This is a genomic window from Providencia sp. PROV255 (genome assembly GCF_028478065.1).
Taxonomy (GTDB): Bacteria; Pseudomonadota; Gammaproteobacteria; order Enterobacterales; family Enterobacteriaceae; genus Providencia; species Providencia rettgeri.
The window spans coordinates 54637-137012 of the sequence record NZ_JAMPMI010000024.1 but is presented as its reverse complement, the minus strand read 5'-3'; the positions used below and the strand labels follow the sequence as shown (position 1 = coordinate 137012).

Genomic DNA, 82376 nt, shown 5'->3' with positions numbered 1-82376 from the left:
GGTTAAACGCCTTGTCCCCCTTCGGAGACATAATGATGGGCACTTTACCTTTGACGATTTTGTTCGCCTGGTTAATGGCCATGAATTCCAAGTTCGGTAGCCAGCCGAGTAACGGAGAAGGGAACAGCTCACCTTCCTCTTCCATGATGCGCTCACTGACCGAGCCAGTGATCATCTCAGGGTCAGCGCCTGCGCTGGAGCCATGACCGCGCATGACGTACTTGAACTTGGTCATCGGCACGCGTTTCATGACCGCCTCTTGCGCATCAGGGTCGGGGGTGCGTAACGCAGTAAAGTGGTTGGTGTTGGTGACGATTTGTTTCATCTTGGCCTCAGAGCCCAGGCGCGCTTCAAAGTCGCTGGTGGACTGAGATGAGATGAAAAGGCGGAAGCCTGCCCCACGGGTTTTGTTCAGCATCTTAATGACCTGATCGTTAATGACTTCAGCGGCTTCGTCGATAAGCACCATCACCGGAGCCAGGTCATCCCCGCGTGGTTTCATGAAGTTGTACACGTCCGCCGACACACTGGTGATGTCAGACAGGAAGATAGAGCCCACTGCCGAACCGGTTTCCGCATCCGCCAATGAGTCCAGCCCCATGTACAGCATGCCACCGGTCGTGATGATGTCGCGCACGTTGGAGATAGGGCGGAAGTCGTTCAGCTGGGATTCATCGTCACTGTCCGGGGACAGCAATTCTGCCATGAAACCCTGCGTCAGCTGGCTGAGGATAGGCATCACGTTCAGTATCATCTTTTGGAAGTGCTCACGCTGGTGGCCGAGCATATCCAGACCGGCTTCAATGCTTGGGAAGCTGCGGTTTGCCTTGATATCGTTGCGGTAAATTTCGGCGCAGATATCGGCGATTTCCTTTGGCCCCTTCGCTTTGTTGGCATAACGATCCATGCGCATGGCGAAGATACGGTCAAAATCATCCTCACCCAGCACTTGACGGCCAATTTTTGTAACCGACTTAATGATGAGTTCAGCCAGAGCAGACACATCCGAGCCCAGCTGGGTTTTCACGTTCTTGAGGGTTGGTTTCAACTCGCAGATCTTCATCAGCTCTACGACCGTGGTCAAGGACATGATACCGAACGACACAAACGGGTCACTCGTGCCATCGGCACGCTGAATGACGGAAGTGATGCGGTTAGCGACTTCACCCGCACGCGTGTAGTTGGTGATAGGAGAAATACGCGCGGATTTCTCTGGGTGCGCCAGCGACATGTAGTTGAACTTATCTTCACGGTTCACCAGTCGCAGGCACATGTTCATCCAGTCCGCCAGTTCTTCATCGTTTTTCGGGTCGATGAGGATCAGCGGCTGTTTCTTCAGTGCGGCCTGAAGGATGAGTAGCTTATAGTAGGTTGTTTTACCCGAACCGGTTGTGCCGGTCACCAGGGTATGCAATGACAGCAGATCTTCAGCGACGCGTATCCATTGTTGTTTTTCACCCAGGGCGTGGATCCAACCCAAGCCCATGAAGTTTTCCGGCACTTTGCTGACGAACTTCTTGATGTCTCGTTTGATGAGCTCGGATGCCAGCTGGCCTTCCGGTTGGCCCCACTCAAAACCATACCCCAGCAGGTAGCTGTCAGGGAATTTCATCATGACGTCGATAACGGATTCCAACTCCATTTTCAGGACGTTTGGCTTGCGCTTTAATCGGCTCTTGTGCTTGTAAATGTCCCACGCGGAAGGCACGGAACGAGCCGCATAGGCCGCTTGTACCGCAACGGCCAAGTAGCAAGGTACCGCAGGCATATTGAATGCAGCGTTGACAGCCAGTGAGGCAGCAATCCCCACACCCCAACCGGCGATTTCCAGCGCCTCAAAGTTGGGACGCCAGCGCATGTTATAACTCCATTCACTCATTATCGTTCACCATGAAATTTTGAATATTGCTGTTAACGAGGATGTAATCGACACCAGTACGGGTCACATAGTCGAAATTATCAATCAGTACCTGTTGGAACTGATTGGCGTTGATGTTCAGCTCTTGTGCAATACGACGCTTTTGCAATGAGGACAAGGCGATCACCGGGTCGCCATTGAAGGCGGTTTTAGTTGCCCCTTTGGTCGCAATAGCGCGATAGACTTCGGTCATATCCACACTGACGTCAGTCAGGTCAAACGGGCTCAGGCTGGCACGATAACGTTGACCGGAAAGCTGGTCGATATCGGCGTTGAGCTCTTTGCGCAGGTAAAAACACATTTGAGAACGATGGGTGTAATACTCGCAGGGGGCTTCCATAAACGGATACCAGATCCAATCTGCGTCCCGCATCGGTTCAAAGAGCGAGTCCTCAACCCCGTTTTCTAAAATAATGCAGCAGTGACCGCTTTCATGGAAAAGACCGGACTGATTCGCAGCAACGTAAGACGCCAGCTTTTCCTTCGCAAGGTCTGAAGCGTTGCGGAATAGAGGGGTCTGATCTTGATGTAGCGGGGTCAGTTGTTCGCCATCCAAAGCGGCCATGTGGTTTTTGTCATAACCAAAATCGTTCTCCTGTGTGGGCGGTTCAAAATTCCCGTTATCCACTTCATCCTGCACTCGTTGGATCTGTGCTCGCGCTTTTGTCATCGGGTCGCTGGTCGGTTTGGCGTCCACCAGATGACGCTCGTCATTCTGATAGCCTTCGGTAACCGCGTGGTACTTTAACGTATCCCACAAAGACAGCGTTTCACGGTCATACTCTGGCTCTTGATAATGGTCTGCCTCCGACATGATGGGTGGGGGCATTTCGTCAGAGGTACTTTGTTTGCTCAATACGTCTTTTAGGCTCAGCTGCTGCGACTCAACCTTGGCTTTTTTCGGTTCGCTCGCAGGTGTTTTAACGGGCTGGTTCTGTTCAACCGATGCAGGTGATCCCTGGAAGGCTTCACCCGGCTTTTGATTAGCCAACTCGGCCTGGGCTTTGGCTTTTGCATCCTGACGGGCATTCACCTTTTCGTAGTCGGCATCAGAGAGCAGATTAAGGTGATGTAGCAGTTGGTGGGCGTTATCTGGGGTCACCGGATTCGAGGCCCCAAACATATTGTCCAGCGGGTTGTCATTCTCATCCGGCAGCAGTGTGCCACCTTTCAGGATTTCAGGATCGACGTCAGCCGGAATACTGTTTTCACGCGGCTCTTTATTCCCCACGTAAGGGCGGCTTTCTTTCAGTACAGGGATGTTTTTCCCTTTGCTGGTTTGGAATTCACGCCACTCGCTTTCAATGCGGATGCGGGAGGAAATAGGGAGCGGCTCCATCGTGTCCACAAACAGCACGTCCGGAGAGATAAGCCGCAGACAACTCAGCGCCACTTTGGGCTCTTTGCTATTACGGGAATCCCGGTCATTCATGATGTGCGGGGCAATACGCCAATACGCAGTATCTTCGTTTTTGTTTATGTTCGGAATGCACAATTTATAGCTCATCATCAAATCAGCCAGGCTGTTGGCCGACTGAGGGATCACCGCACCGGATTTCTTCACGGTATTGGTGATGTCTTTGACTGCCGTGCCCCAAACGATGAACACGCCATAGGTGGTAACCCAAATCGGATTGCCGGGTTTGTTGGGTTGCCACACCCCTTTCTTTAACAGGTGGCGCATGGCATCCACGATACGCTGGACCGCAGGGACTCCCGATTGCGTTGCACGAACCGCATCACCGCCATAGCGTTGCAGGTCATGGCGGACAGAAATAACGTCGGATTCCTTTACAATCTTCAGGATCTTGTTTTTCATTTCCGGTGCGTTTTCTTCGGTGGCATCCAGGCGAACCGTACTCACGGCCATTGCCCGAGTCAGCTCGTTATAGATGTCGTTACCCTCGCTCAGCAGGAACTCATGCAGAATTTGCGGCATGATCATCATCATCATGGCGGTGGTGCTGGAGTGGTGCTGTTGGTGGCGCGAGCTCTTCCAGACCAGAAAATAACGTTCAATTTTATTGGCTTTCGCCCACTCATGAATTGGAGTGCGGCCCGGAGGCCAGTGATAGGTACCGGACTTATCCCAGACTTCGTAATCCGTAAACGGCTTGCCAATGTCATGCAGCAGGCCAGCGGTCGCAATCGCAAGACGCCAGGCCAGCATACGGCTGGATTTCACCACGGGCATTTCCATCGAATCGAATTCAATGTTTTTGGCCTTACGGATGGACTGGAAACACACCTCAAGCGAATGGCGCATCAGACCACTCTGTGCTCGGTGGTGGTGATGTTCGGAAGCGGGAAACAGCTGCACGAAGTTCGCAAAGCTATCAAGCATCGGCATCATCAGCTGCTCAAATTCGCTATCCCGAATATTGAGCTCGCGTTTAATAGCCTGGATCATGTCGGTTTGTTTTTCACGCAGAATGTAGTTACCAGGGATCAGTGCAGGGAAACCAATTTCAGCGGGCGGGTAACGCAAAATATCACCACGTACAACCAATGAATCTACACCGTCGCGCATAGAGTCGATTTCTTCGAGGGTCTCCAGAGGGATGTTAATCTCGTCCTGTTCCTCAATTTTTTTGCCAAACAGCGTTTTGATGATCTTCAGCATTTAAAGCTCTCCGTTGTAGTGCAAGTACGATAACCCATGAGCGGGTGCGGGCAGGAACGAAAAGGCCCTCGTTTTGTCGGCTAAAACGGTAACTGGCAATTTTAAAAAAAAGGATAATGACTGTGCTTTCTAACCGGAGAAGAAGTGATGAAAACCCGTAAACGTTTCGCATTGCCCTTGTTGGCAACCTTAGTCATTGCCACCTTGACCGGGTGTGCAGCGGACAAATCGAAGGCCCCAGAGCGTACCTATGTTGATGAAACGCAGGTGACGGTGGTCAAGGCGACTTACCCTGAAGGCTATGAGTTTTCAGAGTCCTACTACAGCACTGAGCGTGGCGGTGCCGCACTACGCCACCCAGGCTATGAGCACACGCTTGTGAGCCCGTATGCCGTTCATGACCAAACGGGCAAGCGTTACGTTGCTCGCGATCTGGATACCCAGATCTTGCTGACCAGTGTATCCAGCACAGCCTATGCCAACGGCCCGCGCGGGACGTTTACTCAGTCACCCAGGTTCTGCGATGAAAATTCGTTCATGCTGCCGAACAGTAAGCAAACCGCTAAACGTGGTGAGTACCTGCAAATTAAAGAGCGTTACTGTTCAACGCCAGGTTACCGCCTGAGCCAGCACGAAATTGACGTGCTGACCCGTGGCGAGCCGGAAGATCTGCGCAAATATCGGCTGAAGATGTATGTCGATAACCAATTCACCAAATTTTAAGTGACTAACCAATTCTTAAGTGGGGTAAGAAAACGATGTCCAAGCAAGTCAATAAAATTCAAGTCATCGGTCCAATCGCCATTGGTGTGATGATTGCCGTTTCAATGGGCGCAAGCCTTTACACCGCTGTGCAAACGAGCGGTATCAAGACCAAACTTAATGCGCTTCAAGCGCAGGTGGTTCAGGTCGAAAACAACGGTAAAAGCCTGTACGCAAGTGTTGAGGGGCAATTTGCGCAGTTGGCTAAATCCGGCGGTGGCGTTGCGGGTTCTAACGGTGATGTGAAGTCAGCGGTGCAAGCCGCACTGGCTGGTTTGGAAGAGGACAAGCTCGCTGAGAAGCGCGCTGAGTTGTACAAAGGCTGGGAGCAGGTTAGCGTCAACAAAGATGGACGCTACATCTACGGCAATCCGGACGCGCGATTTACGCTGGTGAACTATGAAGATCTGGAATGTCCATTCTGCAAGCAGTTCCATAAGACGCCGAAATATTTGGTTGATACGGCCAACAACGGCGCGGTGAACTGGGAGTGGCGTCATTTCAACCTGGCTTTTCATGAGCCAATGGCAACCAAAGCGGCAATGACAGCGGAATGTGTGGCCGAGCAAAAAGGTCCGAAGGGCTTCTGGGGTGCAACCAACTACTGGTTCGAGCACACGCAGGGCAATGGCAAAGGGTTCGAAGACAGCGCAGGCATCCCGACACTGTTCGAACTGGACAAAGCGGCGTTTGATACCTGCATGCAGGATCCGAACATCATCCAGCGTATCAAGCGCGATATGGATGCTGGGACAAAAGACGGCGTAAACGGGACACCGACGACTATCGTGATCGATAACAAAACCGGTGAGCGTGAAAGCATTGTCGGCGCGCGTCCGTTCGCTGGCTTCGTTGAAGTCATTGAGCGCATGGTGAAAGGCGAGGCTGAAAAAGCCCCCGCTGCGGCACCGACTAAAAAATAAATTCGGATGCCCGGTTCGTCCGGGCAATCCTCTATTCTGCAAAGAGAAAATGATGAATAAAAATGTTTTTTTAATTCCAGCATTGCTGATGGCGTTCAGCCTCTCGTCGCTGGCGAGAGTCTGGATATGGAAATAACGGCACATGAACAGGCTAAGAATGATAGTTCTGACGAAGAGAGCTACGCCTGCCAGTGATTGCTGATTACGGCATTAAAGTCAGCCTAGCGCTGGCTTTTAAGATAATATCCCATGCCTTAGAATTTCTGTACTAAGGGTAGGGTGGTTAGAGAACCTCAAATAAAGCAGATCCATTAGCGGGTCGTTATTAATGCTTATTATGTGTAGATATGCAGGTGCTCCTTTATGGTAAGCGATAATTCCACTAATGTGACTTGATATAACACCACTTAACAAGTCATCATGTTTTATAGTCACTAACTTTTCACCTTCATCGGTTGTTTTCTTTTTCTTCATTTCGTGTCGAGCTATAGGAATACCTGCTCCCATTTGCTTCCCCGTTCTTTTATCAAATACCAATTCTAATTCATCCTTGAAGAATGAATAGGCAGAGAATAGCAATGGACCAGATACTGTTCCCGGAAATAAATTCCCCATATCTATCGCGATAATTTTTGAATCGTTAGGGCTTACAATTTTTTTGCCTAACCATTTCTTATATTGCTCTGATTTATCGGAGATCTTTGAAGTTACAAATAGCTTTGTTTCATCTTGCTTGAGTACGTCATCGGGAACAAATGAGCGATAAGGCTCATCTCTGAACCTATTTTCTGGTTTGGTTATTTTTGTGACCTCTATGTGTGCTATTACCCCATCAATGTTTAATTTTAAGTCAGGATGGTTTTCACCCGTCTGGCATATCATTTTTATTCTAGAAGGCTCTTCTGCTTGTAGGCAGTGAAATAAATATGCAAAAAGCAATTCGGATTTAAAGCTATCTAGTTTGTTTTTATCTCGTGAGTTGGATGAATACTCTGAGAGGGTGTCCTCTTTTATTCCAAAAAGAGATTTTGTTGAATAGAACATTTCATCCCAGTTAGGCATACACAGCATCCCTTCAAAATTTGTTTCGGCAATAATATCATTTAATCCAAGATATAAATTTAGTCTTGGCATAATTCACAAAATATCAATAGAATCTCGTCATTCTCGGTGGTGATCGTATTAGAACCGTTGATGTTGATGAGGCTCTGTGTGCTTATATTTACCATATAAATAAAGCAAATTTACTCGATGATGCAAAAATATGAATAAAAAGCCTTCATTTAACACTTTTATGATGGCTAACCTAGTGAATTCGTTGTTATGTTTACCAAACAGTATAGATTATTTTCTATAGGATCTACATACTAGAATTCAATGTAATCTAGCAGATACAGATCGAGCTTGGCGATAAAAATCGAAGAAAGGTAAGAGTGTAGATATGAATAGACCATTACTAGTAAATAATAAATATATCAATAATTATTTAAATTATGTATGGGGTGAATTAAAAGAGAAATATGGTTCATTCGGCACTCAGCAATACACCTATAATGATAATTCTAATCCAGATATTTATTACTATTCTTTAAGTTGTTCATTTGTTCAAAATGGAAAAGTAGCTTCATTGTTATTGCATGTATCTAAAGATAGAGGAATTTATCAAATATCTCAAGATCTCGATGGCAGCCAAGAAACTACGTTGACAAATGAAATAATAAATATTTTTATCAGATCTCCTAAGGGGGATGATTTAAATAAGCACATAAAGTCAACTGGAGTCAAACTGAAGGTAAATACAAACGTTAAGCTTAGCGGTGATTACTACTTCGACAAGTGTTGCATTAAAATTGAAGACCATTCTCATAGTGGTTATTTTTATTTGATATTTAATATTGATTACATTCACAAGGACGAGATAACAAAAAAATCAATTAAAAAAGCTGATGAAATTCTATCGGCGTTATCGATTTTAATATATGACTATTTTTCATTAAGTTATAATGATGATTTATCTGAAGATACTGAAGAAGCACTTGGTATTAATGGTTTGTATATAGAAAATGAAAACTACATGGACTTGGATGAAGTGATTGAGACTAGAGGGTATTGCTTACCTCCTGATTCAGACAAAATTATTTTCGAAGTCTTGAGTTCTCCTACTAGATTAAATTCTGCTAGATTATTTAGAGAGGCTCTGTGCTTCAGAAGGGAATTTATTAAATCAACACTAAATCCATCTTTTTTATGTGTTGATTCATTTGAGGGCGTGATTGCAAGGCCGCCAAACCACTCTCAACCAAGAGCATGTCACAATGATTTAAATGATATAGTCAAAAAATATGAAATAATTGCTTATGTGAGCGCCATTGAATCCATCCTACCCACCAAGAGTATCAAGAAAGAGACAGAATGTCCGGAATGCAAGACTAAAATCATAGAAAGTGTTAGTGGTATAAGTAGGAAGTTTAACGAATTTATAGACAGAAATGCTAACGAATATATATTATTAAAAACTATTTATAAAAATATATATAAGCATCGCAGTCGATTCCTTCACGCAGGATTTAATTTGACTCCACCGCCAAGCTATATCCCTGGACTTCCTCTGAATATACTTCAGCCGGAACTTGAATTAGGGATGCCTGAATATTATCATAATATAACGGATTGGACCGGATACTTATTAAGAAACGATGTTTTAAAAGAAATAAAAAACAGATAGATACATACGTTGTATTAGGCCTAATGCTTTTAGATATGGAATTCAGTGTGATCGCTTATTTGGTGCTTCATGTAAGGGATTAAAGGCCCACAAAGGGCCTTCTTTACACAATGACAATCGACTCGTTTCGCTCACGCCGATGATTATACTGCTCCAGCAATTCCATCATTGAGCTGTTGATGTTGATGCGACTTTGTGTCCGCGTGATCGCAACGTACAGCAAGTTCATCTCATCAATAATACTCTGCTTCGATTTTTTCATCATCATTGCTTCAATAATACTGGGAAAATCATCGTTTAAAATAACGTTATCCCACTCCATGCCTTTGGATGTATGAGCGGTAGTGATGATGAGATCTGCATCTTTGTGGGTGCGAGCCTCATTCAGACGCATCGTATCGACCATGCCAGGGATATCAACATAGTTATCCATCAACCTGATGGCTCGGGTCATGTTCGTGTCTTTGGTCGTTTCCGCGATCTCTTGGAAGTTGGCCCAGTTGCCATAGTCTGTCAGTATTCGTGGATTTTTAATGGCCTCGTAATTGCTGGTTTTCATGGCATGTAAGTCAAGTAACTCCCCCAGATTGTACTTACCAATGCCACCATTCCACATGACGCGCTTACCCATCAGGATAGCCTCATAGGCGGAAGAAATGACCCCCATATATGTTCGTGAGATAACAGCATGAAAACCCTGCTGGGCTATCTCATGAGGCTGACAAACCTCATCCAATTTCCCCAGCCCTACAAGTGGGTGGGTTTCACCAATCATGGACAGCACCACATTGGCAAGTGCCGCAACCATCGGACCAAAGCGAAATGATTTTGTCAGTCTGAGAACGGCCGCGCCTTTCTCTTCCACAACGCCCAGGGCATTCTCGGCACCACGCCAACGGTTAATCATTTGGTGCTTATCGCCGACAAACAACTTCGCGCACTTGTTATTAAGCACAATATCAAGCGTCACGGGGTTGGCATCCTGCGCTTCATCGAACAAAATAATGTCATAGACTACATCCAGCGCCGGGTTAGACATCTGATAAAGCTTCAGCAACGTGTTGTTCGTGCAGGGTACGTCAGATTCCTGGTCGATTTGTTGCTTCCAGATCCGACGTGCAGCACGCAATGCTGAGTCCACGCGGGAGGGTGGAATTTTGTCAATGTTACCGATGTCTTTTAAAACGTGGGTCGTGTTAATTTCATAGTCAGCCGAGTTCATGAAGTGAGAAAGGCCATTGATAGCCAGTTTGACTACGCGCCAATCCTCTTCGCCCATCAGGTCGCGGTACTCTTTCACCTGAATGTTCAGTTTTGTCTTGTGCCGATAATGCTTAAAGCGGGCAGCGGCCAGCGCATGTGAGGTTTTGCACTCCACGTTTTTTGGGAATTTTTTCTCAGCCTCTTCGCGTATCGACTTATTAAAGACCAGATAAAGCATCTTTTTATCTTTGTGGGTGTCTGCATAAACTTTCAGTGTGAACGTCTTGCCCGACCCCGCATAGGCTTGCACGCAAACCATCGACCCAGGCTCTGCTTTGTAGTCGATGATCTTCTGTTGCTCATCAGTTGCTGCCATGAGGCTTCCTATCGGTTGAAATAGGCGTAAATGATACGATTTTATCAACTCAGAAGGCACTGAAAAGGAGGGCGGAACGGGGACAAAAAAGGCTGACTAATACGGCTGTTCGGTGTTTCATAGAGAGGATAAATTCGGGGAGTGTTTTCACGTAAAACACGGTAGCGGTTACCGGTTTAGAAATTCCCACAACAACAGGCCTAATATTCATGAATAATCCCGACGAAGAACCCTTAAATGCTGTTCCCATTAGCCCTGACAGCCTCGTTAAAACGTTACGCACGCTGTATATGAAGAGCACGCGCGCCCTTCGTGAGTCCGATAGACAGGCACAAAAGAAAAAGCAACTGCAAAAGGCCGTGCAAGATGCCACAATGCAGGTAAACGAACTGACCACTCAAAGCCTTAACGGCCAGCGTAGCGAGACTTTCCAGGCACAGCAGGAAATGGCAGCGAAAGCGCTCAGAAAGGCCAATCGCAAACTGGCGAAATTCTTTGATACAGCGGAAGAAGTGGAAGATCGTACAACACTGGCTATGACAAACCTCCGGGATTATCTCACCACCAATATTGATGAGAGGAACAAATAATGTTTTACGCATACACGGCGCTGTGGATGATTGCCTGGAGCCTGATTTCGATTTACGTGTATCGTAAGGACAAGCAACAGGCGATAGAAAGAGGTCCGCGAGTAGAAGAGTTGACGCTTGATGCGCTGGCCTTTCTGGGGGGCTGGCCGGGTTGCATCATCGCTCAACAGATGTTCAAGCATAAAACACGTAGTGCATACCAGCGCCGGTTTCGCGCTTTAGTTGGGGCTTGGGTGCTTGGCTATGCCTCTTTGTGGTATTTTTTGTGGGTTGGTCAAATCATCTAATACTCACCGCTTCAAACCAAAAAGGGAGGCCGCATTTTTAATGCACCTCCCTTTTTGTTTACATCAAAAAAGGAAATTGCAAAAATACAACCTTAGACTGCAATTTTGCAGGGGGAGGATGTATGTATTTATCGGGATGGGATGACGTTAAAGTTTTCCTTGCTGCTTATCGAACCAATTCCTTGCGTGGTGCTTCTATTCGACTATCGATGGATCAGACAACGGTCAGCCGAAGACTGACAAATTTAGAAAAACAACTCAACGCCAAACTGTTTTATCGCACCCCTGATGGACTGGTACCCACTGAAATAGCAGAAATGGTGTTGGATAGCGCCCAGGAAATGGAGCGAAACTCGGTTTCTTTTCTGCGCTTGAGCGAAGGAATGAATGGCGCGCTCTCCGGTGATGTTTCAATCGCCACCACTGACAGGCTTGCTGTCGAATTCCTAATGTCAGCGATGAAGATATTGAGAGAACGGTACCCCAATATCAATGTCACCATGAAACTTAGTGCGCAGATGGCGGACATGTCGCGTGGTGAAGCTGAAATTGCGGTGAGAACCAAAAGGCCTGAGGCTCCAGATCTCATTGCTAAAAGGCTTGGGCGCTGGGATGTCGGCTTATATGCAACCCAGACATATCTTGATAAGTTTGGTTTCCCTGAGCCCGGCCAGCACTTTGCTAACCATGACATTGCCTTGTACGACAATAAATTCAGCAGCCCTGTACCAGAGACTTTAGTTGGTGAGTCGCGGCGAAATGCGCGGATCGTTGCCAGGCTGACATCCAGTTTTCTACTTACCACGTTTGTACGTTCGGGCATGGCTCTTGGAGAGTTGCCAAGCTACCAAGAGCTACGGTATCCAGAGTTAATTCGAATATGGCCGGATAAGGCCAGAAAGAAAAAATACGAGGTGTGGAAGGTTATTCACAAAGATGCAGCTGAACTTGCCAGAGTAAAGGCGGTTTCTGAGGTCATCTCAGAAGTGTTTGACGGGGACATTAAACCATTTATCGCAGATCTACAAAGTTCGCTTTAACTTTTAGTTCATGAAATGCAAAAAACCCGACCGAAGTCGGGTTTTCTTGATTCAGGCCGAAGCCGCCGGATTAGATACCAACTGGCAGGGCGGTAGCTACTGCGCTGGTGGAGGTCATCATACCGTCGATGATGTCCGGCGCGTAGTACAGGCCGATAGCGGCACCAACTGCAACAGCGAAGGTCATCAGAGACTGGCGGACAACCGCAGCAGCAACACCGACGATGACGATCAGACCTACCAGTACGCGGCCCAGGGAACCCTGCATGTATTCAGTGATGGTTTTCCACACATCGCTGAAACCAGTTTGCTCGGTGCCTTTTGCGTAAATGGCGGTCACGCCCAGAGCCAGAACAGCGGAAGCGGCCAGAACAGATTTCAGGTTACGGGCGGAGATGGTTTTCATCGTTAACATCCTTTCTTGAGTTAAAGTTCAGTTTTTGGATGTTCACCTGACTATTTAACGGGTTTCAGCAGGGAACGCAGATAAATATACAGATACTGAATGCTTGATTCACTAAAAAAGCCGGACGAAAACACCCAGAAACATACAAAATAAGGTGACATTTTAATGCAAAATGGAAAATAGTTGGATGTAATGGATAAAAGTCGCATTTATTGAGTTTTTATCACGTAAAGAAAAGGTGAACAAATCGCATGGCTTAACGTTTTGTCGCCCATTTATCATGTGTTGTAATAGCTCGTGCGATTACAAACTTCTAAAATGGTGACTTAATGGATCTCAAGAAAAAGCTTTTGGTCAGTTCCTTGGCTTTCACTCTCTCGTTATCAGCCCAAAATGCATTCGCGTTTAAGTTTGATGACCTGCTTAACGGTCTGGGAAGTAGCCAAGAACAAAGCCAGCAAACTCCTTCGCGAGCAGAGAAGGGCTCGCAGATTAACAACCAGACGCAAATCGTTATCGGTTTTTCGCCAGAAGGCTCAGCCCAGAAGGCGATCATCAATGCTATCCGCTCGGCAAAGTCAGAGATTCGCCTGGCTGCATACTCCTTTACATCGCGAGATATCGTGAAAGAGTTGGTGGCAGCAAAGAAGCGTGGCATTGATGTCAAGATCGTGGTGGATGAGAAAGGCAATAAGAGCAAGCACTCGATATCAGCGATGAACACGGTGCGACTGGCGAAGATCCCAATCAGAACCAACGGGCGATACGCCATTATGCATGACAAATTCATCGTGGTAGACCGCAAAACGGTAGAAACAGGGTCTTTCAACTACAGCGATAGCGCGAACAAGCGAAACAGTGAAAACGCGATCGTGTTATACAACCTGCCGGAAGTAGCTGAAGTTTACCTGGAACACTGGGAGCGCCGCTGGGCTGGTGGAACCGAGCCGGAGATGAGCTATTAAGTTTGAAGTGTTAAATTAGCGAGCTGGAAACCACTCAATATTTCGAGTGGTTTTTTCTAGCGCAATATAGCGTGGAGCTCGTTCTCGTCTGTGTCAACAAAGAACATCTCCCAGAGCTTTCTTGCCAGAGTAGGGTTGATGACATTGACCTTTGAGATAGGCATTACACGGCTCAGCCCCAACCCCATAAAGTGCTCGTAGAGCATGCGGGAATGCCCACCAAAGACACTCAACGGCTGATTCAGAAGATACACCGCCTCTGCCATCGTCAAGCCTTCAACCTGCAACGTATAACCCAGTGCGCGGGAACAGATCTCACGCATCACGCCGCGTTTCACACGATAGATTTCATCTTCAGTGAAGTGGTGTGGCAATTCACTGCGATCACAGTTCATAGGGTCGATACCGTCGATATAGCAGGCTGTATCGTACTCAATACGGTATTGCGGCTCACTTCTTTCATCGGTGTTTTGCAGGCAACCGACCGGGTCAAGAATAGTGCCATCCTCCAGGACTAACCATCCATATTGCGTATGAGATACTGAGAAAACGCCGTGGTCACCTTCGTTAACGGCGTCTTTATGCCGCGTTAGCCGAGTACCCAACATTGCCTTACCACCGAAAATCCCTCGCTGAAGAAGCGCACGGCAGACAAGGTATGAATGTTGAGGCGTCCATTCAGCGTGAGGAATGCTGATGCAGTAGCTCGTCGCGATTAGACGGATCCCGTCTATAAGAGGGCTTATCATATGTACTCCGATAAAAAAAGGCGCATCAAGGATACGCCTGTCCCATCAATCTTATTTTTTCGACTTTGGCTTTTGTTCAGGTTCTGCCGAGGTGTACCGAAGGGAGTCGGTACGCTGCCCTGGTTCACCAACACCCTGGAGAATAAGCGAATAGGTACGCTTGCCTGCAACGATAAACAGGTCAGTTGCTTGCGACCAGGATGCTTTGTTATCACTGCGCTGAACGCGGAGGATACCGCCCGGAAGCAGCTTCAATTGCCAACCCTTCTCATCAGAAAGGTAAGCGTTAATATTTTCGCCTTTATCCGTTGGCAGCAGGAAAATTTTCGCCGCAAAGGTACTGTAAAGATAAACGGTATCTTGTTGCTGAGCTTTGTACTCAACTTTCAGCGCTGAACCCGTGTAGTTCAGATCAGAGCCCGTCATCGTCAAAGGCTGAGCGAACTGATTGGTCGCAGGGAGCTCAACGCGCTCCAACCGGATAGGTTCAGGCGCAGGTGTAGACACAGGATTAGCCTCTGGTAGGGACTCTGGTCTGTCAGTCTGAGCAGGGGCTACAGAAGCCGGATCTGCTACAGAAGCCGTTTTAACGTCACTACCCTGTGAAGTTGCGAAGTCGGCATCCGGTGATTTATCCTCGGTGATCCCAAACTTGGCCGGGTCGTACTCACGTTCGTTGTTAGTCGCTTCCGGTGCAGATTGTGCCCCTTTAACGATATCTTCAGCGGGAAGGACCTCTGCCGTAGGCTTAACTGGCTCAACCGCTTCGACTTCAACCGGCGTTTCAGTTTCAGGCAAACTGTTTTTCTTCAGCTGGGCAATTTCCAGTGCGGGAGTTTCCGGCGCGTTTTCGCTATCAGTTTTCACCGCCTCAGCATTGGTCAGTGCGGGCTCACTGGTTTGAGTGCCGCTGTTTTCAATGTCCGCTTTGACGTTTTCGGTCAGCGCAATACCGTCATTACTGATGTCAACTGACAGCGCTTCGACTTTCTCAGCCGGAGTTTTATCGCTCGTTAAAATAACAGCCGTCATCGCACCCCCTGCGATAATGGCCGCGACGATCACGGAAAGCACCGTTTTCTTTGATACTTTCTTAGTTGGTTCAGGCGTATCCGCTTCCGCAGAGCGTTCACGCAAAATTTCCTGACCGTAATCTGCGCCAGTGCCGCGTTTCTCAGTCATCTGTTTCCCCTCAAATTCATTCATACACATTACCGATAACCGCAACGTTCGTTATGTTTACCCGTCGCAGTTCAGCCTCTTTAACAAACTCCGCATAACGGAGCCCACAATCAACAGTGTTACCCTCACTGCCGGTTTGGATTGCCTGGTGATTATAGCGGCATTGCTTCCGCTGCCGAAATTCAGAAGGGCGAAAAGGTCTGCGTTTTGCTCTCCTTTTTGGATGGGGTTATCAATAAAAAAGAACGCCGATTAACGGCGCTCTATAAAAAGGAAGGAGGTTGAACGACTACAGTTCGCGAGTACCGCGACAGTCGGGGAATAGGGAGCAACCAAAGAACGCTGACTTATTTGATTTTCGAAGAACCATCTTTCCGCCACACACCGGACATAACGGCTCTTTCGCATCAATGGATTGAGTGATTGTAGGCGGCTTTGGAGCCTCCTGATCCAACTCGCCATTCCCTTTAATCATCTCAATCAGCTGCGTACCGTCGAGTAAAACAACTTTGCCTTTCACGTTTTCGCGTTGAACGAACTTCCATGCTTCATCGGTGAATAAACCCGACGTGATAATGAACCCACGGTGAAAGTCGTCAGCGAGCACAACGCCGTATATTTCACGGACAATTGATACACCGACACGATTGGTTTTCCAATGTTTGCATTGCACCATTTCCCGGTGGCCGAAGCCCAGGAGCTCAACATCCACACCACCGTCAGCACCAGCCTGTGTAACGCGAGCGCGATACCCTTTTGTTTCGAAGAACTTGCAAACCACTTTTTCGAACTGGTCCCACGTCATTTGTTCCAAAACCTGGCGCGCGTTGACGACCCCTTTAAGTCTCCCCAGCGCCCGGCCTGAAGCGGACAGCTGAAGGTATTTAACAGCCGTTCCAACTATGAAGCACAAGCCGATATAGAACAGGAAAGCGCCCACCAGCAAAGGGAGTTTGGCATTGAGCAGGTTCATGACAGAGACCATTTTGTCTTCAACCTTTTCGCCTGGCGGGAACAATACATCGACCATCGCCTGACTGATTGCACCTTGATACCCATAGGCATAGAGCAGCATAGCGACAGCCGCGACAGGGAGACCAACATAGACACGAAATAACAATGTGGTCTGAGGGGCATTTAACGTGCGCCAGTTTTCTTTTCTGAACCACGTTCCGACAACAACCCGGCCAGAAAGTGTAAATAACAGAAAAATGGACAACGTCAGCAACAAGGAAATCAGCTGAATTTTTGCACTCCCCACAAACACCGTATTGAGCACAATAATTAGGCCCGACACGCCATAGAAGCGGATCCGCATTGCTTTTTCGGGTGTGACCTGACGTTTCTTTCCTTTCGACATTTACTGCACCTATTTTCGTTTTTTAGGCCAAGCTCGGCGAGCCTTCGCTCTCACCGACAGCTCATTGGAGTTTAGAACCACGATGTCGTAGACGGCAATCAGCCCTACAATGGACGGCGTACCGTAAACGATAAGTTCCGGGATGAGAGGCAGGTATGGCGAAATCACTGCATAGTAAACCACCAGCGATAAGGCATACGCTGCCCAGATGTAGTAAATCTCTTTGCGAGCCAGCAAAAATACAGCGGCGCAGAATAGGGCCATGTTCCCAACACCAATGATGCGGAATAGCTCGATCTCATTCTTACTGGCGTAGACTGCCACGGCATAAATACCGGCTATCATTAACATCAAAACGTAGTTCACGACGCGCAAAACCATAAAAACCTCAACAAAGTGGATCAGTCATTTGAATATGCCGAGTTTATCATCGGGATATCCGCTGACGAAATCACCCCAGAGTCGGCCTCAGGCACATACCCGGCCATTGCATCCTGGTTATCGCATGCGATTTGATTGGGTATCCAGAAATCCCCATTCGTTGCTTCGACAAACCGAAAAACCATTTGACAGGGGACATTTAGCACAGACGCGATGATCATGGTTTCATTGCTCCCTTCTATAAAACGGGCACTTTCATACTGAGCATCTTCTGCGAGCCCTTCGTTAAATAAGACTTGTAGCGCATCCGGCTCCGCCATCAGATCCGGCATCAACTCCCTGTCCTGCACTCGTTGTTGCATTGGTGCTGACTGGAGTGTCACAGGCATCGGCTTTCCCGGCCCGACGTTAGCGCACCCCCCAAGGATTAGAACCATCAAAAGTGACAGGTATTTCATTGCATTACTCCTTTATGACGATGGAATTGTGGTAGTTGAAAAGGTGGATCACCTGTTGAGCCGAAATATCCGCCCAGCCTTCAGGCATACAAGGCAGTTCATAGGTCATGGTATCCTCGCGGACATTCACGGGAATGGAGCAAATAAGAGAAAAATCGCCTTTCTCGTCGGATATTGCCCATATTTGAGAGAAGCCCACAACGGCCTCAGCTGTAACGCGTCGATTGATACCCAGCATCATGCATATAGCGCGCTGATACCCCATTGCGCCAGGCTCACCGTAGAGCGCGGAATCAACACCTAATGCCGTCAGCGCATTCTCGGCCAATTGCATAAGCTCACGAGAGACAGCCTCTCCCGTAGGGTTGTCATGGCGCAGCGCATAGGGAATGTGGTCTGGTTCCGCCAAAAGGGAATCATCCCCGGCCAACTTAAAGCCGGTCACTTTCTGGATATGCTCATAGCGGGAGCGGAAGAAATAATCCGGCACACAAAAGTCCGGCCCCGAAAAATTGACAAACCCAAGCCGCTCACAGACAGCCTGAGTCTGAGCTCGCCACGCGTTATAGGCTTCCACGCAACGCGCGAATTCAGCCACCATCTCAGGTGACTTTGTCTGATAGAAGGCTTCGATCATCATTGTCGCGCACCATCCATGCCTTGGCGGATCACTGCCATCTGCACATCAAGCGCATCGTAGTTGTTGAACGGATTAAAGTTGAACAGCGTGCGAGTCACACGGGCATCAATACGGTCCAGCGAGACTAACCCTCGTAACGGCTTTGGTGTGCCTGGCGGGTTTTCCCAGTAACGGCTATCCCACGAGTGATCACGGTTGTCCCCGGCCATAAAGTAATAGCCTTCAGGAATAACCCAGCGACCTTTTGTCGGTACGTAAGCTGCATGCGTGTCGATCACAAACCTGTAGGGCTTACCGAAGCGTTCATCGTTGGCGGTGAACACTTGGAAACCGTCTTTTTCTGCGGTTTTATTACCCAGCACCTTGCCATTGACCCGATACGTTTTGTCTGTGTCAAACTCAATCACATCACCAGGGATACCGATAACGCGTTTGGTATAAAGTGTGCGAGGAACTGAAGGGGCCTTAAACACAGCCACATCGCCGCGCCTTAATCGACCATCGTCCAGCAACCCACCTAACCTGACCGCTGTGACATAGTCGCCGACCTTATAAGTCGGTTGCATTGAGCTGGTAGGCACACTGTAGACTGCGCCTACCCACTTCTCACTGACAAACAATGTCATCGACAAGGCAAGGGCGATCACAAGCCAAGGCTGAGGTTTTCGGCGTTTGATGACATCTCGCACCAAGACACCCACCAGCACGACAAATAACACACCAAGTCCATTCATGAACGCGCCTCCTTCAGCGACCGTGCGTAACAGGTTAATGAATCAGCCAGGCGCATGTAGATGGACAACAGATAGAAGTGATACGCAACACCGCGCGCCACCTTCACAGGAAGCGGGTGCTCAATTTCTTCGCCTGCGTGCATGATCATCAAGGACAAATTCACGAAAGGGTCATCTCGACCAACGCGAACGCGGGTGACTTGATAGGTCTTCACGGGAAGGTAATAGCTGCGATACCCGATCACCGCAAACACCAACAAGAAAAGTACCAGTAAACCCGCTGGGGCAAGCCAAGTTAAATTCCCCGACAGACTGAACCAGAAGGCCACAGAAACAGCACCATCAGTCAGTAACGTGAATACGCGGTTGAGCCTTAGACGGCCAGTCAAAATCATCATTGGTACGAATCGGAGCATTGCATCCTCCTGTTTATGGATGCAGACAGGATACCGAACACCTAACCGGTGACTGAGTTTTTTCATCGACAAAACGAAGACGAAAAAAGGGCTTTTTTTTCTGGTAAAAATCGGCCTCATTTTCTTTGTCAGCGAAATTGTCGTGATAGCGTGGAGGTAGATTCTATTGTTTCGTAGGAGTACGTATGCCCACCAGCCTGATCACCCGGCAATTACCGGCGTTCATCAATGACGCGATAGGCGTTGTCAGCTTTGGTCCAAAATTACTGTCCCATACCGATGACATCCTTGATTTCAACGGTAATAAAATGACGTTGGAAGAAGCCATGAAAGTAGGTGCTGAGGATACGAAAATCAGCGCAACAAGCGCACGCTTGGTAAAGCACCTTGAAGCTTGTGACCCTGCCGTGTACTTCAAACGCAAGACAGGATTCCTGTCCAGCATCTGGGATGCTCTGACGGGGGCAAAGGAAACTCGCATGATTGAGTTCACCATGAATTGCCGTCGTGTCGATCGGCTGGTGGCACAAGCTCCTCTGGTACTGGAGCAGGCGCAAAAGGGCGTGCATATCTTGCTGGCACTTGAGCAAATTTATACGCGTGACATTGAAGCGCTGGATGCTTATATCCAAGAAGGTCGGGCGTTCGTGGCCGAATGTCGAGAAAGTGGAGAAGCGCTATCAGACCAGCAAGAATACGGGCTAACTCGTTTAGCTCAACGCATCCTTAACCTGGAGGTCACCAAAGCCTCGTCAGAAATGAATAAGGTGCAGGTGGGGTTGTTGCTGCAATCAGCAGCAGCTGAGGTAGACCTCCTGGACGCAGTTGTGAAAAGCGCAATCCCAATCTGGCATCACCAAATAAAACAGCTGCGAAGTGGCGCGGCCAACATTGAAATGGATCCGGAAGTCGAACAGCGTTTTAGAACGCTGGTAAACAAACTCAACGACAACGTTAAAAAGGGTAACTGATATGACCAATACAATCATTGTCACCGCAGATCAGATTATTTTGAACAAAGAATCTGAGAAGTTTGCTGTCACTCCTGACCAACGCGATCAGGTCGTTGCCGTTGCAAACTCCCTCGTGCTGGGCGACCCCAAAAGCGCGCATAACTTTGGTCGCAGCAAATCGCCCGATGGTGCCTATCTGGACAAGCTGTTGGAAAACGTTCATGTCTATAACCAAGGCAAGGACGGCAAGCGTCTGAATGAAATCGTTGAGCTTGCTCGCGACATCAGCACGTCTGTGCAGCCTGGCAAGGTACAGCAGTTGTTACTTAAAATCCCTGTAGTTGGTTACTACGCGACGCGGGCACTTCGACTGGCTCATCGGGCGAATGACCGTTTTGACAACGTGAAGAATCAAGTCGGCTTACTGACGGAAGACATCACCAGCATCTCGGCTGATCTTATTGGTCACAACAATAACCTCGACATTTTGTATGAGGAAGTGCTGGCCGAAGTGCATGAGTCGGGCATTAACATCGTGGCCGCTGGGTTCGCAGCTGAGCATATTGAAACCGTGCTGAAACAGCGCCGCAAGGCACTGAAGAGTGATCCTGAAAATAATTTGCTTGCACTGGAAGTCAGCAATATTGACCACCAGCTGGCCGTACTGAAAAAACGCAAAGTGGACATCATCATGACACAGCAGAAATGCTTTGAGGATTTGACGATGATCCGAATGATGCAGCGAAACAACCTCAACATGCTTGACCAGTTTGAAACTATCAAGCGCGTAACGCTCCCATCAGCAAAGCGTGCTCATTTGCTTGTGGATCAGGCCACGCAAAGCAACAACCGTTCAAAGCTGGTCCAGGCGGTGGGCGACGTCGTAAATGCGCAGGCGAGACACCAGGCGGACTTGGTCAGTGAGAGCTCTATCCGTATTGCGCGTGAAGGTCATCGTCCAGTGTATGACGAGTCAACGCTGGAACACATTTCGAACACCATCGGCGGTGCGGCGCGCGAGATTAAACGGATCCAACGTGAAAGCGAAGGTCACTACGCTCGCCTATCTGAACGTACAGACGCCTGGCAGAAGCATCGCCGCGAACTGCTTTTGGAACTGGCGGAATAATGATTCAGTTGCATAGGCCGGGTTATCTGGCCTTCTCATTTAACATTTGATGCCGGAGGGTTCATGGTTAAGACGGAGCCAGATATTGTCACGACTGAAAAGCGCATTCAACTTAAGCGCAATCGGTTATTTTTGACTGGCTGCATTCTGTTGCTGATTGCAGGATTGGTTTGGGTATTCAGTTGGATGCAACACTTTGAACTGGATACGCTATACGCTATGGCGATCAACCATCCTGTTAATTTATCGTTCGGAACAGGGGGCGCGATAGAGGGGCAATTTGTCACGATGGGCGAGGTTATTACAGGTTTCCTTTCGTATACTATTCCGTTTTTAATGGTACTGGCCGCCATCGTGGTAGCGATATCGTTCATGCGGTCTGAAGCATCGTACCTTATCATCATCGCGCCTATCGCAGGCGTCATTTTATCAACAACAGTTATGATAGATGATAAACCCCAAAGGCTCCCTGAAGCTGCTAACGTTCAGGCATCAGCATTCATTGCTATAGGGGAAGTGGATGAATTGCTGAGCACGATTACCACCGAACACCCTGGCGCTGGTCTGATCTTGAAAGACGTGATGGAAAAGGGGGATAACGGAACCAATGCGGCTACCGCTTTGGAAGGGGAAATGCGACAAGGCTATGTTGTGGGTGACACTTATCGCGCGATGAACATCAGTGTGGCATTAGTTCAGGCGCTGACAGTAGCCGCACATGACGCTTCAGACGAGAAGGAAGCCAGCAAGCTTCAGGATCAAGCGAGCCGCGTAGCGGCTCTCAGCGTCCGCATTATGAAGGATTATAATTTGGTGAATAACGAGCTGGCATATCGTTTGTATGAACTGGCCCAGCGACTTGAGCCAAGCATTGTGAATAATGCCAAGCCTGCTATTGATGTGAAATATCAGGCATCGGCCGAAATTGCTGCCATATCACGAACACTGAAAGGTGTTTTCCTCATGATGGCAACGATACTCATCACGCTGTCTGGATTCGCGAATAGAAACCTGCGAGTGCTGAAGCAGCTACGAACGCAACCGTGAACCGTCACCCATAGAAATGAAAAGCCCCGGTTTATATGCCGGGGTTTTTGATTAATGGTAGTGCTTGCTTGGATCGCTTTCTTCTTCTGCTTGCGAGGTAACCGACATGATGGCTGGAGGTTCGGCATAATCCTTTCCATCATCATCGGGCTTTTTAAAGAATTTTGACCAAATGTAGTGACCGGCCAGCAAGGCCACTCCACCACCAATCATTATCACATCAAACAAGTCGAGCTTGGGCATCTATCTTCTCCAGTCAAAAGGGGGCACACACCCAGCTGGCATTTAACGGTTTCAGGCAGCGTAGGCAGTCCCCAATTTAACCACGGGCACACAGACAAAAACACGGAAAAGGGGGGCGAAACGAGGGGGAAAAACACCAGGCACCACAAAAGGCCATGAGATAATTGAGGCTCTCACCAACGAAGAGGTTTTTATGGCATTGATTATCCGAGCTGGAACCGGCGAAAGCGACGTCGTAGTTACTGAGGGCAATGAGCAAGGGCTTCTTGACCCCGAATTCGTTCAAGGCGTACTGAAGGGGTACCCTGAGTTTTCTCAGCTGAGCAAGGGGATTACGTTGAATGGCGTGGTTTTCGATCGCGTCCTCATGAATGAAGACGCCAAACACAGCGGTCTGGAATTGAATGAACGAGCCACAACCTTGCTGGAAGAACTGGTTTGCCTGGAAGGGCCGATCGTCGGTGATGTATTATTGTTAACGTCAGGGGAGCACTACTGACGGGGCATTAACAGTCGTCAATAAAAAGGCAACCACACGGTTGCCTTTTCTTTGTGTATTACCCCAGCGGGTGGGGATATTTAAGCCACCAGTCAGGCGAGATTAAAAAGTTTCCTTTTTCTGTCCAGCCAGCCCCAACCAGGTGATCTTTAACAAAGTCAGGCTGTTTCCGCAGAGTATCAATGGATACCTCATGAGTAATACAGACTTTGCCTTTCTCACCTTCAACATCACTCTTTATGTAACGCGTTAGGCCGATAAGCTGAATGCGTGAGCAGATAGCACCTGCCGTCCGATCCATTTTTTTCGCTATTACGTCTGGAGAGTGATGCTCCCCCAATAAAGTGAACAGGAATTTGTAGTTGCCAGAGAACCATAACTTACCGTTACGGCCTTTTTCACGCGCCGATGTTGGCTGGCGTTTTTTACCGGAGGCGGTTGGTGTTGAGGCTGCGGGCTCGGCAGGTTTTTCAGCCAGCGGTGCCGGTTGTGGTGCAGCGGTATCAATAGCCTGGCGCTTTGCATTCACAGCCTTCAACAAGCTGGCAGCGGCCAGCATATGCTCATTACTGCGAACTGGCGTGTTGGTCTCCGTGGATGAAACCTTCAGCGGCCATGAACCCGGTACCAGATCAGTGATCTGGGTTGCTTCAGACCACCACGTTGGCGCTATTAATTGCAGGCCATCAATGAGCCAGCCATTGTGCAGCATAGGCAGCACGTCGAAGTAACGTACTTTAGACAGCACGCGTGGCTGAATAGTCGCGCACATCCAGACTTTGGCTTCACCGGAATCTTCAGCGGTCCCGATGCGAACCAATCCCATGATAGAGAGCTGCTGAATAATATTGGACATGCTTCGCATCAATACCTGCGTCAATGCATCCTTACTGGGGCGCTGTGACAGCGCGGCTAGCATCATGCCAACATCTTCCGGCGTCCAAGGCTTACCATTATTAAGCAAGTGAACTGTGCGGCGGGCGGGCGCGTCAGCATCGTCGTTATACCGAAACGCAAGAGAAGGGCGTGACGTCCACCATTCAGGCGATCGCAGTGATTTCTCTCCACGCCATACCTGTGGAGCCCATCCCATTTCGGTCAGGTTGCGATAAATGCCGGTCATGGTTTTACCCAGGCAAGCAATCCCAACCTGGTGATTCGGTACCAGTGTTATCTGGCTGAGGTCATCAATGTTTTCGCAAACGGCAATGTATAAATCCATCGCAATACACTTGCGTTGAATTTCTTCCACGTCCTTACCGATGACTGACGATAAGGCTGTAAAAGAGTAGTTATCCTTCAGCCCCTTCACAAGCTTGAGTTCGTCAGTAATCGACCACGCGATGTTCTCTTGGGTCATGTTGAGGTCCTATTTGATTACTACAGTGCTGACATTTTAACCGAGGGCAAGCCATTATCGAAACTTTGCAACCTATTTTGCACAGGGTTATGTACAGAATTTGTGGATAAAATGACGACCAAAAAACTTGTTATAATTTTAACGCGCATCATTAGCCTTCCAGATTTAAGCTGATGTGCAGGTCAACGGTATCTTGGCAACCAGGAACGTACCTCGGCCAATCAGCCGCATTCGCTCGTTTTATAATCACCGATTCAAATCCAAACTGATCCGCAGTCAGGTCAACAACAAAGTCAGCATTATCCGCCGTGGCTTCGCACCAATAATGTCCGTGCCGGGATGAGGCTGTATATAACCCTCCGTCAGTGTGGCCATCCCCCCCACGGATCCGTGTTGGATAACCGCCTCGGGTTAACATTGCGGCCAGCATCAAACTGGCATAGAGACACTTTCCTTTGGTAGAAGCAACATCGCAGTGGGCCAGCAACCCGTCGAGAATGAGTCGCGCTTTCTGGGCAATCTCGGTTAATGAAGGTGATGAAGATGGAATGGCTAGGTGATGAGGACTCACGGATTATCCCTCACTCAACAGACGTTGAATGGCCGCTCTAACACGCAGGATTGCCGCGCGCTCAGAGATCGTACTGAATCCCTTGGTGTTGTGCTTACGCTCAAAAATGTCTTTTTCCCTGGCGGAGATATATCTCTTTTCCTGAGCTTCAGCCAATTTGACTGCCAGTTGCTCAGGGTCGGAAATGACTGAGAAGGGGGTGGCGCAAGCCTGACCCAAAGCCTTAGCTTCTGCGGAGACTTCCGGTAGCGCTTTAGAAATCCCGGCATTCATCATTTTGGTTTGGATATTGGCGCGTATAGCATGCTGTTTGACCGTCAGTTTTTTCATGGGAAAGGTCCGCAATGCGAAGTCCTTTTCCCACTGATTGATGACATTCTGCTCGAAGGCGATTTGGATATGACTTGCCCCGTAATCCAGTGCGCGATTTTCTTCGCCCATTTCGGCTAATTTGGCGTTGATGGCTTCACGAGTTTGCCGTTGTTTCTGGGTTAATTTGCGCTTGTCGATGTTGCTCAGGTAAAACTCAAATTCCCAAGGGGTGATCACGGATTGAGCCAACGCCATTTCAAGCAGTTTTCGACTGGCCGCTTTCGTACTGTCTTTGGATATCCGGTCTATGGCATTGAAGATGCCATCCGAACCCAGCGACATGAATTTATTGACGCAGCAATTCCCGACTCGGGCGGTCTTATTGTTCGTTTGATTTTTGATAACGCAGATCTTGATGATTGGCTGGTGGCCGCACAAGCACTGATCCGCTACCTGCGCCCGAAAAACTTGCTGCAATGACCACTCGGCACGGGCATTTTCCCATTCTTCAGCCGTGGACATTTCCGTAACGCGCTGCATTAACTGGATGTGCTTGTAACCTTTTGCTTCGTAGTTCTCGCTCATTATTTTTTCCGGTCAATCAAATCCTTATCTTTCCCAGTAGGGTATAGATTTTGGCAAATAAGGGTCAACGGAAAAGCACCCTGTTTTGTTGTCCTTTTCGGCGTAACTAACAGCAAGTTAATGATTGCATATTTATTCATTAAAACTGATAGGGTTGGAGTGAGTTTTAAGCAATAAAATAGGGGTGACTCATTAAAAGTCACCCCTCACACTGGATCCCCACCCAGACGTACAATGCATTACATTCGTTTGCATTGATATAAATCATACATTCTTCAGAATTAGATGAAAGTCTTTTTTTAGTCAAAAAGTGCATAATTCACGAATGATAATTTGATCGTAAAAAGCAGAATAAAATTGTCATGATTTTTCCATTGCTTATCGCAAGTATATATTTGCTCGGGATAATTTGCATTTTTTCGACCTTGGGTCGCATTTATGCATAGCGCATAACCTATGTGCAATACGGTCACAAACTGACCATCTTTAAACAATTCACCTGATGGGGGTCGTGAATGAAAAACGCCAATCAAGGTTGCTGTTTCATCTCATTTCGGCGGAGTAAATGGACTTTTTGTATTGGAAAGGTGCCTCTTTGGCGAATTGAACATTTCAAAACCCAGACATTGTTTTTTGAATTCTTACGCATGATTTAGGTTAAGCGATTTCGTTAGCGGTCTGGACTGACTTACCATTTCTGCATTAACGAACAGAAGGAATTCACAATGAGTAAAGTGATTGATAAACAGATTTCCGCCGCGAACTTAAACGCATTCGGCTGGCAGTTGGGCGACCACATTCACTCCACACCTTTCACCTCCCACGTTTTTTATCTGCGGGATCACCGCGACAACAAAATGCATTTGGTGACCATCGGGCAGCAAGATTTTGATTCGGCACGCACAAACCTTGATATGCCGATTGGCGCGCATGTGGAAGCAATTGCACAGCTTATTAAGAAAAGCAGTAAAAAGGCATTATCAGAAAAGCATGCCAGTGCGCTCAGCTTTGCATTAGTGAATTACATCAAAAACACGGGCGCTTATCGACAATGGCTCACATTGATTTCACCTGGTGAGCGCATGCATGCTGTCATGAATATCTATAGCCAGAAAAACGGCGTCGTGAGATTGCGCCCATTTATCGTGCGGCATGATGAGTTGATGCTCACACCGAACTGTGTTATGCAGAGCACGGAACAAATTTTCATATTGGATAAAGCCAGGAATCCAGAATGATTTAATTAACCAAATAGCCACCTGATAATAAAAAAAGAGAGCGTACTTGCTCTCTTTTTTTTGGGTGATGCCCACTGAGAGCAAGCGATAGAAAAGGGTGCGCGAAACCCCTGTAAAAGTGTGAATATTCCTAAAAATCAACAACCTATTTAACATAAATGGTATTATGCGAACTAAAGTTGTAGAGGCTCAATGCTAATGTCTAATCCTGGCTCAATCTAAATGTCTGCACTATATTTATCTATGGGGTTAACCTTTCTTTTTTCGACGTGGGGAAAGAAAAAGGATATTTCCTGGAGAAATGGTCATGAGTGCAGAAAGCTCAGGACGATTCACGTTGAAAGAATTAAATCGCATTAAGGTTCTACAAGATGTCATTGATCGTAAAATGACTCCAGGTCGTGCGGCCGTGGTACTCGGCATTACACCACGCCATTGTAGCCGACTGATAAAACGCTACCGTGAGCATGGCCCTTTAGGTATGAATAACATTGCTCGAGGTAATCCGAGTAACCGTTTATTGCCAAAATCATTCACTGACCAAATTGTGGATATCGTGAAGAAAAATTACCCTGATTTTGGCCCTACATTAGCGCGTGAAAAACTAGAAGAAATACATGGGCTGACTATTGGTAAAGAAACACTTCGTAGGTTGATGATCCGTGCAGGTTTATGGATCCCGAGAAAAATGCGAGCCCCAAAAATTCACCAACCACGGTATCGACGCCCTTGTACAGGTGAATTGATCCAAATTGATGGCTGTGACCATGATTGGTTCGAAGGACGTGGTCCAAAATGCACAGCATTAGTCTATGTTGATGATGCGACGAGTAAAATCATGGAACTCCTTTTTGTCCAGGCTGAATCCACATTTACATACTTTAATGCCACTCGGCGTTATATTGAAAGACATGGAAAACCATTGGCATTTTACAGCGATAAAGCTGGCATATTTAGAATTAATAACAAAAATGCTATAGGTGGCGATGGTCATACTCAGTTTGGCCGAGCAATGAATGAGTTAAATATTCAGACCATTTGTGCAGAAACCAGTCAAGCAAAAGGCCGAGTTGAACGTGCGCATAGTACACTTCAAGATCGCTTGGTTAAAGAGTTTCGCCTTAAGCATATCAGCTCAATCGAGGCTGCAAATGCATTCACTGACGAGTTTATGGATGATTATAATCATCGCTTTGGTAAGCTTCCGCGCCATGAATATGATGTCCATAGACTTCTAGAACAAGATGAGAATTTGGATACCATTCTTACAATCAGAGAGTATAGGAAAGTTTCTAAAAACCTTACTGTTCAATATGATAAGATTGTTTATCTAATTGAAGATACTGAATATAGTCGGCGAGCTATTGGTAAATACATCGATGTTTATCACTATCCAGACGAACGTAAAGAACTACGGTTGAATGGCATCCCCCTTCCCTTTATCACATATGACCGGCTGTCTGATGTTGACCAAGGTGCTATTGTGGACAACAAACGGCTTGGCCGAACACTCGAACTTATAAAAACAGTTGTTGATGATAAGAGAGATAACCGGCGCTCACAATCTGTACCTGCTGGTAATGGTCCGTCACGACGCAAAGAAAAAGCTCTAGGCAAAAAATCCCAGCGCTCTATCGATCAAAATGACATGTTAGAAGCCCTCGTTAAACTTCAAGGGCGTTCAAAGGAGATTTTTGGTAAGAAGTAATTAAGCAGTATAAGTGTATGGATATTTAAAACTTAGCGCCCTTAATTTATAGAAAATAAATCATCTACAGCATCAAACCCATCGTCTTGATTAATGTAGTGGCGATCATATTCATCTCTTTCCCAATCAGGAGCTTCATTTTCAATATTACGTTCGATTATATTATTTGCATCTAAATTTGTGATAATATCATCAACCTCACTAGCGGTGAAGGATAATGTACTTTCAGCAAGTAATTCGGAAATGCAATCTTTAGCTCTAGATTTTAAACTATCTTCATCACTGAGGCTGTAATATTCAGTAAAATCATTACTTTCAGAGATGAACTCTTGCACATAATTTTGCCAGTAGTCTAATAGCAAATCATGAATATTATTGGATAATGCTGTCTCACCTAGGGTATTGGATATTTGAGCCAAAATGTTTAGCTCCTCATAGATTAAATCTGTTCCGTTTTCCAATAAAGAAACTGTAATATAATCTTTAATATTATCATAACCAAAATAATCTTGAGCATTTAACGAACCCCAGTTAACAATTTCTAATATTTTAAAATTATTTCCTGCATAGAATTTAGTCTGTTTTAAATGATCCGGGTTGATAATTTTTACTGATTTTAGCTTATCGATGAATGAAATTTTATCACTAGAGATAATAATATTTATAAACTCTAAAATGTAACTTTCATCTTTATTATCTTCAATGTTCTCTAATATTGCATTGACTATTTTAGAAGACAAAAAAGGTGACATTTTTTTATTTATCAGAGTATCCAAATTTAAAAGTGACTGTCTTGTTGTTAATGCAGAAAAAAGTAATGGAATCAATGGAAGGTTGTTATCTAATGTTTCTATGAAGTAGTCAGATATTGATGGGTTTAATACATCGTATGACGGTTCTTTACCATCTTCTAATTTCCTTTGTAGTGTCGATTTAACGGCGTGTTTTGTACAATCATGAAATAAAAGATAATCACTATGCTTAAAATCAAAATCAATCATATCTAAAAACATATTATAGCACTGACTTAATGTATTTTCAGATATGCTACCATTGTTAAGAGATACCAAGTACGTAAGATAATAAACACACTTGGGAACTTGTTTGGTCAGCATATAATCCCAAATAGCAGACGGGTTATTTAAACTTTCAATAATATAATCCCAGTATTTCTCTGATGATAAGTGCGAAACTTTATCGTAATCAGTTATAAATGATATTAATCTTGGATTGTAGTTTTTATGAGATATTATTTGTCTATATTTTTTATCTACCCAAAAGCAATTTTTATACTCTTGAGGAAGATTGCTAAACCATATGTGATTATAGAGAATTTTCGCTTTATCCAACACGGCAAGATTTTTAACCTCAACCTCATATTCATGTTTTTCAGTGTTATTAATATAAAATAACTCACTTGATAGTTTTCCTTGATTCAGAATGGTTGTACGCGAAGTTAGTATTAGTTTTTTTTCATTGTTTTTTATAATTCGATTAATAAACCGAACAATTTTTGAGTCTTCTTTATTTCTTAGCGCATCTAAATAATTTCTACCAAGAAAGTCATCATATAGAAATAATTGTTTTTTGTTTGGTAAGATTAATTTTTCACCTTCTTCAATATCACTTTCAATATAAATTAATTCGTATTCATCAAGAATATAATGAAGGCATAATTGTTCTGCTAAAGTTGTTTTTCCTACTCCAGGTGCACCAGTAATGATCAGGGTATTTACTTTATCTAGCTTGTTTTTTGCAATATCAAAATCACGCGTTTGAACATAATTATCAACATTATTTTTAATTTGCTGGAGAATATGGTTACTCTTCCCAATAACATCGTTATGAAGTAATGAAATCAACACTTCCGTACTGTTAAGCCATAGTTTATAATATTTTCTTTCAATATCTTTATTTTTTGATAGTTTATGTGTGATATCATCTAATGATAAGATATCATCACTCCTTAGATACTGACTTCCAAATATTTTTATAATTTCATTTTTTCTTATATTTGTTAATCCTTGACAGATTGCTAATATGTATCGTGAAGGATTAAGCGATGTAACTTTTGGTGCTTCTAATTTTAGATTCTTAATTAATGAAGAGTAATTTGATTTTATATAGTGTTTACTTTGTATAATAACATTATTAGAGTCGGTATAGAATCTACCATCCATCCCACTATCTCTACCAGGCATAAATCGCTCTATCTGTGTATTAGGATTTTCTGCTGAGATAAGGTCAATAACTAAATCTTCAAATTCTTTATCATTTAGTCGGGTAAAATCGTAGTTATTCATGCTGTTTCTCGTTATTTCTCTTATGAAGATTAGGCTTCAAGGGTGTTAAAAGGAGATTTTTGGTAAGAAATAAAGCTCAAATCAAATTAAGTAGCGTCCAATATGGTTGTACCGTCTATAGTCTCCACTCCCACCGGAGCCAGCAATTGCTGTATCCAACTAATAGCACGACCTCGCTCAACACACTGAGAGAAAAATGCACGCTGCTTTGCTCGTGTAAAAGCGACAAAAAAGGTATTTAACTCTTCGCTTCGTTGCGGCGTAAGGCTCCACCAAGTCTGATTATCGAGCCCGTAAAATATCATGGTATGGAACTCAAGACCTTTGCTTTTATGTACGGTCATCAAAGCTACTTGATCAACACCCTCAAATTCATCCAGTGCTTTGGTCCAGCTACTGCTATGTTCTGCGCACTCTTTCATCAGTGCGACAAATCCATTCCATACCCTATCAAAATCCCTTTTCCGTTGATAAGCGGGAAAGGATTGCCGCAACGTCTGAGAACCAACAAATTCAAGAATCATCTCTGATATTACTTTCGCCGAATCTGAATCAGGCTGTCGATGCGTTAGTTCCGTCCTTAATTGGCGGACAAATGTTTCAAGCTTAACCTGCAATAGTTCTTGCGTGAGATCGTTATCTGGATCGGCAGCCTCTAGAAACAAATAATTCTGCTGAGCTAATGCCCAGTTTCCTGGACTTCGGTCTGTTGAGCCTAGCCGAAGCAAAGGAATGAATATACCCGTTAGTTCTTCTCCAAGAAGATCCTGAATCTGAATTTCACCAACTGACCGGGCTGCATTTCTGATGCGCAGGCCTCGTGCCGCAAAAGCGGGGGCTATTTCCTGCTCAACCTGGTCTGCCCGCATCCTGATCAAAATTGCAACATCATGTGGCTCGACTCGCCCTGACAGCACCTCACGATTAACCCATTCAGCTAAATAATTATTCTCGTCATGTGTGCTTCGGAATTGCCAAATAGTAGAGACTTCCCCTTCTATTTCTCGAACTCCTTGTGCTTGCACCTCTTCCACATCACCGTCTATCTGGCGGGCTATTTCGTGCTGAATACGAACGAGATCTTCATGCGACCGCCAGTTTGATAGCAGTGATATACGTTTAGCACCAAAGTCTTTTTCAAACTGAGCGAAAGCATCGTCCATGGCTCCCGCCCATCCCATAATACGTTGCTTGTCATCGCCGACTGCAGTGAAAACAGTATCGCTACCATCGAACGCCGTTAGCAGCATGTCGTACTGAGCGTAGGTAGTGTCTTGGTATTCATCAAGAAAAACGATAGGATAAGTCGCCTGTAAGGCCCTACTGATATATGAATTTTCCTGCAACAACAGTTTTACAAGTCGGTTTATCATCGGGAAGGATAAAGATATTTCCTCGCGCCTGAAAAATTGTTCATGCCAGTAATCTGCTAACGCACGGTGTATTTCAGAGCCATTTAACAAATCAATTGGCAGGTTTGTCAAAGGCAATCTTCCCTCAAGTTGTTGAGCACTCACACCTTGATAACCATAACGCTCAAGAAAGTCACCATAATCCTTATGAGAAGGATTAACAATCTGATAAGCACCAAGCGCATTGAACGGCTCTGGAATAGAAGGATGAAACCGATCTAGAAGTCCCTTAGTAAAGGCATCAAAAGTCATTGAATCAAACCGCCTTGCCTGATCCCTAGGACAACGTTTTGCAACCCGCTCAGCAAGATTTTGGGCGGCATCCTTCTTAAAGCTGATGGCCAGAATACGTTTGGAGGCTGGACAAATACCTGTTTGTAGTAGATAGGTTGCCTTCTGTGCCAGAAACTCTGTTTTTCCAGCACCAGCACCAGCCGTCACGAGAACGCTACTTTCATTTTCACGTAAGGCATCCCAAGCTCTGTTTTCAAGACTACTAACCCCCTGAGGTACCCAATCATCTTTGTTCACGCGAGTCATGCATCCTCTCCCAGCAGGTTAAGCTTCTGGCTTACATGTTCAATGAGCGCCCTAAGCTCATAAGGAGCTAATCTAGCAATATCGCTGTCTGGGATACGGGAAAACGCCGATAAGTGCGTCTCAGGCTTACTGCGACTGAGGAACAAATACGGATACCATTTAAAAGCGTCATTATAGTCAGCAGCGTACAAGTCAGGAGTACCGCCAGTTTTCAGTGTGCTGACCTTTTTTTCCTGAATAGCTGCAGCGCTACTTCGAGGTCCATGGCCACCAGGATTGGCAATCTGGTAAGCAGCTGGAAACGCAAGCAACATGGCAAAATCTAGATCAATAGGATAGGAAAAGAAAACACCTTCCCCCCTGAAAGCTTCAATCCATTGACCTTGTGGGCCTTCATCATAAAGCTGTTGGTTGGTAATCTGAACCACATTAGTACGGTTAGCCTTACCAAAATTATTTCCGATATCGACTAGATTCTGGAGACAACACCTCATGGTGTTAGCTCCACCATGCTTACGCCCTAAATCTAGATCGAGTAATGTGGCATATGGAATCTCAAGATCATTAAGTAGCCGCCAGAAATGCTCAACGAATCGCCCACCAAGAGGGACGACTGGAACGAACGATGGATCAAGGGATATACCCATCTCTTCCGCAATTTTTGGAATGACAACACGCTCGGAGTCCCCCTCAGCCAAGATCACAAATCGAGCAAAATAAAGTTCGGGGTATGCTTTTACTGCCAGTCTAACGTAAACGCTTGCCTCATTATTATCTTCTGGTAAGGTCAGCTCACGGATCGATGAGCACCGGACATCCCGGTCCATACGAAAATATCGCACTTCCGTTGGTTCTATCCTGCTCAGGATAGCCGGTGAATGGCTAGATAACAAAACCTGTGCGGAAGGCAATTCGCCAATCTCCCTCGCTTGTTTGATAATTCGTGACAAAAAGAACGGTGAAAGGCTATTTTCAGGCTCTTCGATGGCTAAGATTGTTAGGTGAACACGGCGTAATTTATCCTGTTCAAATGAACTGTCATCGGGAGGTAAGGCGAAAGCTTCCCGTTCGGTTTCCAGTGTTGCCGCTGTAAGGGCAATATGGAATAGAGAACGCTGCCCGTCACTGAGCTCAGACAACCGACGCTCCTGACCTTCTCTATCAGACGCAAAGTTAAATTCAGCCTTACGAATAAGCTCTTCAAAACGATTTTCTATGAGCCTTAATCGGGGCTGACTGTCTGTATCAGCTTCATGAACCTGTTGCCACCGTGTTGAAAGAGACTCTAATAGAATCTGCAATGGCTCTTCCGTCTCGAAGCAGGTCTGGATTTGACCTGCATAATCAGAACTTGCATCTCTGAATGCAGTTGACCATTTGGCTGCCTGCCATAACCGTCCTTTAAGAAGAGCAGTTACCTGCGTTGTCGCATCACGATTGGCTGGCAAATAGATAAACTGGATCGAAGAGCGCTCTACAGATTGGACTCTGGAACAATCATCCCAATCAAAATTATCATCCAAGGCTTTTATCCAGCGAATATCCTCTTCAATCGCCCCTTCCGGTGTCCCGTCATCCATCCATGTAGCTTGTAGTCGTATCCTAGCCTTAAGAGGCTCCCCCACACCGGAAGCCGCCATCTGATTGAAAAACTCAGGAACCGCATCAAGAGGAGAACCGTCTTGCTCTGCTAGTTCGGGGAAAGCTAGTACAGCTTCGACAAAGAGGCTATCTCCGGACTGCAATTCCTGCTGTTCAATAGGTATGTGAAAATCACGACGCTGCACCGAGCGTTGTGCTGATGATGTACCAAACAACCGAGATACAGCCTGCAGTACTGCAGTCTTTCCTGTTCCATTTCCACCAACAAGCGTTGTCAGTACTTCTTCAATATTGAGTTCTACTACCTCATGCCCAAAACAACGAAAGTTCTGTAGTCTTATCTTCTCTATTTTCATCCCTAATTACCTTTTAATACTTTTAAATTATTGATGCTAGAGTTGGATTAATCTCTTATTAACATTGTTTATATCTAAATATTATTGAGATAGTTTAGGCAAATCTACTTTTATAGCAATAGTAAGCGTACAGCGGGAATTCATAAGATGTTATAGCTATAATTAAATTTTCTGCGCTGAAAGCAGCAAAGGTCATGATGAAAAGTACTCATCATATCGAATAACAAATAGTCAGTATTTTACAGATGGCTAAATCTGATATGAAGTAACCTTAACCGAAAATTAGATGGTCATTCCTAATGAGCCAGCGCCTAGACATTCCTATCGAGCCTTGACAAAAGTTGTAATAGCAAAGTTGTAATGTCCGCTCTGGGCTAAGTTAAGATGTCCGTCACGTAGGCTCACCATTAAGGGGTTCACATGACTGTTTTTTTCATCACTTTATTATTTTTAGAAAAAAAATAAGATGCCAATGCCCATTTAATCGCTATTTCAGCTAAAAAAAAGCCCAACATTGCCTTATCCAATTGATTAATCAGATGATTTAATATTTAAATTTGAATTTGAATTATGTCTAATTTAATTGTTGAATTTTAATACATAAACCAGTCTAATATCGCCATTACAGTGATTAAGGATTTTTATCAAATCCTTTGATTTCATCGATACTACCCCCGTAGTACAGCACGGGGGTTTTGAGTAATGACTTTAATTAAGGTGATAAAAGTGAATATCAAAGCAGAAAAAAATAATCAAAAAGTCACATTAAACTGCCCTATCTGTGGCAACACACTAATGCAAGTAGACAAAGAAACTGAAAAAGTTACATGTTCAGACTGTGAGGCTTCATTTGAATATGACCAAATCGTGGACGAGAATGGTGAAAATATAAATAGTTATATTGAAGATATGGGCGAAAAAGTTAGAGACGATTTAGCAAAAGAATTAAGCGATACATTAAAAAAAGCGTTTAAAGGAAACAAAAATATACGGTTTAAATAAATGAATAATAGCGAATTAATAGCTTCATTTGCCCTTCTTGTTTCTATTATTGGTGCTCTATTCTCTTATTTTGGTGAACGAAGAGCCAGAAAAAATGAGAAAGAGCAAGAAAAGATAAAAGAGGAACAGGATCGCATCAGGAAATTGATCTTAAAAAAAGAGGAAAGAAGTGAAATCAATGAGTTAAAGGCGGATTTGAATGCTCGCTTTAGTTCAGCAGGGCTAAAGAAAAAAGTGTTAAAAATATATAATACAGGAAATTATTCAGCTAAAAATATAAATATAATATTCCCTAACAATGACCAATTTGATTATTTGATTGGAAATGAAATTGATTCATTATTCCCATATGAAATTTTACATAAAAACAATTCAATTGACTTACTTAGTTATGAGCAAGGTTTATCAGAAGAACCTAAAAAATATAAAATAGTGCTCACGTGGGAAGATGGGTATAAAAAATTTAATCAAAAAGAAATTTACCTATAGATAATGTAAAAGGAAAAAAGATGAAGAATAAACTTCTCAATTTAAATGAAATATTTGAAATAATAAAAAAAGGATATATTTCAATGTTTCCATACGAGTTTGAAGGAAGTACACGTATGGTTATAGCTGTATTAGATAACTATTGTAAAAACACTCTAAAAATGCCACTAAATGTAAGTTTATCAAATAGTTACAATGAACAAAACAACCCTGTTTTAGCTGAGCATATTAAAATATCAAGGATAAAAGAAGAAACTTCAAAATTATCATCACAAAAACAAGATGATATTGCTAATATGCAATCTACCTTAGAATATAACATTGTCGATATAGTAAAGGATTTAGAGGCACTGCATGAGTGGTTAGTAAAGGAACAATTAATAAGGAAAAAAGTAGTACAATATGATCCCTCAAAATATTCGATAACTAAACAACTTTTAGAACTTGAAAAACTACCTATTTGATTCGCATAATGCGCTCTATGTATAAAGACGAACCTTCCCGATTGCGGTAAACCCCAAAACCATTCTACCGCAATCGCTCAGAACCCTTTTTAACATAGCGACATATCTATTATGCGAATCTTTGTAACAAATTTAACATTTGGGTTATTTAGGGCTAATTTGGACTCCAAAGTGGCAGGAATGGCATTGAAAGCTGAAAAATGATAACCAGCGCAAGTCGTATCTCTCAATATGCATGGACTTATTCTTCAGCCACACTATGATCGACGCATTTAAGGCTAAGGGAAATGAATGGCATGGGACACAATCTGGCGGAGCTATCAAAAGAAGAAATGGACAAGGTTAATGTTGACCTTGCTGCATCTGGAGTTGCTTATAAAGAGCGGCTAAATAAGCCAAGTTCTTGATGTTCAAATTGAGCAGGAGCAACCAGAGCACCTGAGAGAATATTTCCGTGAGAGATTAGAGCATTACCGCAAGCTTTCCGAGACACTACCTGGTGCGGGCTATTACGCAACGTTGGACAGCAAGGCATAGTAGTGGAGCATACACTTTCAACCTACTTTTTTTATTAAAGTAATCTTATCTAGCGAGGTCGAGATTGAGGGCGTAGTCTACTACGAAGCAAAAAAAATGTATTTAGATAATAGACTAGAACCCACTGGCTACGAAGCTTTTAAATTAACTCAATTAGCAACTCTTATGCAGCGTTCAGCTGCAAGTAACATATTACTTTATGATATTAAGCAAACTTTAAGTGCTAACGGAATAGACAACGAATACACATGTGGTTCGTTCGCTTTTCCTACCGCTTTTGCCTATTCTCTCTTTAATAGCCCGCACGGATTTTCTAACAAAGACTCCAAAGATCTTCCAGATCTTGGCAAGGATTGGGCAGTTTTTTTAGCGGATAATTTCTCGGGTTTTGGTCTAGATTACTGCCCAAAAACTGTTAGCCTTGCAAAGGCATATATCTCTAATAAGTATCTAGAATTACCCAGTCATATAGTTATCGGTACTACGAGCAAAGCGCCAGAGATAGTACCAGAATTGAACCGCAGAATTATCCCAACTGATTTATATCAACTAACCAATTTACCAGATGACAACCCTCCTACACCTGATAGGAAAAAAAGAGGACTGGGAAAACCCTAATGAAGGTTGAAGAGATTGATATCAAATAATCTCTTCAATTTTAAGTTGATAATTAAAGATATCAGCTATTTGTGAGAAGTGAAAGTCTGGTATTATGGTTGTGGGTGCTTGAATCATTCTGGTTCGAGCATTTGCAAGCCCCAGAAAGACGAAAGCCCCGAATTAGATGTAAACATTAATTCGAGGCAGTCTCCAAACTTCGCAATTTGATTCTGCCTCCTTTAACAAAAGGAGTCAAGAGGAATGACCAAGTTTGCCCTTATCGGGCTAATTGCCGTTTGTATTACGGTTTTGTGTTTCTCTCTGCTAATGCGAGATAGGCTTTGTTCTTTGAGCGTAAGCAGTGGAAATACAGTGGTTCAAGCTACTCTTTCTTGTAACGAGTAGTCTTGTGGGGGAGTAATCTCCCCCACATTTCTCTTTCTTTTGCCATGTTCGGTGATGCAAGCACCCTTTTCAATGTCTTCCAGACGATCAGCGCACCTTTGCAATAGGAAGGTCGTTGACGTTCGTTGTATATTCCGGAGACAGCATACCGCGCCTCATCCCCCAGGATGGGTCACATCCCTTCCCCGCAAAGCCAATATTGAATTTCCCAGAACGATTCATATTATCCAAAAGAGCCATCAACTCTTCACTTCTTTTAAAAGGTTTTGAGGAGGAAAAAAGGTCGAATTGTGTAACGCTTGAACTGGAAAAATCAGATAGCATCACACCTGCACGATGGTATTGATACCCCTCCTTCCAAATTACCCCCAGGGCTTTCACGGCAGCATTGATGATATCTCTCGTGTCTGCGCTAGCGTACACCAGACGCTCAGTAGCCCTATTGCTATACATAGGGCCAGGCGAGTAATGACTTGTGCCAAGAAACACACTGACGATGCCGCACAGCTGGTTTTCAGCCCTCAATTTCACACCAGCTCTCTCGGCGTAGGAACAAATTGCTTGGTGCATTTCGTCATAGCACTGAACTTTTTTGCCAAACGATTTTGAGGAAATTATTTGTTCTTTTACTTTCCGCACTTCTTCTATTTCAATACACGGCTCACCATTAAGCTCACGAACTGTTCTTTCGACGACGACGCCGAAGGTTTTTCGGATCGTAGCGATATTGGCATCAGCCAAATCTAACGCGGTGTTAATGCCCATCATTCGCAACTTAGCGGAAATCCGATGCCCCACACCCCAAATCTCATCTACCGGCAATAATGACATAAGCTTTCGTTGTCTGGTTTTTTGGCTTAACTCCACCACACCTCCAGTTTTGACCCAGGACTTAGCTGCGTGATTAGCCAGCTTGGCGAGTGTTTTTGTCGGCCCAAAACCAACACCAATAGGAACATGCGCTATCTGTAAAATGTCTTTTTGGATGGCTCGACCAAATTCCTCATACCCCCCTAACCTTTTGTTTTCAGAAACAATTAAAAAGGCCTCATCAATTGAGTATACTTCCATAACATCCGAAAAAGTGGATAACACAGACATAGTTCTATCTGATATGTCCTGATACAAGGTGTAATTTGAAGAGAATACTTGAACGTTGTTTTTTTTAAAGAAGTTTGCATTTTCAAAGTACAAAGTCCCCATTTTAATACCCAGCGCTTTTGCCTCCTTTGAACGCGAGATCACAATATGGTCATTATTTGCCAGGACAACAATTGGTAAACCCCGCAAGCGCGGGTTAAAAGCGGACTCGCACGAACAATAGAAACTGTTAATGTCGCAGTGAGCAAACATCATAACGTTTTGTGAATAACGTAGGTCACGACACCAAAGACGGTGAAGTCGGCCCAATCAGATATAGGGATTGGAGAAAAATTAGGGTTCATCGGAATAAGTGCAGGATATGGCGTTTTCTGAAGCTTCTTGATCGTAAACTCGCCATCTATGGAAGCGATGACTATGTTTCCGTCATGTGCCTGAAGGCTACTGTCCACAATAACAATATCTCCATCGCTAATATTGGCATCAGTCATTGATGTGCCTGATACTCTCAAAAAGTAAGTTCCCGCTGGATGTGTTATTAATAATTCATTTAAATCTATGTTTTTTTTAGCGTAATCAGCTGCCGGAGACGGAAAGCCTGCGGGGATTAGCGCCTCGAAAAAAGGAAGCTTTATCCTCGCTGGTAATTCACATAATGAAAAATGCATAGCGCCACCTTCTTTGGTTACTGTGGATATGTACAGTATTATTATTCAGGGGCGAATGATTGTCTATAGGCTATTTTAGATGTTTTTCCGGTACTGAGCATACTCGCGAAACAAAAGCATTATTACCCCACCCGCGACAAAGCCTGTAATGCTGCTCTGATATCCTTCCGGAGGATGATGCCCGAAGATGGTTGCGAGTAAAATACACGGTATACCGGCCAATAAAATCAGCGTTCTTACAATCCTCTGCCTACCCATTAGCATTAAAAAGGCTAAGCCAAGTATGAAACCAAGGAAAGTCTTCGCATCAGCGCCCAAACTGACAAGCCGGATTACGATTAAGGCGATTAGAAATGTTGCGATGTACAACTTATTTTTTTGACTTCGGTATAAGTAACGAATGAATTCGAGTAACTGCATGCCCTCAACCCTTTCCGTGAATATCCATATACAATTTCAAGCCACTGTCGATGGAGTTCGTGAATATCTTAATGATGAGATCTGCATCTCTGTTGATAAGAGCATCCCGCAAGGGGAAATAGTATTTGGGCCATTCTTCCAAGGAAGTGGTTTCATAAAGAAAGTGAAAGCTAGGTCCAACGCTGACCCAAAGCTGTGTAATCAACGCCATTAGCTCAGGGGAGTCAGAGAGCATGAACATCCGCAATCGCAACGCCCAGTGCAATTGAACGGCGGTTTTAATATCCCCAGACAAGTGAGCCGCTTCAAGATCGCGAGTCAATTCCACCAGCGAATTCAGCGCGTCGTCAGACATTCCATTTAATGAACGAGTAATGGCGGGCAATTCCAGCAACTTCCGTATCCCCATCAATTCAATAAGCCGGTCAGGACGAATGTCCGGCACCAAGAAAGCGTGGGAAGGCGAAACGTCTAGTGCTCCATATGACGAGAGTCTTACCAGCGCTTCTCTTACAGGGGTAATGCTCATATTTAATGATTCTGCGATATCCTTTGTGACCATCTTTTGGCCTGGCGCAAGAAATCCCAGGATTAAGGCGCACTTTAGTCGATTTTCAACTTGTTGGGTTAGGCTAATTCTACGTGGAGGTTTGGCATTTAATGAGGATAAAATTTGGTCAGAAATATCACTGAGTTGAAATTTATTATTATTCATGATGGAAATTGTCATGGCACTTTAACCTAACAAAATATTTTTAGGATGACTTTATTAGAATGGAATATTCTAATAAAATCAATTTTCAGAAGTAACTAATTCTTTCAATATCATGGAACATGATGATTTTTGAATGAACGATAGGTATCCTATGTGGAGTGATATCAATGTATGCGCTGAGGTTACGGTGAAACGATTGTTTAGCACGGATGGCTTTGAAATTATTAAACAAATTCATGAGATTTCAGATTTGCTTGGGTGCAAAGGTTTCTCCTATGCGGTTCAGCCTAAAAGCCAAAGAGGTAGTTCTTTAATCGTATCGAACTTCCCACAGCACTGGCAGGTTAGATACGAAAAACTATCATATCATCACATTGATCCCATTATGACCTGTGCTAAAAAAAGCATGCAACCTTTTCACTGGGCTGATGCGGGTAGCAAACCATACCAAGACGTCAGAAACATTCAGGTTTCTGATCGAGCCATTCCTGGCGTATTGAATGGATACACGATACCCTTGCATGACCACATGGATAACGTAGTTGCCTTTAGTGTCTGGAATGACAATTCATCCAGCGTAGCACAGCCCCCTCACCACCCAATGAATGATGCTATATATAGTAAAATCATTAAATTGCATGAAACAGTGTTAAGCAATAAAAATGAAATAGTTGGCTCAGAAACACAAATCCTGAGCAACAGAGAATTACAGGTGCTGGAGCTGTTCGGGCGCGGCAAAACCTACAGAGAGATCGCGCATACTCTATCAATTTCTGAGAACACGATAAAATTTCACGTTAAGAAAATCCTAACTAAATTGAACTCCAGTAATATGAGACAAGCCATTGTTATGCTGAGAAAAGACTTCTAACTGTTTTCCAAGTGGAGAAATTTTCAGAAAGAATCACCATAAACCCGCTCTGGCTTTGCGTTTAGCCTTTCACAAATTTCACGCCTTATAAACACACAAACATCTCGCTTACCAACCAAATAAACATCGTAATCCACTAAGCAAGCATGCGAGCTGGACAACTTCGTTAGCAAAGTAGTCATGCTGCCGGTAGACACTGATTCTTGATTTAATGGGTGCAGATTGACGGAGATTCGTTTAGGAAGTGATTCCAGAATATCTAATTCATAAAAGTCATTTTCAGCCTGTGCTACCCAGTAAAAACTTAACTTTCGACCCAAATTTTTATTTGCTTCAGTGAGCAAAATAGAGCGAGCATAAGAATAACCAGAACCAAAAGCCAGAACAATGACAGGCCTACAACTGTCGGAACGAAACCAAGCGTCCCCCATAGGCCCAACGACATCGACGTTATCACCGACCTTTAATTTTTTAAGAAAACCATTCGGCTTCCTGGTGTCAGCGATATGCAACTCGATCACTCTGCCTGATTTTTCCGGAGATGCTATCGAAAAATACCCTGACCGACCGCATTTTAGAGTGACCTGGACATATTGCCCTGACCTATAATTCAACTCTGATTCGAGTCTTATTACCACTCGACATATATGAGAGTTTAAGGCACTCATGCTAGATACTGTAGCCATGACCATTTTCGCCTCACGTTATAGGCTGGGGAATTACCCAGCCTATACGCATCAAATGAACAGATTGCTTGATTGATTGTTGAGAAGATATTGCCCGCACTGCTGAACAATAGACTCGCTAGCGACCGCGTGCTGATTAATGGTGTAGCTATCACGTAGCCATTTATCCATCGGTGTTTCGTTTTTATATATCGACGCGCCACCCACCAGATCATAAATAGCTGAGATAATCTGACGGGAAACCTGGAAAGCTTGCTGCCTTGCCAGGGCAACTGTAATGCGGTGCATGTCGGTCAGTGGCTCTTTACCTACTAGACCACCCCATTGCTCACCCAGAGATGAATAAACGGCACATCGTGCGCTATAGAGCTCAATTTCACACCGTGCAAGAATAGCCTGGACTCGCGGACTTTGTTTCCAGGAAACAGACAGTGAGCGATCGTATTTATGCTCAGCAAGACTGATCGCATAGTCCAGAGCAGCACGGGCCATACCGAGTGGTATTCCTGCCATGTTACGCAGGATGGCATCAGGAACATCGTGTAAAGGCCCTTTTCGATAAGGCTCATTGAAACTAAAGCTGTGCTCGTAAGGAACGAACATGTTGTTGGCGCAATAATCACGACTTCCACTTCCGGCAAGGCCCGTCGTGTGCCAATTATCCTGCAATTCGTACTCATCAGGCTTCGCCATCATAACCCGCCAAATTGGTTTTCCGTTGCGATCAACGACCTTGTTACCGTCTTGATAAACGAAACATCCAGCACTGAGTATATCGCAATGACTTAAGCCACTACCAAACCGCCAGCGGCCGGAAACACGATACCCACCAGGAACAATCTCTGCTTTACCCTGAGGATGTATCCAGCCTGCCGTTATGGAATCAACGGTAAACATTTCACGCGCTACAGGCTCATCTATAAAGCCTGAATAGATGCCAGAGTCACTGCCAATCATTGCACACCAAGCCACAGCAGCATCACCAATAGCAAGTTGCTCGATAACCTGAGTTTGCTGAGGTGAGGTCAATTCCAGACCTCCCCATTCCAATGGAAAATTCATCCTGAATACGCCGATCTCCTTGAGCCTGTTAACAATATAGGTAGGTAATCGGCGCTGTTCTTCGAGCGATCGACCTTCTGTTGCAACTTCTTTCGCTAGCTTTTTTGCATCAAGTAACAATGATTCGAATGAGATTACGTGCATTTCGCTCACCTATAAGTATCTGTCATTACTGATAATGTTATTAGGATCAATAAATTGTTTTAATTCACGAACAAAGCCTCTTTCGCCTTCGCCAGGAGTGATGAGATGCGCCCAATTGGCATGCTCAACACCCAGACGGTAAGGAATAAAACCTTTCGCCGTAAATTTTTCATGCAATTTACTTAAAGCGGTTAACGAATTAGCTGACTCCCTTTCGCTTTTCTTGAAAGCGATAGAGACAACCAGGTCAATCACATCACCACTAAGGGCGTTGATCGTGGCCCCACAAAGAACCCCGGTTTCATTGTGAACTTCATCAATAAGCTGATAGGCCATTTCTAACGCATCAGCAGTAAAAGGAATTAACGGAAGGAAAAAGATCCAGCCAGTGCTACCAGTATCAACTCTATCGTGCCGAGCCCCCAGCGTTTTCCGAAGTAGAGTGTCATTTAGTGAGGAATCGCCAACATGGGCAGCTTCAACCAAATTTGCGATCACATCAGGCCCAGGATAAGTACCTTCTGTTACCGAATTCGATGTCACATTTGTAAATAACTGCGAAGACTCGCACATTTTTTTAATCAAATCGACTCGTTGAGCGACATCATCAGATAGACCATCCACACACAAGTGAACAGTATATAAACCGTCACTACCACCATACGTTGAGTTTGCCGTAGTGTCGTATATTTTCAATACGCCGCTACTCAGGCCATTTGTCACCCATTTTTTCAATGTTTGTACTGCCGGTGAAAGCAACTTTCGGCTGAAGTTAAATCGGACTACGTTTGTACTTTCAGGGCGGGCATGTAGTTTTATTACTCCCGCCGTGATAATCCCAAAACTAGATTGCGCAAAAAATTGCACTAATGAGGGGCCGACACCATGTGAATATATAGGCGTTTCAACCTGACTGGGCCACCAGCCAACACGAATGATTTTTCCCGTCGGCAATAGAACCTCGATGCCGACAAGGTCTTCAGTTCGCTGGTGACGAAGCCCCACCCCTCGATCCAACGCATTGCCGAGGAAGCTGGAGTGAGCGGAAGATGCTGTTATGTTCAACATTTTTTTTGTGCCAACCAACAGCTCAGACAGCTCGCCTTGAGTCACACCTGGCTCAATAATTGCCCAGCCCTGGTCTGTGTCAATTTTCCGTACTACATTTAATTTCTGCAATTCAACAAGGTAGCTACCGTCTGCAATATCTTCCTTAGAACCTAGCCCCCAGTTGTATCCAATACTGACAGGATGCAGCCGAGTATTAGGAAACTCACTTGCGCCGATCACTATTTGTTGTAGGTCAATGAGCGAGTTCGGTCGGAAAATGCCTTTAATTTTTCTACGCCGAAAGGCACTGACGTTATCTGGCAAGCGTTTTGCCCTGACAACGCATTCACCATCTACACGCGATTCGATATAGCTAAGGAAGTCTTCTTTCATGGCATCCTCTTATGTTGAAAAGTTGTTGTTTCAGGGTTTAGTTTTGACGTAACTGAGTTGATCACTGAAAGTACCATCTTGATTAATCAGTCTGCTCCTGCTGATTCCTTCATGAATATAGCCAGCCTTGAGCGCAACTTTTTTGGAGGCCACATTTTCGGGTTTTACTCCTAATTCAAGTCGATTGAATCCCCCATCGGTCATGAGCCAGTCCGAAAGCATTTTTAGAGCCTGAGATGCATAACCCTTTCCCCGGAACCCTGAAAAAACACCGTAGCCAACATCACCAACCATTGGGGGGACTACAGGCCGTAGGCTGATCCGCCCTATTAATTCCTGCGTATTATTTTCGAAAATAGAGAGCATCATTTTTTTACCCAGCAACCAATATAGGCCTGCCAAACGACAGTCTTTATCGAACTGTGAAAATGGGATGTCTGGATAGATAGACCAAAAACGAGTCACAGAATCGTAGTGGTCCTGGAACATTCGAGCACCATCAGGTCGGGTCGAAATGCGTAGCGTTAACACGCCATCGGAGAGGCCTTCTTGTGGAAATGGAGTGAACGACTCATGACCAGGCTCTGTGCTGGAATAATACAGTTCAACAACATCTACATCAGTGCCACAGGGATCTTTGAACGTGATTAATCCGCTGGGGTTGAAACCGAATTTCAGCGCGCCAGCCACTGCTGGTAGATTGTCCGATTTAACAAGGCTCAGAACTGTTTTTCCAGTCTGTTCAAGCTCAAGAAATTGAGCGGTAAGTTTTAAATACGCAGACTCGGGGTCTGAACACTCCCCCAGAGAGTGGTAAATGATATTTTTCGATATGGGGTGCTCACTAAAAAATGAAATAACACCATTGGAATCGTTCATGTGAACAACCCTGTGATGCATATTTAGTGAGTCTATGACATGCCGAATATTGTTACATAGCAGTGCGGAAGGTGCGTGATGCAAGAAGTTCATCGTTAAACCTGTGAGATGATTGTTTAGGCTAGGACGCTCAAAGCATATAGCCAATTCTTACAGGTTTAACCTACACAACCGGGTAGTTTTCTTTTGTAACGCGTTTTATGGAGCGGAGGTATTGATGACCTTTGTAGCTACTTTCAGTTCCTCAATGGCAACGCCATCAAGAAGAATACCCAGTCGGGTTGCAAGATTGGGTCGGCCATTCGCATACAGCCAAGCCATTGCGCCCATACAATAGGATTCGCGACCCGACGGATGATACTGACTTTCTTCTCTATCTTCGGCACCGCTCTGGTAGGTTGTCTTATGGCAGAAAAAAACCTCCTGATCAGAGGACAGCAATGTGCGCTTAATGCTCTCCAATCGGCCTTCTGTCAACGGGATCCTTCCCGTTTTTCGGAACGGACAATTTGCGCATGGTTTTTTAACGGCAAACAATCTTTGAATGTTCATTTTTGTTCCGCATAAACGATCGATGCGCCTTTCCAGCGGCGAGTGGTGTTGAGCATGAAGTCAGGGTCGATACTGCGCACTGCCTCGGCCACCATGCGCGGCAGATCGTGCGCAACGCCGACAATGTCGAGAGACATACAAAGGCCGGAGGCGTACTCATTTAGCAGTGTAGCGGCCAGCTCAGGCGTTGATACGCCCCGCGCCACCTCATCCTGCCGGACAGCCAGCACTCCACCAAATTGGGCGTAGACATCGCGTCGAATAGCGTCAAACAAGTGCGGCCAAACAGCACCTTCGGGGAGTTCGCCGAGTCGATTCATCAAAAAATCCTCACGAGAAAATCAGGGGTTGATTGCTTAGTATAAATGATACCATCACAAGGTTCGCCGTCGAAGGATTCCCAACCCCAGCTGAGGTCAACAGGGGCACCATTGAGCACTCTCTCAATGCGTGGCAGCTGAAGCTGGGCCTCATCGTACAAGGCTGGATTGGTTTGCTTAATCATCGGCATGATCCGATGACCCATTTCCCACAGGTGGAACAGGATACTCTCATTTACGCCTGGCCTTGCTATCTCCTGTATCTCATAGAGTATCTTTTGAATGCGACTTAGGTGATGCTCCCAATTCACATAGAGGTCAACCTCCGCCTCGATTGCAGTGCGATCGGTAATGACATGCGCGCCGTAGATGCGATGCATTAACACGATGATATCCAACTCACACAGCCCGTCATTGAGGAAGTTGAAGGTCGGCAAGTTGAAGTGCATGAATTGAAGGTATGCAACGGCCATATTCACCTGGTGCAAACTCATCGTGGTTTCTATTGCATAAAAATCATCTTTTCGGATGGCGTAGGTATGGGTAATGCGAAACTTGTTCATTATTGACCGCCTAATTTCCAGTGCCCAGGGATCACGTCGCTTACACGTAAAAGTGGTGCGTGTTGCCCGTTTGGGGGGTAACGTTCGTCCAAAGCAGTAAACACGTCATCGGCATCCAAATGCGTCACACGAAAATCATCCACCAGCCGACGAACCTTTTGCCCTTTCTGCTCCAACTCAACCAGCAACAGGGCTACGCGGCAAAGAGCTTGTTTTGCGCTGGCCTGCGCGTATCGAAGTTCAGATGCGACGGTATTGGCTTCAGGGGTGTTAGGAATATTGAGTTGCAGATAAGCGACGACTGCTGCACGGTTGTGTTCAAGGCTTCTCACCAACGCTCTGATCAATACTGGCATCGCTCCAATATGATGTGGTGATGTCACGATATGAAGAGAGTCACTAATGACCAGCATTTCTTTGGTCATTTTCCATTGGTAAGCACGGTTTTTGTTGTCCTGGACATACAGGATACGGACCAAGATCAAGATAACCGCAAGCAGCACGTAAACCATTACTTCACCCCGAACTTGCTGTCTACTTGTTCTGCACGCTTAATACTTCCAGCGATCAGTTGCTCGCATTTCTCACGGCGAAAATCGGGGCCTGCCCCGACCTCATCGAACTGCTTTGTCAGCTGGCCGATGTATTGTTCAACGGTTCCCTGCATTTTTTCAGTCATCGCCTGCGCTCTTTCATCGGTGCCTTCTTCAGCACCGAGTGCTTTATGTAACGCCTGCTGCATTTGTCGGGCAACCTCTTTGCCGCGCGAGCTCGGGCTTTCTATGTACGCTCTGCATTGAGCAATGGAGGCCATCACTGCGCCGTGGGAGCCTGCAATTTCGCCAATAGCCTCGTTAGACAAAGGCGCAGATTGAGCGGAAGCGACGCCCAGAGATAGCGCGGCGATGAATAGAGCGATAGGGGTTTTCATCGTTAACCTCATGGTTTGATTTCGACAGGCAAAGACAGCACGGCGATGCGGTGGATAACCGCAGTGAGTAGTGCTATGGGTACGATAGCGGTGTAAACCAGCCAGTCACTATTGAGTGATGTGTACGACCACAGTGCGAACACGACCAGTGATAGCATGGCAATAACAATCATGATGCTGACATTGCGGAATACCGCCAATATGATCGCCTTGAGGTTCCGGAATAATGCCCCCTCACAGCACACCACAGCCCCGACGAACATGACCATCATTGGCAGGACGAGCAAAGTTGTGAACGTCACCAGGCTGTACATGTTGAAATAGACCGGAAGCAATGACAGGAACCCTTGTGGCTGAACGGATGGCACCGCTGTTAATGGGACGGGAATTTGAGTGTTACCAGAGGCAGCACTGGCTGTTGGCATATAAAGGCTGAAGCACCAAAGCGTGAATACCAGCAAGAACGTGGCAATAACACCGGTAAACAAAACCACAAGCAGGTTACGGATGTGGTTTTTTATGGGCAGGCTTTTACCAGTGATTTTCTGCTGAGTCAGGGTCATCATGATCAGCGTGGCAATGAAAACAGGTTGCAGGATGAAAAAGCCAATATCGGCCATTGAAAGGCGTTGCATCAGCAAAGCAAGCGATCCCCCGCCAATCAAGGCTGGAACCATCAGCATGAACACCCCGTAAATGCTCATAAATGACTTACACGTTTCGGTGAAAATCGTCTTGATCGAATGGGTGCTAACTTTCTCGTGTCGCATGATGGACATTGAATATCCCTTATTTAATGTGATTTATTGGCCGCAGCGTTTTTGGGGCGATGCGTGAGAAATGACATTGACCAGGTCACGGCGCTTTCGGCGGTCACTGAGGTCAACAACGTTGCAATCAGAAGGTTTGGAGAGTGAAACCGTCGGTTCGGCTGGACGATAAGCCTTAAGCGTGATGCCTTGGAAAGTTAACGGGATCCCTTCCCCGCCATCTTCATTGCAACGGCCACCGGCGAGCTCATGCAGTTTCATTCGCTGCTTCACATCTGAGGCCTTACGGCGAAACTCGTCCATGCTCCGGCGATCAGCCAGGCACTTCACCAGGTCTTCGTTGCTTAATGTAAAGCGGTAGACCACCAGCTTTAACCAGTATTTAAAGTTATCCATGACTGTTCCTAAACGGTTTCGAATGGGTTAATTGTCTCATGCAACTACCGCTGACAAAGAACACAAAGGAGATCGAAACGACCTCCTTTCTTGTGGTGACTGGAAGACGCCTGCCTAACCCTTTAATGTCCGGAAGAGGTTGAAAGGTGTTTTCTACATTGCTGGTGGATACGCCCGGCCAGTAGGATTGAGGCGTTGTAGTCGAGGATGTCTAATCCGAATGCTTTTAGCGTTTCGTCGTTAGTTGGCTCGAACCAACGCCGGAGACCGCGACGACCGACTTTCAAAAACCATGAAATGCCAGTGGCCTTGTCATGTTCTATGAAGAGCCTTTCCACGCTTTGCTCATCGGTAATGATGAATCCTGCATCTTTGGGATAGATTAGGCCTGAAGCGCCAGGGGGGATCGAGGATGATTCTTTGGCGGAAAATGCCAGTCGCTTACCGCGCAAATTAACAAACTGAGTCACTCTGTTGTCCTGAATTTATAAATTCGCTGATAATGCAAACCACGCAGAGTGAAAACTGCTATAGGGTTAGCAAACCTTTTGAGGTCGCTATTTTACGCTGACAGGATACGGTGACGAAGGATAATAGCCGACAAAACGTCGGCTAATTTTTAGGGGGGCATACGTTGACTCGGGTGTGGGTGCGCTTGAACACTTTAACTTCATCGGATGATTGGTTGCTGTCGATAGCAAAAACGCCCAGAAAGCGATACAGCGTGCGGTTTAGTTCATCACGGGAATGAGCCATAACAATGCGGTAATCCCACGTTTCCTGATAGTTTTTTGTTGCATTAAGGCTTTCTTCGGTTATCTGCTTGCCGTCTTCCTCAAGTCTATTTTTCCACTCTCCAGCCTCATATAAACGAGGAAACCAAACCATTACGCGGCCTGATAATCCGATGGACTTAACGACCTCAGCAGGCAGAGCCCAGCCACCTGATTGATGATGCCCCTCTCTGCGGTACCCAAAACATTGCAAAGCATCTCTGTGATAGCGGAAAACAGAGTTAGGGCCTACTGCCATGTAGCCAGTATTTATATGTTTTTTTGCTGAGTATCGTTCGTCATAGTCCCAGTGAAAAAACAGGCCTTGCTTTTCGAGATCTTCTTTTTTGTTTTTAACTAATCGGACAAACTCATCAACCCGTTTATTTACTTCACCGAGGGTTATGTTACTAGCAGGGATCCGTTCCTCCTGGAACCCGGTTGCCTCAACGATATCTAATCGACGCTTGGCGTCAGCCTTTCTAGCGTCGTCACTATCATGATGAGCCTCATCAATCTCAAGATAGAGACTCAGTTGTGGAAAAAGCAGATCAGCGAGGTATATTTCGCCCAAGCAGCCTTCTTTTCGAATGCACTGTTGGCAAACGAACTCAATATCTGGGTCGTCCAGCTTATGGATGACCCGATTGATAATGTAGTGCTCCCAGCGTTTATGCGAAATTTTCGATAATGCGCGGAGTATGTAGTCTGTTTTGCTCATAAACGTACCATTAATGCCTTGGCAAATTGAGAATATGCTATGACCCAAAAAAATTAATAAATATCAATGACGAATAGTTTAACGCTGACATTTGTTAGGTCAAAGGCGTTTTCATACTGACCGCATTGGTGGGCACTGCAATCATCACACATCAGAGACTGCACGCTCTCTTCTGTCGCGCTGCCGGGCAGAATAGCGACGATACGCCCACCCGACTTCACGAATTGACGAGCGTGCTGTAGGTGACGTTTCCAGCGACCGTCCGAGTATGGAGGGTTCATTAACACGCGATCGAACTGACCAAGTTGCGTAACCGTGGCATTGAGGAAATCTTGCTGGTGGGTATCCCAACGCAGGCGTGAGCACATGGCAGCAACATGGTTTGTCTCGATACCCGTCACCTTGATGCCCTCTGGCAAGTTACGCAGAAGCGCGCCAAAGCCGATGCTGGGTTCAAGCAGGGTATCGCCCTCGCGCGGATCGCATTCGTCCATCGCTGCTTTCTGGAGGTCACCGGTTGTTGGGTAGAACTGGTGTGTTTTTTGGTCGGGCAAAGTCCCGCTGATGGCAACAGCTTTAAACGCCTCCATCGGCCAGAATTCAAACTCGTAGACCTCTGGCTTAACTTCCACCGCACCCAGAATACGGAAGATGCTATCAAGCTCCTTTTTGACCAAATCTGTGTAGTGGTATGGACGGGGCATCGTGATAGTAAATGGTCCCGCGCCATATTGCTTCGCACTGTGTTGGTTGTTTCGCGCCATTTCAGCGAGTTCGGTGCAGGTTGGGAATGCGATTTGGTAATCAATTAAATCGCCTGTGTACTGCGTGTTGCGCGGTGCCTTGTTGGCTTTTCCGCGCTCTTTGAACTGCGGGATAAGGCCTGGCATCCGGTAAGCCAATACCGTATTGAGATCATCGCACACGGCCTCTGATACCTGAATATGCACATTGCCGTTAAGGAAACCTTTACAGGTCAGTGCGCCACCGTCTACCGAAACCCACTCCCCCACATTGTTACTAAGGGATTGCTCTAACGCCCATTTATTCACGATCTCTGCGCCGGGACGTCCGTGCATGAGGCCGATTATTTTACGCAGGTCGCTGAGGTAATCCATGTTGTCATAACCTCGCTTGTAGTCGCGGCATGGCAGACAATTGGTGATCACCATTTTTGGGCTAAACCCTTGCGCCTTGTTGGTTTTGTGAAACACGGACAGGCTTTTGAATACGCCTTCAACCATTTCTGCGAAATAATCTTTTTTCTCAGCGGTCAGACTTTTGGCTGTGGCGAGTACGTTCTCTTCCGTGAAGGCAACGGGCCGCAAAGTGGCAAGCCGATCCGGTGAGGCTTTTCGCCACTGTCGAAGCGTGTTGTACCACTCGTCTTTTCGGGCGGTTGGCATAAAGTTACGCACCCCCGTGAGATCCAGTACCTTTTGCCAGAAGGACTCATCCAGTGAGCAGGTGGCGCGCTGAAGATCAAACAGGCAATCAACGGCCAGCGTTGTCCCTATCGAGTTGTTACATCCGTCCGTGAAATAACGAAATGCTTGGCTATGGCGTTTGCCCATAACGGCGAGGTGTAAGGAGTCAATTTCATCGCGTGCATCACGGTATTCTGCGAGTAGTTGCGTAAGTGCATTGAACATACGAAACCCCTCATGTGGGGTAATGCCAGCATGATTACCATCCTCAGCTTGATACAGAGGTAGTATCGGCTGAAACTCTGCGGTGCGGTTAGGTTCGTAGATGGCTAAATTTGTCATGGAGTACCTCAAGGAAAATAGAATTATTATCCGGTGGGGGTAACCGCTGACGAAGGGGAAAAGGCAAAAAAAAGCCTCGTCCTAAACGAGGCATCTATTAAAATGAGGTACTACTTTCTTATCTCTCAACACTCGTCGTCTTCGAGGTCCTCACCAAACTCATCAAAACAAGCCCGCGTCGGGAGAGCGACTCCTTTGGGGCGAAACATATGATGAACCTGGAGATTGTTCAAAAACTCTGCTTGTATGAGTATTTTTATACTGTTGCGTAGAGTATCTGAGGTCGGGTTTAAGATCCAGCCACAATTCACACGTTCACCGTTTTTGTTGATGATGTGTGCCGTGCATTCGCTTTCGTGGCCGGACTCCTGATTGCATTCCGGGCAAAGGAATGCCGGGGCTGAACCGCCTTCGCTGAGGCTCTCGCGAAATTCCTCAGCGGTCGGCCAAGCGTAAGCATCGCAAATTTCGGGTAGGCGCTGATCGCTGTAGAACTGAACGGGCGACTCATGACCTCGAATACCTTCAAGAGACTGAAGGATCCGCTCCGGCGAAAGCGATAACACATCGCTGTATTCTTCCAATTTTGTGTAAATCGTGCTGCGCATGACGGTCACCGACAACACATCTGCGCCTGAGAGTAAGGCCGTATCCTCAAGCGCCTGAACAAGCCCTTCTAACGAGCTCGGAGGTAATTGGGTATGAATGCGTTGCGCGATCGATGGCTGGCTCATGTTCACTTCCTCAGGAATGTATGTAATGCCGATTTTACTTCGGCCAGTGCCGCTGACCGAATTTTACAGGGGTTACAGTTTACTGCTGATAGTTAGGCCATCACTTGTCGGGATGTCAAAGCACAGAGCATTACCAGTCTGATACTCGTAGTCCCCCATCAAATAGCAAAGCTTGAAATTCCCGCGATGATATTGGCGCAGCTCAAGTGGCAAGCCTGGATTGGGGAAAATTTGCAGCTGAACGGTAAATTCGCCTTTCGTGGTAACGAAATCGGTTTTCAAGCCAATGCCAGTTTCGTTATAGGCTCGCATAACCGGCTGTGTGACGGTACCGACATCCCAGGCTGTTACCAAGGTGGTCGAACGCCAGTAATATATTGCTGACAACCCGGCTACAATTAACACTAAAAGGAACGCGATCAGGAATTCCATTGACGTAATTGAATACGACCAATGTTTTTGCTTTGGCTTTCTGCGTGCGCTCTTTTTACGGCGCGGAGCCCGTTTAGGAGCCCGCTCAGTAGTAGACATAAAAACCTCTTTTTAACTTTTCGTGGCAATTTTCAAGCCGGTTAACATGTACATAACCTGAAGCTCACTCAACGCACTCAGGTTTAATTCCCGTATATATCTGCGTAGCCCTTCCTGGGTTTCAGCGACGGGCATGCCAGGCAGAGCACCTCCACCAGCCCGTTTCGCGAGGTGCAAACCGGCATAGAGATGATTGATCTGATGTGATGACAGCGCTGAGATATCCAGGTTAACCAGATAATCTCGCTGCCGCTGAATGCTATAGCGCTCCCGGATATCATACTCATCTGGTAGCGCGACAACGCCTTCTATACTTGTCGCGGTAGATTTATCAAAGGAAGAGGAAATGCCTGCAACATTGAACCGGTGATCGGCAACATTTACGACCTCCCCTTTGGAAAGATGGCCGTCCTGGTGCTGAATGAACACCGTGGACCCGGCATGTAAATTACCTGTCCAATACCCGTTGGATTGAGACATTTCGCCCCCCTTTAATTGATCTCACAAATACATCATATCAGCAGTTCAGAATCGACAAAGCCGGAGCAAGTCGGGCTTTCATTTTGTTTACTCGAATTGACCACCAGAGATAGTTTCCGCAATATCAATCGCCAGATCGTTATCGCTGATATCCGCTAGGCGCTCGTAGCGGTAAAGCGGGATGTTCAGATGGCTCAGCAGGCCAATCAGAAATGCACTGTTACCGGAATCGGCCAGGCGTTCTTCAGTCAGCATAACCAGCACAATCTCGCCGCTATGCACGTCGCTGAGGACAAAGTTAAAGTTCATCCGCGACATAAACTGCATAGCACTTTTCACGTCCAGACTCTGGCTCTCGAAATCCTTTTCTTCGGCCTGAATGATATCAGTCACTCTGACCCGTGGTGCAACGGCATACTGATCAGCAAACATCTCAACAAGGCGAGAGTACAGATTGCTGGCATCTCGTGGGAGAAGAAACTTATGCCGCTTGTACCCAACATAAATGGCCGGAGTCAATTCGTCGTCACTGGTTATTACGCCGTCGTGATCTTCCCGCTGGTAAATTCGCTCCCCCGTTTCGGCATCAATGGGAAACAACTCGTCCAGCGTTGGCTTCCGATCCCCCTTTTCGTCGTCTGATTTTTTTCCCGACTTCCCGGTAAAAAATAGCAAATAGGCCAATCCCAATACACCCGCAATAAATACGGTCAATCCAATCATTTTGAAAGACATGACGCACCCCGTGCCTGTCTTGGTGAGTATTTCCTGTTAAACCGGCCTGCCCGCAATGTCGTTGCGGATCAGGTAGTCTGCCAGGTCCCTGAGTGAAGAAACGCCTAAATCCCGCAGTACCGCAGGCGGGCGCTCTTTATTAATTTCTGCTTCACGCGCTTTGCGAACGTTCTGCAAATAGCGATACATCTCATCGGGCAAGGTCATGGCTTTGGCACTCAACAGCGGGTAATCGCTGCGGGCAAACCAAGCTTCATAGGCTGCATCCTTGCGAACGTGATACAACGAGGGGTCCTCTTGCCCCTCTACTGGCGGTTGCCAAGTATCGTCATTACGCTTCTTGCGCTCCGTTGATAAGAACCAGGTTTCGAAAAATTGCTTTATCAGGCCGTCAGTCACGCTCATGGGTTTTCCTTGTTGTACCAGGGGGAGAAGTCCTCAAAACTCCAACCTCCCTCATCTTTGAGCCATTTCACGGCCAGAAAACGGAAGGGATAGTGTTCAGCAGCAAGCTTTATTTTGACTCGCGCATCCTCTTCCCAATGCCCCTTCACTTCATGCACCTCCAGATCACCCGAGGTCAGCATGACGAAGAAGTCCGCTGTATACGTTGTTTTGTCGGCGAGTCGCAGTTTGATGGATTCAAACTTAAACCAGGCGACTTCACCCGCATGCATACGCCACTTCAGGTGTTCAGCGTAGCGTGCTTCAGTTTTATTCATTGTGCCCGTTCGCAACCGTCCCAGCGCTTGGGTTCGTTGCTTCGCCGTCAACTCAGCAGGCGCTGATTCAAGGGCTGGCTGGTGGGATGTGACGGGGCTCTTGTCATTCTTTGGTGCCGATTTGGGACTCGTGCTCCGCCCCATGCGTTGCTCGTATTCGCGTTGCTGATCTTCAGTCCAACGAAGCATTAAGCGTCACCCTCGGTTGTGGCTACCTAATTCATACCCGGTATGGTTACGGGTTACTCGTCGTCACCCTGACTGCTATCATCATCCGATTCACCGCTGTCACCGCCTTCCTCTTTGCTGTCTCCCTTTCCTTCAGCCGATGACTTGGCTTCCCCGCCGAACGCAGCAATTAACTGATCCAGCAGCTCCATGATGACCCCGGTAAACAAAACGAAGTCCGCATCAAACCGCTGCACTTCATCTTCGCGATCGATATCGTCGTTCTGCTCAATAAGGGCGTCGGCAAAGTTCAACCGGGAAATGACAAAGCTATCGTTAATGACGAAGTTAAGTTGCTCCATCCAGCTCATCGCCAGCTTTGTGACCAACTTTCCCGCTTCGATGTGGTTAGCAATCTCATCGCAAACCAGATCTTGGCGTTTTGTCGTCACCACGCCACCGTCTTCCAGGATGGCCTCCAGAGTTGCTTCGTCGCACAATGCCAACCCCGGAGGCAGCTCGGAAGAGCGAACCCATTCTGTCAGTTTGAGCTCGACCGGGGTTTCCAACGTGAACGGAATGATAGGCAAAGAGCCCAGCGTTTTACGCAGTAGCGCAGCGGCATCTTCAGCGCGTTTAAAGCTGGTGGTTTCCACAATGATCAGGCGGGATTTTGGGTCAATCCACATGTTCATGTTGGCGTATTTACTCAGTGCTTTTGGCAACAGCTCCCCCAGCACCAGATCGTTCAGCGCCGAAATTTCTGTGCGCTTCAGGCGACGATGCTGTTCTTTTTCCAGCTTGGTCACACGCTGGCGAACGAGCTCCTTCACGGTGGCCGGAGGAATGATTTTGCTTTCGTTACGTTGAGTCAGCAGGATGAGGCCATTCGCCTGATGGGTGAGCTCTTCGTACTCTTCACCCAACGGACTGATCCAACCGGTGCGCGCCATATCCTGAGGGCCACACGGCTTAAACTCGAAGGATTTCAATTGCTCGGCGATGTTACTGAAGTCAATCTGGCGGGTGATGCGGTACACCACGACACTTTTAGGGCGAAAAAGAGGCATAGCTCCCTCACTATGATTTTTAATCAGAAGGGGCTTGCCCTTTGATTTTTGTTTTGACAGGTACTGGATGCGGTCACGAATAGCTAATTGCACCCAATACACCACATTGTTGTCTTTGATAAATTCAAGGTACTGGCGACTGGCTTCAGCAGGGTCATACCGGTGAATGATGGCAATCTCATCGCAGAATCGCTCAGTCAGCGGATCCTTCAGCGGTGGAACTTCAAACACCGGCATGGTCATGCTTCGGTATTACCGGAAGAAGCAGCTTGACGGATAGCGATAATTTCTTTCGCTTTTTTCCCTTCACCCGTCCCGTTGTACACACTGCGCGGGGCAGAGAAGCCCTTAACCGTGAATCCCGCATACATCTGACGGATGTTCTCGGCATCATGGCTGGAGGCCACTACATGCACCCCTTTCTCAGGCAGCGTATTGAGAATATCCACCAGCGCACGTTGCTGGGCTTCAGCGAAACCACTGGCGTGATAACCCGTGAACTTACCTGGATTGACGTAAGGTGGGTCGCAGTAGACCACATCCCCCTCACCCGCCAGCTTCAGCGTTTCTTCAAAGCCCGCGCACAGCAAGTCTGCATTTTCAAGGCGCTCGGCCATGTATCGGATCTCTTTCTCAGGCAAATAGGGTTTACGGTAATCACCCCAGGGAACGTTAAACTCCCCTTTGCGCTTGTTGTACCGGCACAGGCCGCGATACCCGTGACGGTTCATGTAGATGAACATCGCAGCCATGCGAACAGGGTCAGCAGTGCGCGCATTGAATTCTTTACGGATAGCATCGTAGTGCTCGCGAGTACGGCACGTTTCATAGAGCTCAGTCAGTGCTGCAATAACGCTTTCCGCAGCGTTACGGATGGTATCGTAAGTGTTGATGACGTCGGCGTTGATGTCCGCCAGCACGTAGTTTGGATACGCGGTGTTCATCATCACCGCACCCGAACCACAGAAAGGCTCAATCAGGCGGACGCCCTTTGGCAGCGCCAACTTCAGCTGTGCCATGACGCCCTGCTTACCCCCAACCCACTTCAGAACAGTATTCATAATTCCACCATAGAAAGCGGACAACCCCACGTTGCCCGCAAGAATGGGTAAGGCTTACTTGATGCCGTTCGCCAACGCCTTGCGCTCTTCGACGAGATCACGGTTACCGTCGTGAGCCAGGAATGCTTCAAACTTCTCTGGGTAACGGACGGCCAGCTTGACGATGTTGGTTTCCAAAATACGGCCATAATGGATGCCGGAGGCTGACGGGAAAACACCCAGGCTATACCAGTTCAGGTCGCCGAACTCTTCAGACAGGTTCACCATATCCAGCGGTTGGCCTTCAATTGCGTTCACCAGCGCTTTACAGATTTCAGCGGATTCCGTGAACACACCCAGTGAGGCATGCAGAATGCGCGTGTCGATGGCTTCCAGGGACGCCAGGCCGATATTGTGCGTTTTGCCGTCAAAACCGTTCATCAGTATGGTTTTGCTATCGTCGTGCAGCTCTTCTGCGGTGATGGACTCCGGCGAAAGCGTGCCGATCAGGTCTTGCAGGTCGGCCAGACCCTTTTTAAACCGATTGATGTCGATAGGTTTGCGGTAAAAAATACCTTTTTTAAACTGATCCAACATTTCGCCCAGCGAGTGAGCGGCAGACAGCAGCAGATACAGGTGTGGCGCACTCACGCCGCTGATTTCTGGGATCACCGATTCGGTGCGCAGTGCTTCTTCATGGTATTGCTTCAGTTCCACGTAAAATCCTCATGTTAAGTTGTTGCTGTTGGCGCAAGGTGTAACTTTTGCAAAAGCAATTGCTACCTATGCAGGGGAAAAGTGCTCTTATCATAACCGTTGATACGACCCATTCCCTTCAAAAAGGCGGTCAATTTGTCGTTGTTTTTCAGAGGGAAACATCAGCGAAGGCGTGCGATTAACACGACATTGCTTTTGGTCAACAAAACAGACGGTTACGGTGTTTTTTAGAATCTGACGGGCATGATGATGTCGCAGCAGTCTTCGCCGAAGCCGATTTCCAACCCGGTTACCGTGTCCTTGAGGGCGAAAGTGATGTCAGTTTCTTCACCTGAATGTGAGATCAGACTGTTCAGCGAGCGCAGCAGGTATTCGCAGTTCAAACCGATTTCAATTTTGTCTTCCTGCTCTCCGGCCACCTTTTCAATTTCCAGCACTTCCTTGCACTCGATCAGGTTCTGGTTAGGGGACTTAATCATCAGCGCGTTGTTTTTGAAAATGAATAGGCCGGTACTGTTCGCATTTTTATTGACTGCGCCTGCATTGATGAGCGGCAGTGCGCGGCTTAATGCTTCGCGAAGCACCAATGCATTAATGCTGAACTTCTCAGTGTTGTGCTTAACAACACCTGCAACACGACGCCAATCGGGATAGTGGCCGTCTATCAGATTGGAAACCACGGTGACATCACCCAGGTTAAAGGTCAGGTAGCTTTCGCTGTAGTCCATACGGAAGCTGCCTTTGTTTGCGGCCAGCAACTTCATGAGGATAGGACATACCTCGATAGGCAGAATAATCCCGGATGAGGTACCAGACAGTGATGCAGGCGCTACGGGTGCCGTAATGTCTTCCTGAGGCTCATCCGTAAACAGGACGTCTTCGGTCATTACAGACATACGGTGCCCATCGGTCGCGACGGCGTTGAAGGCATTTTTGTCCAGGCTCAGGTAGACGCCATTCATATAATGACGCACGTCATTTTTGCCAGCAGAGTGCATGACGCGTTGCAAGGTTCGATGCAGCATGTTGGCCGGGAAGGTGATGCTGTATTTGGCTGTCAGGTCGGACTCATCCACCACCGGGATGGCATCCATGCACAGCGGGATGTTGTAGGCGTTTTTACCGGTACGAATGATGAGGCGATTACGCTCTTGGTCGCATCGCACATTCACGGTTTCTTCAGCTTTCATATTACGGAACAAGGTGCTGATATGAGTGGCAGGTACAGAAGCCACCATATCACCGTTGGCTTTCTGGACAACACCACGGGAGATCACCTGCCCGGTATTGTAGTCAACGCCGAGCGCGCTCAGGTTGTCCCCCACCAGCGTTAGGGTCAGCATTTCCAATACTTTGAACTGTACGTTACCGCGCTTAATGATCATGCATGGTGCATCAATGATGCGCAGCATGTCATTGGCAGAGATGTCGAAACCAGGCAGATCTTTAAAGGTACGCTTCTTCGGTGCCGCTTGCTGATTCAGAGTAGTGGTCATGTCGTGTCCCTAAAGTTGAGTAAGTAGTCATAATTAGACTAACCCGACCCAAACCGGTGACGAATAGCAAAACAGCGAAATATTTAGGATAAGTCATTTCTTATCGGGCAATGAAATATATGGGGTCATTTGACCCCATTGCTTGCTGTCAACGCAGACAATCCGCCACAGAAAAATAACCGAGACGTCGCATCATGTCGTATATTTGGCGGGCTTTACCGTCAGGGCCTTCGTGCTTACCCAATTTGTAGATCAGCACACGCATTCCCATCAGCACACTTTCCGTGTCGGGTTCACCTTTGACCAGGGGCTTATCGGTACTCTCCGGCCAGGTTCCTTGCTGCGCAAAATGCTGTATATCCCCAGCCAGCAATTCTGGGTGCTGCAACATCAAATTGCAGGTTGTAACTGCAAACTGCGTTGCTTCAGCTTCGCTAACACCCAATGTGATAGCCAGCTCGGCCACAGCGTCAACGGTCATGGTGCTTTTCCTTCCCATATCTCAGGGTTACCCCCAAGTGTCAGTACCAACGCCTTGAGCCTTTCCGTTTCGGCATCCACTTCCAGCCGCTCAGCTCGAAGGCGTTCGTTTTCAGCGGTCAGCTGCTCATTGGCCCCACGTTCAGAGTTGACTTCATCTTGAAGGCGCTTGAGTTCAGCTGGACCGTCACCGTCTTGCTTGGCTTTTTCACGGTAGTAAATCAGCTGCTTGCCGAACGAGACGTTCAGTTGTTGAAGGGCATTGAACTGGCGCAACAAACCTTGATAGTCAGGAGCCGGGGAATAGCTGCCTTTGTAATCCCCGGACAGGTTTGCCAGCGTTGAGATCAGCTGTGTGATGAGCTCAGAGGGTGCAGTGACTTTTCGCAGATTGTCAGCACTGATCCCTTTTTCTTTCAGCGTCTCTCTCGTTTGGTTCAAAATCGATTTCAGATTCATGATGTATCACTCCGGTAGCTGATGTTGAATTAAAGGGCACTCACTAATGCACAGATTAGTCAGTCCAGGGTTTGCCCACGGCGTTCAATGCGGCGATAACGGTTTGACGATAGGCCGCAATAGCACCGGCCACCTGAGCGGTATAGACCCGGCCTGAAGATAAATTGACGGGCTGATTGATGTGCTCCACCAGGCGATCCAGCGCCGCAATCAGGTGCGTGACATTTTCATAGCCAAAATCACTGTCTGCCCGGTCATACAGGGCGATGACGGCATGGTGATGTTCGCCATGCTCTTCGAAGTGCTCGCGAAATTCGTCAGCCAGTGCGCGCATCGTGGCGATAGCGGAATGCGTTTCGGGTGTCAGCAATTGCGATGCCGGTTGTTTCAGGCGGGCATGGTGGCAGCGGACCCAGGCATTCCACTCGATGTTTAGGTCAATACGTTCCCCGTCGTCCTCGACATAACCTGCCGCGATATGTTCTGCCGCGTCAGCGTGGTTGATGTTAAGGCGCGACTGTAGATCTTGCTGGAACAACTGCCGCAGGTTCAATAAGCATGGGTCTTTCATTGTGTGTCCTTATGGATGATTTCATGTAGCGTAACGTGGGTGATGCTGCCCACGAAATTTTGGCAAAGAAAACCCGCTGGTTTAGCGGGTTGAAGGACAGACTGGTTTACTGAGGGCCGGTAAAGGTATTTTCAATAACCTTTTGGCTGCGTTCGACCCAATCACTGCTGTTTTCACAGTTCACGTTAGCTTCGAATACCTGGCGTGCTGAGGTGTACATGGGGCTGTTGTAGCCTCCACGGTTAGCCAGCATGACGCGGATGCCGTTGAGGTAGGGATAAATCGGGTCCTGCAAGATGGTCTGATCCAAATCACCGGCTTGCTGGCAATACTGGGTGCGCATCTTGATAATGTCCTGAGCGACCTGCAAGCACTCAGGGCAACTGGCTTTGTATGATTGGAACTCTGCCAAAGACTTTCCGGCAATAGGTCGGCCACTGGCATTGGTGGGGATTTCAGCAAAGGCACTGGTCATGCACAATGCGGCAATGGCTCCAGCCAATAATGGTACGCTACGGATACGTTTAAACATGTTTTTCACCTTGTTAATGTTCACCCCGACGGGTAGCTCGATCCTACTACGGACGGAATTTCTACTCGCCCGAAAAGGCCAACAAAACGAGGACTAAAAACGATGACATGCAACCAGGCTATAGGTAGCTTATTCATATCGCATATGAATAGGCTTAAGCATGGAAAACATCATCCACCACCGGAATTCATCGTTACAACAAGATGTACTGTTCGTTTTGCTTAAAATCAGGGCACGAAACAGGAATCCCATTCCGTTCACGGCCATCTTCACGATCTTAAACAAAGGTCGCTCCCGTGAGATAGAGCGCCCTAATTTGCGCATTTCATGTCGCACGCTGGTGGAGCGCAAGCTGTTGCTCAAATACCGTGACCCGCGCACGCTGAAAGTCGCCTACACGCTAAGCGAAACTGGAATTGAATTGGCTGAGAACATCTGCAAAGGGCGTGAGTATGAGTAAAGAAAACCAGCACAAGCATGCCGGATATTAATCCGGCTGTATCTTCTCGAACTAAAGCTTATAGGTTTTGTAGATAGTGCAGAATCAACTTTTGTAGTCCGCTGTGAGCGAGGAGCGGACGCTGCCCGACAGACCTGATGTGCAACTGAACCGGGTACTTAGATACAGGCGCAGCACGTTTACCACCACGAGCAGACTTGCATCCACGTCCGCGAATACGGCCATTCATATGGGGCCATTCCGGTAATTTTCAGGACCAGAAGCACTGCCTTGCCCCGGTTGTCAAAGCGATGTTCTGAACCAGAACGCTATAAGTATGTCTGGAAAGCCGGACAAAGGCAGCGATTTTGCCTAAGTCATCCTCCATTACGGCCACTTAGGCAGTCTCAATGGCCGTAACCGCTGGTAAAAATATTCGAAATAAAATATTCTTCATTTCACATATTCATGAAATGAAGAATTGTAATGGAGCAAACCAGAGCACTTATAGCTTTCTCAGCGCTGGCACATGAATCTCGACTCAGAATAGTGAGAATGCTTGTTGTGGCGGGAGCAGATGGTATGTCCGCAGGCGACATTGCTGCTGCCCTTGACGCCTCATCCCCCTCTAGGGTGTCTTTTCATCTTAAAGAGCTTGAGCACGCCGGACTTATCGCCAGCCGCCGCGAAGGCAAATCGATTATTTACAGCGCCTGCTGGGCGAGCCTGGCCGATTTAGTGGCTTTCCTGATGCATGACTGCTGTCAGGGGCATTGCCGCTATTGCGATCAGGCCATCGAATTATTCTCTAAATGTACAGGTATGCCAACAGGGTCTGAAAACAATGCCTGAACATCGCTTTTTACAGTCACATGAAACCAAAATAAAAGGATTTTAACCTATGCAAACAGTAAATAAAGCAGCAGCGATTAGGGACTGGCTGGAACATGGTCAGGTTGCCATTTACTTCTTCGCTGTGGCAGCCGGATGCTTTTCGGCATTTATTCTGTCAGGCACAACCTCTCTGGAAAGTGCTATTAATCCCGCGCTTGCTCTGATGCTCTATGTTACTTTTCTACAGGTTCCTGTGGCTGAACTTGGAACTGCGTTCACGAGAGTGCGTTTCATTCTGCCTCTTTTGCTGACTAATTTCTTGTTGGTACCGCTTCTTGTTGCTGTGCTGGTCAGTTTTCTTCCGAATAATCCGATGCTTATCCTCGGCGTGCTTTTGGTCCTGCTTACCCCCTGTATTGATTACGTAGTGACGTTTTCGCAGCTTGGCCGTGCGGATGCCCGTCTTTTACTGGCTTCTACACCGGTATTGCTTATCGTGCAGATCCTGTTGCTTCCGGTCTATCTGCGTTTATTTCTTGGAGAAAATGCATCCGAACTGGTGCAACCCGCGCCGTTTATTCATGCATTTATCTGGCTTATTGCTGTTCCCCTGCTGCTTGCTGCGTTAACACAGTTTGTGGCCCGGAAAAGCCATTTATCACAAAAGATATCCGAGGGCCTTGGTCTGCTGCCCGTTCCGGCAACTGCAGCAGTTCTTTTCATCGTTGTAGCCGCCATGCTGCCGCAGCTGGGACAGGCATGGGCTGTTGCTGTACAGGCGGTGCCTGTCTATGTGGCTTTTGCTGCGCTAGCGCCGTTATGCGGATGGGGTATGGCTAAGATTTTTCGTCTGGAATCAAAAGCCGGGAGAGCAATAGCTTTTAGCGGTGCAACACGGAACTCACTGGTGATACTACCGCTTGCTCTGGCGGTGCCTGGAGCCGTGCCAGTCCTGCCCGCGGTCATTGTCGCCCAGACCATGGTTGAATTGCTTAGCGAATTAATATATGTACGTTTGATTCCAAAGCTAGGGCGTAAAGACCCCTAAAAGAATCTGGACTGAATAAGTTTACCTGAACATTCTCTGTTCTTATGACTGAGCCTTTTCGAAAGGCTCAGTCATAACGTCCGCTTCTGGCACAGGGCTGATAAACAGCCCTGATAGATTTATACTTCAATTGACTCAGAAATCTCCAATGCATCATCGACTTCAATGCCAAGGTAACGAACCGTGCTTTCCAGTTTTTTATGTCCTAGTAATAACTGAATTACACGAAGATTCTTTGTTTTCTGGTAGATCAGGTATGGCTTAGTTCTGCGCATAGAATGCGTGCTGTACAACGAATTATCAAGGCCTAGCTTTTCAATCCAACCATGAAAAATACGGTTGTATTGTCTGGTAGAGATATGTTGAGCAGAACCTACTCGGGATTGGAAAATATAGTCTGCACTATGCAAGTGAGCTATTCTTATCCATGCAGCAACTGAATCTCTAGTTCCTTTAGTCAGCTCAAATTGGACAGGACTACCAGTCTTTTGTTGTAACACTGTTGCTCTGCTGGAGACTGAACTGCCATATGCAACATCTGATACCTTCAATTTAACGAGATCACAGCCTCGAAGTTTACTATCCAAGGCTAAATTAAACAAAGCTAAGTCGCGAATTTTCCCTTCTAATTCCAGTCTAATACGGATATCCCCAGATATGAGATATTTTAAGCGGTCGTTTTTGCCCAATGATACGATTTTTATTCCACGGTGACTTAGACATAATTAAATCTCCTATGATGTAGAGATTTAATTATGGCTGTTATCCCGAAAGAGAGAACATCGGACATCGGCTTGTTATCCGGAATGGCAATTGTTTTATAAACCTGCAGAATAGAACTCTGTCAAAAGCAACAAGAAAACTCCGCAGGCGCAAAACCTGATTAGGGAAATTATCCGCTACCGGAGTTATACCAAATTGCTACACGTCTTTTTTCAGGATCAGGACAATGTAGTAGAGTGTAGCCTTGATGAGATGATTCAGGCTGTGAACTTCACGGAATAGCAGCAGAGTTTTGCGCAGAAACTCCATAAAAGTAATATCTTCCGACTTAGTACGTTCCATACCTTCTTTAGCAGGGTAATAGGTAATGACTTGCGTTGATTCTTTATATTCGTATTTATAGTGTGCAATACCGTTCCTGAGCCTATTATCGATGGCTGTTATATTAATTGTATAAAAGCAATCGTCGATATACTGAATTTTCTGGCCTAAATCCACATCAGCAAATTTATTCAGAGAGGATAATTCTTTACGAAATTCGTTCTTCTTGTTCAACTTTAATGTCGCTTCAAATTCATTGTGATCACCTCGTTTTAGTAAATTATTCAGGCCTGCAAGAAGCGTTAACTGACGGGCGAAAACCTCTGCCAAGTCTTTGTAGTAATTATTGCATGTGTCAAAGTAAGCCGTTGATACGCGAGCGGGAACTGGTCGGTATTTCTCTACCTCAATGTAATCATAAAAGAGGGCTGGTCGTAATGGTAATTCAAGTTCAATAAGGCGTGGGTATAAGCCAAGACAATCAAAATGTAGGTTTTTTAGAAATTTATTATTAATAATTTCCTCAACAAAGCTGATGACGTTCTTTTTATGCTTCCCATGAAGATGTTGATATAAAAGGGTAAAACCTTTGGACAATTCTTCGTTTTGCTCATGGATTGTAAAAGGCGATGACATAATCGATGTTGCTGTGTACAAGGATGCTAAAACGTCTTCTTTTTTATGACTTCTCAGCTTTTCCATAGGTAACTTCGCACACACTTTTTCAAAGTTATTTATATTACCTTTTTTGTATTGAGTAATAACTCTCTCTAACTCCCTTTGCAATGGATAGAGGCGATTCAACATATCAAGGCGTTGAGCTAAATGACCAAATTCATTTCTACCAATTTCACTCATTGCACGAAAAAAAGTCGTCATTCCCTGCGTGTACTTACAAAAATAAACAGGGAAATCAAGGTGTAACTCAACGAAATGATTCTCACCTGTGAATGGTGCTTCAAAATCAATTATATCTGATGCGCCCGTGAGATCGTCTTTCTCAGAGCCGATTGTAAAAGTGATGCGTTCTTCACACTCTGGGCAGGCAAACTGAAAAGGCTGAATGTCCCTGTTAGACATCCCAATTCTGCAATCAATTAACGTTTCACAGGTATCACATTTAAAACATTTGCATATATTCATGTTTTTCCGTTGAAGTTAAATTTTCATCTTAATAAGTATATATTTTGGTTCATATTCTTCAGATACAAAAATTACAGCTATAGCCCCTGCATGGCCCAACTTCTCTCGAACAGGTAGATGACATTAGGTTAACCGATAATCATGCAAAACGCGATATATGCAGGCTCCTGGGGAAACTAGGTGGAATAGACTTCTATCGAGTGCTCACTGTTGGATCAAAGTACAATCGCAACTTCCGCTTCTGGCACCAAGCTGCCAATTAGAACGAGCATAACATGACATCCCGTATTACCTGGGAACATCCGTGTTAATGTAAATTATCCCTAAAGAAGTTATCCCAAGTAACGACGGCTAATGGAAATAACACTACGGCGGCGAACTAGAGGGGTAGTAGCTTGCGGGGTAATTACTCGGTCTTCAGGACCGGCTTGATCCTTTACGCGATCACCCTTCCCTATCAGTGCCCGACGCATGTGCCTGTCCATTTGGTCGCGCGGCCAGCCGAATGCAAACTCACGCTCACCAATACGGCCGGTTTGTGGCCCAGCGACGATATCGCGGACCCGTTGCTTCAGTATCTGGCCGCGAAGGCCATATCCGGACAGCTTCCGGCGTAGCTTTTTAATCGTCATTGAGTGCGTAGACTGTCCGTTTTTCACGTTGTTTCTCCACCAATTGAGCCCTGAAGGCTAGTTGATGCGTTGGCCTGGCGTTGGGGCTGGGCTGTCCGCACGCTGCGAGGCTTTGATAATCGCTATGGATTGCTCAATCCCGCTCACATCTTGCCCCTTATTGGCAAGGCGATGTTTTTGCTCATTTAGCGCCATGATGGCATTTTCTACACCTGCACTGAATACGTCATCCTTCACCTTTTCCGTGGTGATCACGCCATTCGTGACGGCTTCAAACCCGTTTACGATTTCGTTCAGTGCTAACGCACCTTCCGGCTCAAATTGCTGGTAGTTATGCAGATCAATAAACGGTAGCAGGTTATCCAGCAGGCCGCGCAGCGCATAGAACATTGTCAGCAGATACAAGTTGTCGTTTTCAATCGTACTGTTATCGGCGATTTTTTTTGCCAACGTTTCTTGGGCTTTGGCGTTGAACTGAGCTGCCCAAGTCTCACTCACGCAAGCCAGGAATCGCTCCCCTTCCTTCTGGGTTGCTTCTAAACTCGGGACACCGAAAGAGCTTGGTAGTGTGTCACGCCAAGGGATCCGTTGCTCACCGAGGTAAATACCTTCCGAAGTCGATTTTAGGTGGGTCAAGTAGCTAAACACCGCCATTAAATGGGTGTTTTCAGACAAAAGGGTATGCTCATGATGTTGAGCGCTCATCGCGAGTTCGTTTAAGGCTTTAGTAATTTTGGGATCAATCATGCTGATTTTCCATATCTGCGGGATGCGTATGCACCGGCGCGCGACCATGACGCATGTGGTACAGGGTATCGCGGTGATGCTTGGCATCCATCTTGTTATTGTTTTTGTTTCCCCAGGAGAACGAAGAAATTAATTTTTTGAAGAACGCTTTCAATTTTGGCCTCTCTGATTTACGGCAGAATTTATTTCTTAATCAGTGATATCTGCGAGTTAAAAGTGGTAACACAAGAATGTTACCACTGGTTTTACCGCTGTCGAAATGCCTTATTTCGGCAGTAACCCACACTCCCCGGCAATGGTCAGTACGTCACCGTTGCGGATCACAACGCCAATGTTACGGATATGCTCAACCTTCCCCGCTGCGCATTCACTGGCCTGCACCAATTGAGTGACTAACTGGGTGGAGGCAATGGTGGCCTTATCCAGAGCGGTTTCGGGAGTGTTCAGGAAGAACACATAAAATGTCGCTACAGCACCCAGCATGACCATCATCAAGCTACGAAACAGTAATGACACGACGGCGAAACCCACTACCGCGATCCCTGCGTAACTGAACGCCTGGCCGATACTGCCGTTATTGAGAATGGCATTCAGTGATGCCTGTATTTCGTTCATGTCAGACTCCGAGAGATAGAAACATTAATGCAGCCACGAAGGCTGCATAACGGAACGATAGTGGGTGTTAGAAAGGTGGATCGTCGGAATTTGGCGCACCCCAACCGCCTTGACTGTGCTGTTGCGTATTTTGTTGCGGAGCACCCCATCCGCCTTGCTGGCCGCTGGGCGCATTATTCGGCTGATTGTTGGCCTGACGGGAACTTTGCTGCCCGCTGTTTGGTGCCGAACCGAGCATCTGCATGGTGCCACCGGAGGCTGGATTGACCACGATTTCAGTTGTGTAGCGTTCCACGCCGCCTTGGTCTTGCCATTTACGCGTGGAGAGTTGCCCTTCGATATAGATTTGCGAGCCTTTGTGCAGGTATTCACCGACAACGTCGGCTAATTTGCCAAAGAAGACAACGCGGTGCCACTCTGTTTTTTCACGTTGCTCACCTGTTTGCTTGTCACGCCAGGTTTCAGACGTTGCGATGGAAATAGTGGCAACGGAGCCACCGTTTGGCATTGCACGGACTTCGGGATCTTGCCCGAGATTTCCGACAATGATGACTTTGTTCACGCCACGTTGCGCCATACGACTATCCTTCTGATATTGATGGTTGATTGACTTACCACCTTTATTTTACGGATGTGCGTCAGATGACAAACCTTTAAGGGGGACAAAACGGGGGGCTTTTTCCAAAAACATTCTCAGGGAATGGCATCCAAAAAAAAGCCCGGAAACCGGGCATGGTGATTCGTTATGTCTAACGAGTTAAAACACCTTTTTTATAATTAAACGTGGCGCAGGCACACTTTATTGCATTCCCTGGTGAGGCGCAACCGTTATGCGAGTTGAGATGCCAATTCAGTCGCATGTTTTTCAGCAATATCGGGAATGTCGATGGCCGAAATAAGTGCGTGCTTCGAACCGTCAGCTTTCACGCCATACACAACCCATTGCAGTGCATCGCCTGGTGCTGCAACCAGTTCATCGATATCACCGCTGGCTGGAAGCTCAATGATTTCGTTACCGACACCTTCCGCACCGTAAGCGATGCGAATAAAGCCGTGATCCGTTCCCAACGGCAATTCGTTGAGGACAAATTCACGCAGCGTCGTAAGTTCTTTCTCGACGGTTTGCGTTGCCAGGGTATGCAGGTTTGGGATGCGGCTTAAGATCTCCGCCGCACTGGCGGTATCGCGGGTCGTGGACATCAGAATATTAGCCGCCCAAAGAGCGCCAGCGTTGAATTCAGTAGAGGTCAGAGTAGTCATTTTGGTTCCTTATCTTTTTTGTCGCTTGAAGCTTTCGCTTCCGTATTGTTTGAAATATTCAGTGAAGCCTTTATCGCTTTCACGCGTTGCTGATTCAGCGGCCGCTGTTGCTTTGCGCATGTCTCGCTCGGCGACTTTTTTGCTCAGCTGCATATACCGGGTCATGTTGTCAGCACTGGGATCCGTAACCACCTCTTCATAGGCAGCTTGATAGCGTTCATCCAACGATAACCCGAACGTTGCTGAACATCCTGCCAGAAAAAATGCGAGAGGTAAAATGATTAATTTATTCATATGGTTACGCCATTTTCAGAGCCGGAGTCTGGATTTCGTTTTGACTAATTTTGAGAGCCAGACTCGGGTTTTCGTTTTATAAAAGGCCACCGGAATGATGGCCGATTGCGATTATTTGGACACGGCCGAACCGACAGACATCAGGGAACCGGCATTGATGAGACCGCCAACGCTTTGCGCCAGATCGGCAGGCATCGCCACCACTTTCGCGTTATGGCTGGTTGCCAGTTCAGAGAGCGTCTGGATATAGTTGTTCGCCAACTGGAAGCTCATAGCCTCACGCCCTCCTTCAACGGTAAGCGCTTCAGCCAGCTTGGACGAGGCTTTGAATTGCCCATTTGCCAGCGTTTCCAGCGCCGTCGCTTCGCGGATAGCTGACTCTTGTTTGGCTTCTGCATCCAGGATCATGGCTTCTTTTTTGCCCTGCGCCTCCATGATGGCTGCATTTTTATTACCGGCAGCGAGCTCTTCAGTTGCCTTACGTTCACGCACCGCAGCGGCCTGTTTTTCCATCGACTTCAGCATTGAGTCGGACGGCGTAATGTCCTGAATATCGACAGTACGCAGGCTCAGGCCCCAATCCACCATTTGCACGTCCATGCTTTGGCGTAAACGCGCGGCCAGTTCATCGCGGTTGGTCAGCGTCTCATCGAGCTCCATCCCGCCAACGGCGTTACGGATCGTGGTCATAACCAGGTTGCGCACGGCAGTGTTGAAATTATCTACCCCGTAGGCGGCTTTCTTCGGATCAGCGACGCGAATAAAACAAATCGCATTAACCTGCGTCATGGCGTTGTCTTTCGTGATGGCTTCAATGCCCTTCACTTCGATCATTTGGTCTTTCGCCGACATGCGGTAGGCGATGTTGTCCAAAAACGGGATCAGGATGTTCAGACCGGGATTTAACGTCGTATGGTATTTACCCAGGCGTTCGACCACCCACTGATCAGCCTGAGGCACGATGCGTACACACTGGTACAGCGTGATAGCGAGAAACACAACAACAACAGCAAGACCGATAAGTCCAATCATGTTTTTTTCCTATTCAATCAACGTTATTCCGCAGTCACTGCGGCGACTAAAACAACACCACTACCAATACTCACAATCCTGACGCGAGCGTCGCGTGGTAGTACCTCTTGCGATATACACGGCCACTGCTGGTTACCTTGAACCGGCTTAGACAGTAAAATCACACTTTCCCCACCAGCTGGTAAAGCAAACGCCAGTTGGCCCACTTCACCGATCAATGGCTCTTCCACGTAACGCGTCGGTTTGTTACGCGAGAGTTTCACCCAGAGAATTGCGCAGCACACTGTAGCGATGCACCAGATGCCGATCTGCCACGACAAACTTATGCCAGGAGCCACCAGCACGACGGCCGCAGGGATGATTGCCGCGATAGCCATCCATAACCCGAAAAATGTCGAGGTGAATAGCTCAACAATGCCGAACAACGCGCCCAGCCCAATCCAAATCCAAACCACCGTAACCCCCTTGATAAGCACCTAACCGACCATAAAAACATAAGCAGCCAACTTGTAGGCCCCTGTGCCGGATAGCAACGCAATTAAACCGCAGAGAACCGACCATTCTTTTTCACGCTTGTGCATGACAACGCCATCTGCCCGGCTGCACAAGTAAGGCATGAGTGACAGACCGAAAAATGCCAGACAGGTAATGGACAGCAGTGCCGCAATGAACGTAAACAAGTAAGCAACCTCTCAGACGAACGGACGAAGAATACAAAAAATACGCCGGACGCTCAGCATTAAACGTCCGCAGAATGCGGGCAAAAAAAGTAGCAGGCAACGATACCCAAATCTGCAACGATCCAAGGGATGTAAGCCCAGGAACGATAGCTGTCGGGAAAAATACCAATCCAACTGAATTGCACCAGTAGCGTGATAATCGTGAGCAACCAAAATTTCATGAGATGCCTCATTGTTAGTCTCAGTTCGTGTGCATTGAGTTAACCACAGGTCATTCGGCTGACGAAGCTTTCAACACTTTTTTGGTCACGCCTTCGAGGAATTTCCAGCGATGACCTCGCCCTTCATAGCCATAGGCTTCACAGTCATAACCCTGACACTGCAATGACGAAGCAATCCCACTGATTGCACTGCTCCGGCTCGCCCAGTGATAACCGCCGTTGACATTAAGCCAGTCAACAATTTCAGCAATATGCCGCTGTTTTCCGTCCGCCATCAACGCTTCAATGCGGATCATGGTGCGCTTCCAGTCGGTCATGAATTGCCCCGTCCCTGTTGTACCGGCCACGGCAATTCGCATGTCTTCGTGAAGCTGAGCCCGCAAGACTTTCCCTTGGTGACGTGACCCAGGCACCAGGCGAGGTTCAAGGTGAACCCTGAGGGAGTAATGGGCTTCACTGACTTTTTCGGTGGCACCGTCATAACGCAGTTTTCGTGAAGGGGACTTCTCAACTTCCAGCAAACCGATCCCCCACTGACGCATGAGTAGCAACGGAAAATCTCGGCGAGCAGAGGATTTTTTACAGGCGACATAAATGAGATGAGGCAGACCAACCTTGTCACTGCGGTACGGATAGAACCAGGACATAGCCTGTTCCAGCACCGGTAAGCCGATCGCTTTTTTGCATTCAATCACTTGCACCAGCGCACCTTTTGTGGCAACAAAATCAGGACGCTTGCCGTGATGTTTTAAATGCACTTCGGGATAGACCTCCCAATGCAGCCACTTCAGCCAAGCCTCGACGCACGCAGCAATTTCAGCCTCCGTCATGTCGTTGCTATCTGGCGAGGCGAACTCGGGCTGATGAGGCAGGTACGTGGTGAAGCTGCCTTCCACACCATCATGCGTGCCGAAACGCCGGTTGTGTTGGATCATATGGTCAGCATAGTGACTCATTGCGCATTCGCCTCCTGATCTGCCGCAAACATCATGGATAACACTATCGTGACCTGAGTGACTGTGCGGTGGCTAAACGCCATAATATAAGCCTGCGCAGCGGCACGAGCGGTATCGTCCTCGACCAGAGCAACTGTGGTGAAGGCTTCGGTATGGCTGGTGGGATATACCCGGTCAGCCCACCAGTTTAACGCGCGATTGAACAGGACGATGAATGCCGTGAACAGCGTCCAGAGCGTGGCGAACGCAATCAGGCATAACATCATGCACGAGAGAAACAGCGCAGCCAGCGAGTGCCAGCTGCCTACATCCGTGGTGATGAGCCGAACAATAAACCCGACCGCACTGGCCCAGAGCGCCACAGACAGTAACGCACGTTTCCGGTATTGCCGCTTCGCCCCATTGCGCGCCATCATGACTTTGAACCACAACATGAAGAGCGCCAGATAGGCTTTCTGCGCAAACGTGGCACAAGCCCAGTGAGGCCGCACGCTTTTGTCCAGGTAGAGATTGGCGTATTTCATCTTATCGTTGGCTCCAGTCGTGCTTCAGGGCAGAGATGGTTGGACGCGGGGCTTTACCTACCCATTCGCAGCAGGAGAACCAGAAACGGTTAAATTTGTAGGGGATATGGGTGTAATAACGATCGCCATCATCCTCTTTGATTTTCTCCCCATTAATGACGGGTTGCTGGTGGCAGAACGGGCACGCCGCAGCACCATGCGCCATTTCTGGTGCTATAGGGAATTGTGTTGCACCTAACGATTCAGGATCGCCCGGCATGCGTTCACGCCATTGTGTGCTTTCCGGCAAGGTGATGAATTCATCGTCCAGCACGTATTCAAAGGTTGGCATCAAGACGTGATGTACACCGTGCTTACGCCAGCGCAACTGCGCCAGAAATTCAACGGTTTCCTCTGGTCGGGATTCCATCGGGACACGGAAGCGATACACGCCGGGGGTGGTGGGTAGCCCTTGCCCCCTGGTACCCACGGGATGCCAACGGTCGTTCACGACAGTCACCGGATGAGGGTTGGCGTCATCTGCCATTGGTGAAAATGAATGAGAGTCAAACATGATATTAAGCACTCCTTTCGTGAAGATCACTTTTCCGAGTTGAATATAATCGCGTAGGCGCGCGCAGAATGAAGACAGCTTCATCGGTTCACCCGCCCTACAGTGGCAATGCCGTGCAAGATAAACTCGGGAGGGGATCCGTTTTCAATGCGATAGATGGATAAGAAGACAAACAGCGCAACCCAGACCGTCATGAGTGGCGAGAGCATGAACGGTAGTGCCGTCCAGGCGGTCAGCAGGAGCAGACTTAACGACGCCCCTGCCACAATGAAAATTTGATAAAGCACCAATTTAACGTTGGCAACCATGCGCAAAAGCGCATTTTTGCGAAAGGTCGCGTTATGGCGGAAGTTGCGAAACTCAATCCACATCAACCCGATCCAGAATACATACGGGCACAGGCTGGCAACGGCGTTAATTAGCAACATATCCCGCAGCGACATCATCATCGATACTCGGTTGGTCTCTGTATGAAACTGGCCTTCCGCAAGCAGCTGCACGGCGCGAATAAACCCGTTATCCGCAATGTTCAGCGAGAGGATAACGAGCGCGAAAATGCCAAAGCCAATGCGCAGTGCATTGCGTGACATCTCTGAGGTTTTCAGACCCCAGCCGATCGCGGATGTTGCCCCACAGATATAGCCGACACCCAGTAGTGATGACTGTGTCACCGAGGCTTCCTCAAACCCGGCCAGAGAGAACCAGCAGAGACAGAAAACGGCCATCACACCCAGGCAACAGAAAAGACTGCGTCGAGAGATAAGCGGATAACGCAGCGCGCATAACGCAATGTGCTGAAGCTCCGTAAACGGGAGAATGAACAAGCTCCGCATCACCCTACCCTCCGGGTTTCCAATACCAGGCGATTGCGGACCAGTGTGTACCGGTCCTGGAAAAGATGACTTTCTGCAATTCCACTGGCTTGGCGACCACAGAACCAGGCCACATCATGAACTTGCGCATAAGAGACGCGTTCTTGCTTGTTCAGCAGAGAAATGAGCTCACGCGTGACATCTTCTGGCGCACCACAGGCGACGAATCGAAGTAAGGCTGCGTGCGTGAACGGCGTTTCAATCGCGGAGATCTGGTAAAACAGCCCACCAGGGCAACGCGCCAATGCTGACATAGAGACCATCACGGCGGATGCAGCGCCTATTAGGGTTAACAATGGCATTGCGCCACCCGTAGCCATAAAACTGGTCCCAGCGCTGACCATCGCCATTCCTGTCATCAGTGCAGTCGTGCCTGCCAGATTACGCTTCATGGTGACACGTCGCATGCCCTCAAGCGAGATATGACCTGACTTCGCTTCCTGCTCAAGGAAACGAGAGAGCGACTCGCTGTACTCAGTGCCGGGTGTAATGTTGCCTCTAAATTTGGACATAGTGCCCCCTGTGCTTGTGTTGCTGACAGGTTAACCCTAGGGCACTGACTGACGAAATTAAAAGGCCAGCAGATTGCGGGCATTTTAAGGCAAAAAAAGAGCCTTTGATTGAGGCTCTTTCATGGGTTTGAGTCAGCGCTTACGGCTAATCAGCCAACGCTAACAGGTGATAAAATGGCTTTTGAGCCGATTCAGTATTGGATAGACCCCAGCAACAAGAAGTCAGTAGCGCTTCGACTTTATCCGTTCTTCCCGTTAACACCACTTCGACGGCGGAGGTTTGTGTTCCGTCGTTATTAAACCCGTGGTCTAAGGAGGCTTTTCGGATCCGCAGGTAGTCCGTGTTGGCATTCAATCGTGCGATGTCCATCTTCAGCCATTCCTCTTCCGTCAACAGAGAGTACGGCCAGCCCATTTGCGATAGTGTCCCTAAGATCGTTGTCAGTCGATACAAGTCGTTTTTAGCGGTCAGTTTGCCCGTTCCGCTGTCGTATAAGTATTGAAGCTTTTCCTTCAGCTTAGCATTCATGGGATGATTTTCCCCTTGACTGATAAGCCAGCGCAGATCAGGGGCAACATCTTTGGAAAAACGTTTTTGCCGCATAGCCAGTTTCAACCATTCAAAGAGAAAAAGATGCTCTTGCACATTGCCGTTTGCACGGCCATCTCTTTTGGCAATCCCCAATGCAGCCAGTGCGCACCAGGCAAGATTCGCGCTCATTTGGTTCAGGGTGGTGTTGGATTCACTCATGGATGCCTGCATTGCCTATTGTCTCGTTGCCCGTCTGATCGACTATCTTACCAGAAACCCTTGTGTTTTTCTTGTCGTCGCTTACCGATGACTTATCCGTTCCTGCAATGTAACTGGACGCATTCAAAAGTGCATTTTTCGCCTTCGCATTACGCGCTCGCAGGTCATCGGCTTTTACATCACGGTGCATTAATTGTCGTGCGCGCCGCAAATGCGTGACATCCATCGGAATAGCCGTTTCGATCAGGGTGTTGAGGTAGTCTATCGCTGGACGTTCATCGGCGGGAGGATAATTCATTTCACCGTATTCACGGCCCAGTGACGCATACATGCGCTGAATATCATCCACTGACATCATGGCATTGTACCGAGGGAGCCATCCGGAGAAAAACATCACCGTAACCGTTAACAGAATAGCTGAGAACCAAGCGGCATAGACCCCCAGCGCCATGAACTCGGTGAGCTGAGCGGATGGATGGGCTTCACTGCGATACAAAAATTGCATGACGACATACATAAGAAGAAAAACGAGAGCAATGGAATATAAGCAAGCAGCAGAATAACTTTCCATGAAATTGGTCAATTTCATTCTGGGGCAAGCGGCTTGTTTTTTCAGGTAAAGTTCAACATCAGTAGTGTCAAGGGTCATTGGATCCTCTTCCGGCAATGTTAGTGATCTCGGTGCTTTAACGAGGGTGTATCCTGCATCAGGCCCGTTTTTGCAATGCTGTCAGTCAGCGCATTAATGTTGTTTTCCGCCTTAAGGCGAGCGTCGTGATTGTCTTTTTCTCTTTTTGCCTGGAAAAGCATGGCATCCACAGTTCGGGTATGAACCGCGCTCATCGGCACGCCGGACATCACAACCGCATTGAGGTAGTCAACGGCGGGACGCTCGTCCTCTGGGCCATAGCCCAATTTGTCGTAGGCATCCTTAGACACCGTATAAAGCAATTCAATTTCACTGACTGTTAACAGAGCCTTGAACTTTGGAAAAGCCCCATAGAAGAACAGTCGAGTTAACAGCAGGATGCCACCACAACCCAGCGCGCAGTACCCCGCCAGATCCATTACACGGTTAAATTCTGAGTCGCCGTAACCGACCAGATGGGTGCATAAATAAGTAAAGCCATACAAGACCAAAAAAATTAACATTGGCGTTAGCACAGCTGACAAGAGGATATTATCAATAAACACTGTGACCTTCAGCATACGGCTACTACTCTGCCGTTGCAGGTACAGTTGAATGTCTGTCTTATCCATATTCATATGCTCTCAATGCGCGCTCCGCTCGCCCGTGTTAGACGGTCGGAGCGCAACGATTTTTAGGGACGTTTAGGCGGGCGTTTTGTTTTGTGCGATCACCGATTCGAATGTCTGACTCATGCTGTTCAGCTTGGAATCACGTTCATCCGCATCGACCAGTGCGTAAAATTTACGGCGGTGGCGATAATTCATCGGGATGCCTTCCTGGATAAGGGTATTGAGGTAATCAATACCCGATTTCTGTTTTGACTCTACATGGCCCGTCTCTTGATATTCAGTGAACGATTTGGAACATAGCTCTTCAATTTCGTCCACTTCCAGCAACGGGCACAGCCGTGGAAACACACACGAATAGTACAAATGTGCAAAGACCAGTAAGCAGACACCGCCCCCGGTAAAGAAGCACAACGGCATGAATAAGAGCTCTTCAACAATTTTTGGCATGATGATCAGGTGGAGCATAGCAAACATCAACGCCATGATGAGGAAGCCGATGAGCGGCGGTGTTAGGATGCAATCCATCAGACGTGTGAACTTCAGCAGTCCACAGGTGCTTTGACGTTGCAGGTACAATTTAATATCTGTCTGTTCAGTTTTCATATTGGCCTCTTAGGTTAACGATCGTTTGCTTTTTTCTGGACATCTTCACATTTTGGCGAAACCCCTTGCGAACACTGCTCTTGCGCACTCAGGACCCACCACCCATTTTCGACTTTATGCCTTGGGCTCAGCCCTTCATCATCCGGCCAACGCACAGCAACAACGAAGTTGTAATTGTTGATCCAGCGGACAGCTGTTTGACAGTACAAGGCATTTTGCAGCATTGACTTAATTCGATTGCTGATTTTCTTTGCCTCAGCGGGACTGCTCGTTGGGTTTACGTTGAAAATCAGTGCCGGATCCACCTGCATCATGCTCCAGGTGATAATATCTGCTTCAGAGACCCGCGCATGGCACTGCAAGAACTCATTATTTCGAATAGCAATGCGCGACACTGCACTTGGACGTACCGCATCGCTTTCCAAAAGCGTCAGTAGATTATCTCGGTACTGCATCTGATCAATTTGCTTCGACTGCAATGGCGAGTCCGGTTTTTCCAGAGTATGCGACCCGTGACCGGCGATTAAATATCCGGCATGGTGATTGTGCTGCGCTTTGTAAATCCACATTGGAAAACGGTGTTCAGCCGTCATGCTGGTGGCAACAATCAACGCCTGATCGTAATCAGGGAAAAATACTTTTTTGTGGGACCCAAATTGAATGGTTCGTGCGCCCGCTAACAGTGGCGAGCCGACAGAACGATGATAAGGTGCGGCCAAGAGAAGTCCTCCGAAACAACGTTGACAGTTAGAAAGTACACATCGAGACGTAGCCCGATTTCTCCGATACGTCTTCTGGCTTTTTATCCAACTTGACTTGGCGATCTTCATCGCGCATTAAATCGTACCGCAACACCTTGGTACCCAGAGATTTCGACATGTCCCGGCAATGGATAAGGATGTGAACACGGTTCGGTGGCAGGTGCGGGAAGCGCTGCAAAAGGATTTTCGTGAAGACCACAAACGACATTTCGTTGGTGTCAAACCCATACAGGTCTTCCAGGATGATGTAAGTGTGGTTTTTGTTTCCCAGCTTACCCGGCTCAGGGCACAGCTTGACACGAAAATGAATGGCCTCGCAGGACCATTCACGGTGCGGCAGCGCCATGAGTACGAAGTCTTTTAATAAAGTGGACATAGAACCTCTCTGGTTATGTTGGTTGCGCCCTTGGGCGATAAAAAAATTTTACGGCCAGTGATTCCGGTGACGAAATAAATCAGATCTGTTCCAGGCAAGAGTTGCCTTTCCCACAGAGGCGCACATAAGCAGCATCGACATTGCGATGGATTGACGTTATTTCGTTGTGAATGTTGCTGAGTTCGATCCGCCTGGCGTGATAGGCGTTGGAGAGTTCGATGCAACGAAAACGTTGTGCCGCGATGTACTCGGCATGACTGGGATTTTCCTGCATTGCAACGCCCCACTGCCTGGCTGCACGTAAGTACAAGTGTTTTGCCTCAAGCTCAAGTGCGATTTTGACTGCATCAACCTCGGGCAAATACTGTTTACCCAGGCGGTCAACGATATTCGATAGAACCTTCCTGCGAGCCATCAGACCAACTCCTACGGATAGTTGAAATATTGTACGGAACAGGAAGGATGGTACGATCGGTTGGGAGGTTGACGAAGGGAAAAGCAGGACAAAACGAGCGCCTTTAAAGCACGCATCGTTTTAGAATGTTTTGAACGAAGCTGACATCAGTGCAGCACTCTAAGAAATATGAACAAATACTTTATTTTTCTAGATCTTATCGATTTTTAAGTTTAATTTATTATATTCAAAAATTTTGCAACCCTCATTAGCTTTAGCGATGTTGTATAGGTTTTTCGGTGACGGCGGGGTGCCTCTAAACCACTTATCCGCAAACGCATTAATTATTTCTTCATCAATACGTTTATTTTTCTTTTCTTCTTCATTTTTCGCATTATCACCTTTTGTATCCATTATCATTTTTATAATCTGAGGTGGGTAACTTGAACATATTTGTCTTTTGTCTTTGCTGTTGTTAGATTTAGGTTTGTATTTAAAAAGGCACACATACCATGTAAGGACGGTTATTAAAAAGAAGAGAAGACTAAATGTACGAAATATTATACAATTCCCGCCAAAAAGATAAGAAATCAAAAAATTTATTGACGCCACAATAGCAAGTGTCATGGACCCCAATTGAATAATACCAAGTGAGTGGTATTTGAATTTTTTGATACACTTTACTTTTTTTCTTTTTGATAGTTTTTGCCATTTTTCAGTAGAAGAACCTAGGTACTCCTCCTGTTTTTTTGATAACGCACTTTCTTTGTCAATAGGTATTCCCAGCCTTTTTTTTTCTTCTTTAGTTAGTTTTTTCCAGAGGGAAGAAGAAAAACCCAATCTTGCATGAAAGTCTGCTTTTATTTTTTCTTTTGCGTAATTTAGATCTTCTATATCGGAGAAATACTTGTTTATTTCCCCCAATCTTATCAAGACAATAGAATTAAAATTTTCATTTTCGAGCTTATCTCTAAGCTTTTGGTAGGTTAAGGGTTGACCACTTCCTGCATATTCATACAAATACTTTGACTCATTACTCGTTGTTTGTTCGTTTCCACTTGAGGCATCATTTTTAATGTCAGGCGGAGCATCCATGACCAAAGCAGCATGATTAAAACCACTCAAGGTACCAGCCTTTATGACACGAGAAGTAAAGGAATTTTTATTATTACCGAATAATATTATGTCTAAAGCTTCGGCTTGTTTGTAAATA

The 82376-nt window shown here is 46.7% G+C and carries 97 protein-coding genes and 2 pseudogenes (1 of these 99 running past the window's edge); 23 read left to right on the top strand and 76 right to left on the bottom strand.

The genetic code is table 11. The features are described from left to right. Both traD and mobH read right to left on the bottom strand, forming a co-directional pair. On the bottom strand, window positions 1–1879 hold a 1879-nt coding region (traD, locus tag PR725_RS19590; RefSeq protein ID WP_272570172.1), incomplete at its 3' end, for a conjugative transfer system coupling protein TraD. After that, a complete protein-coding gene (mobH, locus tag PR725_RS19585; RefSeq protein WP_272570170.1) occupies window positions 1872–4541 on the bottom strand; it encodes a MobH family relaxase in 2670 nt (889 codons plus the stop codon). The genes mobH and traD, both read right to left, overlap by 8 nt. Window positions 4542–4688: 147 nt before the next feature. On the opposite strand from mobH, the gene PR725_RS19580 reads away from it, so the two are divergent. Together PR725_RS19580 and PR725_RS19575 are read left to right on the top strand one after the other, a co-directional pair. Then, the gene (locus PR725_RS19580; protein ID WP_272570169.1) at window positions 4689–5264 is read left to right on the top strand and encodes a hypothetical protein; all 576 of its coding nucleotides are present in this window, start codon (window positions 4689–4691) and stop codon (window positions 5262–5264) included. A gap of 35 nt (window positions 5265–5299) precedes the next feature. Continuing rightward, window positions 5300–6226, top strand: coding sequence for a DsbA family protein (locus PR725_RS19575; protein WP_272570168.1), 927 nt, complete (start codon window positions 5300–5302; stop codon window positions 6224–6226). Between the two features lie 234 nt (window positions 6227–6460). Here PR725_RS19575 and PR725_RS19570 read toward each other — a convergent pair whose 3' ends face one another. Next, the gene (locus tag PR725_RS19570; RefSeq protein ID WP_272570167.1) at window positions 6461–7288 is read right to left on the bottom strand and encodes a hypothetical protein; all 828 of its coding nucleotides are present in this window, start codon (window positions 7286–7288) and stop codon (window positions 6461–6463) included. Between the two features lie 379 nt (window positions 7289–7667). Between PR725_RS19570 and PR725_RS19565 the strand changes: the two genes are divergently transcribed. After that, window positions 7668–8951, top strand: a complete 1284-nt coding sequence (locus tag PR725_RS19565) for a hypothetical protein (protein WP_272570165.1) — start codon at window positions 7668–7670, stop codon at window positions 8949–8951. Between the two features lie 103 nt (window positions 8952–9054). Here PR725_RS19565 and PR725_RS19560 read toward each other — a convergent pair whose 3' ends face one another. Beyond that, the gene (locus tag PR725_RS19560; protein ID WP_272570164.1) at window positions 9055–10530 is read right to left on the bottom strand and encodes a 3'-5' exonuclease; all 1476 of its coding nucleotides are present in this window, start codon (window positions 10528–10530) and stop codon (window positions 9055–9057) included. A gap of 209 nt (window positions 10531–10739) precedes the next feature. Here PR725_RS19560 and PR725_RS19555 point away from each other — a divergent pair, with 209 nt between their 5' ends. The 3 genes from PR725_RS19555 (at window position 10740) to PR725_RS19545 (ending at window position 12447) form a co-directional block, all read left to right on the top strand. Then, on the top strand, window positions 10740–11120 hold the full coding sequence (locus PR725_RS19555; RefSeq protein ID WP_272570163.1) for a hypothetical protein: 381 nt from the start codon (window positions 10740–10742) through the stop codon (window positions 11118–11120). Further along, on the top strand, window positions 11120–11407 hold the full coding sequence (locus PR725_RS19550; protein ID WP_272570162.1) for a DUF1294 domain-containing protein: 288 nt from the start codon (window positions 11120–11122) through the stop codon (window positions 11405–11407). Before PR725_RS19555 ends, PR725_RS19550 begins: the two co-directional genes overlap by 1 nt. Window positions 11408–11529: 122 nt before the next feature. Beyond that, window positions 11530–12447 (top strand): LysR family transcriptional regulator, encoded by a 918-nt coding sequence (locus PR725_RS19545; protein WP_272570159.1) that lies wholly within the window; start codon window positions 11530–11532, stop codon window positions 12445–12447. A gap of 70 nt (window positions 12448–12517) precedes the next feature. Here PR725_RS19545 and traA read toward each other — a convergent pair whose 3' ends face one another. Beyond that, window positions 12518–12853, bottom strand: coding sequence for a TraA family conjugative transfer protein (gene traA / locus PR725_RS19540; protein WP_272570157.1), 336 nt, complete (start codon window positions 12851–12853; stop codon window positions 12518–12520). Between the two features lie 329 nt (window positions 12854–13182). On the opposite strand from traA, the gene PR725_RS19535 reads away from it, so the two are divergent. Continuing rightward, the gene (locus PR725_RS19535) at window positions 13183–13818 is read left to right on the top strand and encodes a phospholipase D family nuclease (RefSeq protein ID WP_272570156.1); all 636 of its coding nucleotides are present in this window, start codon (window positions 13183–13185) and stop codon (window positions 13816–13818) included. A 56-nt stretch (window positions 13819–13874) separates the two neighbouring features. Here the strand turns inward: PR725_RS19535 and PR725_RS19530 are convergent, their stop codons facing one another. The 8 genes from PR725_RS19530 to PR725_RS19495 all read right to left on the bottom strand — a co-directional run bounded on the left by PR725_RS19530 (window position 13875) and on the right by PR725_RS19495 (window position 19738). Next, the gene (locus tag PR725_RS19530) at window positions 13875–14567 is read right to left on the bottom strand and encodes a hypothetical protein (RefSeq protein ID WP_272570155.1); all 693 of its coding nucleotides are present in this window, start codon (window positions 14565–14567) and stop codon (window positions 13875–13877) included. Between the two features lie 51 nt (window positions 14568–14618). Next, window positions 14619–15749, bottom strand: coding sequence for a hypothetical protein (locus tag PR725_RS19525; protein ID WP_272570154.1), 1131 nt, complete (start codon window positions 15747–15749; stop codon window positions 14619–14621). Between the two features lie 289 nt (window positions 15750–16038). After that, a complete protein-coding gene (locus PR725_RS19520; RefSeq protein WP_272570152.1) occupies window positions 16039–17109 on the bottom strand; it encodes a restriction endonuclease in 1071 nt (356 codons plus the stop codon). Window positions 17110–17118: 9 nt separating this feature from the next. Beyond that, entirely contained in the window at window positions 17119–17490 is a 372-nt protein-coding gene (locus PR725_RS19515; protein WP_272570151.1) for a hypothetical protein, read from the bottom strand. A gap of 20 nt (window positions 17491–17510) precedes the next feature. Next, a complete protein-coding gene (locus PR725_RS19510) occupies window positions 17511–17810 on the bottom strand; it encodes a hypothetical protein (protein ID WP_272570150.1) in 300 nt (99 codons plus the stop codon). Window positions 17811–17952: 142 nt separating this feature from the next. Next, the gene (locus PR725_RS19505) at window positions 17953–18588 is read right to left on the bottom strand and encodes a hypothetical protein (protein WP_272570149.1); all 636 of its coding nucleotides are present in this window, start codon (window positions 18586–18588) and stop codon (window positions 17953–17955) included. After that, a complete protein-coding gene (lepB, locus tag PR725_RS19500; protein WP_272570147.1) occupies window positions 18585–19322 on the bottom strand; it encodes a signal peptidase I in 738 nt (245 codons plus the stop codon). Before lepB ends, PR725_RS19505 begins: the two co-directional genes overlap by 4 nt. Continuing rightward, window positions 19319–19738 carry a hypothetical protein gene (locus tag PR725_RS19495; RefSeq protein ID WP_272570146.1) on the bottom strand — a complete coding sequence of 140 codons (420 nt, stop codon included), beginning with the start codon at window positions 19736–19738 and terminating at the stop codon, window positions 19319–19321. Before PR725_RS19495 ends, lepB begins: the two co-directional genes overlap by 4 nt. A 185-nt stretch (window positions 19739–19923) precedes the next feature. On the opposite strand from PR725_RS19495, the gene PR725_RS19490 reads away from it, so the two are divergent. The 3 genes from PR725_RS19490 (at window position 19924) to PR725_RS19480 (ending at window position 22867) form a co-directional block, all read left to right on the top strand. Beyond that, window positions 19924–20709 (top strand): hypothetical protein, encoded by a 786-nt coding sequence (locus PR725_RS19490; RefSeq protein WP_272570145.1) that lies wholly within the window; start codon window positions 19924–19926, stop codon window positions 20707–20709. A gap of 1 nt (window position 20710) precedes the next feature. Then, window positions 20711–21820: a toxic anion resistance protein gene (locus PR725_RS19485; protein ID WP_272570144.1), complete on the top strand. Its 1110-nt coding sequence runs from the start codon at window positions 20711–20713 to the stop codon at window positions 21818–21820. Window positions 21821–21883: 63 nt separating this feature from the next. Then, a complete protein-coding gene (locus tag PR725_RS19480; protein ID WP_272570142.1) occupies window positions 21884–22867 on the top strand; it encodes a hypothetical protein in 984 nt (327 codons plus the stop codon). Between the two features lie 51 nt (window positions 22868–22918). Here the strand turns inward: PR725_RS19480 and PR725_RS19475 are convergent, their stop codons facing one another. Further along, window positions 22919–23110, bottom strand: coding sequence for a hypothetical protein (locus tag PR725_RS19475; protein ID WP_272570141.1), 192 nt, complete (start codon window positions 23108–23110; stop codon window positions 22919–22921). Window positions 23111–23303: 193 nt separating this feature from the next. Here PR725_RS19475 and PR725_RS19470 point away from each other — a divergent pair, with 193 nt between their 5' ends. Continuing rightward, window positions 23304–23609 (top strand): hypothetical protein, encoded by a 306-nt coding sequence (locus tag PR725_RS19470; RefSeq protein ID WP_272570140.1) that lies wholly within the window; start codon window positions 23304–23306, stop codon window positions 23607–23609. 58 nt (window positions 23610–23667) lie between these two features. Here the strand turns inward: PR725_RS19470 and PR725_RS19465 are convergent, their stop codons facing one another. From PR725_RS19465 to PR725_RS19455, 3 genes are all read right to left on the bottom strand, one after another. Beyond that, window positions 23668–24969, bottom strand: a complete 1302-nt coding sequence (locus PR725_RS19465; RefSeq protein WP_272570138.1) for a hypothetical protein — start codon at window positions 24967–24969, stop codon at window positions 23668–23670. Window positions 24970–25120: 151 nt separating this feature from the next. Continuing rightward, window positions 25121–25540 (bottom strand): hypothetical protein, encoded by a 420-nt coding sequence (locus PR725_RS19460; RefSeq protein WP_272570137.1) that lies wholly within the window; start codon window positions 25538–25540, stop codon window positions 25121–25123. 3 nt (window positions 25541–25543) lie between these two features. Beyond that, window positions 25544–26437: a hypothetical protein gene (locus PR725_RS19455; protein WP_272570135.1), complete on the bottom strand. Its 894-nt coding sequence runs from the start codon at window positions 26435–26437 to the stop codon at window positions 25544–25546. A 725-nt stretch (window positions 26438–27162) separates the two neighbouring features. On the opposite strand from PR725_RS19455, the gene PR725_RS19450 reads away from it, so the two are divergent. After that, a complete protein-coding gene (locus tag PR725_RS19450; RefSeq protein ID WP_272570134.1) occupies window positions 27163–27675 on the top strand; it encodes a hypothetical protein in 513 nt (170 codons plus the stop codon). Window positions 27676–27982: 307 nt separating this feature from the next. Beyond that, window positions 27983–29383, top strand: coding sequence for an ISNCY family transposase (locus PR725_RS19445; RefSeq protein WP_272570133.1), 1401 nt, complete (start codon window positions 27983–27985; stop codon window positions 29381–29383). A gap of 41 nt (window positions 29384–29424) precedes the next feature. Here PR725_RS19445 and PR725_RS19440 read toward each other — a convergent pair whose 3' ends face one another. The 3 genes from PR725_RS19440 to PR725_RS19430 form a co-directional block, all read right to left on the bottom strand. Further along, window positions 29425–31686: an ATP-binding protein gene (locus PR725_RS19440; protein ID WP_164455619.1), complete on the bottom strand. Its 2262-nt coding sequence runs from the start codon at window positions 31684–31686 to the stop codon at window positions 29425–29427. Window positions 31687–31772: 86 nt separating this feature from the next. After that, a complete protein-coding gene (locus PR725_RS19435) occupies window positions 31773–33638 on the bottom strand; it encodes a UvrD-helicase domain-containing protein (protein ID WP_109420271.1) in 1866 nt (621 codons plus the stop codon). Further along, entirely contained in the window at window positions 33635–35596 is a 1962-nt protein-coding gene (locus PR725_RS19430) for an ATP-dependent nuclease (protein ID WP_206646284.1), read from the bottom strand. The genes PR725_RS19435 and PR725_RS19430 overlap by 4 nt, the downstream gene beginning before the upstream one ends. A 726-nt stretch (window positions 35597–36322) precedes the next feature. On the opposite strand from PR725_RS19430, the gene PR725_RS19425 reads away from it, so the two are divergent. The 6 genes and pseudogenes from PR725_RS19425 to PR725_RS19400 all read left to right on the top strand — a co-directional run bounded on the left by PR725_RS19425 (window position 36323) and on the right by PR725_RS19400 (window position 39093). Next, on the top strand, window positions 36323–36598 hold the full coding sequence (locus PR725_RS19425) for an ECs_2282 family putative zinc-binding protein (RefSeq protein ID WP_209035823.1): 276 nt from the start codon (window positions 36323–36325) through the stop codon (window positions 36596–36598). After that, the gene (locus PR725_RS19420; RefSeq protein ID WP_209035821.1) at window positions 36599–37087 is read left to right on the top strand and encodes a hypothetical protein; all 489 of its coding nucleotides are present in this window, start codon (window positions 36599–36601) and stop codon (window positions 37085–37087) included. Window positions 37088–37107: 20 nt separating this feature from the next. Next, window positions 37108–37551 (top strand): hypothetical protein, encoded by a 444-nt coding sequence (locus tag PR725_RS19415; RefSeq protein WP_209035820.1) that lies wholly within the window; start codon window positions 37108–37110, stop codon window positions 37549–37551. 296 nt (window positions 37552–37847) lie between these two features. After that, window positions 37848–38088, top strand: a pseudogene (locus tag PR725_RS19410) (DNA polymerase III subunit theta). A 96-nt stretch (window positions 38089–38184) separates the two neighbouring features. Next, complete coding sequence (locus PR725_RS19405; RefSeq protein ID WP_272570131.1) at window positions 38185–38706, top strand: hypothetical protein; 522 nt, start codon at window positions 38185–38187, stop codon at window positions 38704–38706. A gap of 243 nt (window positions 38707–38949) precedes the next feature. Next, window positions 38950–39093 carry a Hok/Gef family protein gene (locus tag PR725_RS19400; RefSeq protein ID WP_144139230.1) on the top strand — a complete coding sequence of 48 codons (144 nt, stop codon included), beginning with the start codon at window positions 38950–38952 and terminating at the stop codon, window positions 39091–39093. Between the two features lie 87 nt (window positions 39094–39180). Here the strand turns inward: PR725_RS19400 and umuC are convergent, their stop codons facing one another. From umuC to PR725_RS19380, 4 genes are all read right to left on the bottom strand, one after another. After that, window positions 39181–40446 carry a translesion error-prone DNA polymerase V subunit UmuC gene (umuC, locus tag PR725_RS19395; RefSeq protein ID WP_272570179.1) on the bottom strand — a complete coding sequence of 422 codons (1266 nt, stop codon included), beginning with the start codon at window positions 40444–40446 and terminating at the stop codon, window positions 39181–39183. Beyond that, entirely contained in the window at window positions 40446–40862 is a 417-nt protein-coding gene (umuD, locus tag PR725_RS19390) for a translesion error-prone DNA polymerase V autoproteolytic subunit (RefSeq protein WP_272570129.1), read from the bottom strand. The genes umuC and umuD overlap by 1 nt, the downstream gene beginning before the upstream one ends. Before the next feature lie 75 nt (window positions 40863–40937). Next, the gene (locus PR725_RS19385) at window positions 40938–41282 is read right to left on the bottom strand and encodes a hypothetical protein (protein WP_272570127.1); all 345 of its coding nucleotides are present in this window, start codon (window positions 41280–41282) and stop codon (window positions 40938–40940) included. A 4-nt stretch (window positions 41283–41286) separates the two neighbouring features. Then, window positions 41287–42012, bottom strand: coding sequence for a GntR family transcriptional regulator (locus PR725_RS19380; protein ID WP_272570126.1), 726 nt, complete (start codon window positions 42010–42012; stop codon window positions 41287–41289). A gap of 136 nt (window positions 42013–42148) precedes the next feature. On the opposite strand from PR725_RS19380, the gene PR725_RS19375 reads away from it, so the two are divergent. Further along, complete coding sequence (locus PR725_RS19375; protein ID WP_272570125.1) at window positions 42149–42868, top strand: helix-turn-helix transcriptional regulator; 720 nt, start codon at window positions 42149–42151, stop codon at window positions 42866–42868. A gap of 23 nt (window positions 42869–42891) precedes the next feature. Here PR725_RS19375 and PR725_RS19370 read toward each other — a convergent pair whose 3' ends face one another. From PR725_RS19370 to PR725_RS19235, 28 genes are all read right to left on the bottom strand, one after another. After that, complete coding sequence (locus PR725_RS19370; protein WP_272570124.1) at window positions 42892–43554, bottom strand: hypothetical protein; 663 nt, start codon at window positions 43552–43554, stop codon at window positions 42892–42894. 51 nt (window positions 43555–43605) lie between these two features. Further along, window positions 43606–44760: an acyl-CoA dehydrogenase family protein gene (locus PR725_RS19365; protein WP_272570123.1), complete on the bottom strand. Its 1155-nt coding sequence runs from the start codon at window positions 44758–44760 to the stop codon at window positions 43606–43608. A 9-nt stretch (window positions 44761–44769) separates the two neighbouring features. Continuing rightward, window positions 44770–46203 carry an FAD-binding oxidoreductase gene (locus PR725_RS19360; RefSeq protein ID WP_272570122.1) on the bottom strand — a complete coding sequence of 478 codons (1434 nt, stop codon included), beginning with the start codon at window positions 46201–46203 and terminating at the stop codon, window positions 44770–44772. Window positions 46204–46233: 30 nt separating this feature from the next. Continuing rightward, on the bottom strand, window positions 46234–47082 hold the full coding sequence (locus PR725_RS19355; protein ID WP_272570121.1) for a GNAT family N-acetyltransferase: 849 nt from the start codon (window positions 47080–47082) through the stop codon (window positions 46234–46236). Between the two features lie 198 nt (window positions 47083–47280). Further along, window positions 47281–47634, bottom strand: coding sequence for a hypothetical protein (locus tag PR725_RS19350; RefSeq protein WP_272570120.1), 354 nt, complete (start codon window positions 47632–47634; stop codon window positions 47281–47283). Next, window positions 47631–47954, bottom strand: coding sequence for a hypothetical protein (locus PR725_RS19345; protein WP_272570119.1), 324 nt, complete (start codon window positions 47952–47954; stop codon window positions 47631–47633). The genes PR725_RS19350 and PR725_RS19345 overlap by 4 nt, the downstream gene beginning before the upstream one ends. Beyond that, on the bottom strand, window positions 47954–48517 hold the full coding sequence (locus tag PR725_RS19340) for a hypothetical protein (RefSeq protein WP_272570118.1): 564 nt from the start codon (window positions 48515–48517) through the stop codon (window positions 47954–47956). Before PR725_RS19340 ends, PR725_RS19345 begins: the two co-directional genes overlap by 1 nt. Further along, a complete protein-coding gene (locus tag PR725_RS19335) occupies window positions 48517–48996 on the bottom strand; it encodes a hypothetical protein (protein ID WP_272570117.1) in 480 nt (159 codons plus the stop codon). Before PR725_RS19335 ends, PR725_RS19340 begins: the two co-directional genes overlap by 1 nt. A 32-nt stretch (window positions 48997–49028) precedes the next feature. Further along, window positions 49029–49448 (bottom strand): hypothetical protein, encoded by a 420-nt coding sequence (locus PR725_RS19330; RefSeq protein WP_272570116.1) that lies wholly within the window; start codon window positions 49446–49448, stop codon window positions 49029–49031. Window positions 49449–49456: 8 nt separating this feature from the next. After that, window positions 49457–50227 (bottom strand): hypothetical protein, encoded by a 771-nt coding sequence (locus PR725_RS19325; RefSeq protein ID WP_272570115.1) that lies wholly within the window; start codon window positions 50225–50227, stop codon window positions 49457–49459. Window positions 50228–50251: 24 nt separating this feature from the next. Continuing rightward, entirely contained in the window at window positions 50252–50614 is a 363-nt protein-coding gene (locus tag PR725_RS19320) for a hypothetical protein (RefSeq protein WP_272570114.1), read from the bottom strand. Window positions 50615–50736: 122 nt separating this feature from the next. Then, complete coding sequence (locus PR725_RS19315; protein WP_272570113.1) at window positions 50737–51084, bottom strand: hypothetical protein; 348 nt, start codon at window positions 51082–51084, stop codon at window positions 50737–50739. A gap of 142 nt (window positions 51085–51226) precedes the next feature. Continuing rightward, window positions 51227–52108, bottom strand: coding sequence for an AbaSI family restriction endonuclease (locus PR725_RS19310; RefSeq protein ID WP_272570112.1), 882 nt, complete (start codon window positions 52106–52108; stop codon window positions 51227–51229). Window positions 52109–52161: 53 nt separating this feature from the next. Further along, complete coding sequence (locus PR725_RS19305; RefSeq protein ID WP_272570111.1) at window positions 52162–53877, bottom strand: class I SAM-dependent methyltransferase; 1716 nt, start codon at window positions 53875–53877, stop codon at window positions 52162–52164. A 125-nt stretch (window positions 53878–54002) separates the two neighbouring features. Further along, a complete protein-coding gene (locus tag PR725_RS19300; RefSeq protein WP_272570110.1) occupies window positions 54003–54611 on the bottom strand; it encodes a hypothetical protein in 609 nt (202 codons plus the stop codon). A 72-nt stretch (window positions 54612–54683) separates the two neighbouring features. Further along, on the bottom strand, window positions 54684–55142 hold the full coding sequence (locus tag PR725_RS19295; RefSeq protein ID WP_272570109.1) for a hypothetical protein: 459 nt from the start codon (window positions 55140–55142) through the stop codon (window positions 54684–54686). 12 nt (window positions 55143–55154) lie between these two features. Then, complete coding sequence (locus PR725_RS19290) at window positions 55155–55622, bottom strand: hypothetical protein (RefSeq protein WP_272570108.1); 468 nt, start codon at window positions 55620–55622, stop codon at window positions 55155–55157. An 87-nt stretch (window positions 55623–55709) separates the two neighbouring features. After that, a complete protein-coding gene (locus tag PR725_RS19285) occupies window positions 55710–56357 on the bottom strand; it encodes a DUF2726 domain-containing protein (protein WP_272570107.1) in 648 nt (215 codons plus the stop codon). A gap of 36 nt (window positions 56358–56393) precedes the next feature. Further along, the gene (locus PR725_RS19280) at window positions 56394–56762 is read right to left on the bottom strand and encodes a hypothetical protein (protein WP_272570106.1); all 369 of its coding nucleotides are present in this window, start codon (window positions 56760–56762) and stop codon (window positions 56394–56396) included. Next, a complete protein-coding gene (locus PR725_RS19275) occupies window positions 56759–57079 on the bottom strand; it encodes a DUF1064 domain-containing protein (protein WP_272570178.1) in 321 nt (106 codons plus the stop codon). The genes PR725_RS19280 and PR725_RS19275 overlap by 4 nt, the downstream gene beginning before the upstream one ends. 242 nt (window positions 57080–57321) lie before the next feature. Next, window positions 57322–58317 carry a recombination-associated protein RdgC gene (rdgC, locus tag PR725_RS19270; protein ID WP_272570176.1) on the bottom strand — a complete coding sequence of 332 codons (996 nt, stop codon included), beginning with the start codon at window positions 58315–58317 and terminating at the stop codon, window positions 57322–57324. Window positions 58318–58556: 239 nt separating this feature from the next. Then, on the bottom strand, window positions 58557–59378 hold the full coding sequence (locus PR725_RS19265) for a DNA adenine methylase (protein WP_272570105.1): 822 nt from the start codon (window positions 59376–59378) through the stop codon (window positions 58557–58559). A 54-nt stretch (window positions 59379–59432) separates the two neighbouring features. Continuing rightward, the gene (locus PR725_RS19260) at window positions 59433–60074 is read right to left on the bottom strand and encodes a nucleoside triphosphate pyrophosphohydrolase family protein (RefSeq protein WP_272570104.1); all 642 of its coding nucleotides are present in this window, start codon (window positions 60072–60074) and stop codon (window positions 59433–59435) included. 227 nt (window positions 60075–60301) lie between these two features. Beyond that, on the bottom strand, window positions 60302–61570 hold the full coding sequence (locus PR725_RS19255; protein WP_272570103.1) for a DNA polymerase III subunit beta: 1269 nt from the start codon (window positions 61568–61570) through the stop codon (window positions 60302–60304). A gap of 148 nt (window positions 61571–61718) precedes the next feature. Continuing rightward, window positions 61719–62051, bottom strand: a complete 333-nt coding sequence (locus tag PR725_RS19250) for a hypothetical protein (protein WP_272570102.1) — start codon at window positions 62049–62051, stop codon at window positions 61719–61721. Next, a complete protein-coding gene (locus tag PR725_RS19245; protein ID WP_272570101.1) occupies window positions 62048–62509 on the bottom strand; it encodes a hypothetical protein in 462 nt (153 codons plus the stop codon). Before PR725_RS19245 ends, PR725_RS19250 begins: the two co-directional genes overlap by 4 nt. Window positions 62510–62564: 55 nt before the next feature. Beyond that, window positions 62565–63080, bottom strand: a complete 516-nt coding sequence (locus PR725_RS19240; RefSeq protein ID WP_272570100.1) for a hypothetical protein — start codon at window positions 63078–63080, stop codon at window positions 62565–62567. 106 nt (window positions 63081–63186) lie between these two features. Continuing rightward, window positions 63187–63612, bottom strand: coding sequence for a hypothetical protein (locus tag PR725_RS19235; RefSeq protein ID WP_272570099.1), 426 nt, complete (start codon window positions 63610–63612; stop codon window positions 63187–63189). 160 nt (window positions 63613–63772) lie between these two features. Between PR725_RS19235 and PR725_RS19230 the strand changes: the two genes are divergently transcribed. From PR725_RS19230 to PR725_RS19215, 3 genes are all read left to right on the top strand, one after another. Then, window positions 63773–64072 (top strand): chromosome segregation protein ParM, encoded by a 300-nt coding sequence (locus PR725_RS19230; RefSeq protein ID WP_272570098.1) that lies wholly within the window; start codon window positions 63773–63775, stop codon window positions 64070–64072. Window positions 64073–64537: 465 nt separating this feature from the next. Then, complete coding sequence (locus PR725_RS19220; protein ID WP_052272243.1) at window positions 64538–64903, top strand: ArsR/SmtB family transcription factor; 366 nt, start codon at window positions 64538–64540, stop codon at window positions 64901–64903. Between the two features lie 49 nt (window positions 64904–64952). Then, window positions 64953–65933 (top strand): arsenic resistance protein, encoded by a 981-nt coding sequence (locus PR725_RS19215; RefSeq protein WP_272570096.1) that lies wholly within the window; start codon window positions 64953–64955, stop codon window positions 65931–65933. A gap of 119 nt (window positions 65934–66052) precedes the next feature. Here the strand turns inward: PR725_RS19215 and PR725_RS19210 are convergent. The 24 genes and pseudogenes from PR725_RS19210 to PR725_RS19095 form a co-directional block, all read right to left on the bottom strand. Continuing rightward, window positions 66053–66656, bottom strand: a pseudogene (locus PR725_RS19210) (tyrosine-type recombinase/integrase). Between the two features lie 198 nt (window positions 66657–66854). After that, window positions 66855–68057: a hypothetical protein gene (locus tag PR725_RS19205; protein WP_223844718.1), complete on the bottom strand. Its 1203-nt coding sequence runs from the start codon at window positions 68055–68057 to the stop codon at window positions 66855–66857. A 395-nt stretch (window positions 68058–68452) separates the two neighbouring features. After that, complete coding sequence (locus tag PR725_RS19200) at window positions 68453–68593, bottom strand: hypothetical protein (RefSeq protein ID WP_272570095.1); 141 nt, start codon at window positions 68591–68593, stop codon at window positions 68453–68455. 216 nt (window positions 68594–68809) lie between these two features. Further along, window positions 68810–69499 carry a hypothetical protein gene (locus PR725_RS19195; protein ID WP_272570094.1) on the bottom strand — a complete coding sequence of 230 codons (690 nt, stop codon included), beginning with the start codon at window positions 69497–69499 and terminating at the stop codon, window positions 68810–68812. Between the two features lie 264 nt (window positions 69500–69763). Further along, window positions 69764–70114, bottom strand: coding sequence for a hypothetical protein (locus PR725_RS19190; RefSeq protein ID WP_272570092.1), 351 nt, complete (start codon window positions 70112–70114; stop codon window positions 69764–69766). Window positions 70115–70181: 67 nt separating this feature from the next. Further along, on the bottom strand, window positions 70182–70691 hold the full coding sequence (ssb, locus tag PR725_RS19185; RefSeq protein WP_442959442.1) for a single-stranded DNA-binding protein: 510 nt from the start codon (window positions 70689–70691) through the stop codon (window positions 70182–70184). A gap of 251 nt (window positions 70692–70942) precedes the next feature. Then, a complete protein-coding gene (locus PR725_RS19180; protein ID WP_272570091.1) occupies window positions 70943–71374 on the bottom strand; it encodes a hypothetical protein in 432 nt (143 codons plus the stop codon). A 9-nt stretch (window positions 71375–71383) separates the two neighbouring features. Continuing rightward, entirely contained in the window at window positions 71384–71668 is a 285-nt protein-coding gene (locus tag PR725_RS19175) for a hypothetical protein (RefSeq protein WP_272570090.1), read from the bottom strand. A gap of 111 nt (window positions 71669–71779) precedes the next feature. Continuing rightward, on the bottom strand, window positions 71780–72700 hold the full coding sequence (locus tag PR725_RS19170; protein ID WP_272570088.1) for an SPFH domain-containing protein: 921 nt from the start codon (window positions 72698–72700) through the stop codon (window positions 71780–71782). Between the two features lie 23 nt (window positions 72701–72723). Beyond that, window positions 72724–73020 (bottom strand): NfeD family protein, encoded by a 297-nt coding sequence (locus PR725_RS19165; RefSeq protein ID WP_272570087.1) that lies wholly within the window; start codon window positions 73018–73020, stop codon window positions 72724–72726. A 156-nt stretch (window positions 73021–73176) separates the two neighbouring features. Continuing rightward, window positions 73177–73317, bottom strand: coding sequence for a hypothetical protein (locus PR725_RS19160; protein ID WP_272570086.1), 141 nt, complete (start codon window positions 73315–73317; stop codon window positions 73177–73179). 334 nt (window positions 73318–73651) lie between these two features. After that, entirely contained in the window at window positions 73652–74557 is a 906-nt protein-coding gene (locus PR725_RS19155; protein ID WP_272570085.1) for a hypothetical protein, read from the bottom strand. Beyond that, window positions 74554–75081, bottom strand: coding sequence for a hypothetical protein (locus PR725_RS19150; RefSeq protein ID WP_272570084.1), 528 nt, complete (start codon window positions 75079–75081; stop codon window positions 74554–74556). Before PR725_RS19150 ends, PR725_RS19155 begins: the two co-directional genes overlap by 4 nt. A 1-nt stretch (window position 75082) precedes the next feature. Beyond that, the gene (locus tag PR725_RS19145) at window positions 75083–75718 is read right to left on the bottom strand and encodes a hypothetical protein (protein WP_272570083.1); all 636 of its coding nucleotides are present in this window, start codon (window positions 75716–75718) and stop codon (window positions 75083–75085) included. Continuing rightward, window positions 75715–76305, bottom strand: a complete 591-nt coding sequence (locus PR725_RS19140) for a hypothetical protein (RefSeq protein WP_272570082.1) — start codon at window positions 76303–76305, stop codon at window positions 75715–75717. The genes PR725_RS19145 and PR725_RS19140 overlap by 4 nt, the downstream gene beginning before the upstream one ends. A gap of 161 nt (window positions 76306–76466) precedes the next feature. Then, window positions 76467–77018, bottom strand: a complete 552-nt coding sequence (locus PR725_RS19135; RefSeq protein ID WP_272570081.1) for a hypothetical protein — start codon at window positions 77016–77018, stop codon at window positions 76467–76469. A gap of 145 nt (window positions 77019–77163) precedes the next feature. Next, window positions 77164–77769, bottom strand: a complete 606-nt coding sequence (locus tag PR725_RS19130; protein WP_272570080.1) for a DUF2913 family protein — start codon at window positions 77767–77769, stop codon at window positions 77164–77166. Next, on the bottom strand, window positions 77762–78418 hold the full coding sequence (locus tag PR725_RS19125; RefSeq protein ID WP_272570079.1) for a hypothetical protein: 657 nt from the start codon (window positions 78416–78418) through the stop codon (window positions 77762–77764). The genes PR725_RS19130 and PR725_RS19125 overlap by 8 nt, the downstream gene beginning before the upstream one ends. A 20-nt stretch (window positions 78419–78438) precedes the next feature. Then, complete coding sequence (locus tag PR725_RS19120; RefSeq protein ID WP_272570078.1) at window positions 78439–79029, bottom strand: hypothetical protein; 591 nt, start codon at window positions 79027–79029, stop codon at window positions 78439–78441. Window positions 79030–79101: 72 nt separating this feature from the next. Next, complete coding sequence (locus PR725_RS19115) at window positions 79102–79632, bottom strand: hypothetical protein (RefSeq protein ID WP_272570077.1); 531 nt, start codon at window positions 79630–79632, stop codon at window positions 79102–79104. 14 nt (window positions 79633–79646) lie between these two features. Next, window positions 79647–80351 carry a hypothetical protein gene (locus PR725_RS19110; RefSeq protein ID WP_272570076.1) on the bottom strand — a complete coding sequence of 235 codons (705 nt, stop codon included), beginning with the start codon at window positions 80349–80351 and terminating at the stop codon, window positions 79647–79649. A 28-nt stretch (window positions 80352–80379) separates the two neighbouring features. Further along, complete coding sequence (locus tag PR725_RS19105) at window positions 80380–80769, bottom strand: hypothetical protein (RefSeq protein ID WP_272570075.1); 390 nt, start codon at window positions 80767–80769, stop codon at window positions 80380–80382. Between the two features lie 79 nt (window positions 80770–80848). Continuing rightward, window positions 80849–81184: a PerC family transcriptional regulator gene (locus PR725_RS19100; protein ID WP_272570074.1), complete on the bottom strand. Its 336-nt coding sequence runs from the start codon at window positions 81182–81184 to the stop codon at window positions 80849–80851. 189 nt (window positions 81185–81373) lie between these two features. Then, window positions 81374–82376, bottom strand: the 3' portion of a protein-coding gene (locus tag PR725_RS19095) for a hypothetical protein (RefSeq protein ID WP_272570073.1). 65 nt of this gene lie beyond the right edge of the window; only the last 1003 of its 1068 coding nucleotides appear in the window; the start codon falls outside the window, past its right edge — the gene reads right to left on this strand; its stop codon occupies window positions 81374–81376.

Bases quoted from the DNA above. Each gene is read 5' to 3' on its own strand.
- PR725_RS19575 (WP_272570168.1), top strand. From the start codon at position 5,300: ATGTCCAAGCAAGTCAATAAAATTCAAGTCATCGGTCCAATCGCCATT.
- PR725_RS19135 (WP_272570081.1), bottom strand. From the start codon at position 77,018: ATGTCCAAATTTAGAGGCAACATTACACCCGGCACTGAGTACAGCGAG.
- lepB (WP_272570147.1), bottom strand. From the start codon at position 19,322: ATGAATGGACTTGGTGTGTTATTTGTCGTGCTGGTGGGTGTCTTGGTG.
- PR725_RS19290 (WP_272570108.1), bottom strand. From the start codon at position 55,622: ATGTCTCAATCCAACGGGTATTGGACAGGTAATTTACATGCCGGGTCC.
- PR725_RS19285 (WP_272570107.1), bottom strand. From the start codon at position 56,357: ATGTCTTTCAAAATGATTGGATTGACCGTATTTATTGCGGGTGTATTG.
- PR725_RS19515 (WP_272570151.1), bottom strand. From the start codon at position 17,490: ATGGTTTTGCGCGTCGTGAACTACGTTTTGATGTTAATGATAGCCGGT.
- PR725_RS19570 (WP_272570167.1), bottom strand. From the start codon at position 7,288: ATGCCTAACTGGGATGAAATGTTCTATTCAACAAAATCTCTTTTTGGA.
- PR725_RS19380 (WP_272570126.1), bottom strand. From the start codon at position 42,012: ATGACAATTTCCATCATGAATAATAATAAATTTCAACTCAGTGATATT.
- PR725_RS19280 (WP_272570106.1), bottom strand. From the start codon at position 56,762: ATGAGCGTGACTGACGGCCTGATAAAGCAATTTTTCGAAACCTGGTTC.
- PR725_RS19105 (WP_272570075.1), bottom strand. From the start codon at position 80,769: ATGTCCACTTTATTAAAAGACTTCGTACTCATGGCGCTGCCGCACCGT.
- PR725_RS19435 (WP_109420271.1), bottom strand. From the start codon at position 33,638: ATGACTCGCGTGAACAAAGATGATTGGGTACCTCAGGGGGTTAGTAGT.
- PR725_RS19205 (WP_223844718.1), bottom strand. From the start codon at position 68,057: ATGTCTAACAGGGACATTCAGCCTTTTCAGTTTGCCTGCCCAGAGTGT.
- PR725_RS19450 (WP_272570134.1), top strand. From the start codon at position 27,163: ATGAGTAAAGTGATTGATAAACAGATTTCCGCCGCGAACTTAAACGCA.
- PR725_RS19215 (WP_272570096.1), top strand. From the start codon at position 64,953: ATGCAAACAGTAAATAAAGCAGCAGCGATTAGGGACTGGCTGGAACAT.
- PR725_RS19440 (WP_164455619.1), bottom strand. From the start codon at position 31,686: ATGAATAACTACGATTTTACCCGACTAAATGATAAAGAATTTGAAGAT.
- PR725_RS19190 (WP_272570092.1), bottom strand. From the start codon at position 70,114: ATGAACGAAATACAGGCATCACTGAATGCCATTCTCAATAACGGCAGT.
- PR725_RS19275 (WP_272570178.1), bottom strand. From the start codon at position 57,079: ATGAATAAAACTGAAGCACGCTACGCTGAACACCTGAAGTGGCGTATG.
- PR725_RS19385 (WP_272570127.1), bottom strand. From the start codon at position 41,282: ATGCAGTTACTCGAATTCATTCGTTACTTATACCGAAGTCAAAAAAAT.
- PR725_RS19250 (WP_272570102.1), bottom strand. From the start codon at position 62,051: ATGACCGTTGACGCTGTGGCCGAGCTGGCTATCACATTGGGTGTTAGC.
- PR725_RS19325 (WP_272570115.1), bottom strand. From the start codon at position 50,227: ATGTCCATCATGCGACACGAGAAAGTTAGCACCCATTCGATCAAGACG.
- ssb (WP_442959442.1), bottom strand. From the start codon at position 70,691: ATGGCGCAACGTGGCGTGAACAAAGTCATCATTGTCGGAAATCTCGGG.
- PR725_RS19455 (WP_272570135.1), bottom strand. From the start codon at position 26,437: ATGAGCGAGAACTACGAAGCAAAAGGTTACAAGCACATCCAGTTAATG.
- PR725_RS19375 (WP_272570125.1), top strand. From the start codon at position 42,149: ATGTGGAGTGATATCAATGTATGCGCTGAGGTTACGGTGAAACGATTG.
- PR725_RS19115 (WP_272570077.1), bottom strand. From the start codon at position 79,632: ATGAAAACTGAACAGACAGATATTAAATTGTACCTGCAACGTCAAAGC.
- PR725_RS19490 (WP_272570145.1), top strand. From the start codon at position 19,924: ATGCCCACCAGCCTGATCACCCGGCAATTACCGGCGTTCATCAATGAC.
- PR725_RS19350 (WP_272570120.1), bottom strand. From the start codon at position 47,634: ATGAACATTCAAAGATTGTTTGCCGTTAAAAAACCATGCGCAAATTGT.
- PR725_RS19340 (WP_272570118.1), bottom strand. From the start codon at position 48,517: ATGAACAAGTTTCGCATTACCCATACCTACGCCATCCGAAAAGATGAT.
- PR725_RS19415 (WP_209035820.1), top strand. From the start codon at position 37,108: ATGAAGAATAAACTTCTCAATTTAAATGAAATATTTGAAATAATAAAA.
- PR725_RS19495 (WP_272570146.1), bottom strand. From the start codon at position 19,738: ATGCTCCGATTCGTACCAATGATGATTTTGACTGGCCGTCTAAGGCTC.
- PR725_RS19345 (WP_272570119.1), bottom strand. From the start codon at position 47,954: ATGAATCGACTCGGCGAACTCCCCGAAGGTGCTGTTTGGCCGCACTTG.
- mobH (WP_272570170.1), bottom strand. From the start codon at position 4,541: ATGCTGAAGATCATCAAAACGCTGTTTGGCAAAAAAATTGAGGAACAG.
- PR725_RS19125 (WP_272570079.1), bottom strand. From the start codon at position 78,418: ATGACCCTTGACACTACTGATGTTGAACTTTACCTGAAAAAACAAGCC.
- rdgC (WP_272570176.1), bottom strand. From the start codon at position 58,317: ATGCCTCTTTTTCGCCCTAAAAGTGTCGTGGTGTACCGCATCACCCGC.
- PR725_RS19355 (WP_272570121.1), bottom strand. From the start codon at position 47,082: ATGAACGATTCCAATGGTGTTATTTCATTTTTTAGTGAGCACCCCATA.
- PR725_RS19400 (WP_144139230.1), top strand. From the start codon at position 38,950: ATGACCAAGTTTGCCCTTATCGGGCTAATTGCCGTTTGTATTACGGTT.
- PR725_RS19130 (WP_272570080.1), bottom strand. From the start codon at position 77,769: ATGAGTGAATCCAACACCACCCTGAACCAAATGAGCGCGAATCTTGCC.
- PR725_RS19235 (WP_272570099.1), bottom strand. From the start codon at position 63,612: ATGTTTAAACGTATCCGTAGCGTACCATTATTGGCTGGAGCCATTGCC.
- PR725_RS19470 (WP_272570140.1), top strand. From the start codon at position 23,304: ATGGCATTGATTATCCGAGCTGGAACCGGCGAAAGCGACGTCGTAGTT.
- PR725_RS19155 (WP_272570085.1), bottom strand. From the start codon at position 74,557: ATGAGTCACTATGCTGACCATATGATCCAACACAACCGGCGTTTCGGC.
- PR725_RS19565 (WP_272570165.1), top strand. From the start codon at position 7,668: ATGAATAGACCATTACTAGTAAATAATAAATATATCAATAATTATTTA.
- PR725_RS19145 (WP_272570083.1), bottom strand. From the start codon at position 75,718: ATGAAGCTGTCTTCATTCTGCGCGCGCCTACGCGATTATATTCAACTC.
- PR725_RS19320 (WP_272570114.1), bottom strand. From the start codon at position 50,614: ATGGATAACTTTAAATACTGGTTAAAGCTGGTGGTCTACCGCTTTACA.
- PR725_RS19255 (WP_272570103.1), bottom strand. From the start codon at position 61,570: ATGACCACTACTCTGAATCAGCAAGCGGCACCGAAGAAGCGTACCTTT.
- umuD (WP_272570129.1), bottom strand. From the start codon at position 40,862: ATGCATTTTTCATTATGTGAATTACCAGCGAGGATAAAGCTTCCTTTT.
- PR725_RS19485 (WP_272570144.1), top strand. From the start codon at position 20,711: ATGACCAATACAATCATTGTCACCGCAGATCAGATTATTTTGAACAAA.
- PR725_RS19100 (WP_272570074.1), bottom strand. From the start codon at position 81,184: ATGGCTCGCAGGAAGGTTCTATCGAATATCGTTGACCGCCTGGGTAAA.
- PR725_RS19535 (WP_272570156.1), top strand. From the start codon at position 13,183: ATGGATCTCAAGAAAAAGCTTTTGGTCAGTTCCTTGGCTTTCACTCTC.
- PR725_RS19555 (WP_272570163.1), top strand. From the start codon at position 10,740: ATGAATAATCCCGACGAAGAACCCTTAAATGCTGTTCCCATTAGCCCT.
- PR725_RS19220 (WP_052272243.1), top strand. From the start codon at position 64,538: ATGGAGCAAACCAGAGCACTTATAGCTTTCTCAGCGCTGGCACATGAA.
- PR725_RS19580 (WP_272570169.1), top strand. From the start codon at position 4,689: ATGAAAACCCGTAAACGTTTCGCATTGCCCTTGTTGGCAACCTTAGTC.
- PR725_RS19545 (WP_272570159.1), top strand. From the start codon at position 11,530: ATGTATTTATCGGGATGGGATGACGTTAAAGTTTTCCTTGCTGCTTAT.
- PR725_RS19480 (WP_272570142.1), top strand. From the start codon at position 21,884: ATGGTTAAGACGGAGCCAGATATTGTCACGACTGAAAAGCGCATTCAA.
- PR725_RS19365 (WP_272570123.1), bottom strand. From the start codon at position 44,760: ATGCACGTAATCTCATTCGAATCATTGTTACTTGATGCAAAAAAGCTA.
- PR725_RS19150 (WP_272570084.1), bottom strand. From the start codon at position 75,081: ATGAAATACGCCAATCTCTACCTGGACAAAAGCGTGCGGCCTCACTGG.
- PR725_RS19160 (WP_272570086.1), bottom strand. From the start codon at position 73,317: ATGCCTTACTTGTGCAGCCGGGCAGATGGCGTTGTCATGCACAAGCGT.
- PR725_RS19310 (WP_272570112.1), bottom strand. From the start codon at position 52,108: ATGAGCAAAACAGACTACATACTCCGCGCATTATCGAAAATTTCGCAT.
- PR725_RS19265 (WP_272570105.1), bottom strand. From the start codon at position 59,378: ATGAATACTGTTCTGAAGTGGGTTGGGGGTAAGCAGGGCGTCATGGCA.
- PR725_RS19405 (WP_272570131.1), top strand. From the start codon at position 38,185: ATGTATTTAGATAATAGACTAGAACCCACTGGCTACGAAGCTTTTAAA.
- PR725_RS19305 (WP_272570111.1), bottom strand. From the start codon at position 53,877: ATGACAAATTTAGCCATCTACGAACCTAACCGCACCGCAGAGTTTCAG.
- PR725_RS19505 (WP_272570149.1), bottom strand. From the start codon at position 18,588: ATGATGATCGAAGCCTTCTATCAGACAAAGTCACCTGAGATGGTGGCT.
- PR725_RS19175 (WP_272570090.1), bottom strand. From the start codon at position 71,668: ATGAATAAATTAATCATTTTACCTCTCGCATTTTTTCTGGCAGGATGT.
- traA (WP_272570157.1), bottom strand. From the start codon at position 12,853: ATGAAAACCATCTCCGCCCGTAACCTGAAATCTGTTCTGGCCGCTTCC.
- PR725_RS19245 (WP_272570101.1), bottom strand. From the start codon at position 62,509: ATGAATCTGAAATCGATTTTGAACCAAACGAGAGAGACGCTGAAAGAA.
- umuC (WP_272570179.1), bottom strand. From the start codon at position 40,446: ATGTTTGCTCACTGCGACATTAACAGTTTCTATTGTTCGTGCGAGTCC.
- PR725_RS19230 (WP_272570098.1), top strand. From the start codon at position 63,773: ATGGAAAACATCATCCACCACCGGAATTCATCGTTACAACAAGATGTA.
- PR725_RS19475 (WP_272570141.1), bottom strand. From the start codon at position 23,110: ATGCCCAAGCTCGACTTGTTTGATGTGATAATGATTGGTGGTGGAGTG.
- PR725_RS19370 (WP_272570124.1), bottom strand. From the start codon at position 43,554: ATGGCTACAGTATCTAGCATGAGTGCCTTAAACTCTCATATATGTCGA.
- PR725_RS19560 (WP_272570164.1), bottom strand. From the start codon at position 10,530: ATGGCAGCAACTGATGAGCAACAGAAGATCATCGACTACAAAGCAGAG.
- PR725_RS19240 (WP_272570100.1), bottom strand. From the start codon at position 63,080: ATGAAAGACCCATGCTTATTGAACCTGCGGCAGTTGTTCCAGCAAGAT.
- PR725_RS19300 (WP_272570110.1), bottom strand. From the start codon at position 54,611: ATGAGCCAGCCATCGATCGCGCAACGCATTCATACCCAATTACCTCCG.
- PR725_RS19445 (WP_272570133.1), top strand. From the start codon at position 27,983: ATGAGTGCAGAAAGCTCAGGACGATTCACGTTGAAAGAATTAAATCGC.
- PR725_RS19200 (WP_272570095.1), bottom strand. From the start codon at position 68,593: ATGCGTCGGGCACTGATAGGGAAGGGTGATCGCGTAAAGGATCAAGCC.
- PR725_RS19525 (WP_272570154.1), bottom strand. From the start codon at position 15,749: ATGACTGAGAAACGCGGCACTGGCGCAGATTACGGTCAGGAAATTTTG.
- PR725_RS19550 (WP_272570162.1), top strand. From the start codon at position 11,120: ATGTTTTACGCATACACGGCGCTGTGGATGATTGCCTGGAGCCTGATT.
- PR725_RS19520 (WP_272570152.1), bottom strand. From the start codon at position 17,109: ATGTCGAAAGGAAAGAAACGTCAGGTCACACCCGAAAAAGCAATGCGG.
- PR725_RS19170 (WP_272570088.1), bottom strand. From the start codon at position 72,700: ATGATTGGACTTATCGGTCTTGCTGTTGTTGTTGTGTTTCTCGCTATC.
- PR725_RS19530 (WP_272570155.1), bottom strand. From the start codon at position 14,567: ATGATAAGCCCTCTTATAGACGGGATCCGTCTAATCGCGACGAGCTAC.
- PR725_RS19180 (WP_272570091.1), bottom strand. From the start codon at position 71,374: ATGACTACTCTGACCTCTACTGAATTCAACGCTGGCGCTCTTTGGGCG.
- PR725_RS19330 (WP_272570116.1), bottom strand. From the start codon at position 49,448: ATGAAAACCCCTATCGCTCTATTCATCGCCGCGCTATCTCTGGGCGTC.
- PR725_RS19195 (WP_272570094.1), bottom strand. From the start codon at position 69,499: ATGATTGATCCCAAAATTACTAAAGCCTTAAACGAACTCGCGATGAGC.
- PR725_RS19420 (WP_209035821.1), top strand. From the start codon at position 36,599: ATGAATAATAGCGAATTAATAGCTTCATTTGCCCTTCTTGTTTCTATT.
- PR725_RS19120 (WP_272570078.1), bottom strand. From the start codon at position 79,029: ATGGATAAGACAGACATTCAACTGTACCTGCAACGGCAGAGTAGTAGC.
- PR725_RS19465 (WP_272570138.1), bottom strand. From the start codon at position 24,969: ATGACCCAAGAGAACATCGCGTGGTCGATTACTGACGAACTCAAGCTT.
- PR725_RS19510 (WP_272570150.1), bottom strand. From the start codon at position 17,810: ATGGCGGAGCCGGATGCGCTACAAGTCTTATTTAACGAAGGGCTCGCA.
- PR725_RS19295 (WP_272570109.1), bottom strand. From the start codon at position 55,142: ATGTCTACTACTGAGCGGGCTCCTAAACGGGCTCCGCGCCGTAAAAAG.
- PR725_RS19430 (WP_206646284.1), bottom strand. From the start codon at position 35,596: ATGAAAATAGAGAAGATAAGACTACAGAACTTTCGTTGTTTTGGGCAT.
- PR725_RS19360 (WP_272570122.1), bottom strand. From the start codon at position 46,203: ATGAAAGAAGACTTCCTTAGCTATATCGAATCGCGTGTAGATGGTGAA.